Genomic DNA, 114,051 nt, shown 5'->3' with positions numbered 1-114,051 from the left:
TACCCACCATGAAAAAGACACTCCTTGCCTGCACCGTCGCGGCCAGCTTCGCACTGCCCGCTTTCGCGCAGCAGCAGCTCACCGTGGTCAACTTCGGTGGCGCCAATGCCAACGCGCAGAAGAAGGCCTACTACGAGCCCTACGAGAAGACCGGCACCAAGATCATCCCGGTCGAATACAACGGCGAGCAGGCCAAGATCAAGGCCATGGTCGAGACCAAGAAGATCACTTGGGATGTGGTCGAGGTCGAATCGCCCGATGCGGCGCGCGGCTGCGACGAAGGCCTGTTCGAGAAGCTCGACTATTCGAAGATCGGCAACAAGGCCGACTTCCTGCCGGCCGCTGTCACCGACTGCGGCGTCGGCCTGTTCGTGTGGTCGACCGTGATGGCCTACAACGGCGAGAAGCTCAAGACCGCGCCCACCAGCTGGGCCGATTTCTGGGACGTGAAGAAGATCCCCGGCAAGCGCGGCATGCGCAAGGGCGCGCGCTACAACCTCGAGTTCGCGCTCATGGCCGACGGCGTGAAGCCGGCCGACGTGTACAAGGTGCTGGGCACCAAGGACGGCGCCGACCGCGCATTCAAGAAGCTCACCGAACTCAAGCCCAACATCCAGTGGTGGGAAGCCGGTGCCCAGCCGCCGCAGTTCCTGGTGGCCGGCGACGTGGTGCTCACAACCGTCTACAACGGCCGCATCGACGCGGCCAACCGCGAAGGCCGCGACCTCAAGATCTACTGGCCGGGCGGCATCTACGACCTCGACTATCTCGTGATCCCGAAGGGCGCGCCGAACAAGGAAGCCTCGCTCAAGTACATCCAGTTCGCGATGCAGCCGGCCAACCAGACGGTCTATGCGCAGAACATCGCCTACGGCCCGACCAACACCAAGGCACTGGCTGCGCTGAGCCCCAAGGTGCTGGCCGATCTGCCGACCTCGGCGGCCAACGCCAAGGATGCGCTGCAGTTCAACGTCGGCTTCTGGGCCGACCAGGGTGAGGCGCTCGAGAAGCGCTTCGCATCCTGGGCCACGCAGTAAGCACGCAAGAGGAAGAGGCCATGCACGCGGCAATGTCTGTCCCCCTGGCCTCGGCGGAGGCGCCGCCCGGCGAACTCCGGCGTGCGCTGGCACGCGCCGAGTCGCGCCGCAAGTGGCGCGCCTTCGCGCTCACGCTGCCGCTGCTGGTCTTCCTGCTGCTGACGCTGCTGGTGCCCATCGTGGCGCTGCTGCAGCGCGCGGTCGAGAACCCCGAGGTGGCCAATGCGCTGCCGCGCACCGTGCGTGCGCTCGATGGCTGGGACCGCAAGGAGGCGCCCGCGCCCGCGGCCTATGCCGCCTTCGCGGCCGACCTCGGGCAGTTGCCCGACAGCTCCGACGCGGGCGCGCTGGCGCGCCGCCTCAACACCGAGATCGCGGGCGCCCGCTCGCTCGTGATGGGCGCCTTCCGGGCGCTGCCGATCGCCGGCACGCCGGACGAAATCAAGGCACGCATGCTGGCACTCGATCCGCGTTGGGGCGAGGCGCCGTTCTGGCAGGCCATTGCCAAGAACGGATCGCGCTGGACGCCCGACTACCTGCTCGCCTCGGTCGACCTGCGGCGCGACGTGGCTGGCGAGGTGGAGCGCATGCCCGCCGACCAGCGCGCGTTTGCCGGCATCCTGCTGCGCACCTTCAACATCAGCGCGGTGGTCACCTTCTTCTGCCTGCTGCTGGCGTATCCGCTGGCCTGGTGGCTCTCGACGCTGCCGGCGCGCAAGGCCAACGTGCTGATGATCCTGGTGCTGGTGCCGTTCTGGACTTCCATCCTGGTGCGCGTGGCCGCGTGGATCGTGCTGCTGCAGTCCGAGGGGCTGGTCAACCGCGGGCTCATGGGCATCGGCCTCATCGACCATCCGCTGGCGCTGCTGTTCAACCGCACCGGCGTGATCATCGCGATGGTGCACATCCTGCTGCCGTTCATGATCCTGCCGCTGTACAGCGTGATGAAGAGCGTGCCCCCCACCTACCTGCGCGCGGCTGTCTCGCTCGGCAGCTCGCCACTGGCGGCCTTCTTCCGCGTGTACGTACCCCAGACCTATCCGGGCATCGGCGCCGGCGCGCTCTTGGTGTTCATCCTGGCCATCGGCTACTACGTGACGCCAGCATTGCTCGGCGGTGCGGACGACCAGATGCTGAGCTACTACATCGCGCGCTACACCAACGTCGAGATCAACTGGGGCATGGCCTGTGCGCTGGGCGCCGTGCTGCTCGTCGCCACGCTGTTGCTGTATGCCGTGTACCGCCGCATCGGCAAGGCCGAGCTGAGCCTCGGCTGAGCGGCACGAAGGACGAAAAAGCATGCTGAAGCTTCCTCAATTCCCGGCCTATGCCACCTTCGCCGACAAGCTCGGCTGGTGGCTGGTGCGCGCCGGCTGTGTCGCGGTGCTGGCGTTCCTGCTGGCGCCCATCCTCGTGGTGATTCCGCTGTCCTTCTCGGACAGTTCGTTCCTGGCGTACCCGATCCCGGGCTGGTCGCTCAAGTGGTATCGCAACCTGTTCGAATCGCCCGAGTGGGCACGCGCGGCGCGCAACAGCTTCATCGTGGCGCCCGCCGCAACGGTGCTGGCCACGGTGCTGGGCACGCTCGCGGCGGTCGGCCTGTCGCGCACGAGCTTCGCCTTCAAGGGCCTGCTCATGAGCGTGCTGATCTCGCCGATGGTGGTGCCGATCGTGGTGGTGGGCGTTGCCACTTACCTCTACTTCGCACCCATCGGCCTGGCCGACACCTACTTCGGCTTGATCGTGGTGCATGCGGCGCTGGGCGCGCCTTTCGTGCTGACCACCGTGCTGGCCACGCTGGCGGGCTTCAACCACAACCTGGTGCGCGCCTCGCTGAGCTTGGGCGAGACGCCGTTCAGGACCTTCATGCGCATCACGCTGCCGGTGATTGCGCCGGGCGTGATCTCGGGTGCGCTGTTCGCGTTTGCCACTTCGTTCGACGAAGTGGTGGTCACGCTGTTCCTCGCGGGGCCCGACCAGGTCACGCTGCCGCGCCAGATGTTCACCGGCATCCGCGAGAACATCTCGCCGACGATCGCCGCCGTGGCGACCCTGCTCATCATCTTCACCACCACGCTGCTGCTCGCGCTCGAATGGCTGCGCGGCCGGCGCCGCTGAACCCCCGCACCATGCCTGCTGCCACACCGAACCAGCCGCTCGGCGGCAACACCATGCCGCGATTTGCCGGGCCCGGCACGATGATGCGGCTGCCCGCTGCAACGTCGGCCGAGGGCCTGGACGCGGCCTTCATCGGCGTGCCGCTGGACATCGGCACCTCCAACCGGCCGGGCGCGCGTTTCGGGCCCAGGCAGATCCGCGCCGAGTCGGCCCTGCTGCGGCCCTACAACATGGCCACCGGCGCCGCGCCGTTCGACCGGCTGAACGTGGCCGACCTCGGCGACGTGCCGATCAACACCTATTCGCTCGAGAAGTCCGTCGAGATCATCTCGGCCTTCTACGACACCGTGCTGGCCGCCGGCTGCGCGCCGCTCACCCTCGGCGGCGACCACACCATCGCGCTGCCCATCCTGCGGGCACTGGCGCGCAAGCACGGCCCGGTGGCGCTGGTGCACGTCGATGCGCATGCGGACGTGAACGATGACATGTTCGGCGAGCGCATCGCGCACGGCACGCCGTTCCGCCGCGCGGTCGAAGAAGGCTTGCTGGCATGCGACAAGGTCTGGCAGATCGGCCTGCGCGGCACCGGCTATGCGGCCGACGATTTCGACTGGCCGCGCGCGCAAGGCTTCACCGTGGTGCAGGCGCACGAGGTCTGGTACCAGTCGCTGGCGCCGCTGATGGCGCAGGTGCGCGAGCGCATCGGGCCGGCACATCCGGTCTACATCAGCTTCGACATCGACGGCATCGACCCTTCGTTTGCCGGCGGCACGGGCACGCCCGAGATCGGCGGCCTCACGGTGCCGCAGGCGCTGGAGATCGTGCGCGGCTGCCGCGGCCTGAACGTGGTGGGCGCCGACCTGGTGGAGGTGAGTCCGCCCTACGACACCAGCGGGAACACCGCACTGTTGGGGGCCAATCTTCTGTACGAGATGCTTTGCGTGCTGCCCGGCGTGTCCTACCGCTGATGCGTGTGGCTGGCCCCGGCCAGTCCGATATTTCCACGAAGACGACAGAAAAATCATGAATACGAAGACATCCCCCCTCGCATTGCTCAACGACCCGACCCTTCTGAAGACCGATGCGCTGATCGCCGGCGAATGGGTCGAAGGCGCGAGCCGCTTCGACGTGAACGACCCCGCCACCGGCCAGAAGCTCGCCGACGTGGCCAACCTCTCGCGCGCGGACGCGGCCGCGGCGATAGCCGCTGCCCACAAGGCGCTTGCGGCATGGCGCGGCAAGACCGGCAAGGAGCGCAGCATCGTGCTGCGCAAGTGGTTCGACCTCTTGATCGCCAACACCGAGGACCTGGGCCGCCTGATGACCGCCGAGCAGGGCAAGCCCTTTGCCGAGGCCAAGGGCGAGGTTGCCTACGGCGCGAGCTTCATCGAGTGGTTTGCCGAAGAGGCCAAGCGCGTCAACGGCGAGGTGCTGCCGCAGTTCGACAACAACCGGCGCCTGCTGGTGATGAAGCAGGCCATCGGCGTGTGCGCGGCCATCACGCCGTGGAATTTTCCGCTCGCGATGATCACGCGCAAGGTGGCGCCGGCGCTCGCGGCAGGGTGCACCGTGGTCATCAAGCCGGCCGAACTCACGCCGCTCACGGCGCTGGCCGCCGCCGAGCTCGCGGTGCGCGCAGGCATTCCGCCCGGCGTGCTCAACGTGCTCACGGCCGACAGCCAGAACAGCATCGCGGTCGGCAAGGAACTCTGCGAGAGCGACATCGTGCGCCACCTGAGCTTCACGGGCTCGACCGAGGTGGGCCGCATCCTGATGAGCCAGTGCGCGCCGACAGTCAAGAAGCTGTCGCTCGAGCTCGGCGGCAACGCGCCGTTCCTGGTGTTCGACGATGCCGATGTCGAGTCGGCGGTCGAGGGCGCCATGGCCAGCAAATACCGCAACGCCGGCCAGACCTGCGTGTGCGCGAACAGGCTCTATGTGCAGGACGGCATCTACGACAGCTTCGTCGAGAAATTCTCGGCCAAGGTCAGGGCGCTCAAGGTCGGCAACGGCTTCGACGAAGGCGTGATGCAGGGCCCGCTGATCGAGGACGCGGCCATCGACAAGGTGCAGCGCCACGTCGACGATGCCGTGGCCAAGGGCGGCAAGGTGCTGGCCGGCGGGCGCAAGATCAGCGGCCAGTTCTTCGAGCCCACCGTGATCGCCGAGGCCACGCCCGACATGCTCTGCGCGCGCGAAGAAACCTTCGGTCCCTTCGCACCCGTGTTCCGCTTCAAGACCGAGCAGGAGGCCATCGATGCGGCCAACAACACCGAGTTCGGGCTGGCGAGCTACTTCTACACCCGCGACGTGGGCCGCATCTTTCGCGTGGCCGAGGCGCTGGAGTACGGCATGGTCGGCATCAACGCCGGCGTGATCGCCACCGAGCATGTGCCCTTCGGCGGCGTGAAGCAGTCGGGCCTCGGGCGCGAGGGTTCGCACCATGGCATGGACGACTACGTCGAGATCAAGTACCTCTGCCTCGGAGACATCCAGAAGTAGGGCTTCGCATCGCCGCGGCGGACGAAAGAAGGCGTTTAACAATTCATTCACCGTCTGGCGACGGCGCGGCGCTCGCGCCGCGGCTCGGCTGCGCAGACAGCGCGTTGAAGCGCGCCAAAAGTCACATCCGTGGAACTTGCAAGCGCGTGCCTTGTCGCGCGCCTGCTTACCCTTGGGCGTTCTCGGCTGGACTGCGTTGGCATCGGAATCTCCCGGTGGACGCAGTCGATTCGAAACCCAAGGAGATCCCATGAAGATTCAGAGTTCGATGTGCCGCATCCTGGTGGCCACCGCCATGGCCTTTGCCATTGCACCTGCCATCGCGCAAGGTGTTGCACCGGGAAAGAAGGCAGACATGCCTTCCGTTTCGGGCAACGCGCAAATGCCGGCGGGCCAGCAGAACCAGACCGGTGGCCCGATGGGCGAGACCGGCACGACGATGCAATCCGCAACGCCTCCCACGAGGGCCCAGGAGCCTTACGTGAGTGCGCCGGTTCGCTCGGCCGCTTATGCGCCCGCTCACAAGCATCGGCCGGTCATGCGCCGTGCCCGCGCCGACCGCGGCTGATCCTCGCTCGCTTCCACACCCGGCCGCTGCCCCTCCAGCGGCCTTTTTTTATGCACATCTCACGCTTCCTCACGCTGGCCCTCGTCGGCCTTGCAACGCTCCTGCAACCAGCGGCCGCGGCCGAACCCGCGCGAAGCGCCGAGACGGAACCGCCCGACGTCCGGCAACTCGCGCAGGCAGCCCTGGCCACGCGCGACAGCCAAGGCCTGCCCTTCGCCATCGTCGACAAGAAGGGCGCACGCGTGTTCATCTATGGCGCGGACGGCGGCCTCAAGGGCGCGTCGCCGGTGCTGCTGGGGCTTGCGCGCGGTGACGACTCGGTGCCTGGCATCGGCGAACGGAAGATGTCCGCCATCCGGCCCGAAGAGCGGACCACGCCCGCGGGGCGTTTCATCTCGGAGCCCGGCGTCAACCTGCAGGGCGAAGACATCGTCTGGATCGACTACGAGGCGGCCGTGTCGATGCATCGGGTCCGGACCGGCAACAAGAACGAGCGCCGGCTCGAGCGGCTTGCTTCCACGCTGGCCGAGGATCACCGCATCTCCTACGGATGCATCAATGTTCCCGCGAAGTTCTACGACGCGCATGTCAAGCCCTTGTTCGGCAGGGCGCCCGGCGTCATCTACGTGCTGCCTGAGACGAGGCCGCCGCGCGACTACTTCAAGTTCCTGCCGCATTGAGAAGGGCGATGCGGCACCGGGACGAGCTGCAAAAAATATCCTCCTCACGCAGCAAAAAATCACGGGCTCGATGCGGCACCGATCTTTCGCGCGTTCGTGGCTGCTAGGCTCGCCGCTCACGGCCAACTCGGCCTCAACAAGGGAGTAGAAAAATGAATTTGCTTTGGTTTCTCGTCGTGGGCCTGGTGGCTGGCTGGCTCGCCGGCATGCTCGTCAGGGGCGGCGGCTTCGGCCTCATCGGCGATCTTGTCGTCGGCGTGGTCGGGGCCTTCTTCGGCGGCTTCATGTTCACCACACTGGGCATCGCCCAAGGCAGCGGACTTGTCGGCAGCCTGCTCGTTGCCACCGTGGGTGCGGTGGTGCTGCTGTTCATCGTGCGGCTCATCAAGCGCTGATTGCGCGCCTTCGCTGCGCCGCCTTCAGCGGCTGCCGGCGAGGGCGACCACTTCGACTTCCACCTTGAAGCCGAAGTGCAGCGGTCCCGTCGGCACGATGGCGCGGGAGGGCCGCGCATCGCCGGCCCATTCAGCATAGAGAGTGTTGAAGGCCGGCCAGTTCTCGATGTCATCGAGATAGACGCGCACCTGCACCAGGCGATCGATCCCGCTTCCGGCCGCAGCCAGGGCGGCCGCCACATTCTCGAGCACCTGCTGCGCCTGCTGTTCGAAGGAGGCCTTGGCGAGGCGCGTGCCGTCGGGCGCGATGGGCAGCTGCCCCGACACGAAGACGAAGCCATTGGCCACCGTGGCGTGGCTGTAGTGGCCGCCCGGTGCCGCAAGACCGGCTGGTGCGACGGGTTGGATGTCGGTGGTGTTCTTGGTGCTCATGGTGTTGCCTACCAGCCGTGCAGCCGGCTCCAGGTTTCCAGTGTTCCGTCCGGCGCCAGTGCGTGATATCCGGGAAACTGCGCGCCTGTGGCGCAGGCATGGTTGGGCAGGATGCGAAGCTGCGTGCCGATGGGAAAGCGCGCTTCGATGTCGGGGTCGGGCGCGCCCTCGCGCGAGAGGATGCCGTGCTCCTGGTTGGCGCCGCTGAGCAGGTAGCCCTCGAGCACCGTTCCGTCGACGCTGCAGACCTGCCCATAGCCGTGGTCGCGCTTCTGTTTCTGTGTGCCGCGGTCGCGGCTCATCGCCATCCAGCCCGCATCGACGATGGCCCAACCCTTGTCGGGCTGGTGGCCGATGACGGTGGTCAGCACGCTGAGCGCGATGTCCTGCGGCTCGCAGACGCCGACGTTCTTCATCACCAGGTCGAACAGCACGTAGACGCCGGCGCGCACTTCGGTCACGCCGTCCAGTTGTTCTGCCGACAGCGCCGTGGGCGTGGAGCCGACGCTGACCACGGGGCAGGGCAGGCCGGCCGCGCGCAGCCGCTCGGCGGCCTGCACGCAGCCCGCGCGTTCCTGCTCGGCCAGCGCGGCCAGCGCCTCGTGCGTGTCGAGGTCATAGCTGGAGCCCGCATGCGTGAGAACCCCGCCCAGCACCATGCCGCCCGCATGCAGGATGCGCCCCACCTCGAGCAGCGCCGCTTCGCCGGGCTTGATGCCGGAGCGGTGGCCGTCGGTGTCGATCTCGATCCATACCTCGAACGGCTCGCCCTGCGCGCGTCCGAACGCGCTGATGGCCGCGGCGGAGGCCGCGCTGTCTGTGATGATCTTGAGGTCGCAGCCCTTGCGCCGCAGGGCAAGTGCCTGCGCCAATCGGTGCTGCGCCATCCCGACGGCATAGAGGATGTCGGTGATCCCGTCGGCAAAGAACTGCTCGGCCTCCTTGAGCGTGGAAACGGTGATGCCCTGTGCGCCGGCAGCGAGCTGCGCACGCACGACCGGCGTGCACTTGGTGGTCTTCACATGCGGGCGAAAACGCTTGCCGAGCGCGTCCATGCGCGCCTGCATGCGGTCGATGTTGCGCTGCATGCGCGGCAGGTCGATGAGGGCCGCCGGCGTGCCGAGCGCCGCGAGGTGCGTGGGTGTGTGCATGCGCCCTACTGTAAGGATTCGAGGGGCTGGCGTGGTTCAACGCAGCTGTATCGATCGTTAAGCCAGGCTGAATGCCCCGGGGCGCCCACCGTGCTTCTTGGGTGGCGCAACTTCGCGTAGGCGGATTTCCCAAGCCGGTGCCGAAGGGATTTTCCGGAACTAGCATGGATCGAACCGCAGGCCGCCGCACCCGGCTTTTCATCGATTTCTTGTTGCAAAGGAGAGCGCCATGCCATCCATTCGTTTCCGCAGCCTCGTGCTTGCGTGTGCCGTCGCGGTCGGCGGCGTCGCGGTCGTGGGCTGCACCACCACGCGGCCCCAGGACCAGGCCAGCAGCACCTCGTCGCGCGCATCGATCGACGCCCAGGTGGATGCCGCGTTGTCCAAGCTCTACGACTCCGCGCGGGGTTCGCGCGAACTGGTCGCGTCGTCCAAGGGCGTGCTGGTGTTTCCCGCCGTGGTCGGCGCCAGCATGGGCATCGGCGCCGAGTACGGCCGCGGCGCGCTGCGCGTGGGCGGGCGCACGCAGGCGTACTACAGCACCACGGCCGGATCGATCGGCTTCCAGGCTGGCGCGCAGTCCAAGGCCGTGATCTACGTGTTCACCACGCAGGCCGCGCTCGACCGGTTCCGCAACAGCAAGGGCTGGACCGCCGGTGCCGATGCCACCGTGGCCGCCGCCACCTTCGGCGCCAATGGCAGCATCGACACCAACACCATCCAGCAGCCCGTGGTCGGCTTTGTGCTGACCAATGTCGGCCTCGAAGCGGGCGTGTCGCTGTCGGGCGCGAAGATCAGCGAGATCAGGCTGTAGCCCGTCAACCGCCGGCGTGCGCGAGGAGCCGCGACTGCAGCTCGGCAATTTGCCTCTGAAGCGCGGCGTTCTCGGCCGTCAGTTCGGCCACGCGCTGCTGCAGTTGCAAAACGGCCCCATCGGTTGCCGGCGACTCGGCCGTATCCGGTCCAGCAGATTCGACCGCCTCCTCGCGGGGCCTGCGCCTGGATTCGCGTACGCGCTTGGCCGCCTGCCTGAGCTCGTCCTTGCCGGCGTTGGCCGCCGAGACCTGCTCGTCGGCGGGCAGGCTCGCCACGGCCGCGGCCGTGTTGATGGAGATCACGCCGGCCTTCACCGCCGCCACGAGTTCGGGCGCGGCCTGCTTCTGGATCTTCTCGATCATCACCACCTGGTTGCTGCTGAGCCGCGCGGCACGCGCGATGGCTTCGCGGCTGCCGAGCGGCGCGGGTGGAGGCAGGGTGGCAGCGCGGTCGGCGGGTGACGCCTGCGGCGCATCGGTGTCGAAGGGCGGGTCGTTGTCGTCCGGCGAAGCCGTCTGCGCCAGCGCGCGTGCGCGGCGCTCGTCGACGATGTCCTTCTTGCGAAGCGCCAGCACGCCGCGCAGGAAGTCGGAGATGCTGCGACGGCCCAGGTGCTGGTCGATCATCCAGAGGTGCACATCCTCGATCGTCTTGAAGCGCGTGTTCTGCACCGTCTGGAACGGCAGGCCGTGCTTCTGGCAGATGCCGTAGCGGTTGTGGCCGTCGACCAGCACGTCGCCCCACAGCACCAGCGCGTCGCGGCAGCCTTCGGTAAGGATGCTGCGTTCCAGCGCCTCGTGCTCCTCCGGGGTCAGTGGGTCGATATAGGCTTTGAGTTCTTCGTTGACGACGATGTTCATGGGCAAGGGAGCGGGGAAAGGGGCGAAATTCTAGATGGGCGGCGAACGTTCGATCGGCCCGGAAGCGCCAGCATGGCTGTCTCGCTTTGGCGTGCTCGAACGTCTATGGGGTATGGAGCATGAAGAGGGTGGGGAACGGAGCTTTCATGCATCCGCAATTAGTAATAATTCTCATTTGTATTTAGAACTTCAGGAGTACCGCCTTCATGGTCACAGGTCCGCGCCTTCGCCGGCATTCCTCAGGGCGGCCTGCGCCCCGCCTCGCATGATGAGAGAGCCCGCCGAGATGGCGCTTCATTCGTCCGAGCCCACGCTCGCGGAGGTCTTCATCGCCCATCGTCCGCAGCTGATGCGCGTGGCGCGACGGATCGTCCGCACGCGGGAGCTGGCCGACGACGTGATGCAGGATGCCTATCTCAAGATTGCCGACGGCCCGTGTGTGCGCAAGGCCGACCGGCCCATCGGCTATTGTTGCCAGGTGGTGCGCAACGTCGCGCTCGATTGCTGCCGGCGCCACACCGTGGAGGCGAGCTACCGCAGCTTCGACATCGACGTCGAGGCGCTGGATGTGGCGGGGCCTCCTGCACCGGACCGCCTGATGCGCGAGCGGCAGGCCATTCACGCGATCGACAAGGTGCTGGCTGGCCTGCCCGCGCGCACGCGGCGGGTGTTCGAGCTCTACCGGCTCGAAGGTCTCACGCAGCGCGAGATCGCACTGCACATGGGCTGCGCACTCGGCCTCGTGAACGGGCTCATCGCCGAAGCGGCAGAGGCCATCAAGGCATGCGGCCGGCTGCTCGAGGACGATTGAGCGCCGCTTCGCGCGCCACTGGACACCAGCGGGATTGGTGTAAGGTAAAAGTCCTGGCGCCGGCGCAACATGCGCCCGCGCAATGCCTTTCATCATTCACGCATGACACAAGAACAGGACGACCCCCTCTGGAGCGCCGCGTGGCAGTGGGTGCAGCGCGAGCACGACCGCGAGAACTTCGATGCGGCCGCGCGCGCCGAGATGACGGCGTGGCTCGTTGCCGATGCTGCCCATCGCAAGGCCTACGACAAGGCGGCCCGCCTGTGGCTCCTGGCCGGCCTGGTGCCGCCGTCCGCTTCGGAGTGAACAGATCCCGGCCTGAAACGTCTTGTTGAGCAGGAGCGAAGAGATGGCCCGCCGGGCCGTCGCACCGCGCCTCTGTTCAACCATAGGGACGTATCCATGTCGACGAGCTGCTTCGATCGCGAAGGCGAGACCTTCATCGTTCTGGTCAACCACGAAGACCAGTATTCCATCTGGCCCCACTGGAAGGCCGTGCCGAACGGATGGACCGCGGTCGGCGGCGTCGAGGGCGACAAGAAGACCGTGCTCGCCTATGTCGAAGAGGCGTGGACCGATATGCGGCCGCGCTCGCTGCGCGAGTGGATGGCGCAGCAGGAAACAACTCCCGCCACCAGCCTGAAGACCACGGCCGGCTGACGCGCGTGGAGACCAGCGTCTCGCTGCTGTGCCTGCCCTGTGCCGGCGCCAGTGCCACGATGTACCTGCGCTGGCGCCGCCTGCTGCCGCGCCAGGTTCGCGTGGTGCCCGTGGAGCTGCCCGGCCGCGGGAGCCGGCTGGGTGAAAGCCTGGTGCGCGACTTCGACAGCCTCGTGGCGCAGCTTTGCGCCGAACAGGCCGAGGCCATGCGCGGCCCGTTCGCGCTTTTCGGCCACAGCATGGGTGCGTTGCTGGCCTATGGCATGGCATGCCGGCTGCGTTCGATGGGATGCGCACTGCCGCTCGCGCTGCTCGCTTCGGGCAGTCCGGCGCCCGCGCGGCGTGACCCCGATCGTTTCGCTGGCAAGACGGGCGACGCCGCACTGATCGCCGATCTGCGCAGGCAGGGCGGAACGCCGGAAGAAGTGTTTGCCAGCGCCGAGCTGATGCGCATCACCCTCGACGTGCTCGGCGCCGACTACCGCGTGTGCGACGGCTTCCGGTACTCCGGCGCGGCGCCGCTGCCGATGCCCGTGCATGTCTTTGCGGGGCGCGAGGACGACATCGACGCCGAGCGCATCTGCGCGTGGTCGGCCGAGGCGGGCGGTCCCTTTTCGCTCGACTGGTTCGACGGCGGGCACTTCTTCATCCGGCAGCAGGAAGCGGCCTTCCTCGATGCGCTGTCGAAGCACCTGGGCCGGGCCATTGCAGGGGGGCACCATGCGTCTCACGCGCTGGCCTGATCCGCTGCCCGCGGGCATCGAGGTCTATCGCGTCGACTTCGATTTCGACCTGGAGGCCGAGACCTTCGCGGCGCGGCAACTGCTCACGTCCTGCGAACGCGCACGGGCCGACAGGTTCACGCGAACCGCCGACCGCGTGCGGTTCACGCAAGCGCGCGCGGCGCTTCGCCGCCTGCTCGCGGCGCGTGCGGGTTGCGAGCCTGCCGAGGTGCCGCTCGCATCGAGTCCCCATGGCAAGCCGCATCTCGCGTGGGCAGGCGGCAGCGGACCGCCGTTCAACCTCTCGCATTCCGGCTCGCATGCCCTCATCGCGCTCGGCGACGAACGGACCGTGAGCGAAGTCGGCATCGACATCGAAGCATGCGGGAGCGATGTGGACATCGAGGGCATCGCTACGCTGGCATTCACCGCGTGCGAACGCGACGAAGTGCGCACTGCACCCGACCCACTGCAGGCTTTCTACAGCCGCTGGACCGGCAAGGAAGCAGTGCTGAAAGCCATCGGCCTCGGAGTGGCGGAGCAGCTGCAATCGATCGGCCTGCACCCCGGAGCGCACGGCCGCTTCACCCTGGCGTGCAGCGTTCCCGGGTGGACCCATTTTCAAGCCGTGGCGCTCGATGCGCCGACCGGCTATGCAGCCGCGCTCGCGTGGCGCGCAAAGGAATCGACATGACCCAGATGCCGCAGAAGGCAAACCCGCAGCCGAGGAATTTCGTGGCGCACTTGCGCGCGCTGGCAAGCACGCGGCCCGATGACATCTGGCTCACGGTGGCCGGCATGGTGAATGGCGAGTACCGCGAAGAGCCCATCAGCTACGGCGTCTTCGAGCGCCGCGTGCGCGCTCTTGCGGCACGGCTGCAGCAGCAGTTCGCCAGGGGCGAGCGTGTGCTTGTCATGCTCGACAACGGCGACGACTACGCGGTCTGCATGCTGGCCTGCTTCTACAGCGGCGTGATCGCGGTGCCGGTGTTTCCGCCCGAGTCCCTGCGTCCGCAACACGTGGCACGGCTCAGCGGCATCGCCGCCGATTCGGGGGCATGTTGCGTGCTGACCTCCGCGGCCATTGAGGGCGTGATGCATGCGGCCGGGCAGTTCGGCAATGCCGAAATCATCGCCGCCGACGCGGTCGATACCGCGCTGGCCGACGCATGGATCCCCTTCGACCCCGCGGCAGGCGACATCGCGTTCCTGCAGTACACCTCGGGCTCGACCTCGGCGCCCAAGGGCGTGATGGTGACGCACGGCAACCTGATCGCCAACGAAGCCGCCATGACGCTGGGCATGGGCGTCGGCCCCGGGGACAAGTTCGTCTCCTGGGCGCCGCTCTATCACGACATGGGGCTGATCGGCGGCCTGCTGCTGCCGCTGTACAACGGCATTCCGCTGGTGCTCACTTCGCCCGGGTATTTTCTCGAACGCCCGGTGCGCTGGCTCGAACTGATCTCGCGCCATCGCGCCACCCACAGCGGCGGGCCGGATTTCTCCTTTCGCCTGTGCCTGGACCGCGTCAACGACGCACGGCTCGCGCAGCTCGACCTTTCGAGCTGGCGCGTGGCCTACACGGGTGCGGAGCCGGTGCGGGCCGACACCGAAGCCGAATTCATCGCACGCTTTGCTGCCGCCGGCTTCGACCCGCGGGCCGCCTACCCCTGCTACGGCCTGGCCGAGGGGACGCTGTTCGTCACGGGCGGTGTGCCCGGCGGCGGCATGGTGGCGCGCAGTTTCTCCAGCGAAGGCCTCTCCCAGGGCGTCGGAGCGCCGGCCGACAGAGGCACGATGCTGGTCGGCTGCGGCGTGGCGGCGCCGGGCCATCGCGTGGAGATCGTCGACGCCGGCTCGCTGCTGCCGGCCGCTCCCGGAAAGATCGGCGAGATATGGACCCGCGGCCCGAGCATCTGCCTGGGCTACTGGGGCAAGGAACGCGAGACGCGCGAAACTTTCGTGGAGCGCGAGGGCCAGCGCTGGCTGCGCACCGGCGACCTCGGCTTCATGCACGAGGGGCAGCTCTACGTCACGGGCCGGATCAAGGACCTGATCATCGTGCGCGGCCACAACCTCTATCCGCAGGACATCGAGCGGCTCATCGAAGCCGAGGTCGATGCGGTGCGCAAGAGCCGCGTTGCGGTGTTCGCCGTGCAGGGGCCGCAAGGCGAGGGCATCGGCGTTGCGGCCGAGGTGTCGCGCAGCATGCAGAAGCTGGTGCCGCCGGAGGTGCTGGTCGATGCGCTGGGCGCCGCCGTCGGCGAGGTGGTCGGCGAGCCGCTGTCGGTGGTGCTGCTGCTGAACCCCGGCGGACTGCCCAAGACCACCAGCGGCAAGCTGCAGCGCAGCGCCTGCCGCGCAAGCTGGACCGACGGCAGCGCCGATGCGTATGCGATCTGGCAGCACGGCGCCTTCGTGCGGGGAGGGCTGCGCCAAGCTGCACCCGAGGCGCCGCTGGACGATTTCGAGCAGGCCGTGGCCGGCATCTGGCACAAGGTGTTGAAGCGGGGCGACGACCATCCTCTCTCGCGCGATGCGCATTTCTTCAACCGCGGCGGCAGCTCGCTGACCGCGGCGCAGGCGGCCGCGCGCATCTCGGCGCAATGGCAGATCGATTTTCCCGTGCGCATGCTGTTCGAGCAGCCGCGCCTGGAGGCCTGCGCCGCGGCCGTCCGGCAGCGGTGGGCGCAAGGGCCGCGTCCGCAGCCCGCGCCCATCCCCGTGCTGTCGGCAGAGCGCCGCTTGTTGCCGATGCCGCTCTCGCACGCGCAGGAACGCCAGTGGTTCCTCTGGCGGGTCGACCCGACGGGCGCGGCCTACCACATGGGCGGCGCGCTCCGCCTCACGGGCGCGCTGGATGCGAACGCATTGCAGGCTGCGCTCGATGGCCTCGCCACTCGCCATGAATCGCTGCGCACGGTGTTCAGCGCGGCCGCAGACGGCCGTGCGGAGCAATGGGTCAAGCCTTCGGGCGCCGTGCCGCTGGCGACGATCGATTGGCGCGGCAAGCACGAGAACGAACTGACGGAGGAAATCCGGCGCTTCACGGCCGAACCCTTCGACCTGACACAGGGCCCTTTGCTGCGCGCCGCGCTGATCCGCACCGGCGACGACACCCATGTGCTCGTGCTGGTCATGCACCACATCATTTCCGACGCCGCGTCGATGCAGTTGCTGATCGACGAACTGGCCGCGGGCTACGCCGCGCAGCTGGGGGGAGAAGATCGGCGGCCGCCGGCGCCGCGCATCCAGTACGCCGACTACGCGCTCTGGCAGCGCGAGTGGCTTGCGGGTGGCGAGGGCGAGCGGCAGCTGGCCTGGTGGCGGGCGCATCTCGGCGACACGCATCCGGTGCTGGACCTGCCCACCGACCACCCGCGCAAGCCGCAAGCCGGGTACCGCGCGGCACGCCATCGCTTCGAGTTGCCCGCCGGGCTGCCCGCCAGGCTGCGCAGTGTCGCCGAGGCCCGCGGCGCCACGCTCTTCATGGTGCTGCTCGCGGGCTTGCAATCGCTGCTGCACCGCTGCACGGGGCAGCAGGACATCCGCGTCGGTGCGCCCATTGCCAACCGCAACCGCGTGGAGGTCGAAGGCGTGGTCGGGCTTTTCGTCAACACGCTGGTCTTGCGCAACCAGATCGATGGCCGCCTGCGTGCGTCGGAGGTGCTCGCACAGGCCCGCGAAGCCGTGCTGGGCGCGCAGGAGAACCAGGACCTGCCTTTCGAGCAGCTGGTGCATGCGCTGCAACCCGAACGAAGCCTGAGCCGGACGCCGTTGTTCCAGGTGATGTTCAACCACCTGGTCGAAGACCACCGAGCGCTTGCGCGGCTGCCCGGCCTCACGGCCGAGGACCTCGCGCTGCCCGACCTCGCGGCGCAGTTCGAACTCACGCTCGAAGCGCGCGAAAGGCCGGACGGCCACCTGTCGCTGTCCCTGGTGCATGCGGCCGAGCTGTTCGAGCGGGACACCATCGAGCGCATGGCGGGGCACTACGTTGCCATCCTGCAGGCATTGGCCGACAAGCCCGACCAGCCGGTGGGCGGCATCGAACTGCTCGATGCCGACGAGCAGGCGCAGCTCACCCAATGGAGCGTGAACACGCACCGTGAGACCGGGACCGAGCCCGTGCACCGCATGATCGAGCGGCAGGCCCGCACGCAGCCCGACGCCACCGCGCTGCTGTTCGGCGACCAGGCCTTGAGCTTCGATGAACTGAACCGCCGCGCCAACCGCCTCACGCACCGCCTCATCGCACGGGGCGCCGGCCCCGAAGTGCGCGTGGGCATCGCGATGGAACGATCCGCCGACATGGTGGTCGCGATCCTCGCCGTGCTCAAGGCCGGCGCGGCCTACGTGCCGCTGGAGCCCCACCATCCGCCCGAGCGCCTGGCCTACATGGCGCAGGACAGCGGCATCCAGCTGCTGCTGGCCCACCGCGCCACCCGCGGCTGTCTGCATGACCGCAGCCGCCTCGCCGCGCTCGAAGTCGACACCCTCGACCTGCGCGCCGAGCCCGACACCGACCCCCAGGTGGCCCTGCATGGCGAGAACCTCGCCTACGTCATCTACACCTCCGGCTCCACCGGCCAGCCCAAGGGCGCCGCCATCCGCCACAGCGCCTTGCACAGCTGCATGGCCTGGATGCAGCGCACCTACGGCCTCACGCGCGAGGACACCGTGCTGCACAAGGCACCCTTCGGCTTCGACGTCTCGGTCTGGGAGATCTTCTGGCCGCTGACCGCCGGCGCGCGGCTGGTGGTGGCCAACCCCGGCGACCAGCGCGATCCGGCCCGGATCGTCGATCTCATCCGGCGCCACCAGGTCACCACGCTGAACTTCGTGCCGTCGATGCTGCAGGCCTTCCTCGCGCACGAAGGCATCGAGGCCAGCACGCGGCTGCGCCACATCCTCTGCGGCGGCGAGGCGATGCCGGCCGAGACGCAGAAGGAGACGCTGCAGCGCCTCGGGGGTGCCACATTGCAAAACCTCTACGGCCCCACCGAGACCACCATCCACGTCACCCGCTGGACCTGCCGGGACGACGGGCAAAGCCAGGTGCCCATCGGAGCGCCGATCAGCCACACCAGCGCCCATGTGCTCGACGGCGAGCTCAACCGCGTGCCCCGCGGGGTCGCAGGCGAGCTGTACCTGGGCGGCGTGAGCTTGGCGCGGGGCTACCTGAACCGGCCGGGCCTGAGCGCCGAGCGCTTCGTGGCCGATCCGTTCGGGGGGCAAGGCGGCAGGCTCTACCGCACCGGCGACCTGGTGCGCTGGAACACCGAAGGGCAGCTGGAGTACCTCGGGCGCATCGACCACCAGGTGAAGATCCGGGGCCTGCGCATCGAGCTGGGCGAGATCGAGGCGCAGCTGCTGGCGCAGCCCGAGGTGCGTGAAGCGGTGGTGGTGGCGAAGGATGGACCAGGTGGTGCGCGGCTCGTGGCCTACCTTGCGGTGCATGCGGATCAGGTCGTCGACACCGCGGTGCTGAAGGAGCGGCTCGCGCAAGCCTTGCCCGACTACATGGTGCCGCGCGCCTTCGCGGTGCTCGACGGCCTGCCGCTCAATGCCAACGGCAAGGTGGACCGCAAGGCGCTGCCGGAGCCGGAGCCGATGGGCAACGCGCGCGCCCATGCCGCGCCGCAAGGCCGCACCGCGGAAACCGTGGCCGCGGTATGGGCCGAGGTGCTGCAGGTCGAACGCGTCGGGCAGCACGACAACTTCTTCGATCTGGGCGGCCACTCGCTGCTCCTGATCCGCGCGCACCGGCTGCTCGAAGACCGGTTGCAAGCCACGATCTCCGTGGTCGATCTTTTCAAGTACCCGACCGTCGAATCGCTGGCGAGGTGGATCGAGCGGGTACCGGCCGATGCCGCGTCGTTTGCCGATTCGGCAACCCTCGGCGATGAGCGCGCCATGCGCCAGCGCGCCGCCATGCTTCAACGCCGCAAGGCGGCAGAGAGAGTGAATTGATGTCCATCCCCCAAGAGCCCTCCGAACCGACGGGCATCGAGATCGCCATCGTCGGCATGGCCGGGCGCTTTCCCGGAGCAGGCGACGTCGATGCCTTCTGGCGCAATGTGCAGGCCGGCGTGGAGTCGGTGTCGCGCTTCACCGACGACGAACTGCGCGCGCGCGGCGTGCCGCAGAGCCTGCTCGACGATCCCGACTACGTGAAGGCCGGCGTGCCGTTCGACGGCTTCGACCGGTTCGATGCCGGCTTCTTCGGCTACACGCCGCGCGAAGCCGAGACCCTCGATCCGCAGCAGCGCATCTTCCTGGAGTGCGCCTGGGCGTCGCTCGAGCACGCGGGCTGCGACCCGGCGCGCGCGCAGGGCAAGGTCGGCGTCTATGCGGGCGAAGGCGCCAACCTGTACCTGATCCGCAACCTGCTGCCGTCCTTCGGCCTGGACCCACAGAGCGGCATCGCCGACCTGCTGGGACTGATGAACGGAAACGCCAGCGGCTCGCTGTGCACGCGCGTCGCCTACAAGCTCGACCTGCGCGGTCCCGCAGTCACGGTGCAGACCGCCTGCTCGACGTCGCTGGTGGCGGTGCACACCGCCTGCCAGGCGCTGCTCGGCCACGACTGCGACGTCGCGCTCGCGGGCGGCGTGTGGCTCAACCTGCTGCAGCAGGGCGGCTACCGCTACCAGGCCGGCGCCATCCTGTCGCCCGACGGCCACTGTCGCGCCTTCGACGCCAAGGCCGCGGGCACGCTCATCGGCAGTGGCGCTGGCGTGGTCGTGCTCAAGCGCCTGGACGATGCGCTGCGCGAAGGCGACACCATCCATGCGGTGATCAAGGGCTCGGCCGCCAACAACGACGGTGCCGGCAAGGTCGGCTTCACCGCACCGAGCGTCGGCGGGCAGGCCGAGGTCATTCGCGCGGCGCAGCTCATCGCCGGCGTGGCGGCGGACACCATCGGCTACGTGGAAGCGCACGGCACCGGCACCACGCTCGGCGACCCGATCGAGGTTGCGGCGCTCACCCAGGCCTTTCGGGCCAGTACCGAACGCCGCGGCTTCTGCGCCATCGGGTCGGTCAAGACCAACATCGGCCATCTCGATGCGGCCGCCGGCGTGGCAGGGCTCATCAAGGCGGCGATGGCGCTCAAGCACCGGGTGCTGCCGCCGAGCCTGCACTTCGAACAGCCCAATCCGCAGATCGACTTTGCGGCAAGTCCGTTCCATGTGAATACCGAGGCACGGCCCTGGGCCGAGGGACCGGCGCCGCGCCGCGCCGGCGTGAGCTCCTTCGGCATCGGCGGCACCAACGCGCACGTGGTGCTCCAAGAGGCGCCGGCGGTTGCGGACGCCGAAATGCCGCGCGGTTGGCAGGTCTTGCCCATGTCGGCAAAGAGCGAAGCGGCGCTGGCACAGGGCCGCGCGCAACTCGCTGCGCATCTGCAGGCGCAGCCCGCGCAGCCGATGCAAGACGTGGCGCACACGCTGCAGACCGGACGCCGCGCGTTCGCATGGCGCAGCGCGGTGGTGGCGAACGATGCGGAGACGGCCGCGCAGATGCTGTCCTCTCCGGCCGCCGCATCGCGCCAGGTGACGGCCCTTGCGCCCGAGGTGGTCTTTTTGTTTCCAGGCAGCGGCAGCCAGCATGCGTGCATGGGCGTGGCGCTCTACCGCGAGCGCGCGGTGTTCCGCGAGGCACTCGATCGCTGCATGGCCTTGCTGCGCACGCACAGCGGCATCGACCTGCAGCCGCTGCTGTTTCCCGCCGCCGGCGAGGAAGCACTTGCGAACGAGCGGCTCTTCCACATCCAAGTCGCGCAGCCGGCGCTCTTCGCCGTCGAGTATGCGATGGCGCAGTGGTGGCTCCACTGCGGTGTGAAGCCCGCGCTGATGATGGGCCACAGCCTCGGCGAATACGTGGCGGCCTGCATCGCGGGCGTGTTCTCCCTCGAAGACGCGCTCGGCATCGTCGCGCAGCGCGCGCGCCTGGTGCAGGCGTTGCCGGCCGGCGCCATGCTTGCGGTGCCGCTGCCTGAAGCCGAGCTGGCGCCATTCCTTGCCATGGGTTGCGACCTGGCGGCGGTGAACGGCGAGCAGCTTTGCGTACTGGCCGGCACACCCGAGGCCATCGCACGCGTGGAGCAGGCACTGCGCGAACGCCAGCACCTGCCGCGCCGGCTGCATGTCGCCGTGGCGTTCCATTCGCGGCTGGTCGATCCGGCCGTGGCCGCACTGGAGCAGCTGGTCGCCTCGGTGCCGCGCCGTGCACCGCGCATTCCGTTCATCTCCAACCTCACGGGCCAACCGATCACCGCGCAGGAGGCGACCAGCCCTGCCTACTGGGGCCGGCACCTGCGCAACACGGTGCGCTTCGGCGACGGCCTCGGCCACATCTTCGAAGCGCCCGGCCGCGTGGTGCTCGAAGTCGGTCCTGGTGACACGCTGACCGGGCTCGCGCGCCAGCACCCGGCCAGCGCCTCGGCCGCCGGCATCGTCGCGAGCCAGGCGCATGCGCAGCAGACCACGCGCAACAGCCAGCAATGCGCCAACGCCGTGGCAGCACTGTGGACGGCCGGGGTCGAGATCGACTGGGCCGCATTGCACGAAGGCGGCGCGCGCGGCGACGCGTGCCGCTGCCGACCTATGCTTTTCAACGCCAGCGTTACTGGGTCGAACCAGCAGATACCGCGCAGGCCTCGGCGTCCGCGGCGCCGGATATCTTCCATGCGCCGGCCTGGCATCGAAGTGCGCCCTCGATGCCTGCCGAACAGCCGGCCGACCACACGGGCTGCACGCTGATCCTCGGCGACACCCACAGCTTCACCGACCGTCTTGCACGCACGTTGCGCGAACGCGGCGTGCGCGTGGTGCTGGCCTTGCGTGGCGCCCGCTTCGAGCGCACGGCTGCGCAGCAGTACACGCTGCGGCTGGCCGAGCGCACCGACCACCAAGCCCTTTTGCGCGCGGTGGAAGCCGAGGCGGGGCCGGTTCGCCGGATTCATCACCTCTGGAGCTTGAGCGGCGACCGTGCCGTGCCGTCGCCGCGAGCAGAAAACTTCGAGGCCGGGTACTTCAGCCTGCTCGCTCTGGTCCATGCACTCGACGCCTCGGGCAGATCGGCCCGGGGTCCCCTGGCGCTGACCATCGTCGCCGACGGGCTCGAAGATGTCGCCGGCACCGAAATGCTGGTGCCGGAGAAGTCAACCCTGTTCGGCCTCGCCAAAGTCGTGGGCCAGGAGTATCCGTCGATCGACTGCCGTGTCGTCGACCTGGTATTGCCCGCGCCGGAAAGCGCAGCCGAAAGCGAGCTTGCACGCCGAATAGCCGACGAGGCTGCGTCCGGGCGCGACGATTTCGCCGTCGCATACCGCGGTCCGCATCGCTGGACCAAGCGCTACGAGCCGCTGCCGGCGCAGCCTGCGACACCGCGGCTTCGCGAGGGCGGCGTCTACCTCATCACCGGCGGCATGGGCGGCGTGGGCCTTGCGCTGGCGCGGCACCTGAGCCGTGCATGGAAAGCCCGCCTGGTGCTGCTCGGCCGCACGCCGCTGCCTGCTCGCGGCGACTGGGAGCGCATCGTCTCGTCGGCCGGCGAGCCCGCCGCGCTGCGCCGCAGGCTGCGGCAACTGATCGACCTCGAAGCCGCAGGTGCCGAGGTGCTTACCGTGTCGGCGGACGTGACCGATGCCGCCCAGTTGCGCGATGCGCTGGCGGCCGCGCATGCCCGCTTCGGCGCGATCAGTGGCGTGGTCCACGCCGTCATGGACCCGGGGCTCGGCATGATCGCCCAGCGCACCCGGGCGCAGGTGGAAGCAGCCTTCGCGCCCAAGGTGGCGGGCACGCGCGCGTTGTTCGATGCGCTGCGCGGCGAGCCGCTGGATTTCGTGCTCCTGTGCTCCTCCATCGCCACCATCGTCGGCGGCCTGGGCCGCAGCGACTACGCGGCCGCCAACGCCTACCTCGATGCGTTCGCGACGGCGCACCGCCGCACTTCGGCGCTGCCGGTGTTCTCGGTGAACTGGGACGCCTGGCGCGATGTCGGCGCCGCGGCCGGCATGGACCTGCCCGAAGGCGTCGGCCTCGACGAGCGCACCGGCGTGCTCGCCTTCGAGCGCATTGTCAATGGGCCCGACCTGCCGCAGACGGTGGTTTCCGCTTCGCCGCTCGCGCCTCGCCTGCGTCCACTCGGCAACCTGCTCGACACGCTGGATGCCGTGCGCGCAACCGAGGCACGCAGCAGCGAATCGCGTCCCGTGCTGGCCACGCCTTTTGCCGCGCCCGAAGGCGAACTGGAAGAGGGATTGGCCGCGCTGTGGACCGAGGCCCTCGGCATTGCGCCCATCGGGGCGCACGACAACCTGTTCGAACTTGGCGGCGATTCGCTGCTTGCGATTCGCCTGCTGTCCCGCGTGCGCAAGGCCTATGGCGTGGAACTGCAGCCGGCCGATTTCTTCAAGGCGCCCACCGTGGCCGAGTTGGCCACCTTGATCGAGCTGCGCCTGATCGACGAGATCGAACGCGAGGCCCTCACCACCGGCGATCTGGGCACGGCCCCCGATCGCCTCCCCGGATTGTCATCATGAGCGAAACATCACTTCTTCCAGAGCGGCGCGCCAGGCTGTCGCCCGCGCAACTGAGCCTGCTGCAGCGGCGGCTCCAGCAAGGCGGCGATGCGCCCGCCACGCGCGATGCCATCGTGCGCGGCCATGTCGACGGACCCGCACCGGTATCGTTCGCGCAGCAGGGCCAGTGGTTCCTGTGGCAGATGAACCCTTCGAACACCGCCTATCACGTCGGCGGCGGGCTGGGCTTTTCGGGGCCGCTCGATGCAGCCGCGCTGCAGGAGGCGATGCAGTCGCTCGTCCGGCGCCACGCGGCCTTGCGCACCGTGTTCGGCCCGGGCCCGGACGGGCTGCCCGAGCAACGTGTGCTCGCGGAGGTTCGCATCGACATTCCTTTCGTCGATCTCAGCGTGCTGGATCCCGAGGCACGCGAACTGCGCCATGGCGAAGTGGTGGACCAGGCCTGCCGCGCGCCCTTCGATCTTGCGGCCGGTCCGTTGCTGCGCTGTGCCTTGCTGAAGATGGCCGCCGGCGAACACCAGCTGCTGCTCATGATGCATCACATCGTCTCCGACGCCTGGTCGGTCGAGCTCATGCTCGACGAGCTCGCAGCGGCCTACACCTTGCGGATGCAGGGCGAAGAGGGCGAACAGGACGGGAAGGCCGCACCGGAAATCAGCCATGTCGACTACGCGCTGTGGCAACGCAAGTGGCTGGCGGATGGCGAAGGCGATCGGCAGCTCGCGTACTGGCGCAAGCGGCTCGGCGGCAGCCAGCCGGTGCTTTCCTTGACCACCGACCGGCCGCGTTCCCCCGAGCCCTGCTACAGCGCCGCGCAGCATTCGCTCCATGTGCCTGCCGCGCTCGCGCAGCAGCTCAGGCAACTGTCGCGCGCACGGGGCGGCACGCTGTTCATGGCGCTGCTTGCGGCGTTCCATGCCTTGCTGTTCCGCCATACCGGCCAGGAGGAGATCCGCATCGGCGTGCCCGTCGCGGGCCGCGGCCGTCCGGAAACCGCGGGCGTGGTCGGCATCTTCATCAACACCCTCGTGCTCGATGCGCGCCTGGATGCGCAGACCGCGCTCGGCGACCTGCTGGCGCAGGTCCGCGACACCGCGATCGAAGCCCAGGCGCACCAGGACCTGCCGTTCGAACGCGTGGTGCAGGCGCTGCGCGCGGACCACGGCCATGCCGCCGCACCGCTGTTCCAGGTCATGTTCAACCACCTGGGGCAGGGGGACCGGCCGCTGCGTGGCTGGCCCGGCCTGAACGTACGGCGCATCGACCTGGCGCAGCGGGCCGCGCCCTTCGAGCTCACGCTGGAAACCATCGAGCGCGAGGACGGCGGCATCCAGGCCAACTTCCGCTATGCGGCCGAGCTGTTCGAGCCGCAGACCCTCGAACGCATGGCGGGCCACTACCTGCGTGTGCTCGAGGCGCTGGCAGGCCGGCCCGCATCGAGGCTCGGTGAACTGGACATGCTGGGCGATGCGGAGCAGGCCATGCTCGCGCAGTGGGGCGTCAATGCGCATCGGCGCGGTGAGGCGCAGTGCGTGCATCGCCTGATCGAGCAGCAAACCGCCGAATGCCCCGATGCGGCGGCGCTCCTCTTCGGCACCGAGACGGTGAGCTACGGCGAACTCAATCGCCGCGCCAACCGGTTGGCGTACCGCCTGATCGAAGCGGGCGTGCGTCCCGAGGTGAAGGTCGGCGTGGCGCTGGACCGCAGCGCCGAGCTGGTGGTGAGCCTGCTGGCGATCCTGAAGGCGGGCGGCGCTTACGTTCCGCTCGATCCCGGGTACCCGGCGGACCGCATCGCCTACATGGTGCAGGACAGCGGGCTGGCACTGGTGTTGACGCAGGCATGCCTGCAGGAACGCCTGCCGCTGCATTTCGGCGTGCCGATGCTGGCGCTCGATACGCTGGACCTCGGCGACCATCCGGACAGCAACCCGGCCGTGGCGATCGACGGCGAGAACCTCGCCTACGTGATCTACACCTCGGGCTCCACGGGCAAGCCCAAGGGTGCGGCCAACCGGCATGGTTCGCTCTACAACCGCCTGGTCTGGATGCAGCAGGCCTTGCGGCTCGGAGAAGCCGACACGGTGCTGCAGAAGACCCCGTTCAGCTTCGACGTGTCGGTGTGGGAATTCTTCTGGCCGCTGATGTTCGGCGCCAGGCTGGCCGTGGCCGAGCCCGGCGACCATCGCGAACCCGCGCGCCTTGTGCACCTGATCCGCGCGCATGCGGTGACCACGCTGCATTTCGTGCCATCGATGCTGCAGGCTTTTCTCGCGCACCCCGGCATCGAGGCCTGCGGCAGTTTGCGGCGCATCGTCTGCAGCGGCGAGGCCTTGCCGGCCGAAGCGCAGAACGAGGTGTTCAGGCGGCTGCCGCAGACCACGCTCCACAACCTCTATGGTCCGACCGAGGCCGCCATCGACGTGACGCACTGGACCTGCCGCGACGACGGACGCACGCAGGTGCCGATCGGCCGGCCGATCGACGACACGCAGGTCCATGTGCTCGACGCCGGGCTGAACCTGGTGCCATCGGGCGCCGCGGGAGAGCTCTACCTGGGCGGCGCAGGGCTCGCCCGCGGCTACGTGCGGCGCGCGGCGCTCACCGCGGAGCGCTTCGTGGCCGACCCGTTCGGCGGCGAAGGCGCAAGGCTGTACCGCACCGGCGACCTCGTGCGCTGGAACAGCGAAGGCCAGCTCGACTACCTGGGCCGCATCGACCACCAGGTGAAGATCCGCGGCTTTCGCATCGAGCTGGGCGACATCGAGGCGCAATTGCTCGCGCAGCCCGAGGTGCGCGAGGCGGTCGTGGTCGCGAGCCAGGGCGTGGGCGGCGCGCGGCTCGTGGCCTATGTCTCGGCGCAGGCGGGCCAGGCCATCGACACCGTCCGCTTGCGCGAGCAGCTCGGCCGGGTGCTTCCCGACTACATGGTGCCCGGTCTCTTCATGGTGCTGGAAACCCTGCCGCTGAATGCCAACGGCAAGGTCGACCGCAAGGCGCTGCCCGAACCGGAGCGCGCGACTGCGCAAGCCTGCGAGGCGCCGCAAGGCGCCGGCGAAGTGGCGCTCGCAGCGATCTGGGCCGAGGTGCTCGGCGTGCCGCGCGTGGGCCGCCATGACAACTTCTTCGAACTCGGCGGGCATTCGCTCATGGCCGTGCAGGTGGTCGCGCGGGTGCAGGCCGCCATGCATGCGGACCTGACGGTGGCAGACGTCTTCAGGCAGCCCGTCCTCATGGACATGGCCCGACTCATTGCAGATGCCGCCGAAAGGAAACCCGTGGCCCAGTCTCTCTCCGACATCGAAGCCTTCATGGACAGCCTGGAGATCGCGTGATGGACATCTCGGCCATCCATGACCAGATCGGCAAGCGCTTCGCCCGCCTCGAACCGGCGCAGCGCCGCGCGGTGTACCAGAAGATCCGCGCCGAGGGGCTGGCGATCGGGCAATTTCCGATCCTTGCGCGCAGCGAGGCCGAACGCATCGCCTGTGCGCCTTCGTATGCCCAGATGCGCCAATGGTTCCTCTGGCAGCTGGCGCCGGGAAGCTCCGCGTACCACATCTCCGGTGCGCTGCGACTCGAGGGCACGCTGGACCGCGAGGCACTGCAGGCGAGCTTCGATGCCCTGGTCGAGCGTCACGAATCGCTGCGCACGGTGTTCCGCGCGAATGCCGGGGGCCTGGTCGAGCAGGTGGTGCAGCAGCGCGCGGCGCTCGACATCCCGCTCATCGATCTCGCTGCGCTTCAGGCCGGGGACCGCGATGCAAGGGCCGACGAAGAAGCCCGCCGCATTGCCGAAATGCCCTTCGACCTGACGGCCGACTCGCTGCTGCGGGTGGCGCTGATCCGGCTCGATCAACGGACGCACCTGCTCGTCGTCGTGATGCATCACATCGTGTCCGATGGCTGGTCGCTGAAGATTCTCGTGGACGAGTTCGCGGCGCATTACCGCGCGCTCGCCAACGGGCAGTTGCCTCGGCTCGCGCCCTTGCCGATCCAGTACGCCGACTACGCCGCCTGGCAGCGCCAGTGGCTCGAAGCGGGCGAGAAGGACCGGCAGCTCGGCTACTGGAAGACGCAGCTCGGCGCCGAGCACCCGGTGCTGCAGTTGCCGACCGACCACCCGCGGCGCGCGGACGGCCAGTACCGCGCTGCACGCCACGACATCGCGCTGCCGCAGAAGCTGGTGGACGCACTGCACCGGCGCGCGCAAGCCGAGGGCGCCACGCTCTTCATGGTGCTGCTCACGGGTCTCCAGGTGCTGCTGCACCGCTACACGGCGCAGCAGGACATCCGCATCGGCGTGCCGGTGGCCAACCGCCACCGCGTGGAGTCCGAAAAAGTCATCGGCTTCTTCGTCAACACGCAGGTGCTGCGCAACGTGCTCTCGAGCCGCACGACGCTGCTGCAGGCGCTCGACGCCACGCGCGATGCGGCGCTCGGTGCGCAGTCGCACCAGGACCTGCCGTTCGAGCAGCTGGTGGAGGCCCTGCAACCCGAGCGCAGCCTGGGTACCGCGCCGCTGTTCCAGGTGATGTTCAACCACCAGCGGCGCGACCACGGTGCGCTGGAGAGCCTGCCTGGCCTCAGCGTGCAGGACCATGCGCTGGGCGGACAGTCCGCGCAGTTCGAGCTCACGCTGAGCGTCATCGAGGACGCGCAAGGCCATGTGCAGGCGAGCTTCCACCATGCAGAGGAGCTGTTCGACGCGGCGACGATGGCGAGCATGGCGGGGCACTACCTGGCGGTGCTCGCTGCGCTGGCGGACCATCCTTCACAAGCGGTCGGCGATGTCGACCTGCTCTCGGCCGGCGACAAAGAGCGGCTCGCGCACTGGGGCGCCAATGCCCAGGATGTGCAGGGCAGCGAACCCGTGCATCGCCTGGTGGAGGGGCAGGTTCGCGAACGCCCCGAGGCCACGGCGCTGCTGTTCGACGACCAGACGCTGAGCTACGGCGAGCTGGACCGCCGTGCGAACCGCCTGGCCCACCGGCTCATCGCGCTTGGCGTGAAGCCGGACGCGCGCGTCGGCATCGCGGTGGAGCGGTCGTTCGACGTGGTGGTCGGCCTGCTCGGCATCCTGAAGGCCGGCGGCGCCTATGTGCCGCTCGACCCCGAGTACCCCGCGGACCGGCTGGCCTACATGGTGGCCGACAGTGGCATCGACCTGCTCGTGACGCACAGCCGTGTCGCGGCGCGCATTCCCGTGGCCGGGCACGTGCGCGTTCTGCCGCTGGAGACGCTCGACCTGGCTGCCGAGCCATGCCATGCGCCTGGCGTCCCGGTGCATGCGGGCAACCTGGCCTACATCATCTACACCTCGGGCTCCACGGGCCTGCCCAAGGGCGTGATGGTGCCGCACGGCCCCTTCGCCGCGCATTGCGTGGAAACGGCCATGCTGTACGAGATGGGGCCGCAATCGTGCGAGCTGCATTTCCTGTCTTTCTCTTTCGACGGCGCGCACGAGCGCCTCTTCACGGCGCTGTGCTGCGGGGCCTCGCTGCTGCTGCGCGATGCGTCGCTGTGGACCGCCGAGCAGACGCTGGATGCGATGCAGCGCCATGGCGTCACCAACGCCGGCTTTCCGCCGGCCTACCTGCGCCAGCTCGCCGACTGGGCGCGCGACACCGGCCGCTGCCCGCCGGTGCGGCTGTATTCGTTCGGCGGCGAAGCGATGCCGCGCGAAGGCTTTGACGCGGTGCGCCGGCACCTGAAGCCCGAGCTGCTGATCAATGGCTACGGTCCCACCGAAGCGGTCGTCACCCCGATGCTGTGGAAGGTCGATGGCGCGGCGAGTTTCGAAGAGGGCTATACGCCCATCGGACGGCCCGTGGGGGAGCGCAGCGCCCGCGTGCTCGATACCGACCTCAACCTGGTACCGCGCAATGTGGCGGGCGAGCTGTACCTGGGCGGCGAAGGCCTGGCACGCGGCTACCTGCATCGCGCGGCGCTCACGGCCGAACGCTTCGTGGCCGACCCGTTCGGAGACGAGGGCGGCCGGCTGTACCGCACCGGCGACTGGGTGCGTTGGCGCGATGACGGCCAGCTCGAGTACCTGGGCCGCATCGATCACCAGGTGAAGGTGCGCGGCTTCCGCATCGAGCTCGGCGAGATCGAGGCCCGGCTGCTGGCGCAGCCCGAGGTGCGCGAAGCCGTGGTGATCGCGCGCAACGGGCCTGGCGGCGCGCGGCTCGCGGCCTATGTTTCTCCGAGCGCCGGCCGTTCCATCGACACCCCGGTGTTGAAAGAACGGCTTGCGCGCGTGCTGCCCGACTACATGGTGCCTTCCGCCATCGTGGTGATCGATGCACTGCCGCTGGGCCCGAGCGGCAAGATCGATCGCCAGGCCTTGCCCGAGCCTGAACTGCTGCAGGACGAGAAGACCTTCGAGGCGCCGCTGGGCGAGGTCGAAGAGGCGATTGCAAAGGTATGGTGCGGCGTGATCGGCCTGGAGCGCGTTGGCCGGAACGATAACTTCTTCGAACTGGGCGGCGATTCCATCCTGAGCCTGCAGATCGTCGCACGGCTGCGCCTCGCGGGCTGGAAGCTGAGCCCCAGGCAGATCTTCGAGCGCCAGACCGTGGCCCAGCTGGCGGCCGCGGCCGAACCCGTGGGCGACGCGAAACCGGTGGGCGCGCGCGATGCGCAGGGCGAAGCGCCCCTCTTGCCTTTCCAGCAAGCGTTCTTCGAGATGCGGGTGCCTGTGCGCAACCACTGGAACCAGGCGGTGCTGCTGAAGTGCCGCGAGCCGCTGCAGCCGCCGGCGTTGCGGCAGGCGTTGTGCGCCGTGGTCCGGCACCACGACAGCCTGGGCTTGCGCTACAGCCAGGATACCGAAGGCGCCTGGCGCCAGCGCTACTCGGCAATGTCCGACAACGAACTCGCCGAGTTGCTGTGGGTGCGCAAGGCCCGCGACGCGGCGCAGCTCGAAGCGCTTTGCGACGAAGCGCAGCGCAGCCTCGACCTTGCGCGCGGGCCGCTGCTGCGGGCGCTCGCGGTCGAACTGCCGGCCGGAGAATCGCGCCTGTTGCTTGCCATTCACCACCTCGTGGTCGATGGCGTGTCGTGGCGCATCCTGCTGGAAGACCTGCAGCATGCCTACCTCCAAAGCCTTGCGGGCCGGGTCATCGTGCTGCCGACCAAGAGCAGCAGCTGCAAGGACTGGGCGGTCGCACTGCAGGGCTACGCACAGGGTCATGCCGAAGGCATCGGCCATTGGGCGAGCCTCGCGGATGTGCCCGCCCGCCTGCCGTGCGCGCACCCGGAGGCGTCCAAAACCGTTGCCGACCAGCAGACCCTCGCGCTCCGGCTCGACCAGGCCACGACGCAGGCGCTACTGAAGGACGCGCCAGCGGCCTACCGCACGCAGGCCAACGACCTGCTGTTGACCGCGCTGGGCCGGGCGCTGTGCGCATGGGCCGGCCACGCCAGGGTGCTGGTCGATCTCGAAGGACATGGGCGCGAGGACCTGTTCGACGGCATCGACCTGTCGCGCACCGTGGGCTGGTTCACCACGCTGTTCCCGGTGGCGCTCGATGCTTCGGGCGAACCGGGAGATGCGATCAAGCGCGTGAAGGAGAGCCTGCGCGGCATTCCCGACAAGGGGCTCGGCCATGGCGTGCTCAGGCGCTTCGGCAGCGCTTCGCAACAGGAGGCGTTGCGCGCGCTGCCCTGCGCGCAGCTGGTCTTCAACTACCTCGGCCAGTTCGAGGGCAGCCTGGGTGCGCCATGGTCGCTGGCGCACGAGCCGGGGGGCGCCCCGGTGGATGCCGGCGCACCGCTGACGCACGAGTTTGCCGTCAACGGCCAGGTCCATGAAGGCGTGCTCGAACTGCGCGTGAGCTTCAGCGGGGCGCGGCACGATCGCGCCGAAGTGGAGGGCTGGGTGCGGCGGTTCCAGCAGGAGCTCGAGGCGCTGGTCGCGCACTGCACCAGCGGCGCACAGGGCGCAACGCCATCGGACTTTCCGCTGGCCCGCATCGGCATGCAGCAGCTCGATGCCTTGCCGGTTCCGCAAGCGAACCTCGCGGACCTGTACCCGCTGGCGCCGATGCAGGCCGGCATGCTGTTCCACAGTCTCTATGCCCCCGGCGGCAGCGCCTACGTCAACCAGTTGCGCGTGGATATCGACGGACTCGATGCGGTTCGGTTCAAGGCTGCGTGGCGCGCGGTGCTCTCGCGGCACGAGGTGCTGCGCACCGGCTTCCTTGTCGGCGAGTCGGCGTTGCAATGGGTGGCCCGAGAGGTCGATTTGCCGCTGGCCGAGCACGACTGGCAAGCGCGCAGCGACATCGCCGGCGCGCTCGACGATCTCGCGCAGGCGCAGCTCGCCCTGGGCTTCGACCTGGCGCAGCCGCCGCTCATGCGACTGGTGCTGGTGCGCACGCAGGCGGACAAGCACCACTTCGTCTGGACCATGCACCACCTGCTGCTCGACGGCTGGAGCACCTCGCAGCTGCTGGGCGAGGTGCTGCGGCACTACGCCGGCGAGACCCTTGCGCCGGCAGGCGGGCGCTACGCGGACTACATCGCGTGGCTGCAGCAGCGCGACGGACGGGCCGGCGAGCGCTACTGGCGCGAGCAGCTGGCGCGCATCGAGGGGCCCACGTGGCTGGCCGACGCCCTGCCCAAGCCGCGTGACGCGCAGACGGGGCATGGCATGCACCGCCGCGAGATCGACGCGCCGCGCACGCGTGCGCTGATGGCCGCGGCCCAGCGCGAACGCGTGACCCTCAACAGCCTGGTGCAGGCCGCCTGGGCTTTGCTGCTGGCGCGCCACACGGGGCAGCGCACGGTGAGCTTCGGCGCCACCGTGGCAGGCCGGCCGGTGGAGCTGCCCGGCGCACAGCAGATGCTGGGCCTCTTCATCAACACACTGCCGGTGATCGCCACGGTCGGGCCCTCACAGAAAGTGGGCGACTGGCTGCGCGAACTGCAGGCGCAAAACCTCGGCGCGCAGGCGCATGAGCACACCCCCCTCTATGAGATCCAGCGCTGGGCGGGGCAGGGCGGGCAGGACCTGTTCGACAGCATCGTGGTGTTCGAGAACTATCCGCTGGACCAGGCGCTGAAGCAGGGCGCACCGGACCGCCTGCGCTTCGGCGAAGTTCGGAACCGCGAGGAGACGAACTATCCGATGACGCTCTCGGTCAACCACGGCGAGACGCTGCTGCTGAGCTACAGCCATGCGCGCGGCCGCTTCGACGCGGCGGGCATGGAGACGCTGGCGCGCCGCATGGAAGAGCTGCTCGAGGCACTCGCCCATGCACCGGGCGCGCGGGTGGGCGACATCGGCCTGCGGGACCCTGTTCGTTCACCCCCGCCGGAGTTGGCGAAGAGCGCGGATGCCGCCGACCCCGGCCAGCCCGTGCATCGCTGGTTCGAACAGCAGGCCGCGCTGCACCCGGATGCGACAGCCGTCGTCTGTGGCGACGAGAGCCTCAGCTACGCCCAGCTCGACGCGTGCGCCAACCGCCTCGCGCATCGCCTGGTCGCGCTCGGCGTGACGCCGGAAGTGAAGGTCGGCATCGCGGTGGAACGCTCGATCGAGATGGTGGTCGGCCTGCTCGGCATCCTGAAGGCCGGCGGCGCCTACGTGCCGCTGGACCCTGACTACCCCGCCGATCGCCTGGCCGCCATGATCGAGGACAGCGGCATCCGCCTTTTGCTGACGCAAAGCCGGGTGGCGCCGAAGCTCCCTCCGCGAAACGGCGATGTGCACCTGCTGGTGCTCGACACGGCCGACCTCGCATCGGAACCAACGCATGCCCCTGAGGTGGCGGTGCATGCCGATCACCTCGTCTACGTCATCTACACCTCGGGCTCCACCGGACGTCCCAAGGGGACGCAGCTCACGCACCGCAATGTCACGCGCCTCCTCGACTCGACGCAGCCCTGGTTCGGCTTCGGTGAGCAGGACGTGTGGACGAACTTCCACTCCTACGCCTTCGACTTCTCGGTGTGGGAGATCTTCGGTGCGCTGTGCACCGGCGGCAAGCTGGTGGTCGTGCCGTTCTGGGTCAGCCGTTCGCCCGACGACTTCGTGGCGCTGCTGCGCGCGCAACAGGTCACCGTGCTGAACCAGACGCCCTCGGCCTTCCGGCAACTGATGCACAGCGCGGCGCTGGCGGCCGGCGACCGCCTGCCGCTGCGCTGCGTGATCTTCGGCGGCGAAGCGCTCGAGCCCGGGAGCCTGCGGCCATGGATCGATCGCTTCGGAGACCGCCAGCCGCAGCTCGTCAACATGTACGGCATCACCGAGACGACGGTGCACGTGACCTACCGGCCGATCGTGCGCGCCGACCTGGACGTGCAGAGCAGCCCGGTGGGGGCCTGCATTCCCGACCTCGGCCTGTGGGTGCTCGACGGCGACCTCAATCCGCTGCCGGTCGGCGTCGCGGGCGAACTGCATGTCTCGGGCGCGGGTCTCGCGCGCGGCTACCTGAACCGCGCCGGCCTGAGCGCCGAGCGTTTCGTGGCCGCACCGTTCGGCGAGGAGGGCGGCCGGCTGTACCGCACCGGCGACCTGGTGCGCTGGCGCGGCGACGGCCAGCTCGACTACCTCGGGCGCATCGACCAGCAGGTGAAGATCCGCGGCTTTCGCATCGAGCTCGGCGAGATCGAGGCGCAACTGCTCGCGCAGCCCGAAGTGCGCGAGGCGGTCGTGCTCGCGAAAGAGGGCGCGGGCGGCATGCGGCTCGTGGCCTATGTGTGCGCACGCGCGGGGCACGCGGTCGATGCCGCGATGCTGCGTGAGCGGCTGCTGCAGAAGCTGCCCGACTACATGGTGCCGGCGGCGCTGACGGTGCTCGATGCCGTGCCGCTCAATGCGAACGGCAAGGTCGACCGCAACGCGCTGCCCGATCCGGAGATCACGGGCGCCGGTGCCTTTGAGGCGCCGGTCGGCGACGTGGAGGTCGCGCTCGCCGCCATATGGTGCGAAGTGCTGGAGGTGGAACGCGCGGGGCGCAACCACGACTTCTTCGAACTGGGCGGCCACTCGCTGAGCCTCCTGGCGGTGCAGGCGAAGGTGCAGGAGCGCTTCGCGGTGCAGTTGCCCCTCAAGCGCTATTTCGAGAACCCGAGGCTGGCCGCGATGGCGGGCGCCGTACAGGAAGAGGTCGGCACAGCCGCGGCGGGAGGGTCCGAAGACCTCGCCCGGATGGCCGCGCTGCTCGACCTTCTGGAGGATTGATGGAGATCGACAAGCACAGCCTTGCAAACCGCTTTGCGCGCCTGCCCCGCGAAAAACAGAAGGCCTTTCTGGGCCTGCTGCAAAAGCAGGGCGTGGACTTTGCCAGGCTGCCGATCGCGCGCTTGCCGGCGGGAGCCCGGGCCGAACTTTCCTATGCGCAGCTGCGGCAGTGGTTCCTGTGGCAGCTGGACCCGAAGAGCACGGCCTACCATATCTCGGGTGCGCTGAAGCTGCGTGGGGCACTGGACATCGACGCGCTGAAGCGGAGTTTCGGCGCGCTGCTCGAACGCCATGCCTCGCTGCGCACGGTGTTCCGCCCGGATGCGCAGGGGCTGTGCGAACAGATCGTGCGGGAGGGCGTCGACCTCGACATCCCGGTGATCGACCTGGCCAGCGCGCAGCACGACGTGGAAGTGCGTGCGCGCGAAGAATGCAGCCGCCTGAGTGCCACGCCCTTCGACCTCACGGCGGGCCCGCTGATACGGGTCGGCGTGATCCGGTTCGCCCCGCAAGTGCACCTGCTCGTGCTCGTGATGCATCACATCATTGCGGACGGCGCCTCGCTGCATCTGCTGGTGGGAGAGTTCGTTGCGCAGTACCGCGCACGCGTTTGCGGAGAAGGCTTGGACCTGCCGCCGTTGCCGATCCGCTATGCGGACTACGCCGCATGGCAGCGCAGCTGGCTCGAAGCGGGTGAAAAGGACAGGCAACTGGCCTACTGGGTCGAGCGCCTGGGCACGGCCAACCCGGTGCTGCAACTGGCCACGGACCGCAGCCGGCGGCCGGGCGGGCACTACACCGCGGCGCGGCACGGCGTCGACCTTGCGCCCGCGCTGGCGCAGGGTCTTCACCAGCGTGCACGCACGCAGGGCGCCACGCTCTTCATGGTGCTGCTGGCGGCGTTCCAGGCCCTGTTGCACCGCTACACCGGGCAGCAGGACATCCACGTCGGCGTGTCGGTGACCAACCGGCATCGTGCGGAGACCGAAGGCGTCGTCGGCCTCTTCGTCAACACGCAGGTCATGCGCGGCGCGGTCGAAAGCCGCATGAGCCTGGCGCAAGTGCTCGCGCAGGCGAAGGACGCCGCAGTGGGCGCGCAGGCGCACCAGGACCTGCCTTTCGAGCAGCTGGTGGACGCGCTGCAGCCCGAACGCAGCCTCAGTGTGAGCCCGCTGTTCCAGGTGATGTTCAGCCACGAGCGGACCGACGCCCGCACGCTGAAGCAGCTGCCCGGCCTCGCACTCGAAGACCATGCGCTGGCGGCGCCCGTGGCGCAGTTCGAACTGGTGCTGAGCACGAGCGAGGACGCGGACGGGCGCCTGCACGTGAGCTTCATCCATGCCGCCGAGCTGTTCGATGCGGCGACCATCGAGCGCTTGACCGCGCACTATGTCGCGATGCTCGGTGCGCTGGCTGGCGATGACTCGCTCGCGGTGGGCGACGTCCCGCTGATGAGCACGCCCGAGCAGGCGCAGCTCACCCAATGGAGCGTGAACACGCACCGTGAGCCCGGGACCGGGCCCGTGCACCGCATGATCGAGCGGCAGGCCCGCACGCAGCCTGACGCCACCGCGCTGCTGTTCGGCGACCAGGCCTTGAGCTTCGGTGACCTGAACCGCCGCGCCAACCGCCTTGCGCACCGCCTCATCGCACGGGGCGCCGGCCCCGAAGTGCGCGTGGGCATCGCCATGGAACGATCCGCCGACATGGTGGTCGCGATCCTCGCCGTGCTCAAGGCCGGCGCGGCCTACGTGCCGCTGGAGCCCGACCACCCGCCCGAGCGCCTGGCCTACATGGCGCAGGACAGCGGCATCCAGCTGCTGCTGGCCCACCGCGCCACCCGCGGCTGCCTCCAGGACCGCAGCCGCCTCGCCACCCTCGAAGTCGACACCCTCGACCTGCGCGCCGAGCCCGACACCGACCCCCAGGTGGCCCTGCACGGCGAGAACCTCGCCTACGTCATCTACACCTCCGGCTCCACCGGCCAGCCCAAGGGCGCCGCCATCCGCCACAGCGCCTTGCACAGCTGCATGGCCTGGATGCAGCGCACCTACGGCCTCACGCGCGAGGACACCGTGCTGCACAAGGCACCCTTCGGCTTCGACGTCTCGGTCTGGGAGATCTTCTGGCCGCTGACCGCCGGCGCGCGGCTGGTGGTGGCCAACCCCGGCGACCAGCGCGATCCGGCCCGGATCGTCGATCTCATCCGGCGCCACCAGGTCACCACGCTGAACTTCGTGCCGTCGATGCTGCAGGCCTTCCTCGCGCACGAAGGCATCGAGGCCAGCACGCGGCTGCGCCACATCCTCTGCGGCGGCGAGGCGATGCCGGCCGAGACGCAGAAGGAGACCCTGCATCGCCTCGGGGGTGCCACATTGCAAAACCTCTACGGCCCGACCGAGACCACCATCCACGTCACGCGCTGGACCTGCCGGGACGATGGGCAAAGCCAGGTGCCCATCGGAGCGCCGATCAGCCACACCAGCGCCCATGTGCTCGACGGCGAGCTCAACCGGGTGCCCCGAGGGGTCGCAGGCGAGCTGTACCTGGGCGGCGTGAGCCTGGCGCGGGGCTACCTGAACCGGCCGGGCCTGAGCGCCGAGCGCTTCGTGGCCGATCCGTTCGGGGGGCAAGGCGGCAGGCTCTACCGCACCGGCGACCTGGTGCGCTGGAACACCGAAGGGCAGCTGGAGTACCTCGGGCGCATCGACCACCAGGTGAAGATCCGGGGCCTGCGCATCGAGCTGGGCGAGATCGAGGCGCAGCTGCTGGCGCAGCCCGAGGTGCGTGAAGCGGTGGTGGTGGCGCGCGAAGGGGCGGTCAACACGTCTCTCATCGGCTATATCGCGTTGCATGCGGACCAGACCATCGATGCCGCGGCGCTGCGCAAACGCCTTGGCCAGGTGCTGCCGGACTACATGGTGCCGCGCCTGGTCGTCACGCTCGCGGCGTTGCCGTTGAACGCCAATGGCAAGGTCGATCGCAGGGCCTTGCCCGAGCCGGAAGGGTTGGACAGCGAGCGCGCCTACGAAGCGCCGCAAGGAGAGGCCGAGCAGGCGCTGGCTGCGATCTGGTGCGAAGTGCTCGGGATTCCACGCGTGGGCCGCGATGACAATTTCTTCGACCTGGGCGGCGATTCCTTGCTGAGCCTCAAACTGGTCGCGCGCATTCGCGCGCAGCTGCCCGGCGGCAGGCACCTGAGCCTGGCCGACGTGATGCAGGCCGGGAGCCTGCGCGCGCTGGCCGCGCGCGTGCACCAGCGTGAGGCCGTCGCCAGCGATGCGGTGTGCCTGCATGCCGGAGGCACTGGCGTGCCGTTGTTCTGCCTGCCGGGCCTGATCGTCAACACGCGCGAGTTCCAGCCGCTGGCGCGCGCGGTGAAGGGCGACCGGCCGGTGTATGCCTTCGTGAGCCATGTCTACACGCGCAAGCGCTGGCGCGGTTTTGCCATCCGCGAGCTCGCGGTCGACTATGCGGACTTCATCGTCAAGACCGCCATCGGCGGCCGCTGCGCACTGCTGGGCTGGTCGCTCGGCGGCGACCTGGCCTTCGAGGTGGCGCGGCAGCTCGAGGGGCGCATCGAGATCGTGTTCTTCGGCGCGGTCGATGTGTTCGAGCCGGAGCCGATGGTGCCAACGGGCAACCTGACTTCTGCGCAGCGCGCGAAGGCCGACGAAACCTTGGCCGCCTGGCTCGCCAGGTCGGAGATGGCGGCGCATTGGAACGCGCTGTTCGCCCGCATGACCGGCGCCGAGCAGGCCTGGGTGGCCGAGCAGTTGCTGGACCCGAACTGGGTCTCGCCGCTCGACGGGACCGGCGACGAGGCCTACGAATATCTGCTGTGGGCCACGCTGGACAGCCGCGTGCAATCCGCATGCTACGCCGAAGCGAAGACGGATCTCGCGGTGCAGGTGTTCCATGCCGAGCGCTCGCTGCAGGCGCCGGGCGCGCTGCGCCGCTGGCCCGGCCGCGCGCGCGTGCTGTCGACCGAGGTGGTCGCGGGCACCGGCCACCTGGACATCATCCGCGACGCGCAGTTCGGCGCCACCGTGAAGCACCGCCTGCGGGCGCTCGACCTCGGCTAGCGCCCCAACCGCGGCGTAAAAAAAGGCCGGATGCCCGCGAGGGCACCCGGCCTTTGCGCTGCGCCGCGTTTACCAGCGGTAGGTGGCCGTTGCCACGGCTGTGCGCTGCGTGCCCAGGTAGCAGTAGGCGTAGGCGCAGTTCGCGACGTAGGCCTTGTTGGTCAGGTTGCGCAGGTTCAGCGCCAGCGTCCAGCGGTCGATGTCGTAGCCGATCATCGCGTCGAGGAGCGTGTACGACGGCACCTTGGCCGGCGCGACCACTTCGCCGTCGCCATGCGTCGAGCCGTTGAAGCGCGCGCCCACGCCCACTTTCAGGCCGTTGCTGAAGCGGTAGTCCGCCCACACCGACAGGCGATTGCGCGGAACCGACATCGACTGCTTGCCGATCTCCTCGACCCGGCTGCTGGCCGTGACGATGGCGCGCGGCGTGTAGGCGTACGAGGCCGTGAGGTTCAGGCGCGGCATGAGCTCGGTGGTGGCCTCGAGTTCGAGGCCGCGCACCGAGATCTCGCCGGTCTGCCTGGGCATGAAGCTCGCGTCGTAGGTGATGTAGTTCTTGCGCCGCAGGTCGAAGATGGCCGCGCTGTAGAGCGACTTGCCGCCCGGCGGCTGGTAGCGGATGCCGGCTTCGTACTGCCGGCCGCTTTCCGGCTTGAAGGGCGTCTTGGTGGCGGGATCGAGCGCGCCGATCGGCGCGAACGATTCCGAGTAGCTCAGGTAGGGCGCAAGTCCGTTCGGCGCCAGGTAGACGAGGCCCGCGCGCTTGGTGAACTTGTGCTCCGAGATGCGCTGCGTGGTGCCGTCGAACCGGCTGTAGTTGCTGCTCTGCGCAGTGTCGTAGCGGCCGCCCAGCGTGAGCGACCAGCGGTCGCCCCATTTGATCTGGTCCTGCACGTAGATGCCGGTCTGCGCCAGCCGGTTCACGCCGTTGACGTAGGGAGCGGGAAGCTCGATGGCGCCGCCGTAGACTGGGGCCTGGATGTCGAGCAACGGCGCGCCGACGATGCTGCTGTAGGTGTACTGGTCGATGCGGGTGCGCTGGTAGTCCAACCCCACCAGCACCTTGTGCTGCCAGTCGCCCGATCGCAGGTCGGCCTGCAGCTGGTTGTCCATGGTGAGCGAGGTCGTGCTCTCCTGGCTGCCGAACACGCCGCGGTTCAGGTACCGGTAGTTGGCGGGGCTCAGCGCGTTGGCCGGGTCCATGGCCGCGAAGCTCGGCGACTGCAGGGTGCGGTAGTCGACCTCGAGCTTGCCGTAGCGCAACTTCTGGCGCACGGTGAAGGTGTCGTTGAAGCGATGCTCCAGCTGGTAGCCGATCATCTTCTGGTCGTGGTTGAAGTGATCGAAACTCGGATCGGCCACGTTCAGGTCGCTGGGAATGGTGGTGCCGATGCGCGTCGGCTTCAGCGAGCCCTCGATGGGCCGGATGCGGCTGTAGGCGCCCGCGCGGTTCTTCTGGTACTGGGCCAGCAGCGTGAACGTGGTGTCGCTCGAGGGTTTCCAGGTGATCGAGGGCGCGATGTAGGTGCGGTCGTCGCGCGAGCTGCCGCCGGGCAGCTGGGCATCGCGCAGCACGCCGGTGATGCGGTAGAGCACCTTGCCTTCGGCATCGAGTGCGCCGGAGAAATCGCCGGCCACCTGGCGGCGGGCGTCGTTGCCGTACTGCAGCTGTATTTCGCGCAGCGGCTCGGCCGTCGGCAGCTTGCTCGCGATGTTGACCACGCCGCCCGGGCTCGCCATGCCATAGAGCACCGAGGTCGGGCCGCGCAGCACTTCGATGCGCTCGCTGCCGTAGTTCTCGGTCTTCCAGACACCCCAGGTCCCGTTGTTGCGCAGCGGCAGGCCATCCAGGTAGAAGCCGGGCGCATAGCCGTCGAAGCCGCGGATCGCGATCCAGTCATAGCGCGAATCCGCGCCGAACGGGGCGATGGCAATGCCCGGCGTGTAGCCGAGCGCATCCTTGACGGTGGTGGCGCCGATGGCGTCCATGCGGTCGGCCGTGATGACCGAGATCGACTGCGGCGTCTCCACGATCGGCGTGTCGGTCTTGCTGCCGGCCGTGCTGCGTTTGGCGAGGTAGCCGTTGACGTGGCCTGTGGCGGATTCTTCCGTGGTGGCGTTCACGGTGATCGCCGGCAGGGTCGGGTCGGCGGCTCCCGACGGCTGTGCCGTGGCTTGCGCGAAGGCGCTCACGCTGCAAAGGGAGGAGGCCGTGCCGAAGGCCGCGGCGAGTGCGGCATTCAACAGACGTTGGCGGGGCAGGGGACGCATAAGGTTGAAGACTCCAGGTGCTTGAATACGACGTGTTCACGTTTCGGCGCCCAGGGCGGCCGAATCCGTCGCCCTGGTGCTTCCATACATGAGACGTTCGACTTAAAAAAAAGGAGACAGCGCGCTGTCTCCTTTTCTTTCGACTGCCTCGCCGGAGCGGGTCTTTGCCTAGGCCCGGACCGCCTCCCGCTCGCGGAGGGCACTGTTCGCGGCGTCGGCCGCAGCCGCCACCGGCGCACCACCCGGAATCGCCTTGAGCAGCGCGCTGCCGATCTCGCCCGTGCGCACGGAGGTGACCGACAGCAGCGTGTCGCTCAGCCCGTGCGAGGCTTCGCAGGCGCCCTGCAGGAAGATGGCGGGGTGGAAGTCCGGCGTGCTGCCGACGCGGTAGTGGCGGTCGACCGAAAAATCGCCCAGGTACGGTGCCAACGGCGCGAGGAGGGCCTTGTGCTGCTCGCGCGCGTAGCCGGTGGCCAGCACGACGGCGTCGTAGCGCGAGGTGCCGTCGGCGCCGCTGTCCTGGTCGAACAGGGTCAGGTGGATGCCGTCCGCCGCGGCCTGCACGCCGCGGATCTCGTGCCGGCGCAAGAAGCGCATGCGGTCCTCGCCGCGCACCTTCTGCTCGTAGAACATCTTGAAGATCTGCTGGATCAGGTCGAGGTCGGCCACCGCGTAGTTGGTGTGGCCGAACTCGTCGATCAGCGCGGCGCGCTCGTCCTCGGGCTGGCCGTAGATGTAGTCGGTGAACTCCACGTTGAACACCTCGTTGACGAAGGGGCTGTCGTCGGACGGGCGGATCGAACGCGCCCGCATGATCAGGTCGACCTGCGGCGCATGGGGGCGGCCTTGCAGGTCCATGAAGATCTCGGCTGCGCTCTGGCCGGCGCCGACGATGGCGATCCTTGCGGCATCGGGCAGCCGGGCCATGCCGCGCAGGTAGCCGCTCGAGTGGAACACGCGTGGATCGTCCCTGAGCGGCCCGAAGCCTTCGGGGATGTTGGGCATGCCGCCGATGCCGACCACCAGGTTGCGCGCGAGGCGCTCGGTGACCGCGCCTGCCCCATTGCGCGAACGCACGCGCAAAAGCGAAACCTCGCCGCCCTGCGTTTCCTTTTCGGGCAGCACCTCGAAGACCTGCTCGCCGTAGACGCAGGCATCCTCGAACTGCGCCGCGGCCCAGCCCAGGTAGTCGTTGAACTCGTGGCGGCTCGGGAAGAAGGTCTTGAGGTTGATGAAGTCCTGCAGGCGCTTGCTCTCGTGCAGGTAGTTGATGAAGGTGAAGCGGCTGGTCGGGTTGCGCAGCGTCGCCAGGTCCTTCATGAACGAGATCTGCATGTGCGCCTGGTCCAGCATCATGTCCTTGTGCCAGGCGAAGCCGGCCTGCTTTTCGATGAACACCGCATCGACGCACCGGCCTTCGCGGCGCTTCTCGTCCAGCGCAATGGCCAGCGCGATGTTCGACGGGCCGAAGCCGATGCCGATGAGGTCGTGAATCACCATGGCGGTTGTTCCTTTACGCAGAGTGTTGGGCGGGCGGGGCGGCGGCGTCGCTGCGGGGCAGCCACAGCGCATCGGTGAAATAGCGTTCGCGCAGCATCACGACCAGGAGCGCGCGCTTGTGCGGCAGGTCGAACTCCTTCACCTTGGCGTAGCCGGATTTGTCCAGGTTGCGGATCTGCTGCAGGTGGTCGATGCGCGGCTCGCCCACCGCGCGTTGCGTGCGCGGATCGCACAGGAAGATGTAGTGCGAAATGGAGGTGAGCCATGCGGTGGCGAATGCCCTGCCGCGGAACGCGGGCTCGCCGATGAGCACGTGCCAGCCGCGGTCGTGGTCGTTCACGTCGTAGAACGGCGCGATGCGGCTTTCCTTGGCCCAGTACATCTCGAAGTAGCCGAAGGGCTCGCCGTCCAGGCAGGCGATCATCGAATACATGTGCGGGTCGCGGTCGATGGCCGAGAGGTAGTGGCGGTGTTTGTCGAGGTCGCCTTCCTCCTCCCAGATCACGGCCACGTCGGGGTCGTTCATCCAGCGGTTTAGCATGGCGAGGTCGGCCTCGAGGTCGAAGCTGCGAAACGAGAAGGTCTTGCCGAGCCAGGGAATGAAACGCTGGTAGAGCAGGCCGCGCGGCTTGGGCGGGCGCACGGGGTGGCGCTTGCCCTGGGTCAGCGCATGGCGCAGCGCGATGGGCGGGTGCACGGTGGGCAGCCAGAGGGAAGGCTGCTGCCACAGCATGTCGCGGCATGCGAGTGCATGGCCGCCTTCGGCTTGAAGCAGCACGCCGGCCTGAACGAGCGCCGCGGCCGGCCGGCTCGGGGCCACGTTGAAGGTCTTGCTCGCCGGGTGGCATTCGAACGCGCCTTCGAGCGCTGCGAGCAGATGGGTGCTGGAGGCATCGCTGCCGTCCACCCACGCGAGCGTGGCACCCTCGCCGGTCTTCCACAGCGAGCGCGAGCCGTGCTGCGTATTGCGCACGCCGAGCAGGCCGTCGCCCTCGCGCGTGATCGCGTGCGGCATGCCGCCCGCATAGGAAACATGGGCAGGGGTCGTCATGCGATGCTTTCGGTGAGCGGCTGCCGCTGCCCCGCGAGCAGGGCCAGCCCCTCGTGCAGGGCGGGGAAGAGGCTGTGGTTGAAGTTGTTCCAGCGCAGCTCCAGGATCGTGTCCGCGGGGTCGATGCCTGTGCGCAGTGCATCGTGGATCACCTCGCCGGAGTCGATGCCGTTGTCCACGTAGTGCAGCGAGGCGCCGGTCTTGAAAAGCGGCGCCACGGCCACGCTTTCCATCGTTGCCCAATCGACGATCCTGCGGCCCTGCGCGCCATGCAGCGCATCGAGCGTGGCGCAGGCGCCGCGGCGTACGTAGGGCGACTCGGCGCGCGTGATGCCCGGATGGATGTTGACGATCTTGCGGTGGAACGGCGCGCCGGGCCGCACCAGCTCGTCGAGGATGACGAGCAGTCCGTCGAGTACGACGACATCGGCCTGCAAGGTCAGCAGCTTGTCGAGCAGCGTGCGCTCGAAGCGGCGCTTGCCGGCGGGCCGATCGGCCGCATCGAGCGGCAGGCGGCGGTACTCGGAAGGCACCGGATGGAACAGGCCGGCCAGCAGCTTGCCCTGCGTTGTGAGCCCATGCGGAAAGATCCACGGCTGGCCGGGCTGGCACGAGAAGCCGTAGTCCCGCAGCGCGGCCCGGTCGCGTGGCGAATGCGGGTCGTCGTCCGTCACGATGCCTTCGAGCGAATAGGCATCGCCCAGTGGCGTCTCGTCGAGCGCCCGCGCCAGGTACTCGAGCGGGGACGCCATGTAGCGCTGCCCGCCCTTGTACGCAATCTGCTGGCCGGCCTGGTCGGCCGGGGCATTTCTCAATGACAGGATGTAGACGAGCTTGGCCTTGGACATGGATGTGGAATGGAATGGACAGATGGAAGACGGAATGGCCCGCAATCTGTTCACCCGAAGCCGCGGTGCGCCGGTGCCAGCGGGCAGGCGTTGCAGTGGTGCTCGTGCGGCAGCAGGTGGTTGAGGCAGCACTCGCGGTGCAGCTTCACAGGGGCCCGGCGTTCGCGGCCGTGCAGCGGGTTGGCGCGAAGATCGCGCGGCCATGCCGCGGTGTGCAGCAGCAACTGGCGGTCCTGCGCGATCGAGGCTGCGCCGCCGGTCGCGGCCAGTGCCGCATCGAACACCGGCTCCATGAGCCGCACGGTGTTGCTCCAGAGGATCTTGGGCGCCAGCCGCGTGAGGCCGCTCAAGGCGTCGAAGAGCGGGGCGAGGTGCTGCCACAGCAGCGGTCCGTAGCGCTCTGCGGCATCGGTCCCGTGAAGCGGCCGGCCCGGCTGCCGGATGTGAAAGCCGGCCGGGCCGCCGTGCGCGTCCAGCCGCACCCAGGTGTGTTCCGCCGCGATGGGGAACACGTGCTGCAGCATGCTGGCCGCGGCCATGACCGGCGGCAAGAGCATCGCGATGTATTCGAGGCTCCACGCCGAAGCGACCGCACGCCGGTCGCCTCCGCTCGCGCCTCTGGAGAGGGCATTGCGGTCCAGCACGCCCGCGAGCAGCGCGGGTGACTGCGCAAGGTCGGCCACGCGCACCATGCCCGCAGGCACGGTGTCGGCACACTGCAGCTTCTCGCCGTGCACGGCCAGCTCGCCCTGGAACAGCGGCACCAGCAGCGGGATCATGGGGCGGCGTTCGGCACGGTCATTCCTGCAAGACGGATTCGAAGGCCGCTTGTTCATCCGGGCGCCGGCTGAACATTGCCGCGGCTCGGCCGTCTAGGCAGTAGGTGGCACGCAGCCATCGCTGTCGCCCCCGGGCGGAAAGAGCCTTTGCATGACTACCACCACCACCCCAGGCAACGGCGCCGAGATCGCGCGCCTGCTGAAACCCTTCCTGCCGTGGATCGTGCTGTCGGCCGTCACGGGCGTCGGCGCCGGTGCCGCCACGGTCGCGCTGCTGGGCACCATCAACCGCGTGCTCAACCAGCCGGGCGGACTCGCGGGTGGGCTGCTGCTGACCTTCATCGGCCTGTGCGGCGTGGCACTGTTCGGGCGCATGGTGTCGGACGTGTCGACCAACTTCGTCGGCCAGCGGCTGGTGGCCCAGGTGCGCAAGAGCCTGGCGCAGAAGATCCTCTCGGCGCCCATCGATGCGCTGGAGCGCTACCGCACGCACCGCCTCATGCCGGTGCTGTCGCAGGACGTGGACATGATCAGCGACGTGGCCTTTGCGCTCTCGGGAACGCTGATCGCGCTGGCGGTGGCGCTGGGCTGCCTGGGCTACCTGGCGTTCCTCTCTCTGCCGCTGTTCGGCCTGATGCTGGTGGCGCTGGCGATCGGCATCACCGTGCAGCTCATGGCGCAGATCCGCGGCGAGGCCGGCTTCTGGAAAGCGCGCGAGCAGGAGGACCAGCTGCACAAGGCCTACCGCGCCATCAGCGAAGGCGCCAAGGAACTGCGCATGCACCGCGCGCGCCGCACGCGCATGTTCGCGGGTCAGATCGAGCGCATCGTCGACACCATCCGCGTGGTCAACGGACGTGCGATCAACACCTATGTGATTGCGACGGCCTTTGGTTCGGCGCTGTTCTTCCTGTTGATTGCGCTGATCCTGGGCTGGGCCGCGTTCCGCACGACCGAGCCGGCAGTGGTCAGCGGCTTCGTGCTGGTGCTGCTGTTCCTGAAAGGCCCGCTCGACCAGATCGCGCTCACCTTGCCCGGCGTGGGGCGTGCCAAGGTGGCCTTCGAGCGCATCGGCGACCTGTCGGCGCGCTTTGCCACGCCGGAGCCGCACCTGCACCTTGCGCGCGCATCCAACGGCGTGATCCTGAAGAACGAGATCGGCATGCGCAGCGTGCGCTATGCCTTCGATGCGCCCGAAGGGGGCGAGGCCTTCACGCTCGGGCCGATCGACCTGCAGCTTCGCCGCGGCGAGATGGTGTTCGTGGTGGGCGACAACGGCTCGGGCAAGACCACGCTCGTCAAGCTGCTCTTGGGGCTCTATGCGCCGCAGGCCGGCGAGGTGCTGATCGACGGTTCGGTCGTGAAGCCCGAGGGCCGCGACGACTACCGCCAGCTCTTCACCACCGTGTTCTCCGACTTCTACCTGTTCGAAGATCTCGTCGCCGGCGAAGAGAGCGAGGGCGGCGCCGGCATGGAGGTGCTGCCCGAAACGGCGCTGCCGTATCTGGAGCGGCTGGAGATCGCCCACAAGGTGAGCCTGAAGAACGGCGCCTTCAGCACCACCGACCTCTCGACCGGCCAGCGCAAGCGGCTCGCGCTGGTGCACGCGTACCTCGAAGGCCGCCCGGTGCTGGTGTTCGACGAATGGGCCGCCGACCAGGACCCGGCCTTCCGCCACCTGTTCTACACCGAGCTCCTGCCCGAGCTGCGTGCCAAGGGCCACCTGCTGGTGGTGATCTCGCACGACGACCGCTACTTTCACCTGGCCGATCGCGTCATCACGATGCGTGCGGGCAAGATCGCGGAAGACAGGGTGCATGCATCGCGGGAAAGCCTCGCCGCGTGAAGGAGGGCCATGAAAGACAAGACTTGCACGACCTGGCCGCCCGGCGACGGCCCCGCCTTCGACATCGCATGGACGCTCTTCTGCACGCTGCATGACGCGCCCTCGCCCGAGCGCGCGGAGCAACTCGTGCGCTGGCTCGGCGTCGATCCCGGGCACATCTGCGCGCTGGACGACGTGCTGACGCTGTGGGCACTGACCGGTGCCGCGCTCATGAAGCCCGCCCTGGAGGAGGCGGCGCATGAGGAACGCCGGCTGCAGTAGCGGGCGCTACGTACGCGTGTCGCGCAGCGCGGCCGCGATGCCGCCGAGCGCATCCCAGCGCCGCCGGGCCTCCTCTGCCGCGGCAGCATGTTCGGCCGACCTGCCGCGCCAGTTGGCCAACGCCAGGCGGGCCGCCGCTGCGGCATCGTGCGGTGCGCTTTCGCTCTCGACGATCAGCGCGAGCGCACGCTCGATGCGCTTTTCGTCCGGCGCGCGGGGCGCGATGCGGCGCTCAGGCAAAGTCTTCGGCCAGCTTCGCGTCGAAGCCCGCGCGGTTCGAGACGGCCGTGTGTTCGACCAGCTCCGAGCGCAGCCGTGCGAAAACGCGCGAGCAGTCGATGGCTGCGCGCAGCAGGTGCTTGGCCACCGCCATCTCGGTGATCTTCAGTTGCTGCGCGATCTCGGCGCGCGTGTGTCCGTAGGCACGGAACAACAGGAACACTTCGCGCCGCCGGGGCGGCAACGTTTCCAGCGCCTCGACCACGCGCGCCAGCACCTGCTGCTGCGATGCGATGAATTCGCACGACGGCACCGCCTGTCGCGAGCCCGCGCTGAAATGCGTGCTGACCCAGTCCTGCGCCACCTTGCGCCGGCGCGCATCGTCCACGCAGAGGTTGCGTGCCACGCGAAACAGCAGCGCGCGCGGCGACTCGATGCCGCCCGCGCCGGTCGCTCCGTCGGGCACGGCGTCGATGCGGACGCCGTCGTTGATCTTGAGCGCGTGCGCATACACCCGCTCGAAGCTCGATTGCGCGATGTCCGCCGCGTAGTGGGGGTCCCGCAGGTCGCGCGTCAGCTGGCGGCGCAGGTCCGCATAGTGAGCCACAAGTTCCTGGACGAGGTCGCGCATCCGATCGCCTTCTCGCAAGTTGTCGCAGTGGTGTTCCCGGGCCGGCCACCGGCGCGATCTGCGCGGCGACTCGGTACATTGAATAAGAATTATTCTTATTGAAGTGTAACCTTAACCGCGCCTGAACGAGGCGGGGAAAAGATTCGGCAACCCCCGCGCGTGCCCTGAAAAAGACACCTGTCCGGGAAATGAATAGTTCTGTTTTCGGCGGGGCGCACGAGGCCACGTCGCCGAAGAAGCAAGGCCGCGATCAGGCCCGCTTCGGGATGCCCAGGCCGCGCACGACGGCCGGCCGCGCCACGAAGGCTTCGAGCACGCGCGCCACGTTCCTGAACTCGCCGAAGCCCACCAGGTCGCCCGCTTCGTAGAAGCCGACCAGGTTGCGCACCCACGGAAAAATAGCGATGTCCGCGATGGTGTAGCCGTCGCCCGCGACCCAGTTGCGGCCTTCGAGCCGCTTGTCGAGCACGCCGAGCAGCCGCTTCGATTCGGCGACGTAGCGGTCGCGTGGACGCTTGTCCTCGTAGTCCTTGCCGGCAAACTTGTTGAAGAAGCCGAGCTGTCCGAACATCGGGCCGATGCCGCCCATCTGGAACATCAGCCACTGGATGGTTTCGTAGCGGCCCGCGGCGTCCTGCGGAATGAACTGGCTGGTCTTGTCGGCCAGGTACAGGAGAATGGCGCCCGACTCGAACAGCGCGAGCGGCTTGCCGCCGGGCCCGTCGGGATCGAGGATGGCCGGAATCTTGTTGTTCGGGTTGAGCGAGAGGAACTCGGGCGACATCTGGTCGCCGGTCTCGAAGCTCACCAGGTGCGGCTCGTAGGGGAGGCCGGTTTCCTCCAGCATGATCGACACCTTCACGCCGTTGGGCGTGGGCAGCGAATACAGCTGCAGCCGGTCAGGGTGGAGGGCAGGCCATTTCTGGGTGATGGGAAAGCTGGACAGGTCGGTCATGGGCGGTTCATGGAATGCGGAGTGGGGCACCGCGCCCGCCAACTTTCTTCAGATGCCGAGCCAAGTCATCAGGGCCGTCTCGACGTCGGCGGAGGGTGCGACGAAGCCAGTGTAGGTCGATGTGGCGAGCGCGCGCTTGCCGGCGTCGCTTTGTGCCAGGCCCAGCAGGGCTTCGCGCGCGGCGCTGGCGGTGGCGGCATCGAGCTTGCGCGACGCCACCCACTGCTTGATGGGAACCGCGCGCGACTCCGCGCACACGTTGCCGCCGCCGTCTTTCCAGGTCTTGACCACGCCCGACGCGGCCGTGGCGCCGTAGGCCGCGAAGTTGTTCTGCACATAGAACGGGACCGCGTCCTGGTAGCGCGTGTTGGTGAGCTTGAGTGCGGCGGGCTGCAGGCCGTGCTCGCGCAGCATGGCGCGCGTGATCACCGAGGTGATCGAATCCGGGTCGGGCATCACCAGGCCCTTGCCCGACATGCTCTTCCAGTCGGAGATGGGCTGCGGCTCCTTGCACAGGAGCGACACCTTGTACGCGGTGAAGCCGCTGGTCCATGCCAGGGCCTGGTAGCGGCCGCTCTTCACGGCTTCCATGGCCACGTGGGCCGGGTGGATGAACGCGATGTCGACCTGCTGTTCCTTCAAGGCCTCGCGCGCGCCGTTGTATGAAATCAACACCTTGATGGTCACGGGCTGCTTCAGCGCCTTGCTCAGGACCTCGGCAATGGGCTCGAAACGCGGCGCGATCTGGCTTTCGGTGACCTGGTAGCTCACGCCTTCCGTCACGCCGATGACCAGCGCGTGGGCCGGCAACGCCGCGGCCAGCAGCAGCGCAGCCGCTGTGTGGGCCGCAGCGCGCAGCGATGGTTGGAGGGGGCGGGCTTCTGTCCGGGTGGCGCGCGTCTCTGCGCGGAAGGTGGTGGGGGTGCGGAGGTCCATGAAAAGATCTTAGGGGCCGCTCGCGTCTCTGCCGATGATCGCAAGCACCTATACCTTTGCGCACCACTCCCGGTGCATGGCGCTGCGCTCCAGCCTCAGAAGCGCGCCTTGAGGAAGGCCGAGGGTCCGTGCAGCCTGACCTTGACGCGGGTCTCCGTGGTGCTGCCCTCGCGCGCGAGGTCGATGTCGGTGACGCCATAGGCGAGCACCACGCCGACGTTCTTCACCGGGAACCATTCGACCCCCGCGGAAGCGTTGTAGATGCTGCCGTGGAACCGGCCGCCGCCCTTGCGCACGCCGGAGAGGTCGGCAAACAGGCGCAGGTCCGGATTGATGGCATGCCGGACGCCCAGTTCGAGCAGTGGCGCAACGGCGTTGTCGCTCGAGTCTTCGTTCAATGTTCGGATGCGTCCGTTCACCGCGACGTTGGCGTTGGTGCCCACGCCGATGCTGTAGTAGGCCGCGCCCGCGCCCAGGCCGAACACCGTGTTGCCCGAGCCGAGCCACCACTTGTACGAGAGCTTCGCGAAGTCGAGCTTCACGTTGAGGTTGGCGTTGCCCACCGCGCTGACCGTGCCGAAGCCGCCGAAGGACTCGTTGCCGCCGGCCTGGCCGAAGTAGTCGCGCTTGTAGCGGTAGTAGTCGAACGAGAGGCCGTGGTTGTCGCCGATCAGCAGGTCGGCCGTGACGCGGGGCATGGTCACGCGGCCGGGCTCGAGGTCGCGCGTGCGCAGCGCACCGTAGGGCGAGTTGACGGAGGCATTGAATTTGGGATCGGCGCTGAAGGCTCCCACCGAGAAGCTGAAGCGGTCCAGTGCGGGTGAAGGCTCGGCCCAGGCCGCGGCATGGGCGAAGAGCAATCCGGCACCGGCCAACGTGACCAGTGTTGTCAATCTCGATGTGGCGGCAAGTGGGCGGGAGCGTGGCAGCGGCATGAAGGGTCCTTCCAGGCAAAAAAATACGCCTCGGGCTGGGCACGCAATATTTATGCGCGCGGGCTCCGGGCGACGGCTCCCTTTTTGATGTCCTCCAAAGTTAACTGCGCGCCCGCGGGAGGCGAATGCGCAGATTGCCGTTGCATGTGTAGGACGGCGGCGATGCAGGCACGGTCAGGTCTGAAGAAAGTATTCAAGCTAAGCTTTGACGATGCGCAAACACCTCTCCGCGACCACCGGTCCGCAGCGTCTTCTCTATGCCGGCGTGGCGGGCATCGCTGTCGCGGCCGGCGCCTGGCCGCTCGACGGCATGGCACGGGCACTGGCAGGCTGGTGCACCAATTGCGTGGTGTTTCTCCTGCTGACGTGGTGGCTGGCAGATACTTTCGATGCACAGAAAACCCGCCAGCGCGCGCAGTCGCTGGACCAGCCCAACGTCGTGATCCTGGTATCGATGCTCGCGGTCATCGGGGCGAGCGTGGTGGCCATCGCGATGCTGCTGCAGCAGGTCAAGCTCATGAGCGGGCCGGCGCGCGCGGGGCATATCGCGCTCGGGGTGGTGGCGCTGGCGGGCTCGTGGCTCATGATGCACACGATCTACGCCTTTCACTATGCGCACCGCTACTACATCGACCAGCGCGACGGCTCGCCCGACGGCGGGCTCGATTTTCCCGGCAAGGAGGAGCCGGACTATTTCGACTTCATCTACTACGCCTACGTGGTCGGCATGACCACGCAGGTGTCCGACGTGCAGGCCACGTCGCGGGAGATGCGCCGCATCACGCTGGTGCACAGCGTCCTGGCCTTCGCCTTCAACATGCTGGTGCTCGCGCTGTCCGTCAACGTGGTCGCGGGGGCGATGTAGCGGCCGGTGGGCTCGCGCGCGGCCAGAGCTTCACGAGGCCGGTGGACAGGGCCACGCCGCAGACGATGACGGCCGCGCAGATCAGCATCCACTGCGTGATGCTCTCGCCGAGAAACACCGCGCCGTAGAACACCGCGAACACGGGCACGAGGAAAGTCACCGTGAGCGCGCGCGCCGGCCCCGCACTGGCGATGAGCCGGAAGAACAGGATGTACGCAAGCCCGGTGCACGCCACGCCCAGCGCAAGCAGGGCCAGCCATGCACGCAGGCTCGGCATCTGCGTGGGCCAGAACCACAGCGCGGGCAACGCGAGGAACAGCGTGGCACCGATCTGGCTGCCGGTGGCCGTGGCCAGTGCGGGCACGCCGCCCAGGTAGCGCCGCGTGGCGCTGGCCGACAGGCCGTAGCTCGCACATGCGGCGAGGCAGGCCAGCACGGCCCACAGTGCGGCATGGCCGCCTGCATCGGCATGCAATCCGGCGCTGCGGCTCGCCAGCAGGGCCACGCCCGCGAAGCCGATGACCAGGCCGACGATGCGCGAGCCATCGGGCCGGTCTCGGAACCAGGCCCACGCCACCAGCGCGCCGAACATCGGCACCGTGGCGTTGAGCACCGCTGCCAGGCCGCTGTTGATGGTCAAGAGGGCGAAGCAGAAGAGCGCGAACGGAATGCCCGAGTTCAGCACGCCGATCGCCATCGTTGCCTTCCAGTGCTGCGCCAGCGCAGCGCCATGGCCGCGCAGGAAGAGCAGCGGCAACAGGAACAGCATGGCCACCGCGACCCGCACCGCGGCCGCCGGCAACGCACCGAACTCGGCCGCGCCGATGCGCATGAAGAGAAAGGAGGCGCCCCAGAGCGCGCCCAACAGCACGAGATCGAGGAGCCAGGCCTTGGGCTTGGGTGATGAAGCGGCGGGGGCGGTGTTGTCTTTTGTTGTCGTGCTCATGCGTTCTCGTTCGGTGGTGCGCATCGCCGCGGGCGCGGGCCCTGTCTACTTCGACTCCAGCGCCAGCAGCGCGGTCTTGCGGTGGAGCCCGCCAGCGTAACCGGTCAGCGACCCATCGGCACCCAGCACGCGGTGGCACGGCACGATCACGCTGATCGGGTTGCGCCCCACCGCCGCGCCCACCGCGCGCACTGCGGTGGGGTTGCCCACGTTCGCGCTCAGTGCGCCATAGGTCATGGTCTTGCCCGCCGGTATGGCGAGCAGCGCCCGCCACACGCTCTGCTGGAACGCGGTGCCGTGCGACAGATCGAGCTTCACGTCGAAGGTGTCGCGCTTGCCGGCAAAGTAGTCGCGCAGCTGCATGCCGGCCTCGACCAGTGCCGGATGATCGTCCCGCGCCTGCCAACCCGTGGTGTCGGGCCAGTGGCGCTGCTGGTCGAACCAGACGCCGGCCAGGCCTTCGTCGGTGGCCGCCATCGTGATGCCGCCGAGCGGCGTATCGATGTGCGAGGTGTAGAGGGTCTTGCTCTTGAACTTCATGGCGTTTCAGGCGGTGGCGCCTGCCGTTGCGAGGTGGTTGAAAGACGGCGCCGCATCCGCACCCGGCGCCGGCGCGTGCCAGGCGCGCAGCACTGCGTAGCTGCGCCACGGCCGCCATGCCCGCGATGCCTCGCCGGCCGCGCGCGCCGTGGTCACGCCCAAGGCTTTCTGCAGCGCGACGTCGCCGGCGGGAAACGCGTCGGGCCAGCGCAGTGCGCGCATCGCGATGTACTGCGCCGTCCATGCGCCGATGCCGGGGAGCTCCTGCAGCGCGGCGATGGTCGAGGGCACGTCGGCCCCCGCATGCAGCGCCAGCTTGCCGGCGGCGACTTCGCGTGCGATGGCCTGAAGAGCGGCCTGCCGCTGCCGCACGATGCCGAGTTGCCCCAGCGCATCACCGCTTGCTTCGGCCAGTGCCGCGGGCGTGGGGAACAGCCGGTCCAGCCCCTCGATGGGCGTGGCGATCGGCTCGCCGAAAGCTTCGACCAGCCGCGAGCCCAGCGTGCGCGCCGCAGCCACCGTGACCTGCTGCCCGAGCACTGCGCGCACCGCCAGCTCGAAGCCGTCGACCGTGCCCGGCACGCGCAGTCCGTCGCCATGCGGAAAGGATGCGTGCAGCGCCGCGTTGATGGCCATCGGCTCGGCGTCCAGGTCGAGCATGGCGCGAGCGCGGCTGATCACGATCGGCAGCACCGCGGCGAGCGAATCGCTGACCGACAGCAGCATCTGCTCGCGCGCCATGTCGAAGCGCAACTGCAGCCAGCCGGCATGCGCCTGTCCCGCTTGCTGCACGCGCAGCGTGCGGGCGAGGCGAACATAGGTCGGCATGCTGCCCTTGGCGGGCGCCTGGCCATCGGCCGTGCTTGCCGCCTCGACACCGCGCAGCGCACGGCGTGCGAAGAAGCCGAACATCGCGTCGGCGTCGTACGGCGGACGATAGCCCAGCCGCACTTCGATGGCCTTGCCTTCGCCACCCTCCACGCCGCCGGCGCGCCGCAGCGCACTGGGGTTGAGGCCGTAGTGCGCCACGAAGGCCGCGTTGAACCGCCGCACGCTCGCGAAGCCGCTGGCCAGCGCCACTTGCGTCATCGGCAGCCGCGTATCGGCGATCAGCTGCTTGGCGGCCAGCAGGCGGCGCGTTTGCAGGTACTGCAACGGGGACACGCCGAACTGCGCCTCGAAGATGCGCCGCAGGTGGCGGTCGCTCACGCCGAGCCGCGCCGCGATCTGCGCCGCGCCCGGGCCTTCTTCGGCCCAGGCATCGGGCTCGTCGATGAGCCGTGCGGCCTGCAGCGCGAGGATGCGCGATGCGTCTTCGGTCGACCAGCTGGCGGCGCGCGGTGCGAGTTCGGGCCGGCACCGCAGGCAGGGGCGAAAGCCTTCGGCCTCTGCCTGCGCCGCATGGCGGAAGAACCTGCAGTTCTCGCGCCGCGGCAGCTTCACGCGGCAGACCGGCCGGCAGTAGATGCCGGTGGAGGTCACCGCGGTGAAGAACGAGCCGTCGAAGCGCGCGTCGTGCGTCTTCATTGCCAGGTAGCAGGCGTCGCTCTCGAGCGCTTCGGTGGAGGCATGAAGGGTAGGCATGGGCAAATGATAAGGTTTCGAGTCGTTTCAACTGGCCGTTTCCGGACATGTGGGCGCCGGAACCCTTGCCTACAATGGCCCAGTCTTTAGAACTACAGGGAATGCCTCTTCATGCAACTCAGCGCATCGATCTTCAAGGCCTATGACATCCGGGGCGTCGTGCCCGTCACGCTCGATGCCGAGGTCGCGGAAGCGCTCGGCCGGGCTTTCGGCAGTGCCGCACGCGCAGCCGGTGAAAAGACCGTGGCCGTGGGCCGCGACGGCCGCCTCTCGGGCCCCGCGCTCGTCGAGGCGCTGATCAGCGGATTGGTTGCGACCGGCATCGAGGTGATCGACGTGGGGGCGGTGACCACGCCCATGCTCTACTTTGCGGCCCATACGCTGAGTTCGAGCGGCATCCAGGTCACGGGCAGCCACAACCCCAAGGACTACAACGGCTTCAAGATGGTGCTGGCCGGGCGCGCCATCTACGGCGACGAGATCCAGGGCCTGCGCAAGGTGATGGAAGACGGCAGCGCAAGGCTCGCGCCCGGCGGCAGCGTGCGCAAGGTCGACGTGACCGAGGCCTACACGCAGCGCATCGTGGGCGACATCAAGCTGGCGCGCCCGCTGAAGATCGTGGTCGATTCGGGCAACGGCATCGCGGGCGCCACGGCACCCGCGATCTTCCGCGCCATCGGCTGCGAAGTGACCGAGCTGTTCAGCGAGGTCGACGGCGACTTTCCCAATCACCACCCCGATCCGAGCCGGCCCGAGAATCTCAGGGACCTGATGGCCGCGCTGGCCTCGGGCGACGCCGAGCTGGGCCTCGCGTTCGACGGCGACGGCGACCGGCTGGGCATCGTCACCAAGGACGGCCAGAACATCTTCCCCGACCGCCAGATGCAGCTCTTTGCACAGGACGTGCTCTCGCGCGTGCCGGGCGGCACCATCGTGTACGACGTGAAGTGCTCGCAGCGCCTCGCGCCGGCCATCGAGGCGGCGGGCGGCAAGCCCATGATCTTCAAGACCGGCCATTCGCTCATCAAGGCCAAGATGAAGGAAATCGATTCGCCGCTGGGCGGCGAGATGAGCGGCCACATCTTCTTCAAGGAGCGCTGGTTCGGCTTCGACGATGGCACCTACGCGGGCTGCCGCCTGCTCGAGATCTTGAGCAAGACGCCGAACGCGAGCGACACGCTCAATGCATTGCCCACGAGCTTCTCGACCCCCGAACTCAACGTGAAGTGCGCCGAGGGCGAACCGCACGCGGTGGTCGACCAGCTCGTCGCCAGTGCGCGCTTTGCGGCACCCGCGGTGGTCTCGACCATCGACGGCCTGCGGGTCGACTGGCCGGACGGTTTCGGGCTCATCCGCGCTTCCAACACCACGCCGGTGCTGGTGCTGCGCTTCGAGGGCCAGACCGATGCGGCCCTGAAGCGTATCGAAGCCGAAATGCTCGCGCTCCTTCGAACCGTCAAGGCCGACGCGACGCTGGCCGAAGCGTCGCACTGAGACCGTGCGTTCGCTGCTGCTGCGCCTTTATGGCGCCTTCACCACCGCCGTGCAACCGCTGGTTCGCCGCAAGCTGCGGCGCCGCGCGGGTGGCCGAACCGGGCTACGCCGTGGCCGTCGAAGAGCGCTTCGGCCATTACGACGACGCCACCACCGGTGAAGGCCAGTGCTGGGTGCACGCGGTCTCGCTGGGCGAAACGCGCGCGGCCGCCATCCTGATCGCGGAGTTGCGCCGGCAATATCCCGGCATACCGATCCTGCTCACGCACGGCACGGCCACGGGCCGCGAAGAAGGCGCCAAGCTGCTCGAACCCGGCGATACGCAGGTCTGGCAGCCGTGGGACACGCCCGGCGCCGTGGCGCGCTTTCTCGACCGCTTCCAGCCCCGCATCGGCGTGCTGATGGAAACCGAGGTCTGGCCCGAGATGGCGGCGGCCTGCGCCGAACGCCGCATTCCGCTGGTGCTGGCCAACGCGCGGCTCAATGAAAAATCGCTCGCCGCGGCCGAGCGCCTGGGCTGGCTCGCGCGCCCCGCGTACTCGGCGCTGGCCGCCGTGTGGGCCCAGACCGAAGCCGATGCGCACCGGCTGGTGTCGCTCGGCGCCAAGGTGGCCGGCATCTACGGCAACCTCAAGTTCGATGCCTCGCCCGATGCGCGCCAGCTCACCGCGGCCGTGGCGCTGCGCGAGCGCCTGCCCAAGCCGATGGTGGTGCTCGCGAGTTCGCGCGACGGCGAGGAGCGCATGCTTCTCGAGGTGCTCAAGCGCTTTGGCGCCACCGCACCGGTGCCGCCCGAGCAGGGCGCGGTGCGTTCGATTGCCAAGCGCGTGCACGACGTGCAGTGGATGATCGTGCCGCGCCATCCGCAGCGTTTCGACGAAGTGGCCGCACTGATCGAATCGCAGGGCTTCGCGGTGGCCCGCCGCAGCGCCGCGGGCCAGCCGGCCGACGCCGAGATCTGGCTCGGCGATTCGCTCGGAGAGATGGCCCTGTACTACGGCCTGGCCGATGTCGCACTGCTCGGCGGAAGCTTCGAGCCGCTGGGTGGACAGAACCTCATCGAGCCGGCCGCATGCGGTTGCCCGGTGGTCATGGGCCCATCGACCTTCAACTTTGCCGAGGCCGCGCAACTGTCGCTCGCGGCCGGCGCGTCCTTGCGCGTCGAGAACATGGAGCAGGCCGTGACCGCGGCGCTCAAGCTGGTCGAGAACCCCGAACGCCGCGCCGTGATGGCGGAGGCCGCGCTGGCCTTCTCTTCATCGAACCGCGGTGCGGCCGAACGCACGGCGGCCGCGGTGCTGGCCATTGCGCAGGCCGCCGACCCTGTGGTGACCGAAGCCGCGCCGCTCGATGAGACGCGGGCCGAGCCGACGCTCGAATAGCCGCGCGCCGGATCCTCAGCGAACCGGGGGATTCAGGATCACCGGTGGCGGCGGTGCCGAGGGCATCGTCGGTGCCGGCGGATTGAACGGCGGCACGGTCACCGGCGGCACCACCGGAATGCTGGGCGGCGCCACCGGCACTGTCGAAGGAGACGGCGACGAAGAAGGCGCGGCGGCAGGCGTGCTTCCGTTCTTCGCCAGCGTCGCGTTGATCGCGTTCATGTCTTCCACCGTCAGCGTGCCGTTCGCCTGGCGCAGCTTCAGGTTGCCCAGCAGCACGTTGTAGCGCGCCTGCGCGAGATCGCGCTTGGTCTGGAACAGCTGGCTCTGCGAATTGAGCACGTCGATGTTGATGCGCACGCCCACCTGGTAGCCCAGCCGGTTCGCATCGAGCGCGCTCTGGCTCGAAGCCTCGGCGGCTTCGAGCGCCTTCACCTGGCCCGCGCCGGACACCAGCCCCAGGTAGGCCGCGCGCGTGGCCTGCGCCACGCTGCGGCGGGTGCCTTCGAGCACGCTGCGCGACTGGTCTTCGAGCGCCAGCGTTTCCTTGATGCGGTTCTCGGTCGCGAAGCCAGCGAACAGCGGCAGGTTGAACACCACGCCCACGGACGCGGCATTGATGCGCGTGCCCACGGTGCTGGTGCTGGTCCCCTGCGGGTTGCGCGTGACGTTGTAGCCCAGGTTGGCGTCCAGCGTGGGCTTGTGGCCGGCTTCGGCCTTGCGTATTTCCAGCCCCGCCACGTCCAGCCCGAGCCGCGCCTGGCGGATCGAGGGATGCACGTCCTCGGCCTGCGCAACCCAGGCCTCGATGTTGGCGGGCATGGCGGTGGGCAGCACCACGGGCTGCGCCAGCGGCACCGGCACGCTGCCCGGCCGGCCCACGAGCTGGTCGAGCACCACCTTCTTCACCTGCAGGTCGTTCTCGGCGGCGATCTCCTGCGCAATGACGAGGTCGTACCGCGCCTGGGCTTCACGCGTGTCGGTGATGGTGGAGGTGCCGACCTCGAAGTTGCGCTTGGCCGATGCGAGCTGCTCGGCCACGGCCACCTTCTGCGCGCGCACCAGCGTCAGGCTGTCCTGGCTCGCGAGCACGTCGAAGTAGGCTTGGCTCACGCGCACGATCAGGTCCTGCTCGGCCGCGGTGAGCACCGCCTCCGCGATCTCGGCCTGGCGCTTGCCCTGCTCGTAGGTGGCCCAGTTGGCGGGCCGGTAGAGCGGCTGCGTGGCGTTGACGCCGATGTTCTGCGTGGTGAAGTCGCGCGGCGTCGTCGTTCCGCGGCCGGGGCCGGTGAGCGTGTCGATGTCGAGCGCGTTGCGCGATACGCCGGCGGTGAGTCCCACCGCCGGCAGGATGCCGGCCTTGGCCTGCGCGGCGCGCGCCACGGTTGCCTCGTACTGGGCGCGGGCACCCTGGTAGGTGGCATCGAACCCGCGCGCGGAATCGTAGAGTTCGTTCAGTGTCTGGCCTTGGGCCGGCAATGCGAGCAGCGTGGCAAAGAGACTTGCGAGCGCCGCGGAAAGAGGCAAGAGCCTGGGCCTGGAAGGCATTGAACGTCCTTGGGAGAAAGAATCAGTAGCGCGGCACGGCGGGGTCGTGCTGTGCGGACCAGGCGTCGATGCCGCCGGCCACGTTGGCCACCTCGGCAAAGCCGTTCTGGCTCAGGAAGGCCGCCACGCGCTGGCTGCGCGCGCCGTGATGGCAGAGGCAGGCGATGCGCTGGCCTTCGTCGAGTTCGGAAAGGCGCCCCGGAATCTCGTTCATCGGGATGGCGACCAGCGTGAAGCCCTGGGGGGCGACGCTTGCCGTCTGCAGCTCCCAGGGCTCACGCACGTCGAGCAGCACGGGCACGGCGCCGGGGCTCTGCGCAAACCAGGCGGCCAGGTCGGACGGGCGGACTTGATCGATCATGCGGTGGTGCCCGGTCAGAAAGAGAAGCGCGAGGGCTCGGGAAAGTTGAGCAGACGCGGTGCCACCGTGTCCCAGGGCTGGATGGTGTCCCATTTGCTTTCGGTGCTGCGCGTGACGAAGTGGGCGCGCATCATCGGTTCGTCGCCCACGATGGCGGCGAGGCGGCCGCCCACCTTCAGCGAGCCGAGCAGGTTTTGCGGAATGCGCGCCACCGAGCCGCTGAGCACGATCACGTCGAAGCTCGGGCCGCTGGGCAGCGGCACGGCGCCATCGGCATTGCGCACCTCGACATTGGTCACGCCGTTCTGGCGCAGCGTGTCGGCGGCGCGGGCGGCCAGCACGGGATCGATCTCGAGCGACAGCACCTGGGCCGCGCGATGGGCGAGCAGGGCGGCCATGAAGCCCGATCCGGTGCCGATCTCGAGCACCGACTCGTGCTTTTGCACATGCAGGTCCTGGAGCATGCGTGCCTCGACCTTGGGCGACAGCATCACCTGGCCCGGAACCGAGCCGTCGCCGAGCGGAAGCTCCATGTCGAAGAAGGCGAGCGCGCGGTGCTCGGCCGGCACGTAGTCTTCGCGGCGGATGGTGGCCAGCAGGTCGAGAATTTCGAGGTCGAGCACGTCCCAGGGCCGGATCTGCTGCTCGATCATGTTGAAGCGCAAGCGCTCGAGGGTGGGGGTCGGGTTCATTGCGGGGCTTTTCCTTGTGGGACTCAGGACAAACCTTCAATTTTAGGTTGCCCAGCCCCGGCCCGCGGGTGGCCCGCCATCCATTTGTTGCCCGTCATGCCGCGGCTCCCGGCGGGCGCGTGAGGCCGTAGAGCACGGTCTCGGCCTGCGTCGCAAGGTATTTTTCGGGGTCGAGCGGGGCATCCTCGTCGACGCAGACCATGGCCGAATGCTTCCAGAGCATGAGGAACATCATGGGCGCGATCACGGCGTAGATGGCATGGTCGACGTCCACCGGCGCGAATTCGCCGCGGTCGATGCCGCGCTGCAGGATGCGCCGCAGCAGCGTGTGGCCGGGACGGATCACCTCCCGGCGGTAGAACTCGGCCAGTTCGGGGAAATTGGCGCCTTCGCTCATCATGAGCTTGGTCAGCCCCGAGGCCTTGGTCATGCCGACCCGCTCCCACCAGATGCGCATGCAATAGCGCAGCATGTCCGCCGTGCTGCCCTCGAAGGTCTCGAACTCCTGGTTCCATTCGGAGAACCGGCCGCTGAGGTTCTCGACCACCACGGCCTTGAAGAGCTCTTCCTTGCTCGGGAAATACAGGAAGAGGGTGCCCTTGGAGACCCCCGCGCGGGCGGCCACCTCCTCGGAACGGGTGGCGGCAAAGCCCTTTTCGACGAACAGGTCGAGCGCCGCGGCCAGCAGCTCGCCCGGACGCGCCTCCTTGCGGCGCTCGCGTTTGGAGCGCACAGGACAGAGCTTGTCGGCAAGGAAACGGGGCGTGGGCATGAGATTAATGACTGACGGGTTAGTAATGTAGTGACCCGCATCGGGGCCGTCAAGCCGCGACAATATCGGGTTCGCCTTTTTCCCACCTGCCGGAGCAGCCTATGTCCTCTTCACCGTCGCCCACAGAAACCATCGTGCTCGGTGGAGGCTGCTTCTGGTGTACCGAGGCCGTGTTCGACCGCGTTCAGGGCGTGGTCGACGTGGAATCGGGGTATTGCAACGGCCAGACCGTCAACCCGAGCTACGAGCAGGTCTGCACCGGCCGCACCGGGCATGCGGAAGTGGTCAAGGTCGAGTTCGACCCCGCCGCCATCAGCCTGCGCGAAATCCTGGAGATCTTCTTCGTGGTGCACGACCCCACGACGCTGAACCGCCAGGGCAACGACGCAGGCACCCAGTACCGCAGCGGCATCTACGTGACAAGCGATGCGCAAAAGCGGGTGGCAGACGAGGTCATCCGCGAGATCGAGGCAAGCAAGACCTACGCGTCGCCGATCGTGACCGAGGTGGCGCCGCTCGCCAACTACTCGGCGGCCGAGGCCTATCACCAGGACTACTTCCTGAACAACCCGAACCAGGGCTACTGCGCTTTCGTCGTCGGCCCCAAGGTCGAGAAGTTCCAGAAGACCTTCGCCTCGCGGGTCAAGGGCTGATCTTTTCCCGGCCCCGCCTTCCGTGCACACCGCGCTCACCCCAGCCTTGAACCGGTCGGTCCTGCCCGCGCGCGCGATCGCCATCGTGCTGATGGTGGCGCTGTGGTTCGCGGGCACGCTGGGGCTCGTGCACGGCACGCTGCACGCGCCTGGCCTGGCGCACGCCCATGCGCTGGCCGATGCCAACGCCCAGGCCGCTGACTCCGATGGTGCGCACGTGCATGCGGCGCCGCGCGGCATCGCCGGCCTGTTCGGCGACCACTCCGATGCCGAATGCCGGCTGTACGACCAGCTGTCGCACGGCTCGGGCGCGTTGGGCGTGCCGACGCTGGTGCTGCCGGTGCTGCTGCCGACCGCCACCTTTGCCTATCTCCAGGGCGAGGCCATCGCCCGCTGGGTTGCGCTGTTCGACGCGCGCGGCCCGCCTTCCACTCGCTGAATCTCCCCGTGTTCCGGTTGCTGCACCCGCACCCTGCGGGTGGCGGCAAGCCGTCCCTTGGTTCAACGATTGCCTTTTCATGATTCCCAATTTCCGTCGCAACGCCATTGGCGCTGCCGTTCTTTCGCTCGCCTCTTTCGCGAGCATGGCCCAGGCCCAGCCCGCACCCCAGGCGCAACCCGCCGACGCGGCCCCGGCCGCCACGCTGCCCGAGATCGCCGTCACCGGCAATCCGCTGGGCGCCAGCGAGTTGATCGCGCCCACCACCACGCTGTCCGGCGACAAGCTCCTGATGCGCTCCGACTCGACGCTGGGCGAAACCCTCAACAACCTGCCCGGCGTGAGCAGCAGCTACTTCGGCCCCAATGCGAGCCGCCCGATCATCCGCGGCCAGGACGGCGACCGCATCCGCATCCTGCAGAACGGCGGTGGCGCGCCCGACGCATCGGCGCTGAGCTACGACCACGCGGTGCCCGTGGACGCGCTGGTCACCGAGCGCCTCGAAGTGCTGCGCGGACCGTCGGCACTGCAGTACGGCGGCAGCGCGGTCGGCGGCGTGGTCAACGTCATCGACAACCGCATCCCGACCGAGCCGGTCAACGGCTTCGGCGGCCGTGCCGACCTGGGCTTTTCCAGCGGCAACAAGGAGAAGAGCGGCGGCGTGGTGCTCGAAGGCGGCAACGACCGCTTCGCGCTGCACGTCGATGCGTTCAACCGCGACTCGAAGGACGTCTCGGTGCCCATCGACCTGGAATGCAGCAAGCCCGGGCGTCCCTGGCTCGCACGCAAGATCTGCAACTCGGCGAACGAAGCGCATGGCGGCGCGGTGGGCGGCACGCTGTTCTTCGACCAGGGCTATATCGGCGCCTCGGCCAGCACCTACCGCAGCAACTACGGCACCGTGGCGGAGGACGACGTGACGATCGGCATGAAGTCCGACCGCTATGCGATCGAAGGCGAGTGGCGCCCGGGCGGCATCGTGAGCAGCGTGCACGTCAAGGCCAGCCACACCAACTACCGCCACACCGAATACGAAGGTGGCGAGGCCGGCACCACGTTCTCGAACATGAGCAACGACCTGCGCATCGAAGCGCGCCACCGGAAGATCGGCAACTTCGAAGGCCTGGTCGGTTTCTCGAGCGAAAGCAACCGCTTTGCCGCCGACGGCGAGGAAGCCTTCGCGCCGCACAGCCGCACCCGCTCCGATGCGCTGTTCCTTTATGAAGAGCTCGGCACCTCGTGGGGCCGGCTGAGCTTCGGCGCACGCACCGAGAAAGTCCGCGTCAGGTCGCTCGGCTACCCGGACGATCCCACGGTGACGCGTTTTGCCGTCGGCGAGCGCACGTTCAACCCGCACAGCGCGGCCATCGGCGCGCTGGTCAACCTGGCGCCGCAGTGGCAGCTCACCTCGAACCTCGCCTACACCGAGCGCGCGCCGAAGGACTACGAGCTGCTCGCCAACGGGCCGCACGTGGCCACCGCGGCCTGGGAGGTCGGCAATCCGGACCTGCAGAAGGAAAAGTCCACCGGGCTCGATGTCGGTGCGCAATGGAAGTCGGGCGCCAACACGGCACGCGTGAACGCCTATGTCACGCAGTTCAGCAACTACATCGGCCTCACGGCTTCGGGTCGCACGCTCGACGAAGAAGGGCAGGTGGTCACCGATCCCGCCGCCACCGACACGCTGGCCGAGTACCTCTACAGCGGCGTGCGCGCGCGTTTCACCGGCATCGAGGCCAGCGGCAACCTGCGCCTCATGGGCCCCGACGGATTCGCGCGCATGGCCGATGCCTCGACGCTCGACCTCGAATGGCGCGGCGACGTGGTGCGCGCCAGGAACCTGGACACCGGCGAGCCGCTGCCGCGCATCGCGCCGTTCCGCGCGGGCGCGACGCTGGCCTATGGCAACGGCCCGTGGAGCGCTCGCCTGGGCTTCGACTACAACGCGGCACAGCGCCACGTGCCGAGCGTCGGCGCCCGCGAGACCGAGGCCTACACGCTGTGGAACGCCTCGATCTCCTACCGCATGAAGGTGCAGCGCGCCAACCTCACCTGGTATGCGCGCATCGACAACATCACCAACAAGCTGGCCTACAGCCCGACCTCGATCCTGACGACGACCGTGTACCCGAACGCGCCGCTGCCGGGACGTTCGATGAAGGTCGGCCTGCGCGTGACGTTCTAAGCGGCAGGCAGCGAGGGGAGGGCAGGCGAGACGCTATCCTCGGCGGGTGAATTCGTTCGTCATCTCTTCCCTGCTGCCCGTCGTCTTCCTCATTGCCGCGGGCTTCGTGGCCGGTCGGCGCCGCTGGATCGGCGGCAATGCGGTGAAGGATCTTTCGAACCTGATCTTCCTGCTGCTGGCGCCGGCGCTGCTGTTTCGCGCCATGAGCACGGTGCACGTGCAGGCGCTGAGCCTGAAGCCGGTGGCGGCGTACTTCATTGCCTCGGGGCTGCTGTTCGCGGCCACGCTGGCGCTGCGCGGCTTCAACCGCACGGCCGCCGTCATCGCACTGGCCAATACCTACAGCAACACCGTGATGATCGGCATCGTGCTGGTGGGCCTGGCCTATGGCGAGCAGGGCATGGTGGTGCTGCTCACGCTGATCTCGCTGCATTCGCTGGTGCTCCTGACCAGCGCCACGGTGGTGCTTGAACTGGCTGTGGCCCGCGAGCATGCGGCCGAGAGCGGGCAGCAGAAGCGCCCCATGGCGCGCACCGTGCTGCGCGCGCTGCGCAATGCCATCATCCATCCGGTGCCGCTGCCGATCATCGCGGGGCTGGTGTTCGCGCAGACGGGGCTCGTGATGCCCGAATCGATCGACAAGCCGATCATGCTGCTCGGGCAGGCCTTCGGTCCGGTGGCGCTCGTGATGGTGGGCATCACGCTCGCGCTGACGCCCATCGGCCGGCACTGGCGCGGCGCGATGGTGCAGTCGCTGGTGAAGAACCTGCTGCATCCGCTGCTGGTGGCCGGCATCGGCTGGCTGCTGGGCGTGCGCGGCATTCCGCTCACCGTGATGGTGGTGGCGGCCGCGCTGCCGATCGGCGCCAACGTCTTTCTCTTTTCGCAGCGCTACCGCACGGCCGAAGACCTCGTGACCGCGAGCGTCGCAATGTCGACGGTGCTTGCGCTGGCCACGCTGACCCTGGTGATGACGCTGGTGCAGTGGCTCCCCTGAATTTGTCCTGAGCTTCCTGCCCCTCGGGGCTTGTCAACGCGCGATGTGCATGCCTATGCCGTTCGGCAGGGTGGCCATTTGGCGAGATGGCGGAAGGCGCCCGGCGCTCTACATTTGCCGGCTGATGATTTACCAGGCGCGGTCCTCGCCGTTTTCCGCCATGGCGCCGATCGCGATGGCGATCGCGCTGTACGGCGCCGCCCCGACTGCGGCGGCCGACCCCAAGCCGTGCCGCACGCCCTGCCTTTCGGCCGCGGTGCCGCGCGAGACCCCGGCCCCGGTGCCGCCCGCAGCGGAACCCGGGCCCGCGCCCGCCCCACCTGTGGCAGCCACGCGGCCGAAGCCGAGGCCGCAGGCCGTTGCCGTGGCCGCGCAGCCGCCGTCTCCGCCGGCGGAAGCCGAGAAGGCCGCAGCCTCCAGGCGGGCGCCGCCCTCCAGGCGATGCAGCGACATCAACATGCGCGCAGCGATCGGCGAGCCGCTGTCGGACGAAGACATGAAGATACTGAGGAGCCAATGCTGATGATGACCGACACCACCCGTTCCGTCCGCAACGCGCTGCGCGCGCTGGCGCTGTGCAGCGCCGTGCTTTGCGCCGCGTGCGCGCACCGGCCGGCACCGGGCAATGCCGTGCCCTTCGAACAGGCCGTCAACCAGGCGGTGGACGACCTGATCGTGCAGACGCAGAAGCTTCCCGCCTTCCTGGCCAAGGTGGAATCGACGATCAAGCAGAGCCGCATCGTGATCGACCCGCTGCTGGAGGGCTCGAGCGGCCAGCAGACCGAAGTCACGCGCGTCGCCGAGCAGCGCATCGTCCAGCGCATGCAGTCGCAGTTCAAGCAGTTCGTCGTCACGCCGTTCAACAACGCGGAGATCGAGCGTGCGCAATACGTGCTCAACGGCACGCTGGTGCGCGACAAGGACGCTTCGGAGGGCCGCTACCGGCTGAACCTGGCGCTGACCGAGATCAGGAGCGGCGTGGTCATTGCGCAATCTGTGGCGCGCATCAGCGACGCCACGCTCGACACCCGGCCCACGGCATTCTTTCGCGACAGCCCCGTGAACGGCAAGGACCGCGGCGTGGAAGGCTACATCCGCACCGCCGAGACACAGCCCGGCCAGGCGGCCGACGCGCTGTACCTCGAACGCCTGCCCACCTCGACGGTGCTGCAGGAAGCCACTGCCGCCTACGAGGCAGGCCGCATGAGCGAGGCGCTCGCCCGCTACGAAGCCGCCTCGCGCCGGCCCGACGGCCAGCAGCTGCGCATCTACAGCGGCCTGTACCTCACCCAGGCGCAACTGGGCCGCACGGCCGATGCCGAGAAGACCTTCGGCACCCTCGCGCGGCTCGGGCTGGAAACCAACAACCTGAGCGTGAAGTTCCTGTTCAAGCCCGGCTCGACCGACTTCCTGGCCGATCCGAAGATCAGCGCCGCCTACCCGATGTGGCTGCGCCAGATCGCGCGCCAGGCGGCGCAGATCGACTCGTGCGTGGTGGTCACCGGACACACGAGCCGCACCGGTTCCGAATCGGTCAACGAGCGCCTGTCGCTGCAGCGCGCGGTCAGCGTGAAGACCCGGCTGGTCGGCGAGGCGCCGCCCTTGTCGAAGAAGCTGCGCGAGTCCGGCATGGGGTTCCGCGAGAACATCGTGGGCACGGGGGCGGACGATGCGAGCGATGCGCTCGACCGCCGCGTGGAGTTCAAGGTGGTGGGATGCGAGGCTTGACGCGATTCACGGCGCGAGGCGCTCACGCACCCACGCGCCGCCTTCGAGCCGGTAGCGCAACCGGTCGTGCAGCCGGCTCTTGCGCCCCTGCCAGAACTCCCAGCGGTCCGGCACCAGGCGATAGCCGCCCCAGTGCGGCGGGCGCGGCGGCGAGAGCAAGTGCCTGGCGGCCGCCACGGCCGCGTTTTTCACCAGCAGGTCGCGGCCGCTGATCACTTCGCTCTGCGGACTGGCCCAGGCGCCGATGCGCGAGTCGAGCGGGCGGCTCGCGAAGTAGGCATCGCTTTCCTCGGCGCTGGTTTTTTCCACCCGTCCCTCGATGCGCACCACGCGTTCGAGCTCGACCCAGTGGAACTGCAGGGCCGCATACGGGTTGCCAGAGAGCTCGCGGCCCTTTCGGCTTTCGTAGTTGGTGTACCAGACGATGCCGCGCGCATCGAAGCCCTTGATCAGCACGATGCGGCTCGAGGGCCGCAGGTCGCTTGCCACGGTGCACAGCGTCATTGCGTTGGGTTCGGGCACCTGGGCGTCGATGGCTTCGCCGAGCCAGCGTTCGAACTGCTTCAGCGGATCGTCGGCGCTGTGGGTTTCGCCGAGCTCGGCGCGCTCGTAACTCTTGCGCAGCGCGGCCAGCGTTTCGTTGGTGGGGACGGAAGAAGTCATGCCGGCATTGTTGCGCAAGCAATGCTTCGCGGCACGGCGGCCATTCCACGCACATACTCGGCGCATGGCGACAAAGTCGAATTCCCCGCTGGTGATCGTGCTGGCTTCGGGCCGCGGCGAGCGCTTCATCGCGGCCGGCGGCACCGGCTCCAAGCTGCAGGCGCCGCTCGCGGGCAAGCCGCTGCTCGAGCGCACGCTCGATGCGGTCCGCGCCAGCGGCCTGCCATGGCGGCTCGAAGACGCCGGGCATCCGGGCATGGGCGATTCGATTGCCGCCGCGGTGCGCGCCACGCCGGAGGCGGCCGGCTGGCTGATCCTGCCGGGCGACCTGCCGCTGGTGCGGCCCGAGACGCTGTGCGCCGTGGCCGGCGCGCTCACCGGCCGCATCTGCGCGGCGCAGCCGCAGTACCAGGGCGAGCGCGGACACCCGGTCGGCTTTTCAGCCGGATGCCGGGCCCAGCTCGCGGCGCTGCGGGGCAACTTGGGTGCGGCGCCAGTCCTGAAGGCGATGCGGGCCATCGATGCGGTGGCCGACCTGGTGGTCGACGACATCGGCATCGTGACCGACATCGACACGCCCGAGGCCCTGGCGCGCGCCGAGGCGCTGTGGCGGGAGCGCTCGGCCGGGCGGCCCGGCTAGCCGGTCAGCGGCGCGCGATCACGGCGCAGGCGGTGCGCGGGCCGGAGTTGCCGGCCGGCTGCGTCGTGAAATCGTCGCGGTCGCGGTGCACCACGAGCGCGCGGCCCACCACGTTGTTGGGGGCGCCTTCGGTCAGCGAGATGGAGTGATCGTCGACGCTGAAGCGCGCCACGCCGCTGGCGTCGGCCACCAGGCTCGGCAGTTCGCCGGCATGGCTGCCCGGTGCACCGAACTTGCCGTGCGTGCCGCCGGCCGGATTGAAGTGGCCGCCGGACGCGTTGCCGTTGTCGCCGCAGTCGCCCTTTTCATGGATGTGGAAGCCGTGTTCGCTGCCCGGCGCCAGGCCGCGCACCTCGCCGGCCACGCGCACGCCATGGTCCAGCGCGGTGAAGGTCACGGTGCCGCGCGTCGGGTTGGGCGAGATCGCCGCTGTCGGCATCAGCTCGGCGGCCGCGCTCGGCTTGCCGCCCATCATGCTGCCGCAGGCAGAGAGCAGGGCGCTGGCGAGAAGGGCGGTGCCGGTGGCGACGAGAAGGCGATGGTTCATGGTTGTTCCTTTTTGGAAGATGGATTCGCAGACCCCGGAACATATACCGGAGCGGGCGGGGTATCGCAATCGGCGGGCGTCCCGGACTGCTTTTTTTGCGCCACCTGCGCCTCTTGTTCCTCTTTCTCGTGCGCCAGCGCCACCAGCCGCGCCAGCGCCGCGTCGTGGATGGCGTGGCGGCGCAGCTCCAGCAAGGTCTGGCGCGCATAGTCGAGCGAACTGCCGTAGCGGCCGACGGCGTGGGTGAAGATGTGGCGGTAGCGCTCGTCCGTGAGAACGCCGGTGAAGTTGGGGCTGCGCCGCGAGAGCGTGAAGGCCAGTGCGCGCACCGGCCCTTCCGGCGTGCGGCATTGGAGCCACCTTGGGTCGTACACGCCGGTGGGCATCTCGCGCAGCCAGAGGCGGCGCAGCGTGTCGAGCCCATGCGCCGACGGCACGCGGAACACCATGCCCCGGCAGCTGCCGCCCGAGAGCAGGCCAAACACGAGGCCCGGCGTCTGCACGCTGCCGCGGTTGACGCGGCTCCACATCTTCAAGGCCCGATGCCAGCCATGCACCGAGGCGGGGCGCCGTTCGACAAAATCGAACTCCGGGCGCCAGATGAGCGAGCCGTAGCCGAAGAGCCACAGATCCTCGCGCCCACCCCAGTCGGCAATGGCCTGCTCGAGCATGGGTTGCGGGTCGCGCAGGGGCTTGGGCATCGGGTCGAGCCCCGGCGGACCGGGGTCCGGCAAGGGGCCTGGCGGGCCGGCGCCTACAATTTCGCGATCATGGTTCACCGCACCATTATTTACCGACCTCTTTCCTACGGAGCACGCCCCCTCATGAGCGACGACGACAGCCAGCAAAATTTCATCCTCGGATTTCTCCTGGCATTGATTGCGCTGGTGATCTTCTTCGTCATCGGCATTGCGCTCTGGCACAAGGGGCACGCCGCGGCACCTGCCAATGCCAGGCCCGCCATCGCGGCAGCGGCGGCCCCCGCCGCGCCCCCGGCCGCCACGGTGGCCGAGGTGACCGAGACGGTGACGGTCGTGATCCCCGACGGCGCGAGCATCCGCGTGGCTAACGGCGTGGTGAACTTCTATTTCGCCAGCGGCAGCGCCGATCTCGCCCCCGGTGCGGCCGAGGCGCTGGCGGCGGTCATCAAGGGCGTGGAGAGCGGACGCAAGGCCGTGGTCTCCGGCTTTCACGACACCACGGGCGATGCGGCGGTCAACGAGCAGCTTGCCAAGAAGCGCGCCGACATGGTGCGCGACGTGCTCGTGGGCCTGGGCGTGCCGGCCGCCAAGGTCGACCTCGAAAAGCCCGCTGTCACCGCGGGGTCGGGCAACAACGCCGAGGCGCGCCGCGTGGAGGTCAAGCTGGTCGACTGACGTCCTCGCCCGTGCTGTACGGCGCGGGCGCGCATGGTAATTCCGTATCGCCCGGGTGGTGGATTTCCATCGGCCCGCCGCTTGCTGTCTTGGTACCATTGACCCCCCGGGTCGAAGGTCGCCAAGGCGACGGTGCCGACAGGCCGGCCACGCGACCGAACACATCCCCATGAGCACACATCCCACCGTCGTTGACGTTACCGAACGCATTCGCGAACGAAGCCGGGGGCCGCGCAGCGCGTACCTCGAGCGCCTGAGAGAAATCCGCAACCGCGACCGGGGTTCCGACCGCATGGGCTGCGCCAACGTGGCGCACGCCGTGGCCAGCATCCCGGCCAACGACAAGTTCAGGGTGGTGACCGAGCGCGCACCCAACATCGGCATCGTCACGGCCTACAACGACATGCTCTCGGCCCACGCGCCGTACCAAGGCTACCCGGACATCATCAAGCAGGAGGCGCGCAGCCTCGGCGCCACCGCGCAGGTGGCGGGCGGCGTGCCGGCCATGTGCGACGGCGTGACCCAGGGCACGCCCGGCATGGAGCTGAGCCTCTTCAGCCGCGACGTGATCGCCATGGGCACCGCCGTGGCGCTCACGCACGACATGTTCGATGGCGCGCTGCTCCTGGGCGTGTGCGACAAGATCGTGCCGGGCCTCCTGATCGGCGCACTGCATTTCGGGCACCTGCCGACGGTCTTCGTGCCGGCCGGCCCCATGCCCTCGGGCCTGTCGAACGGCGAAAAATCCAAGGTGCGCGAGCAGGCGGCGCAGGGCCTCGTCGGCCGGCAGGGCCTGCTCGACGCGGAGATGGCGGCCTATCACACCGTGGGCACCTGCACCTTCTACGGCACGGCCAACAGCAACCAGATGCTGCTCGAGGCCATGGGCCTGCACGTGCCCGGCACCGCGTTCATCCAGCCCGGCGATGCGATGCGCGAAACGCTCACGCGCGAGGCGGTCCGCACGGTGCTGGGCAAGGCCAGCGAAGCGAAGTTCAACTGCCCGCCCATCGGCGAAGTCGTGGACGAGCGCTGCATCGTCAATGCCATGGTCGCGCTGCTGGCCACTGGCGGCTCCACCAACCACCTGATCCACTGGGTGGCCGTGGCGCGCTCGGCCGGCATCGTGATCGACTGGGACGACTTCTCGCGTCTTTCCGACGTGATTCCGCTGCTCACGCGCGTCTACCCCAACGGCAGTGCCGACGTGAACGCGTTCCAGGCCGCGGGCGGCCCGGGCTTCGTGATCGGCGAGCTGCTCGATGCGGGCCTGATGCATGCCGATGTGCTGACCGTGCGCGCCGGCGGCCTCCGCGAATTTGCCAACGTGCCATCGTTGATGGACGGCAAGCGCCTGGCCTGGCATTCCGCCGCGCCCTCGAAGGACGAATCCGTCGCGCGCCCGGTGCAGAGCCCCTTCAGCGCCACCGGCGGCCTGAAGCTGCTCAACGGTAACCTGGGACGCAGCGTGATCAAGGTGTCTTCGGTGCCCGACGACCGTCATGTGATCGAGGCGCCTGCGCGGGTGTTCGATTCGCAGGCCGCGCTGCACCAGGCCTTCACGGCCGGCGAGCTGGATCGCGACGTGGTGTGCGTGGTGCGCTGGCAGGGACCGCAGGCCAACGGCATGCCCGAGCTGCACAAGCTCACGCCGCCGCTCTCGGTGCTGCAGGGCAAGGGCTTCCGCGTGGCGCTGGTCACCGACGGCCGCATGAGCGGTGCCTCGGGCAAGGTCCCGGCCGCCATCCATGTCTCGCCCGAAGCCGCTGCCGGGGGCCCGCTCGCCAAGGTGCGCGACGGCGACGTGATCCGTCTCGACGCGGTGGCGGGTACGCTCGCCGTGCTGGTGCCCGACGATGAATGGGCCGAGCGCGGGATCGCCACGCTGCCCGAAGCCAAGCGCATCGCCGACGGCCACGGCCTTGGCCGCGAACTGTTCGCCGGCATGCGGCGCAATGCACTGACCGCTGAAGAAGGAGCCTGCTCATGGCTGTAGAAAACAACAAACTCACCGCGCTCGACGTCATGCGCGATGCACCGGTCATTCCGGTCATCGTTCTGAACGACGTGAAACACGCAGTTCCGCTGGCGCGCGCGCTGGTGGCCGGCGGCATCCGCATGCTCGAAGTCACGCTGCGCACGCCGCAGGCGCTCGAATGCATCGAAGCCATCGCCAAGGACGTGCCCGAGGCCGTGGCCGGCGCGGGCACCATCCGCAGCGCCGCCGATGCGCAAGCCTCGGCACTGGCCGGCGCCAGATTCGGCGTGAGCCCCGGCTACACGCGCGCGGTCGGCAAGGCCTGCCACGACCTCGGCCTGCCGCTGCTCCCGGGCGTGGCCACCGGCAGCGAGATCATGATGGCGCAGGAGGACGGCTACACCGAGCTCAAGTTCTTTCCGGCGCTGCAGGCTGGCGGACTGCCCATGCTCAAGGCCTGGCAGGGGCCGTTCGGCGACGTCACTTTCTGCCCGACCGGCGGCATCCATGCGGGCAACGCGGCCGAGTTTCTCGCGCTCTCGAACGTGGCCTGCGTGGGCGGCTCGTGGATCGTGCCGACCGACGCGATCCGCGAAGGCAACTGGGCCCTGATCGAGCAACTGGCGCGCGCCGCGAGCCAGCTGCCGCGCTGACCATGCGCGCGGACTTCGATGCGAGCGACCTGAAGGTCATCGCGTTCGACGTTTTCGGCACCGTGGTCGACTGGCACAGCGGCATTGCCGCCGAGGCCGAGCTTGCATTGCCGGGTGTCGATGGCGCCACCTTTGCGCTGGCTTGGCGCGCGGGCTACCAGCCCGCCATGCGGTCCGTGATGGAGCGCATCGCCGCGGGCGAGGGCGGCTTCACGCTGCTCGACGAACTGCACCTGAGCATGCTCGAGCAGGTGCTGCAGGATTTCGGCATGGCCGGGCGGCTCGATACCGCCGCCAAGCGCCACCTGAGCCGTGCCTGGCACCGGCTGCCTGCCTGGCCCGATGCGGTGGAAGGGCTCACGCGCCTGAAGAAGAAGTTCACCATCTGCACGCTGTCCAACGGCAACATCGGCCTGCTCACCGAAATGGCCAAGCGCGCGGGGCTGCCCTGGGACTGCGTGCTGTCGGCCGAGGTGTTCAAGGCCTACAAGCCCGACCCGCGCACCTACCTGGGCGTGGCGGGCGTCTTCGACGCGACGCCGGGGCAGGTCATGCTCGCGGCGGCGCACCACGACGACCTGGCCGCCGCGCGCGTGTGCGGCCTCAAGACCGGCTACATCGAGCGGCCCCATGAGTTCGGCCGCGGCCAGCCGAAGGACGTTTCGCCCAACCCCGAGAACAACCTGCACGCCCGCGACATCAACCAGCTGGCCGACCTGCTGGGCTGCTGAACGCCGTCACCGGGCCCTGGCCGCGCCCAGCGATTTCGCGGACCTGATCATGCCGCGCATCATCTGCGTGAGCGGGAACTCCACGAACCTGTAGACCATGTGCGAGGCCCAGAACGACGCGATGCAGACCGCGGCGGCAATGGCCAGGATCACCGCCGGCGACGCGATGCCGAGCGACTTCACCGGGATGGGAATGGCCACCAGGATGAACGGGTGGAAAAGGTACAGCGAATAGGAGCTGTCGCCGATGGCCAGGATGGTGCGGCCCCGGGCCCACACCGACCCCAGCAGGATGATTCCGACGAACATCATCGCGGACGGGATCGCCAGGGCAAACCCCCTGAGCTCGCTGTTTCCGAGCCCGCGCGAAATGGCCAGCCACGCAAGAAGAGCACCGGCGGCGGTCAAGACGACAGCCAAGGGGATGCTTTGCCGCAGCAGCCCTTTCCTGAACGCGACACCGATACCGACGCCGAACGCGAACTCCACGAACAACGAAAAATTGATGACCTGGTGGTCGATGCCGAAGACGAGGCCGATGAACGATGCGCCGGCCAGCACCAGGCACGCGATGAACGCGCTCCGTGGCTTTGCCACCGGCAGTGCGACCAGCGCCCACAGCGCGTAGAACAGGATCTCGTAGGTCAGCGTCCAGCCGTTGTTGACCAGGTACGGCGCGGAAGTCGGCCACAGCAGGAACGACGCGGCGACATCGGTCGCCTCTTTCGCGTTGCTGTTGATGAGCCTGGGCGCGACGAAGAACACCAGCAGCGCCAGCAGCGAGAGTCCCCAGTAGAGCGGAAAGACTCTCACGATGCGCTTTTCCATGAACTCCACGTGCGTCATCGTCTTGTTCGCGGTCACGAAGTAGATGATGAAGCCGCTGATCATGAAGAAGACGTCCACCCCGACGATGCCGAAATCGAACAGGGGGATGCTGCCGCCCGACAGCGCATGGGCCTTTTGTGCCGCATGGTGGATGACGACCAGAAGCGCCGCGATGCCGCGTCCGGCCTGGATGGACTCGACGTACTGGCGCTGGTCGACCGCAATCGATTGGGACTTCACGCGTTGCGATCCTCGGCAAGCTGGCGCGGGAACGCTGCGGCGGCCTGGCTGCGCCGAAGCCGCTTTTCTTGCGCCAGTTCGCTTTTCTGCACCAGCGCCAGGGCGGAAAAAACCAGCGGGCTCACGATGGCGAAGTGGCGGGCGAACGAACCGAAGTCAGGCTCGAACACGCCCTCGATGATGAGGAAGGACAGTGGCGCCAGCGCGACCTTGCCGGCCTGGATCAAGTGCTTGCGGTCCGATTTCACGCCCGCGACGATGGCCTTCACCATCCAGATGAAGGTGAAGGGCATGATCGAAATGAACGCCAATTGGCTCACCGAGCCGAAACGCAGGAGCTCGAGGGGAAATGCCAGCCTGAAAAAGGTGATCGTGGCATTGAGGGCCTGGAGCATCGCGTTGTCCGACGCAATCACCGCATCGATGACCGTGCGCGATCCTTCGGCGCCCACATCCCTGTTTTCATTGACCGCGGCCCGCGCGAAGTCCAGCGTGGCGCCCAATGCGATCTGGAACGTCAGCGACAGCGCGATGTAAATCAAAATGATCACAACGAACAGCCGGAATACGGTGAGCTGGTTTCTCACCAGTCTCAATCCGAGCCATGTGGCGCTGACCAGCAGCCAGTATTTGCGCACCACCCAGCCGTAGACGGTCGAGGACAAGAACCAGGTGAAGCCGAACCAGCTTTGTTGCGCCGCCATGATGGATAAGAGCACGACGCACGCGGAGAGCATGTCCTTGGAAAGAACGGAAAGAAAAATGGCCCTGATGAATCCCCAGGCGAGCGAGACCAGGAATACGCCGAGCGGTATCCGGCTGAATTGAAATATCGGTATGAGCGTGAGCGAGACGCTCAGCAGGGCGCCCGCGATGGGCGCTGTCTTGGCGCTCAGCCCCACCGATTCCAGCAGGAACGCACTGCAGGCATAGGAGTTTCGCTCCTCCACGGAGGTCGAGGCGATCTGGCAGGAGTCGGCGCCGAAGAAACTCAGCAGCGTTTCTTCATCGGGAAAATTCTGCGCGGCCGTGTCGTGGTACGCAAAAGGTATTGCTCCCACGACCAGCGCGGCAAAAAGAAATATGAGAAGCGATATTGCCGGGTCGATGGCTTTGCCGCGAATGCTGAGAATGGTCAATGGCTGGCCGCTGGAAATAACCGAATAGGTAGAAAATAGTTCAAAGGCCCGCCGCCGGGACGATTCATTCGAACGCGGCTCGCCTAACTCTATAGAAGCTTGATTGCGATTTCGGGAGAACGGCGCGCGAGGCATTGGAGCCTCGGCGCGTACCCGGAGAAAATAACAGCAAAGAATATGCCGATCGCCCGAAAAGGGTGATCATTTGTATCTCCGAATTCGCCGCGCGTTCAATTCGGAACGGCGGCTTGCGGAAGACCGCCCGATTTGCTCGGACGGGCGCCCGGCGAACGGCTAGGAAGCGCGCAAGGCGTCGGCGCCCGCCTGGCCCTGGGACTTCGACTTGTCCTGGATCAGCTCGACCTTGTAGCCGTCGGGATCGGTCACGAAGGCGATCACCGTGGTGCCGCCCTTCACGGGCCCGGCTTCGCGCGTGACCTGGCCGCCGGCTGCCTTGATCTTCTCGCAGGCGGCATACGCGTCGGGAACGCCGAGCGCGATATGGCCGTAGGCGGTGCCGAGTTCGTAGCTTTCGGTGCCCCAGTTGTAGGTGAGCTCGATCTCTGCCTGCTCGGGGTTGCCGCCGCCATAGCCGACGAAGGCCAGGCTGTACTTGTATTCCGGGTTCTCCGAGGTGCGCAGCAGGTTCATGCCCAGCACCTGGGTATAGAAGTCGATCGAGCGCTGGAGGTTGCCGACGCGCAGCATGGTGTGGAGGAGTCGCATCTCGTGGAATCTTGGTGGGGGAAGGAATTCCGATTCTCGTTATTGCGCGAGCGTGAGCAAGTGCGCCTCGTGCTTGCGCAGGAACGCGTGCAGGTGCTGCGGATACTCGGGCACCACGGCGCTACGCACGCTGGGCCGACCCGCCAGTGCATGCCGCCATGCGTTCACCTTGGGAAGGGCATCGAAGATATGCGAATTGGCGATGTCGTCGAACACTTCGAAGTAGCGGAAGATGGGCGCGAACACCGCATCGACCAGGCTGAAGCCGGCGCCGGCGAAGTAGGGCCCGGCGCCCAGCGCGGCTTCGACGCGCTCGAACTTGGCGGCCATTGCCAGTCGCTTCTGCTCGAACACCTCGGCGTCGCGCGTGGTCTCGTAGCCCCAGAGGTCGCCGAGGATGGCCGAGCCGTATTCCATCCATGCCCGATGCTCGGCCCGGGTGAGCGGATCCTCGGGGTGCAGCCGTGCGCCGGGCTGCGTTTCCTCGATGTATTCGCAGATCACGTTGCTTTCGAACAGCACCGCTTCGCTGCCGTCGGGCCGCGCGAGCCGCAGCAGCGGTACCTTGCCGAGCGGCGAGATCGCGATGAACCAATCCGGCTTGTTGGCCAGGTCGATCACGACGCGTTCGTACGGTACGTTCTTTTCGGCCAGCGCGATGGCGGCGCGCTGCACATAGGGGCACAGCAGGTGGCTGACGAGGGTGAGTGGCTGGGACATGGCGTGTGCGTTTTCGACGAAGGAAAAAAGTTGGAGAAGAGTGCCGCGATTCTTCCGGCACCGAACAACCTTTTCCCGAAAAGCCCATTCGCCGAACGAGCCCCTTGTGCTATGTCGCAGTGTCCAGCCAATGCGTGATCCGGCCGCCGTGCATCACGCCGATGCGGTCGGCCATGGCATGGGCCTCGGCCTCGTTGTGGGTGACCAGGATGGCCGTCTGGCCCGCCCGCTTGAGAATGCCGCGCACCTCCGCCGTCAGCCGCTCGCGCGTGCCGCCGTCGAGGTTGGAGAACGGCTCGTCGAGCAGCAGCAGCGCGGGCGACGGGGCCAGCGCGCGCGCCAGCGCGATGCGCTGCTGCTGGCCGCCGGAGAGCTCATGCGGAAAACGCTCCCCGGCATCGGCCAGGCCGACCAGTGCCAGCATGTCGGCCACGCGCAACCGCTGCAGCGCGCGGCCCATGCGGCGCAGGCCGAAGGCCACGTTGTGGCTTGCCGACAGGTGGGGAAACAGCGCGTATTCCTGGAACATCATGCCCACGCGCCGTTGCTCCGGCGGCAGGTGCACATGCGTCGAAGAGAGCAGCACGTCGCCGAGCCGGACGCTGCCGGCGCGCAGCGGCTCGAAGCCCGCGATCGCGCGCAGCACGGTCGTCTTGCCGCAGCCCGAAGGGCCGAAGAGGCAGGCGATGTCGCCCGCGGGCAGCGAGAGCGAGAAGTCGCTCACCACGGTGTGCGGGCCGCGCGGCGTTTCGTAGGCGAGCTGGATCGATTCGATGAAGAGAGGGGAACTCATGTGGTGTCCGGACCGGGCAGCGCCGATGGCGTGCCCAGTTGATTGCGCGCCAGCAGCATCACCGGCAGCAGGCCCGCCGCGACGATGGCCAGCGCGGCAATGGCGCCTTCCTCGTACGTGCCGCGCGCGGCCTCGGCGTAGAGCCAGGTGGCCAGCGTGTCGAAATTGGCCGGCCGCAGCAGCAGCGTGGCGGGCAACTCTTTCATGGCATCCACGAAGACCAGCAGCGCACCGGTTGCGATGGCGGGCTGCAGCAGCGGCAGGTGCACGCGCCGCAGCGTGCCGCCGCTGGTCTCGCCGAGCAGCCGCGAGGCGTGTTCGATGGCGGGTGGAATGCGCGCGAGCCCGGCCTCGATGCCGCCGACCGGCATGGCGAGGAACCGGATCGCGCACGCCACCACCAGCACGATGCCCGCACCCATGAGCGGCAGCCCTTGCAGCCCGAGCGCAGTGGCCAGTGCCGCGTCCACCGCGAGCGCCGGCGTGAGCAGGCCGATGGCGAGCACCGTGCCCGGCACCGCATAGCCCAGCGTGGCGACGCGTGCCTGCCAGCGCGCACGGCCCGGTCTCGAGCCCTGGCTTCGCGCCGTCCATGCGACGACCAGTCCCGCGGCAACGGCCACCACCGTCACGCCGGCGGCCAGGGCCAGCGTGTTGCCCAGGCTCGCGAGCAGGCCATGCGACACGCCGCCGCCCTGGCGCAGCCGCTTGGCGCTTTCCCAGACGAGATAGAGGGCCGGCGCGACGAAGCCGACCAGCACCGGCAGCGTGGCGGCAGCCGTGGCCAGCCATGCGGCGCTGCCATGCAGGCGGCGCGGCTGCATGGCGCGCATGCGTTGTGCCGAGCCGAAGCGCTGGTGCTGCCGGCCATTGCGTTCGAGCCAGACCAGCGCCACCACCATGAACAGCATGGCGCAGGCGATCTGCGCCGCGCCGGCCAGGTCGGAGCGCGTGATCCACGTGGTGTAGACCGCCACCGTGAGCGTGTTGATGCCGAGGAATTCCGAAGCGCCGATGTCGTTGAGCGTCTCGAGCAGCGCGAGGCTCAGTCCCACGGCCAGCGCTGGCCGTGCGAGCGGCAGCGCCACGCGAAAGAAGGCGCCGCGCCGGCTTTCGCCCAGCGTGCGCGCGGCTTCCATCAGATGCGCGGGCTGGGTCATGAACATGGCCCGGGCGGTCATGTAGACATAGGGGTAGAGCACGAAGCCGAGCACGAAGATCGCGCCCGGCATCGAGCGCAGGTCGGGCAGGCGGAACTGGCGCGGGCTGTCGAACCCGAGCACCCAGCGGATCGCGCCTTGCACCGGACCGATCGGATGCAGCAGGTCGAGGTAGGCGAAGGCGACGATGTAGGTCGGCATCGCGAGCGGCAGCAGCAGCGCCCAGTGCAGCACGCGGCGGCCCGGAAAGTCGCAGGCCGTGACCAGCCACGCGCAGCCGGTGCCGATCACCAGCACCAGCGTGCCGACACCCGCCAGCAGCACGGCCGTGTTGAGCGCGGCCTGCGGCAGCACGTGCGCGAACAGCGGGCCCCAGTGCCCCAGGCCGGAGCCGAACGCGAGCCACGCCAGCGTGAGCACCGGCGCCAGCACGCCGATGGCGATGGCCAGCGAGGCCGAACGCCAGAGCGGGCCTGCGGCGTGCAGGCCCGGCAAGTGGCGCCGCGCGATCAGCACTGGGGCACCGGAAACGCGTGCCCGCCCATACCGGTCACTGGTCGAAACCGACCTTGTCCACCAAAGCGCTGGCCTGCTTGCGGTACTTGGCGATCTCGGCCACCGGCAACGGGTCGGCCTTGAGTTCGCCGATCGACGCGGCAATGATCGGGTCGAGCGCCACGCCCTTGCGCACCGGGTATTCGTAGTTGGCTTGCGCGTACAGCGTCTGCGCCGGCTCCGACACCAGGAACTCGAGCAGCTTGACCGCGTTGGCGCGCTGCGGCGCGTTCTTTGCCACGGCCGCGCCGCTGATGTTGACGTGCGTGCCGCCGCTCTTGGCGCTGGCGAAGGTCGGGCGCACCACCTTGATCGCGTCGCCCCACTTGCGCGCGTCGGTGCCTTCCTTCGAACTCTTCATCTGGCCGACGTAGTACGAGTTGGCCAGGCCGACATCGCAGATGCCGCCGAGGATGTCGCGCGCCACGTCGCGGTCGCCGCCGGTGGCCTTGCGCGCCAGGTTGGCCTTGACGCCGCGCAGCCACTGCTCGGTCCTGGCTTCGCCGTCGTGCGCGATCATGGCCGCGACCAGTGCCGTGTTGTAGGGGTGCTGGCCCGCGCGGATGCAGACCTTGCCCTTCCATTTCGGGTTGGCCAGGTCTTCATAGCGGAAGCTGGTGAGCGGCTGGTTCTTGTCGGCGTAGAGCACGCGCGCACGCAGCGAGAGCGCGAACCACTGGCCGTCGGCGCCGCGCAGGTTGGCGGGCACGGCCGATTCGAGCGCGGCCGATTTCACCGGCTGCGTCACGCCGCCGTCGACCAGGTCCATCAGGTTGCCGATGTCCACCGTCATCAGCACGTCGGCCGGCGAGCGTGCGCCCTCGGCCTTGACGCGCTCCAGCAGCCCGTCCTTGACGAACACGGTGTTGACCTTGATGTTGCTCTGCGTGCTGAAGGCGGTGATCAGCGGCTGGATCAACGCGGGCTCGCGCGTCGTATAGAGCGTGAGTTCGTCATTGGCGGCATGGGCGGGCAGGGCGGCAGCCGCCAGCCAGGCGGCGGAGACGCCGATCAGTGCGCGCGCGGCGCGGCCTTGGACGCCGAAGCGGTCGGTCATGAAGGATCCTCCAGATGCAGAAACGTGTTTTGGAAAAGCATCGCGAGCACGCGGCTGACGATGAGAATCATTATCACTGCCCCCGGGGGTTTATATCCTTGCACTTACACGGCGCAGGACTACCGCGCCGGGTGCGAGGCTCAATCCACCCAGCGGCAGACCTGCTCCAGCGGCGCACGGGTCGTGCGGAAGCGGTTGGCCGGATGCGCGGGGTCCTCGTAGCCGAACGCGATGCCGCAGACCACCTGGCGATCGTCCGGAATGTCGAACCACCGATGCAGGAACGGCGCACGCGAGGCCACGGCCGCCTGGGCGATGCTGGCCACGCCGAGGCTGCGGGCCGCGAGCACGAAGTTGTTGACGTAGGCGCCGCAGTCCACCGCGCCGTAGGTGCCGAGCAGCGCCTCGGTGCTGACCAGGGCCAGGTGCGGTGCGCCGAAGAACCTGAAGTTCTCCCGCGCCTGCCGCTGCGAAGCCTCCCGGTCGCCGCGCACGATGCCGACGCTCTCGTACAGCTGGAAGCCGCATTCGCGCCGGCGCTCCTGGTACACGCCGCGGTATTCGGCGGGTGGCGGAATGTCGAACGCCGCGCCGGCCGCGGCCTCATCGGAATCGAAGGCTTGGCGCAGCCGCTCGGTGGCCGCCGCGCTGGTCACGATCACCTGCCAGGGTTGGGAGTTGCACCATGAGCCGGTGCGCTGCGCGCGTTGCAGGATGGCGTCGATGGTTTCGCGCGGCACCGGCTCGGCCAGGTAGCCGCGGCAGCTGTAGCGCTGGTCGAGCAGGGCCTGGAACGCAGGCGCCAGCGAAGGGTCGTGGGGAGCGGAAGGCATGGCGGCAGACCCGTTTTTCAGCGTGGCGCGGGGTTGTCGAACACCAGGCAGGTGGTGGTGGCATGCGCATAGAGCTTGCCGTCGGGCCCGACGAGCCGCGCCTCGGCGGTCGCGAGCTGCCGGCCGCAATGGATCACCTTGCCCTCGGCGCGCACCCGCTGCACCTGGGGCGTGACGGCTCTCACGTAGTTCACACTGAGCTCGGCCGTGGTGTAGCTGCGGCCGGCCGGCATCATGGTGTGGACCGCGCAACCGAGGGCCGAGTCGAGCACCGTGGCAATCCAGCCGCCGTGGATGGTGCCGAGCGGGTTCAGGTGCTGCGCCAGCGGCCTGCCCTGGAACACCGCCACGCCCGGACTCACCGAAAGCAGCGTGAAGTCGAGCGTCCTGGCGATGGCCGCAAAGGGAATCTCGCCCCTCAGCATGGCCTGCATCATTTCGAGGCCGGTCTTGCCGGCGATCTGCTCGGGCCGCGCCACGCCAGGGCCGGGTCCGGCGTCGAGGCGTTGGACGATCTCGGTCTCCTGGGCGATCCAGGCGTCGATGGTCTGGGGCTCGGTCATGAAAAATTCCTTGATAGTTGCATATACAATTATTGTAGGTACAATGAAAACATGAACACCGCTCTGAAGCCTCGGTCCAGGCCCCAAGGATGTACCAATTTCCGCCTGCGCCGGCTCTCCAGGCTGGCGTCGCGCCTCTATGACGCGCACGTTGCCCCCAGCGGGCTCAAGACCACGCAGTATTCACTGCTCTCGCACGTGCTGCATTTCGGGCCGCTGCGCCCGGTCGACCTGGCGCGCGAGATGAACGTCGACGCCTCCACGCTCACGCGCAATCTCAAGCCGCTGCTCGCGGCGGGCTTCCTGGTGCAGACCGAGGGCCCCGATGCGCGCAGCCGCATGCTGGCAATGACCGAAGCAGGCCGCGAGAAGCGCGCCGAGGCGCAGCGCCTGTGGCACGGCGCGCAGCTGGCGCTCAACGACATCCTCGGCACGGAGCGCGTGCTGGCACTGCATGCGCTTCTCGACGAAAGCCTGGAGCTGCTGCAGCGCGCAGGGCTGGGCGATGGACAGCCGGAAGACCCGGCAGGAGCCCACGATGAATGAAACCACTCTTCGGCGCCATGCGCTCTGGTTCGTGCTGCTGGCGGCCGCGGGCGCTTTTGCCCTCACGATGGGGGTGCGCCAGACGATGGGGCTGTTCCTCTCGGCGCTCAACACCTCGACCGCCCTCGGCATCGGCAGCATCAGCCTGGCCTTCGCGTTCGGGCAGCTCTGGTGGGGACTCACTCAGCCCTTTGCGGGCGCCGTGGCCGACCGCATCGGAACCGGGCGCGTGGTGTTCCTCGGCGTGCTGCTGGTGGCTGTCGGCACGCTGATCACGCCGCTCATGACGAGCACGGCGGGCCTGATCTTCGCCATCGGCGTGGTGGCGGCCGGCGGCGCCGGCATGGCGGGCCCTTCGGTGCTGATGGCCGCGACCACGCGCCTCGTGCCGGCGCACAAGCGCGGCTTTGCCACCGGCGTGGTGAATGCCGGCGGCTCCTTCGGACAGTTCGCGATGGCGCCGATCGCCGTCGGCCTGACGGCGGCAGTGGGCTGGGCGGGCGCCATGCAGTGGCTCGGCGTGCTGGTGCTGCTGGCGCTGCCGGCTGCATGGGTCCTCAAGGGCAATTCGAAGGCGATGGCCGCGGCCTCGGCCGCTGCATCGGGCACCAGGCCGCTGAGTGCGCGCGAGGCCATCGGCCAGGCGCTCGCGACGCCCAGCTACCGCTACCTGAGCCTGGGCTTCCTGGTCTGCGGCTTTCACGTCGCGTTCCTTGCCACGCACTTGCCCGGCGTGGTCGCGGCCTGCGGGCTGCCGCCCGAAGTCGGCGGATGGGCGCTCGGGATGGTCGGGCTCTTCAACATCGTCGGCAGCCTGGCGATGGGCTGGGCCGTGGGGCGCTGGCGCATGAAGTCGCTGCTCTCGCTGCTCTATGCCACGCGCGCCATCGCCGTGCTGGTGTTCCTGCTGGCGCCGAAGACGACCGTGGTCATGCTGGTGTTCGCCGCCGTGATGGGCGTGACCTTCCTCTCGACCGTGCCGCCGACGGCCGGCCTGGTCGCCAAGATGTTCGGGCCGGCCAACATGGCGATGCTGTTCGGCATCGTGATGCTGGCGCACCAGGTCGGCGGCTTCCTGGGCGCGTTCCTGGGCGGCTATGTCTTCCAGGCCACGGGCAACTACGACATCGTCTGGTACATCGACATCGCGCTGGCCGCAGGCGCCGCGCTGGTCCACCTGCCGATCCGCGAAGCGCGGCTCGCGCGCTCGAAGCTGGCGGCGGCATGAGCGCGCACCGTGGTGCACGGCACGGAGGCCGATGAATGAGCCAGGAGCTCGACCCGCGCACGCGCCGCCTGCTCGAGGCGCCGATCGTGCCGACGCTGCTGCGCCTGGCCGCGCCCAACGTGCTCGTGATGCTGGCGCAGGCCTCCGCCGGACTGATCGAAACCTACTTCGTCGGCAAGCTGGGGACTGATGCGCTGGCAGGCATGGCGCTGGTGTTCCCGGTCGTCATGCTGATGCAGATGACATCGAGCGGTTCCATGGGCGGCGGCATCGCCTCCTCGATTGCCCGTGCCCTGGGCGCGCGCCGCCGCGCCGATGCCGATGCGCTGGTGTGGCACGCGGTGGTCATCGCGCTGGGGTTCGGGCTGTGCTTCTCGCTTGCGCTGCTCTTCGGCGGGCGCTGGCTCTACGGCGTCATGGGCGGCACCGGGGCGGCATTGGACGCAGCCTTGACCTATTCGAACTGGGTGTTCGCGGGCGCGGTGCTGGTGTGGCTTTTCAACTCGCTCTCGGCCGTCATACGAGGCACCGGCAACATGTCGGTGCCGGCGAACGTGACGGTGGTGGGGGTGCTGTTCCTCATTCCCGCATCGCCGCTCCTGATCTTCGGCTGGGGACCGCTGCCGGGCATGGGCATCGCGGGCGGAGCGATGGCGCTGCTGCTCTACTACCTGCTGGGGTCGGTGGCGCTGATCGTCTACCTGCGCTCGCCGCGCAGCCTGCTTCGCCCGACGCTCGCCACGCTGAAGCTGCGCTGGCCGCTGTTCCGCGAGATCCTGCGCATCGGCCTCGTCGCCGCGGTGGCAACGGTGGCCACCAACCTGTCCATCGGCACCGCCACGGCGTTGACGGCGCCGTTCGGTGCGGGCGCGCTGGCGGGCTACGGCACCGCGTCGCGGCTCGAGTACCTGATGGTGCCACTGGTGTTCGGCCTGGGCGCGCCACTGGTCGCGATGGTGGGCACCTGCATGGGCGCCGGCCAGCGCGAGCGCGCGCTGCGCGCCGCCTGGGCCGGCGCGGCCATCGCGTTCGCGCTCACCGAAAGCATCGGCCTTGCCGCGGCGTTCTTTCCGCGGCCCTGGCTGATGCTCTTCGGCAACGACCCTGCCATGCTCGAAACCGGCGCCCACTACCTGCGCCTGGTGGGGCCGCTCTATGGCTTCTTCGGTGTCGGGCTGGTGCTGTACTTCGCCTCGCAAGGGGCGGGGCGCCTGCTGTGGCCCGTGGTGGGCAACCTCACGCGCCTCGCGGTGGCGGGCATCGGCGGCTGGCTCGTCTTTCGCTGGGGGGGCGGGCTCTCCGGCGTCTTTGCGGCGCAGGGCGTGGCGATGGTGCTGTACGGCGTGGTCATCGCTTCGGCCATTGCCGGCGGCGCATGGTTCGGCCGCGTGGGCTGGCCGCGCACCACCGCCGGGCTGCTGCGGCGCGTGGCACAAGCCTGAACGGGCCGCTCCGGCCGGCCCCGGCGATCAGTAGCGGTACGGATTGTTGGGCCGGCGGTCGTAGCGGTTGGGCACGCCGTCGCCATCGTAGTCCCGGCGGCCTTCGCGGCGCTCTTCCCAGCGGCGGTGGCGGTGCTCGTAGCGGTCATGGTCGCGGTAGCGGGGCGCGTAGTAGTGGTGGGGCGGCGACGGCGCCACGTAGTAGTGATGGCGCGGGGGCGGCGGCGGTGCGGGCACCACATACACCTGGGCCTGGATGAAGCGGCCGCCGGTCTGTGCCTGGGCGGGGGCGCTGAGCGCTGCCAGCGAGAGCAGGGCGGCGGCGCCGAATGCGAAAGTGAGCTTTTTCATGGCAACTCCAGTGGAGTGGTTGGAAGCCCTATCGTCGTTGCTCCATGTGAACGCCGTGTAAGGCTTGGGCGAAATCGGATGAAGAGCTGTAAGCCGCTGCGCGGCACTTGCGCCATCGTGCGCCATCCTATGGCCTCCTCCTGCCATGCGAAACCGGCCGAACGGACGTCAGCCGTGCGGCGGGGGCACCAGGCGCCGCAAAGCCTCGAAGAACAGGTCGGATTGCTCGCGTTCGCCCTGGATCTGCGCCGCGGCCAGCGCGGCCAGTTTGGCGTCGACCGGGACCAGCGGGCGCCCGGTGGATTGCGCGATCACCTGGTGCAGGCTCGCGCGTTCGAGGTAGTAGAGATCGTCGTAGGCATGCGCGATGGTGGCGCCCGCCACGATCACGCCGTGGTTGGCCAGGAAGGCGACGTCCTTTCCCTCCATGGCGCGTGCGATGCGCTCGCCCTCGGCATTGTCGAGCGCCAGCCCGTTGTAGACCGCATCGATCGCAATGCGGTTCATGTAGCGCATCGCGTTCTGGCTCAGCGTGGGATCGAGCGCGCGGTCGGCCGTGAGCGTGAGCGCGGTGGCGTAGGGCATGTGGCAGTGCAGCACGACCGCGTGGCCGGTCAGCCGGTGCACCGCGCCATGGATGAACAGCGCGGTCGGCTCCACCCGGTGGCGGCCGGCAAGCACTTCGCCGTGCACGTCGATCAGCACGATGTCGTCCGGGCCGATCTCGCTCCAGTGCAGCCCGCGCGGGTTGATCAGGTAGCGGTCCTGCGCGCCGGGCAGCACTACGCTGAAGTGGTTGCAGACGCCTTCCGAGAGGCCGTGGTGGGCGGCTGCGCGCAAGGCCAGCGACAGGTCTTCGCGCAACTTGCGCACGGCGGGGCTGGCGTAGTCTGAATCTGCGGACATCGACGGGACCTCGTGGACGTGGTTGAACTAAAAGGAAAAGGGGCTCAGGCGTAAGCGGCGCCGGTGCAGGCTGCGACAAAGCGTTGCGCATCCGCGCGCACGGCCGATGCCTGCTTGCCGGGCTTGTAGAGCGCCGAGCCGATGCCGAAGCCCGACGCGCCGGCGGCGCGCCACTCCGCCATGTTGGTGGGCGTGATGCCGCCCACGGGCATCAGCGGCGTGCCGGCGGGGAGCACCGCGAGCAGCGCCTTCACCACCGCGGGCGATGCCAGTTCGGCCGGGAACAGCTTGAGGCCGGTCGCGCCTGCGGCCAGCGCGCCGAAGGCTTCGGTCGGCGTCAGCACGCCGGGCAGGCAGACCATGCCGAGACGCACGGCCTCGGCGACCACTTCGGCATTGAAGTTGGGTGACACGACCAGCTCGCCGCCGGCCGCATGCACATAGCGCACCTGCTGCGCATCGAGCACCGTGCCGGCACCCACCAGGGCCTCGGGAAAGCGCGTGCGCATCAGCGTGATGCTGGCGTAGGGCTTGGGCGAATTGAGCGGCACTTCGAGCAGCCGGAAGCCGGACTCGACGATCGCGTCGCCCACGTCGGCAGCCTCGGCGGGCGTGAGTCCGCGCAGGATCGCGACCAGCGGCAGCTCGCGCATCGCGGCCTGGAATTTTTCTTGGGGAGTCGTCATGAGGATGTTCTGTCTGCGTCGAGAAAACCGGACAGCGCATGCAGTCCGGCCCAGGTGGCTTCGGCCCCGAGCGTGCGCGTGGCGATGCCGGTGGCGCGCAGCGCGAGCGTATAGCGCTGCGTGAGGGCGGGGGAGCCGATCAGTACCACTTCGCCGAAGGCGTGCAGCGATTGCGTGCGCAGCTCTTCGCCGATCAGCAGGCCCGAGAGATAGCTGGCGAGCTCCGCCGTCGGCATGCGCTCGAACAGCGCCAGCGTGCGCGCGCCGAACGCGTTGTGCAGCAGGCCCTGGCCGTTGTCGGAGCGGGTGACGCCTTCCACGAAGGCGGCTTCGTCCAGCGGCGCATCGGCCTCGAGCGTGCGCGCGAGGATCGAGTGCTGGCTCAGCAAGGCGTAGAACTCGCCGGTCATGAAGGTGCGAAAGCCCGTGACACGGCCTTTCTTCACCGTGGCCCACTTGTTGTGCGTGCCCGGCAGCACGAAGACGCCTTCATCGGCATCCATCAGCGCCATGGCACCGAAGATCTGGACCTCTTCGCCGCGCATGACGTCGGGCACGCCGTCGTGCTCGTCGCGAAGGCCCGGCACGATGGAGATGCGTGCGCCGGGCAGCGCGTCGATGCCGATGATCCGACGGCCCACCTCGACGCGTCCGGCGGGGCAGGCGCAATAAGGCGCCTCGACCCAGCCCTGCTTGCTGCCGGCCATGCCGGAGATCAGGCAGCGCGTGTCCGCAGTCTGCATCCAGTCGCCGAACAGCGACTCGAACACCGCGGGAAAGCCGCCCGCCGGCACCTTGAGGATGCCGCGCGCATCGCTGCGCTCCTCGAGCACCTTGCCGCGGGCATCGAGCAGCGCGCCGCGCAGGGAGCTCGTGCCCCAGTCGACCGCGACCAATCTGCTCATTTCAATTCGGCTCCATGGGAAAGCCCGCAAGGGGCGAGGTCAGTGATTGTCGCGCGGCACGAAAGCCCCTCGGCGCCCGCGCAGGAAGGCCAGGTCGGCGCCCTGGTCGGCCTGCAGCACCGTGTCGACGTAGAGCTTCCAGTAGCCGGAGTCGAGCGGCGCCTTGGGTGGCACCCATTTTTCGAGGCGGCGCGCAAGTTCCTCGTCGCTCACGTGCAGGTGCAGCCTGCGGTTGGGGACGTCGAGCTCGACGATGTCGCCGTCCTGGACCAGCGCCAGCGGCCCGCCCGCCGCGGCCTCGGGCGCGGTGTGCAGCACCACGGTACCGTAGGCGGTGCCGCTCATGCGCGCATCGCTGATGCGGACCATGTCGGTGATGCCCTTGCGCAGCACCTTGGGCGGCAGCGGCATGTTGCCCGACTCCGACATGCCGGGGTAGCCGCGCGGCCCGCAGTTCTTCAGCACCATGATGCAGTGCTCGTCGATGTCGAGGTTCTCGTCGTCGATGCGCTGGTGCAGGTCGTCGGCGTTCTCGAACACCACCGCGCGGCCCTTGTGCACCAGCAGTTCGGGCGTGGCGGCGCTCGGCTTGATGATGGCGCCGTTGGGCGCGAGGTTGCCGCGCAGCACGCAGATGCCGGCGTTTTCCTTGAACGGCTCGGCCAGCGAACGGATCACCTGCGGGTTGTAGTTCTCGGCGTCCTTCACGTTGTCCCAGAGCGTCTGGCCGTTGGCCGTGATGACGTCCTTGTGCAGGTACTGCGCGATCTCCTTGATGACCACCGGCAGCCCGCCCGCATAGCAGAAGTCTTCCATCAGGAAGCGGCCCGAGGGCTGCAGGTCGACCAGGCAGGGCAGCTCGGAGGCGAGGCGGTCGAAATCATCGAGCTTCAGGTCCACGCCGATGCGCCCCGCAATGGCCAGCAGGTGAATGACCAGGTTGGTGGAGCCGCCGATGGCGGCGTTCACCTTGATGGCGTTCTCGATGGCCTCGCGCGTGAGGATCTTGGACATGTGCAGGTCTTCATGCACCATGTCGACGATGCGCCGGCCCGCCATGCGCGCCAGCACGTTGCGGCGCCCGTCCACGGCCGGGTAGGCCGCATTGCCCGGCAGGCCGATGCCCAGCGACTCGACCATGCTGGCCATGGTGCTCGCGGTGCCCATCGTCATGCAGTGGCCGTGGCTGCGGTGCATGCAGCTTTCGGCCTCGAAGAAGTCCTGCAGCTTGAGCGTGCCGGCGCGCACCTGCTCGCTCATCTGCCACACGCCGGTGCCCGAGCCCAGCTCCTGGCCGCGCCACTTGCCCGAGAGCATGGGGCCGCCCGAGACGCCGATGGTCGGCAGGTCGACGCTGGCCGCGCCCATCATGAGTGCGGGCGTGGTCTTGTCGCAGCCCATGAGCAGCACCACGCCGTCCAGCGGGTTGCCGCGGATGCTTTCTTCCACGTCCATGCTGGCAAGGTTGCGGTACAGCATCGCGGTGGGCCGCAGCAGCGTCTCGCCGAGCGACATCACCGGGAATTCGAGCGGGAAGCCGCCGGCTTCGTACACGCCGATCTTGACCTGCTCGGCCAGCGTGCGGAAATGCGAGTTGCAGGGCGTGAGCTCGCTGAAGGTGTTGCAGATGCCGATGACCGGGCGCCCGTCGAACTGGTCGTGCGGCACGCCTTTGCCCTTGACCCAGCTTCGGTAGATGAAACCGTCGCGGTCGTTGCGGCCGAACCATTGCTGGCTGCGCAGTTCACTGGCTTTTTTCTTGGGGGAAGTGCTCATCGGTTTGTCTCCGTTTACGACCGCTTACGACCCCAAACCTCAGGGTTTGTCCTGCCGAGCAGCCATTTCAATCATCATATGATAAGTGTGAAGAACATGCCGCAGCGTTAGTGTTTTCGAGCGTCGGCATACCAAATTTCATATCACGCACATGATCAAGAACATCCACGGTCGCACGCTCGAGCTGCTCGGCGAAGCTGTCGTGGCCGGCCGTTATGCGATCGGTGCGTCGATCCCGGCCGAACCCATCCTGGGCGAAGAGCTCGGCGTGAGCCGCACCGTGGTGCGCGAAGCCATCAAGTCGCTCGCGGCCAAGGGGCTGATCGTCACGGGCCCCAAGGTGGGCACGCGGGTGCTGCCGCAGGACAAGTGGAACTGGTTCGACCCCGACGTCATCACCTGGCAGTCGCGCGCCGGCCTCACGCCCGAGTTTCTGCGCGACCTGCAGGACCTGCGGCGCGTGGTCGAGCCGGCGGCCGTGCGGCTCGCGGCCGAGCGCGCCAGCCCGGAAGACATCGAGGAGATCGAGCGCGCCTACGCCGGCATGAAAGAGGCCGTGGAAAACGGCGGCGACTACGTCACCTTCGACCTGCGCTTTCACACCGGCCTCCTGAGCGCCGCGCGCAACCGCATGCTGGCGCAGATGAGCAAGGCGCTCAACGCGCTGCTTCGCACCAGCTTCGAGATTTCGACCACCAAGCCCGACGGTCCCGCGCTCTCGCTGCCGCTGCACCGCGCGGTGCTCGATGCGGTGGTCGCACACGATCCGGCCAAGGCCGAGCGCGCGGTCATCCGCCTGATCGACGGCGCGCGCCAGGACATCGAAGACGTGCTCGGTTCGCGCCGCCGGCTGCCGCGGCTCAGCCGGCCACCACCCCGGCTCAAGGCGCATTAGCCGTTGCTGCAGGCTGCAAGAGATTTTTCACCCACGCTCGTGTTCGAGCATTTCCACCGAAGAAGAGGAGACACCATGAAAGTCGTCAGATCGCTGATAGCGCCGACGTTATTTGCGCTGGGGTTGTTGGCGGCGGCAGGCCCCGCTGCCGCTCAGGAAAAGCTCACCGTCTGGTGGGTCAAGGGCTTCTACAAGGCGGAGGACGACGCGTTGTTCGCCGCCATCAAGAAGTTCGAGGACAAGAACAAGAACGTGAAGATCGAGCTGTCGCAGTACCCGATCCAGGACATGATCCCCAAGACCGTGTCCGCGCTCGACTCCAGCAGCCCGCCGGACGTGGCGTACGCCGACGTGTACGACTTCCAGGTCACCGGCAAGTGGGCCTACGACGGCAAGCTCGAAGACCTCAGCAGCGTGCTCACGCCCATGAAGGACCGCTTCGCGCCCAATACGCTCGAGACCACCTACCTCTACAACGAGCAGACCAAGTCCAAGGCCTACTACGCCTTCCCGATCAAGCAGCAGACGATGCACGTCGAGTACTGGCTCGACATGCTCACCGAAGCCGGCCTCAAGGAAACCGACATTCCGACCACCTGGAAGGAATACTGGACCTTCTGGTGCGAGAAGGCGCAGACCGCCAGCCGCCAGAAGAGCGGCAAGCGCACCTTCGGCATCGGCATGCCCATGGGCGTGGATTCGAGCGACTCGTTCTATTCGTTCCTGACCTTCATGGACGCATACAACGTCAAGCTGGTGGACGACAACGGCAAGCTCCTGGTCGACGACCCGAAGGTTCGCACCGGCCTGATCGGCGCGCTCACCGACTACACCGCGCCCTACACCAAGGGCTGCACCCCGCCGTCGTCGACCAGCTGGAAGGACCCGGACAACAACGTCGCCTTCCACAACAAGACGACGCTGATGACGCACAACGCGACCATCTCCATCGCCGCCAAGTGGCTCGACGACTCCAACAACGCGTCGCTCACGCCCGAGCAGCGCGAGGAAGCGCGCAAGAACTACACCGAGCGCATCCGCACCGCGGGTTTCCCGAGCAAGCCGGACGGCAGCAAGATGGTCTACCGCACCGCGGTGAAGACCGGCGTGGTGTTCAAGGACGCGAAGAACAAGGCCCGTGCCAAGGAGTTCGTTGCCTTCCTGCTGCAGGAAGAAAACCTCACGCCGTACGTGGAGGGTTCGCTGGGCCGCTGGTTCCCGGTCACCAAGGTTGCGCAGCAGCGTGACTTCTGGAAGGCCGATCCGCACCGCCTCTCGGTCTTCAACCAGTACGCCGCCGGCACCGTGACTTTCGAGTTCACCAAGAACTACAAGTTCACCGTGCTGAACAACGAGAACGTCTGGGCCAAGGCTATGAGCCGCATCGTCACCGACAAGGTGCCGGTGGACAAGGCGGTCGACGAGATGATCGCCCGCATCAAGACGGTCGCGGCGCAGTAAGCCGCATTCGGAACCACCTTCACCGGCCTGACTTCCATGAGCTCCACTGCCACCGCCGCGCCGCTTCCGGCGCCTACCGTCAATCTTGGGGCGCGGCACGCGCGCTGGCAGTTCTGGGGCGCAGTCATGGTCGTGCCCTACCTGCTGGTGTTCGTGGTGTTCGTGCTCTACCCCGTGGGGTACGGGCTGTGGCTCGCGCGCCACCCGCAAAGCTACGTGAAGCTGGTCGACGACCCGATCTTCTTCCGCTCGGTGGTCAACACGGCCATCTTCCTGGTCGTGGCGATCAACATCAAGATGCTCGTCGCGCTGGTGCTTTCGGGCTTCTTCGTGACATCACGATGGTGGATCAAGATCGTCTCGGCGATCTTCATCCTGCCATGGGCGATGCCGTCGATCCCCACCATTCTTTCGATCCGCTTCATGCTCAACCCCGAATGGGGCGTGATCAACAGCACCATCTTCCGCCTGACCGGCGCAGATGGTCCGAACTGGCTCAACGATCCCACGCTGGCGCTGGCCTTCGCGATGGTGGTGCATGTGTGGAAGTCGCTGCCGTTCTGGACACTGATCCTGGTGGCCGGGCGTCTTGCCATTCCCACCGAACAATATGAAGCCGCCTCCGTGGACGGCGCCTCGTCGTGGCAGAAGTTCCGCTTCGTGAGCTGGCCCGCGCTGAAGACGCTGTACGTCACGTCGCTGATTCTCTCGATGATCTGGACCCTGGGCGACTTCAACAGCGTCTACCTGCTGACCGGCGGCGGACCCGCCGACCTGACGCACGTCCTCGCGACGCTGGGCATTCGCTACCTGCGGCTGGACCAGGTCGACCTGTCGATGGCTTCGATCGTGGTGGCACTTCCACTCGTACTACCGCTCGTGTACTTCATGATGAAGAGGCTCTCGAAATGAAGCGCTGGACCCCCAAGGCCGTAGCCACCGAGGCCAAGCTGCTGCTGATCGGCATTCCGGTCCTGCTCTGGACGCTGGTTCCTGTCTATCACATGGTGCTCTTCGCAATCTCGTCGAAGGACTCCGCCACCTCGGGCCACCTGTGGCCCAAGAACCCGACGCTGGACAACTTCCGCATCGTGTTCCAGCAGAAGCACTTCTATCTCGACCACTTCTGGCTGCAGCTGTGGAACTCGCTGCTGATCGCGGTGTCGGTCGGCGCGATCACGCTCTTCGTTGCAACCACGGCGGCGTTCGCGATCAGCCGGCTGCGCGTGCGCGGTGGCCGGACGGTGATGAACCTGGCGCTCTTCACCTACTTCATCCCTGCCGCCTTCCTGGCGGTGCCGATGTACAAGACCATGGGCAACTATGGCCTGCTCAACAGCCAGTGGGCGCTGATCCTGGCGATGGTGACCATCGCATCGCCGTACTGCATCTGGGTGCTCAAGCAGGCGTCGGACAAGCTGCCCTACGAGCTCGACGAGGCCGCGCGCATGGACGGCGCTTCACCGCTGCAATTGTTCCGCCTGGTCTACCTGCCGCTGATGGTGCCGTCGCTGGTGGCGGTGGGCACCTATTCGCTGCTGCTCGCATGGAACGAGTACCTCTACGCCTTCCTGCTGCTGTCCAACGACAGGAGCGTGACCCTGGCGGTTGCCCTGGGCAACTTCCTTTCGGCCGACGATTCGCCGTGGGAGCTGCTGATGGCCACCGGCCTCATCTACGCATTGCCGCCGGCGGCAATCTATTACGCCTTCAAGCGCTACATGGTGGGCGGACTCACCGCTGGTGCCGTCAAGAGCTGAGAGAAACCTGGGAATAAAAATGGCTTCCGTATCCTTTCGCAATATCCAGAAATCCTTCGGCAAGGTCCAGATCATCCAGGGCCTGAGCTTCGACATCACCGATGGCGAGTTCGTGGTGCTTGTCGGGCCCTCGGGCTGCGGCAAGTCGACCTTGCTGCGCATGCTCGCGGGCCTGGAGGACATCAGCGGCGGCGAGATCATGATCGACAGCCGCGTGGTCAACGACCTCGAGTCGAAGGACCGCGACATCGCCATGGTGTTCCAGAGCTATGCGCTCTATCCGCACATGACCGTCGGCGAGAACATGGGCTTCAGCCTGCGGCTGCGCAACGCCGAGAAGTCGGTGACCGACGAGCGCGTCTCGCGCGCCGCCAAGATCCTCAACCTCGATGCACTGCTCGGGCGCTATCCGCGCGAGCTGTCGGGCGGCCAGCGCCAGCGCGTGGCCATGGGGCGCGCCATCGTGCGCGACCCCAAGGTGTTCCTGTTCGACGAGCCGCTGTCCAACCTGGACGCTAAGCTGCGCGTGGCCATGCGCGCCGAGATCAAGGCACTGCACCAGCGCCTGAAGACCACCACGGTGTACGTGACGCACGACCAGATCGAAGCCATGACCATGGCCGACCGCATCGTGGTGATGCACGACGGCATCGTCGAGCAGATCGGTACGCCGCTCGACCTGTACGACCGTCCCGACAACCTGTTCGTCGCGCAGTTCATCGGCTCGCCCTCGATGAACGTCATCGAAGGCACGGTGCGGCGCTCGGGCGCCGATTGCCACGTCGAGGCGCATGGCGCGCGCTGGCCCGTGCCACCGGGCACCTCGGCGCCCGACGGCCAGCCGGTGCACTATGGCATTCGGCCCGGCGACATCACGCTGGGCGGTGGCAGCGGCGTCAATGCGCAGGTGATCGTGGTCGAGCCCACGGGCGCAGAGACCGAACTGCTGGTGCAGGTGGGCGAGGCCAAGCTGGTGCTGGCGGTGCATGGCCGGGTCGATGCACTGCCCGACCAGACCGTGGGCCTGGCGATCGACGCCGACCGCGTGCACCTGTTCGACCGCCAGACCGGCCGGCGCATGCCCTGACCTTTATGGCGGGGTGCGCACTGGCGTCAGTCCGTGCGCAACCGGAGCAGGGCGCGGACGAAGCCGTGGTCCGAGCGCGAGCGGTCGCGCCCTTCATGCAGGTGGTCGTTGAAATAGTCGACCCGGCGCACGTCGCCCAGGCTGTTGCGGCTCGTGGCCACGAACTCTTCGCTCACGAAGATCTGGTCGAGCACGGCCGGAAAGCCCTGATGGATATGTGAATAGGCCACGTCTTTCTTGAGCGCCGATTCGCCCTGCATCTCGTAGGCGTTGAAGAGCGCCACGTCGCGCGCCGCCTTGTCGTACGCAACCTCCGAAGTGGCGGCTACCAGCTGCGTGGTCACGCTGTGCGGGTCGTCGTTGAAGTCGCCCATCACCACCAGCGGCGTGTTCGTGCCCTGGAGCAGGTCGAGCACGATGCAGCGCAGGGCGGCCGCCTCGGCGCCGCGCATCACGAGAGAGCGCAAGGTGGCCACCACGCCGGTCTTGCGGTCCTCGCGGTCTTCCAGCGGATGGCCTTGCGCGTCCTGCAGGAACTTGGGCCGCTTGGACTTGAGATGCACCGTGAGCACATGCACCTGCTGTCCGTGCTTCATGCGCAGCGTGGCCAGGAACGGCGGCCGCTCGAAGCGCGTGTGCGGCCCCAGCCCCGGCACCTCGACGGCGAGGCCCTGCGGAAAGTCGACGAACGACTGCACGCGGTCCACCTGCAGCCGCGTGGCGATGCCGACCCGCGACGTGCCCTGTGCGCCGGCATGCGGCGGCGTGTTCTCGGCACCGGGCACCGAGACGAAGTCGTAGCGCAGGCCGCTGCGCGCAATGGCGGCCTTCAGCGCGCTCTCGTCCCAGACCTCCTGCACCGCGAGCACGTCGGCATTGAGCGCGCGAAAGCGCTCGCCGATCCAGTCGATCTTGCGCTCGTATTCGCGCTCGTCGTACGCGTCCTGGTTCTCGTAGTACACGCGGTGCGGGTTCGCGAGGTTCAGCAGGTTGCAGGTGGCGACGAAGAGCGTGGCGTAGTTGGGCGGGATGTATTGCATGGCTCGCGGATTGTGTGCCGGCCAGCGTGTCGCCGGGGCCATGCCTTGAGTGCCCGGACGAAAAAAACGGTCGGACACCCATCGTAGTGCCCGGCAAGCGGGCCCAAAAAAAAGGGCACCGAAGTGCCCTTGTTCATTTGCGGGATAGATCTTCTATCCGCGGCTGCGCTCAGCGGCCGAAGGAACGGCCACCGCCGCCGCCACCGGAGCGATTGCCGCCGCCGCCGCCGCCGTAGCCGCCACCGCCACCCGAACGGCCACCGCCGCCGGAACGGTTGCCGCCGTAGCCACCACCACCGCCGCCCGGGCGTCCGCGTCCGCGGCCGCCACCCATGTGGTCGACGCTGGTGCGCAACGGATCCGGCTGGCCATCGCCGCCCGCGACCGCTTCGGCGCGCAGGTGCGCGACCTGGTTGGCTTGCGTCGGGCTGTGGCTGTTGCCGTGATGGCGCGGTTGGCGCTCGTCGTGCGGCAGGTGATTCTGTTGATGATGCTGCGGCGCGTGGTGCGGCGTGCGCGCCGGGCCTTGCGGTCCGCGGCCTTGGGCCGGACGTGCGCCCTGGCCGCGCGGGCCCTGGCCCTGGCCTTGGCCGCCGTTGGCATTGCGGCCCTGGCCGCCGCCACCCTGGCCGCCACCGCGGCGTTGACCGCCGCCATTGCCGCCACCGCCACCGGCGCGTTCGCCGCCGCCCTGGCCGGCCTTGTTCTCGCGAATGCGCTGGAGCATTTCGGTGCGGGCAGCCTTGGCGGCCGCCTGCATCACGTCACGGCTCGGCGGACGGCCGGCGCCGCCCCAGATCGTCTGGCGGCCCATGGCGATCGGTTCTGCGCGTTCGCCTTCCTCAGGGCCGAAGCCTTCGACGAACTGCACCGGAATCGTCTGCTTGGTGAAGCGTTCGATCTCCTGCATGAAGCCTTCTTCGTCCATGCACACGAAGCTCACGGCCTCGCCGCTCGAACCGGCGCGGCCGGTGCGGCCGATGCGGTGCACATAGTCTTCGCTGACGTTCGGGATTTCGTAGTTCACGACGTGCGGCAACTCGTCGATGTCGATGCCGCGGGCAGCGATGTCGGTGGCCACCAGCGCGCGGATGTCGCCGCTCTTGAAGCCGGCCAGCGCCTGCGTGCGCGCGCTCTGGCTCTTGTTGCCGTGCAGCGCCATCGCCTCGATGCCGTTCTTGGTGAGGAATTCGGCCACGCTGTTGGCGCCGAACTTGGTGCGCGTGAACACGAGCACCTGGCTCCACTTGTTCTCGTTGATGATGTGCGCGAGCAGCGCCTTCTTCTTGCCGCGGCCCACGGGGTGGATCACCTGGGTGATGCGCTGCACGGTGGTGTTGCGCGGCGTGACCTGGATGCTCTGCGGGTTCTTGAGCAGCGTGGCCGCGAGGTCGCGGATCTCATCGCTGAAGGTGGCCGAGAACAGCAGGCTCTGCTTTTCGCGCGGCACCAGGGCGAGGATCTTCTTCACGTCGTGGATGAAGCCCATGTCCAGCATGCGGTCGGCTTCGTCGAGCACGAGGATCTGGACCTGGCTCAGGTCGAGCATGCCTTGCTGCTGCAGGTCGAGCAGGCGGCCGGGCGTGGCCACGAGGATGTCGACACCCTTCTTGAGCTTGCTGATCTGCGGGTTCATGCCCACGCCGCCGAAGATCACGGTGGAGTCGAGCTCCAGGTACTTGCCGTAGGTGCGCACCGACTCTTCGACCTGGGCCGCGAGTTCACGCGTCGGGGTGAGCACCAGGGCACGGATGCCGATGCCGCCGAACTTGTTGGTGGCGCTGGCGCCCGTGCTGAGCTTGTGCAGCATCGGCAGGGTGAACGCGGCCGTCTTGCCGGTGCCGGTCTGGGCGCCGCCGAGCAGGTCGTGCCCGTCGAGGACCGCGGGGATGGCTTGCGCCTGGATGGGAGTGGGGGTGTCGTAACCGTGCTCGTGCACAGCCTTCAAGATGGCGGGAGCCAGCTTCAGTTCATCAAAATTCATTGGAAACAATAAGCGCCATACACGGCGCAGTGGCATCGGCCCGCTTGGCGTCTTTTGGTAACGCCGAGCCAGTCAAGGCAGATGAAGGTCAGGGGTGGGAGCCGGAAAGTCCGCCCTCGCAAAAGGGTTGTAAAGGGCTTTCTTCGTCCCCGGCAGAGAGCCGGTGCTGCGGGCAACTGGACCCGGCAACGATGCGTATTGTCGCATGAGTCGATAATGTGCGGTTTGCCGCGCCCGAATATCGCTTTCGGGCGCCCGCGATTTCCCGAATCCCCGCTACCCAAGGTAACTACCCCCAGATGGCTCAATACGTCTATTCGATGAACCGCGTCAGCAAGACCGTGCCGCCCAAGCGGCAGCTCTTGAAGGACATTTCGCTTTCTTTCTTCCCCGGCGCCAAGATCGGCGTGCTCGGCCTGAACGGGTCGGGCAAGTCCACGCTGCTCAAGATCATGGCGGGTGTGGACAAGGAGTTCGAGGGAGAGGCGCTGCCCATGCCCGGGATGACGATCGGCTACCTGGAGCAGGAACCCAAGCTCAATGCCGAGCACACGGTGCGCGAATCGGTCGAGGAGTCGATGGGCGCGGTGTTTGCCGCCAAGGCGCGACTCGAAGAGGTGTACATCGCCTATGGGGCCGAAGACGCCGACTTCGACGCGCTGGCGGCCGAGCAGGCCCAGCTCGAAGCCATCATCGCCACCGCCGGCACCGATTCCGAACATCAACTGGAAATCGCCGCCGACGCCCTCCGCCTTCCGCCGTGGGACGCGAAGATCGGCCTCTTGTCAGGCGGCGAAAAGCGGCGCGTGGCGCTGTGCCGCCTCCTGCTGTCCAAGCCCGACATGCTGCTGCTCGACGAACCGACCAACCACCTGGACGCGGAATCGGTGGAGTGGCTCGAAGTGTTCCTTCAGCGCTTCACCGGCACCGTGGTGGCCATCACCCACGATCGCTACTTCCTGGACAACGCGGCCGAGTGGATCCTGGAAATGGACCGCGGCCGCGGCATTCCCTGGAAGGGCAACTACAGCACCTGGCTCGAGCAGAAGGGCGAACGCCTGGCGCCAGGAGCAGAAGAGCGAAGAAGCCCACGCCAAGGCCCTGAAGAAGGAGCTGGAGTGGTCGCGCCAGAACCCGAAGGCACGCCAGGCCAAGAGCAAGTCGCGTCTCGCCCGCTTCGAGGAGCTGAGCGACATGGAATACCAGAAGCGCAACGAAACGCAGGAGATCTTCATCCCGGTGGCGGAGCGGCTGGGCCAGCAGGTGTTCGAGTTCCACGGCGTGAGCAAGTCCTTCGGCGACCGCATGCTGATCGACAACCTGAGCTTCACCGTGCCGCCGGGCGCGATCGTCGGCATCATCGGCCCGAACGGCGCCGGCAAGTCGACGCTCTTCAAGCTGCTCGCGGGCAAGGAAAAGCCGGACAGCGGCGAAGTCGTCATCGGCTCGACGGTCAAGATGGCCTTCGTGGACCAGCACCGCGACGAGCTCGCCAACAACAAGACCGTGTGGGAAGACATCTCGAACGGCCTGGACATCATCAACGTCGGCAAGTTCCAGATGGCGAGCCGGGCGTATGCGGGCCGCTTCAACTTCAACGGCGCCGACCAGCAGAAGAAGGTCGGCACGCTGTCGGGCGGCGAACGCGGCCGCTTGCACCTGGCCAAGACGCTGATCGCGGGCGGCAACGTGCTGCTGCTGGACGAACCCTCGAACGACCTGGACGTCGAAACGCTCCGTGCGCTGGAAGACGCGCTGCTCGAGTTCGCCGGCACCGTCATGGTCATCAGCCACGACCGCTGGTTCCTGGACCGCATCGCCACGCACATCCTGGCCGCCGAAGGCGACAGCCAGTGGACCTTCTTCGACGGCAACTACCAGGAGTACGAAGCCGACAAGAAGAAGCGCCTGGGTGAAGAGGGCGCCAAGCCCAAGCGCATGCGCTACAAAGCCCTCAAATAGGCTCGCCCCCAGTCTTCGCGCACTTCGTGTCGCTACGCCAACCCCCTACCGGGGGCAACACCAGAGGCCCGGCAAAGCCGGTTCCTCGGTGTTCCTGGAACGGTGCAGGCTCCAGGTCAGGCGCCTTCTGCGGCTTCCTTCGGCAGCGGGTTCCGGGGTGCGAAGTCGCCCGGTTCAGGCCAGCGCATCTGCACGCGCTTTTGCACGGTGTGGATGTTGTTGCGCAGCGCATAGAGCTCGTCGGCGTACGACAGCGGAACGGCCACCTTGTTCACCACGCGGTCGAGCTCGTCGAGTTCGTCGAGCAGCTCCTTGCGCTCGCCCTGGCGCGCATCCACCTTGGCCTCGATGTCGCGCAGCCGCGCATACCAGCGGAACACACGCCGGCGCACGCGAAACTGGTAGAGCGGCGGCACGACGCGGCTCAGGGGCAGCATCAGCACCAGCAGGCCGCCGAGCACCAGCCACATGCGCTCGATCAGGTTGCTGGCCCAGAACGGCAGGTAGCGCTGCCAGAACGGCGGCGTGCCGTTGATCGCGCGATCGCCTTCGGGGCTCACGGGCAGTTCGCTGGTGCGCGTGTTCGGAAAGTCGCGCGCGCGGTTGAACCAGCCGGCATCGCTGTGCACGCCCTGCGCGGCCTGCGCAAAGAGCTGTCGCAGCGCGGGGTGGGTCTTGTCGCGCGAAAGCAGCGAGGTGGTGGCCGCGAGCAGCGACACGTCGGAGGGCGGCAGGTCGCGCGAAAGGTCGACCACGCCGCGCGGCAGCGTGACCGCCGAGAGAAACGGAAAGCGCCGCGTGTAGGCGTCGGCCTGGCCGAAGTCCATGAGCTTGATGTCGGGCGCGCGCAGCAGCCGCTGCACCTGCGGCGACTGCGGCGCGGAGGCCAGCACGATGGCGTCGAGCAGGCCGGCCTGCAGCGCCTCGGCGGCGGCGGCCTGTTCGAGGTTGGACAGCTGCAGCGCACCGGCATCGAGGTGGTTGGCCTGGAAGAGCCTTTCCATGATCTCCGGCAGGCCGCTGCCCGGCAGGTCGACGTTCACGCGCAAGCCGCGCAGCTGCGCCAGCGAGGTCAGGGTGCCCGTCTTGCGATCGATCTTCTGTGCACTGTCGGTGCGGTAGAAGAGCCAGATCGGTTCGAAGAACAGGCTGCCGAGCGACGTGAGCCCGGCTTCCTCGTCGGCCACGGGGTCGGCGCTGCCGCCGCGCACGAAGGCCACGTCGGCCTCGCCGTTGCGTAGCAGTTCCAGGTTCTCGGACGAACCCGTGGTGGCCCTGAGCTCCACGTCGATGCCGCTGCCCTTGAGCAGCTCGGCATAGCGCTTGCCGAACTGCGAGTAGGCGCTGCCCGTGGGGCCGGTGGCCAGCGTCACGTGCCGGGGCGGCTGCGGCTGCAGCCACCAGTAGGCCGCAATCAGCAGGCCGATCACGAGGAACACGATCGGACCCGCCGAGGCGATCAGGTCGCGGATCGACAGCAGGATCAGCTTCAGTGTCTTGGGCATGGCCATGGCAAATCGTTTCAGGCTTTGGTTCTGGCGAGGTCCAACGCGCACGGCACGTGCAGCTCGCCCACGGTGACGGAACGCGCGGCCAGCACGGCGCGCAAGGTGGCGCGTGCCACCGCCTCGGCCGCCATGGTGCCGAGCACGGTCATGCCGGGCGCGTCGCCTTCGAGCGGTACCCGGCCGGTGGCCAGCGCGAACAGCGTGTCGCCGTCGCTCATGGTGTGCACCGGATTGATGGCGCGCGCGAGGCCGTCGTGCGCCACGCTCGCGAGCCGGTTGGCCTGCACCTTCGTCAGGACCGCATCCGTCGCGATCACGCCGAGCGTGGTGTTGGTGCCCGCGAGCAATGGCTTGGGCGGCTCGCCGCGCAGCAGGGCACGGCGGGTGTCGAGCAGTGCCAGGCCGTCTTCGGTGCGCGCACCGGCCACCGGCTGCGCGGTGTCGGGGTCGATCACATCGCCGAGCGCGTTGACCGCGACCAGCGCACCCACCGTCACGCCGCCCACGGTGACCGACGCGGTGCCGATGCCGCCCTTCATGGCGCGGTGCACCCCGAAGAGCTTGCCCACCAGCGCGCCGCTGCCGGCGCCCACGTTGCCTTCGGCCGGCGCATCGCTGCTGGCGGCCTCGCAGGCCGCGTAGCCGGCCGCCGCATCGGGACGGATGCGCGCATCGCCCATGGGCAGGTCGAACAAAACGGCAGCCGGCACGATGGGCAGGGTGCCGAAGCGCACGTCCATGCCGATGTTCCGCTCCTCGAGCCAGCGCATTGCGCCATCGGCCGCGGCCAGGCCCCAGGCGCTGCCGCCGGCCAGCATGATGCCGTGCACCTGCTGCACCAGGTTGCCGGGCGCGAGCAGGTCGGTCTCGCGCGTGCCGGGCGCCGCGCCACGCACGTCGACGCCGGCCACCGCGCCTTCGCGCGCGAGGATCACGGTGCAGCCGGTGGGACGGCGGGTGTCGGAAAAATGGCCTACTTCGATGCCGGCGACATCGGTGATGGCGCCTGAGGACGAGGGAACGGAAGAGCGAACGGGCATGGCGGCCGATTATGGGACCGCCCCTCTACGATAGGCGCCCATGACAGTTGCAAGAAGTTTCTCCGCGCGCGGCACCGGCCGCCATGCGGTCGTGATCGGCGCGGGCGCCGTGGGCAGTGCGACGGCCATCGAGGCCTTGCGTGCGGGCCTGCGCGTGACAGTGGTGGAGCCCGGCGAGCCCGGCGGCCCGCAGGCCACGAGCTACGGCAACGCGGGCTGGCTGTCGTCGCATTCCGTGGTGCCGCCCGCGCTGCCCGGCGCATGGCGCAAGGTGCCGGGCTGGCTGGCCGATCCGCTCGGGCCGCTCGCGCTGCGCTGGCGCCATCTGCCCCGGGCCTTGCCATGGCTGCTGCGCTACCTGGCCTCGGGCTGGACCGAAGCGCGCGTGCAGCGCACGGCCGATGCGCTGCGCACGCTGCTTGCCGATGCACCGGCGCTGCATGCGCGGCTTGCCGCCGAGGCCGGCGTGCCCCAGCTCATCGAGCGGCGCGGGCTCTTGCACGCGTACCGGTCGCGCGAAGAGTTCGAGGGCGATGCACTCGGCTGGCGCGTGCGCCGGCGCACCGGCGTGCAATGGGAAGAATGGACGGAGCCGCAACTGCGGCAGCGCGAACCCGACCTCGATGCGCGCTACACGCTCGGTATCTTCGTTGCCGAAGCCGGCCACTGCCGCAACCCGGGCGCCTATGTGGCGGCGCTGGCGCAGCATGCATGCAACGGCGGCGCAGAGCGCGTGGCAACGCGCGCGACCGGCTTCCGCATCGAAGGCGGACGGCTGCGCGCGGTGCAAACCGAAGCCGGCGAGATCGCCTGCGATGCTGCCGCCATCTGCGCCGGCGCGCGCTCGGGCCCGCTCGCCGCAGCCGCCGGTTCCGCGGTGCCGCTCGAGTCGGAGCGCGGCTACCACGTGGTGATCGAAGGCGCCGCCGTCGGGCCGCGCACGCCGACCATGGTGGCCGATGGCAAGCTCATCGCGCACTGGATGGACGGCGGCCTGCGCGCGGCCGGGCAGGTCGAGATCGGCGGGCTCGAGGCCGCGCCCGATTGGCGCCGCTCAGAGATCCTGCACCGCCACCTGCAATCGATGTTTCCCGCGCTGGCCGATCGGCCGGCGGACCCGGCCGCGGTGAAGCACTGGCTCGGCCACCGTCCCAGCCTGCCCGATGGGCTGCCTTGCATCGGCACGGCCGCGGGCAGCGAGGACATCGTGCTCGCGTTCGGCCATGGCCATGTCGGCCTGTGCGGCTCGGCGCGCACCGGCAGGCTCGCGGCGCAACTGCTCGCTGGCGCCACGCCGGAGGTGGCGCTGGCGCCGTTCGATCCCGGCCGTTTCGGCTGACCGGGCGAGATCGGCCTCAGCCGTAGCTCTGGTACACCCGGCTGGCACCACCGGCCAGCACCAGCAGCACGTCGTACGGATCGCGCCGGTCGCCGTAGGCGGCGCCGTCCATGCCTGGCGAGCCGATCGGCATGCCAGGCACCGCAAGGCCGATGGCCTGGGGCTTTTCACGCAGCAGCCGGTGCACCTCGCGCGCGGGCACGTGGCCTTCGAGCGCATAGCCGCCCACCATACCGGTGTGGCACGAGCCCAGCTTCGCGGGGACGCCGAGCCGCGTGCGCGCGGCGTCGTTGCCGTCGTCATGAACGCGGGTCGCGAAGCCGTTGGCGTTGAGGTGCTTGACCCAATCCTGGCAGCACCCGCAGTTCGGGTCCTTCCAGATCTCGACCATCGGCGCGGCGGCCAGCGAGGCCAATGGCCAAGCCGTGGCGGCCAGGGGCATCGCCGAAGCGGCACGCAGAAGAAGGGTGCGTCTTTGCATCAGGTTTCTCCTCAGGACGACAGTTGCGCGCGGGCCTTGCCGACCCACACCTGCAGGTTGTCGAGCAGGTCCTTCTGGCTGAAGGAGCAGCTCTCCTCGCTGAACAGCGCACTCGATTCGAGCCGGTCGAGCAGGTTCAGCAGCACCTCTGCGTAGCGCGGCGGCAGGGCGCCCAGCAGGTCCGTGCTGGCGCGCGCCTCGTTCGACAGCGCCGAGGCCGAGCCGCTGCCGCCCTGCAATGCCGCGATGCGGCCGCCGAGGTCTTCGAGTTGCCGTGCGGCGGTGTTCATGGCGGGGTCTTTCCGGGGGGTGGCAGCGACAGGCCGCGTTCGCGCACCAGGTCGCGCAGCACGTCGGGGTAGTCGGTGATGATGCCGTCCACGCCCCAGTCCATCAGCCGCAGCATGTCGGCGCGCTGGTTCACGGTCCAGGGCAGCACCTTGAAACCGAGTGCGTGCGCCTCCCCGATGGCGGGCCGGGTGAGGTCGTTGTAGGCCGGCGACCAGGTCACCGGGCCGCCCGCCGCGCCCGCCGCCGCCTTGACCAGCTGCGGCATGGAAGCGAAGTTGGCGGCATCGAGCCCGGCCGTCCAGCGGCTGTCCTTGAGCGTGCGCGCGCTGCTGAGATAGGCGCGCGGCAGCTGCGGCGCGAGTTGGCCGACCAGCGCCAGCGTGCGCCAGTCGAAGCTCTGGACGGTGACGCGGCTCCCCATCTGCGCCTTGTCGATTTCGGCCAGCAGTGCGCGCACCATCGGCTCGGGCGCGGCGGTCTCGCCGGGCTTGGTGGGATCGATCTTGGTCTCGATGTTGAACCGCACGGTCGCGGCCGCGGCGCCGCGCGCCCGCACGTGGTCGAACAGCGCGGCCAGCGTGGGAATGCGCTCGCCATCCTGCGGGATCTGCAGTGCGAACTGCTTGCCGTAGTGGCTCGCGGGATTCAGCCGGCCCACGTCGTAGGCTTGCAGCTGCGCCAGCGTGAGCGAGCGGATGGTCGCGCCGCTTCCGGCAGCCAGCCAGGCGCCGTTCGCATCGCGCGTGTGGTCGGGGTTGAGCGCGGTGTCGTGCGAGACGACGACCACGCCGTCGGCCGTGAGCCCGATGTCCAGTTCGAGCGTGTTCACGCCCAGGTCGATGGCCTTGGAGAAGGCCGCCAGCGTGTTCTCGGGCGCGAGGCCGCGCCCGCCGCGGTGCGCCTGCAGGTCGAACTGCTGCCTGGCCGTGGGAAGGATGGCCGCGCAGCCCGCGACGAGCACCGCGGCGGCAAGCAGGGGGTATTTCATTTGAGTTGTACCTTGATGCCGTTGTCCTGCACCGTGATGTCGCCGATTTCGTAAGTCTTGCGCCCCACGGTGAGCTCGTCGGCCGTGAAGCTGCGCAGCACCTGGCCTTGCAGCAGCTCTTGCGCCACCACCGCGCCCACCTTCTGCAGCCGCTCGGCATCGCGGCCCTCGACGCCCTGCAATTCGAGCCGCTCGGCCTTCGGCTGGTCGAGGCGCAGCGCGCGCGTTGCGGCGTCGTAGCGCAGGGCGCTGCTGACCGACACCGTGCCCTGCACCGGGGATGCGGCCAGGAGCGGGCTCGCAATGGTCAGCGTGGCAGTGATGGCCGCGCGGTTGTTGCGCGCATCGAGGCCCAGCTGCGGGTCGCGCAGGCCGACCATGAAGATCTCGGCATAGCGCTCGGCCACGGGAAAGCGCCTGGCGATCTGCGCCTGCAGCTCGTCGCGGGTCGCGGTGTATTCGCTGAGGAAGAAATTGAAACCGGCCAGTGCCGACAAGGGCATGGGCATGGCCGCGGCGCCGAGCAGCGCGCGCAGCATCCAGCGGCGGGAAGTGAAGGGCAGGGGACGGATTTGCATACTTCTCGGAGCTTGCCACAGCCCGCGTGGTTCCGGCCAGCCGCACCGGCTGGGCCCGCAAGTTCCCCAAGCTGCTACGCGGATGGGCATATTTCCTACGCCGCCCGGCCCCGGGGCAAGCGAGGTTCGGGGCTTCGGCAAGCAATAGAACGAGCGATGCAGGGCCAGACGCGGATCGGGATTTCAGGCTGGCGCTACGCGCCATGGCGTGGGCGCTTCTATCCGAAGGGGCTGGCGCAGCGCCTGGAACTCGATTTCGCCTCCCGCATGCTGCCCACCATCGAGATCAACGGCTCGTTCTATTCGCTGCAGCGCCCCGAGTCCTACCGGGCATGGCACGACGCGACGCCGGACGACTTTGTGTTTGCCGTGAAGGGGCCGCGCTACATCACCCACAACCTGCGGCTCAAGGAACCGCGCACCGCATTGGCCAACTTCTTCGCCTCGGGCGTGTTCGCGCTCGGGGCCAAGCTCGGGCCGATCCTGTGGCAGCTGCCGCCGTACTTTGTCTACAAGCCAGATCGCCTGGAGGAATTCCTCACGCTGCTGCCGCGGGACGGCCGCTCCGCGCTGGCGCTCGCGCGGCAGCACAACGAGAAGGTCGAAGGCGAGCGGTTGTTGCTGAAGGTTCCGGCCAGGTTGCCGATCCGGCATGCGATGGAAGTGCGGCATGCCAGTTTCGCGAACCCGGAATTCATCGCGCTGCTGCGCCGCCAGAACGTCGCGCTGGTGATTGCCGACACGGCAGGCCGCTGGCCGCTGCTGGAAGACCTGTGCGCCGACTTCGTCTACATGCGCCTGCATGGCGACAAGGAGCTCTACGCCAGCGGCTACAGCGACGAGGCGCTCGACCGCTGGGCCGAACGCATCGACGCGTGGCGCCATGGACGCCAGGTGAAGGATGCGAGGCTGGCCGAGCCCTCGCGCCTGGCTTCGCGGCGCAAGGGGCGCGATGTGTACTGCTACTTCGACAACGATGTGAAGGTGCACGCGCCCTACGACGCGGCGCACCTCGCGGGCCGCCTCGGCGTGGCCACGGGCCTGGGGCCCGGCGACAACTTCGAGCCGCCGCCCGGCATGGCCGTGCGCCAGCGCGCGAAGGCGCAGCCTCGCAAATAGCGGTGGCTCGCCGCCTCAGTCGTGCAGCGACGAGAGAAACTGCTTGAGCTCGGCGGTCTGCGGATTGCCGAACAGCTCGGCCGGCGGGCCGATCTCGTGCACGCGGCCCTGGTGCATGAAGATGACGCGGTCGCTCACCTTGCGCGCAAAGCTCATCTCGTGCGTGACCATGAGGAGCGTCATGCCCTCGTCGGCCAGCGACTCGACCACGCGCAGCACTTCGCCCACCAGTTCGGGGTCGAGCGCGGAGGTGATTTCGTCGCACAGCAGCACGGCCGGTTCCATGGCCAGCGCGCGGGCGATGGCCACCCGCTGCTGCTGCCCGCCGGAGAGCTGGTCGGGCATGGCGTCGAACTTCTCGGCCAGGTTGACGCGTTCGAGCAGCTTGCGCGCCTGCGACGCTGCTTCCGTTCCGCCGCGCTTCTTCACCAGCGTGGGCGCGAGCATCACGTTCTTGCCCACGGTGAGATGTGGAAACAGGTTGAAGCTCTGGAAGATCATGCCCACGCGCTGGCGCAGCTCGCGCATGGCCATGGCGCTCTCGTGCAGCAGCGGCTTGCCGTCGACCGTGAGCGAGCCTTCCTGGAACACCTCGAGCCCGTTGATGCAGCGCAGGAGCGTGCTCTTGCCCGAACCGCTCTTGCCGATGATCGCGATCACCTCGCCGCGCTTCACGTCGAGATCGATGCCCTTGAGCACCTCGTTGGCGCCGTACGATTTGCGCAGCGCGGTCACGCGCACGATCGGCGCGGCGGAGGCGGCAGTGGAGGAGGCGACGGGGGATTCAAGCACGGCGGCCATGGGATTTCCTCTCGAGGTTCTTGGCGTACAGGCTTACCGGAAAGCACAGCACGAAATAAAGCAGCGCCACGCAGCTGAACACCACGAAGGGCTGGAAGGTGGCGTTCGAAATCATGCTGCCGGCCTTGGTGAGTTCGACGAAGCCGATCACCGAGGCAAGCGCAGTGCCCTTGATCACCTGCACCAAAAAACCGACTGTCGGCGCGATGGCGATCTTCACGGCCTGCGGCAGGATCACGTGGCGCATCTGCTCGGAAAAGCCGAGGGCCAGGCTGCCCGAAGCCTCCCACTGCCCCTTGGGAATGGAGGCCACGCAGCCGCGCCAGATCTCGGTGAGGAAGGCGCTGGTGTAGAGCGTGAGCGCCACGCTGGCCGCGGTCCAGGCCGAGACGTCGACGCCAAACAGCGCGATGCCGAAGTAGGCGAGAAACAGCTGCATCAGCAGCGGCGTGCCCTGGAACAGCTGCACGTAGAAGCCGACGGCGCGGTTCATGGCGCTGCCGCCGCGCAGGCGCAAAAACAGCAGCAGGCCGCCGACCAGCCCGCCGCCCACAAAGGCGATGAGCGAAAGCACGACCGTCCAGCGCAGCGCCATCAGCAGGTTGCGCAGGATGTCCCAGAGAGAAAAATCGACCATGGTGTGGCTCCTGCGTTCAGCGGCCGAAGAAGAACCGCGGCCCGGCCCAGTTGAGCAGCCTGCGCAGCGCCACCGCCAGCGCCAGGTAGATCAGCGTGGCGATGATGAAGGACTCGAAAGCACGGAAGTTGCGGCTCTGGATCAGGTTGGCCGCATAGCTCAGCTCCTCGGTGGAGATCTGGCCGCAGACGGCCGAGCCCAGCATCACGATGATGATCTGGCTCACCATGGCGGGCCACACCTTCTTGAGGGCCGGGGGCAGCACCACGCGGGTGAACACCTGCACCTTGTCGAGCGCGAGGCTCACGGCCGCCTCGATCTGCCCCTTGGGCGTGGCCTCTATGCCGGCCCGGATGATCTCGGTGGCGTAGGCCCCGAGGTTCATCACCATCGCAATGATCGATGCCGTCTCGGGCATGAGCTTGACGCCCGCGGCCGGCAGCCCGAAGAAGATGAAGAACAGCTGCACGATGAAGGGCGTGTTGCGGATCAGCTCCACATAGCTGCCTGCCACCCAGCGCAGCCACGGCGGCCCGTTGGCGCGGGCCCATGCGCAGGCCACGCCCACGGCCATGCCGATGACCGTGGCAATGGCCGTCAGGCCGATCGTCCAGGCCACGCCCTTGGCGAGCAGCCGCCAGTCGACGAGAACTGCACCGAAGTCGAATTCCATGGCGGCGCCTTTGCGGAAGGTTCGGCGGGGGTCAGACGGGCAGGTCGCCGGCGGCCTTGCCGAGCCACTTCTTGGACATGGCGTCGAGCGTGCCGTCCTTCTTGGCGGCGGCGATGATCTCGTTGACCTTGGCCTTCAATGCGGTTTCGCCCTTGGCCACGCCGACGAAGCAGGGGCTGTCCTTCAGCAGCAGCTTGAACTCGGCGCTGACCTTCGGGTTCTTGGCGAGCATGTCGCCCGCCACCGCCGCGCTGGTGGCCACGGTCTGGGTCTGGCCGGCCACGAAGGCGGCGATGGTCGCGTTGTTGTCCTCGAAGCGGCGGTAGTCGACGTTCGGCGGCGCCACCTTGTTCAGTTCCTGGTCTTCCATGGCGCCGCGCGTCACGGCGACGGTCTTGCCGGCCATGTCGGCAAAGCTCGTGAGCTTCATGCTCTTGGCCGCATACACGGCCTGGAAGAAGGGCGCGTAGGCCGCAGAGAACTCGATCACCTTCTCGCGCTCGGCGTTCTTGCCCAGCGTGGAGATCACGAGGTCGGCCTTGCGGGTCTGCAGGTAGGGAATGCGGTTGGCGCTGGTCACGGGCACCAGCTCGACCTTCACGCCCAGCTTGGCGGCAATGAGCTCGGCCATTTCCACGTCCAGGCCCTGCGGCTTCATGTTCCGGTCCACCGAGCCGTAGGGCGGGTAGTCGGTCGGCACGGCGATCTTGATGGTCTTGGCCTTCAGCACGTTGTCCAGGGCGTTCTGGGCCTGGGCCGTGCCCGCTGCGGCCAGCATGGCGACGGAAGCGAGCGCGAGCGCAATGTGGCGCTTGGAAGAAGAGAAGTTCATAGCAGGGCTCCTAGGTAAGTCGTTGAATCGGTGTCGTCGGGGGAAGGCGCGGCCTTGCGCCGCCTGGGCTTGGCCGCGGTGTTCTGGAGCGGTGCCAGCGCATCGCGCAGTTGCGCGAGCGGATCGGTCGGCGCCTGCACGCGCAGCGCCGACTGAACGGTGCCGATGTGCGCGGCCATGAGCGCCTCGGCGCCGGCGTGGTCGCCCCGCTCGAGTGCGGCAACGATCTGCACGTGGTCCTCGCAGGACTGCACGGCATCGTGCGTGGATTGGTAGAGCATGGCGATCAGCGTGGTGCGCGCCGTGAAGTCGCGCAGCGTGTCGGCCAGGAGGGTGTTGCCCAGGCACTCGGCCAGGCACACATGGAAGTCGCCGAGCAGGAAGCTGCGGTTGCCGACGTCGTTTTGCTTCAGCGCCTCTTTCTCACGCTGCAGGTGCGCCTTCAGCTGGCGCAGCGCCGCCTTGTCGATCCTGCCGGTGCTGCGGATCAAGCCCAGCTCGATGACGCGGCGCGCCTCGAAGGCTTCGCGTGCCTCGTCCTGCGAAGGCTCGATCACGAACCAGCCGCGCCGCGCACTCACGGTGACGATGCCGCGCGCAGCCAGGCGGGTGAGCGCCTCCCGCACGATGGTGCGGCTGCAGTCGAACAGCATGGCGAGCTGCTGCTCGCCCAGGCGCGAACCCGGCGCGAGCTTTTGCGCCATCACCGCTTCGACGATGCGTGCACTGATTTCGGATGCGGAGATGGCCATAGGCCTGCATACCAGCAGCTTCTGTGCCAACTGGTATGCAAGCGATGTGCACCGAAGTGGTTCGTGGCGGCGTGCGGACCGCCCAAAAGATGGGCGGCCGTCAGTCCATGCGGGCGCCCGACGCCTTGACCGCCTTGTCCCAGCGCGGCGTCTCGGTGGCCAGGAAGCGCGCGAACTCCTCGCTGCCCAGGTAGGCCGGGTCCGCGCCCTGGCTCACCATGCGCTCGCGCACCTCGGGGCTGGTCAGCACCTGGCGGAAAGCGTCGCTGAGCCTGGCGACCACGTCCCTGGGCGTGTCCCTGGGCGCGAGAAAGCCGTAGAAGCCCACCACCTCGAAGCCCTTGATGCCCGACTCGATGACGGTCGGCACGTCGGGCAGGGCGGGATTGCGCTCGCGGCTGGTCACGGCCAGGGCGCGCACCTTGCCCTGCTTGTGGTAGTTGGCGGCCTGGGGGATCGACTCGGCCATGAACTGCACCTGCCCGGCCATCAGGTCGGTGAAGGCCGGGGCGCTGCCGCGGTAGGGAATGTGCACCATGAAGATGCCGGTCGCGGTCTTGAACATCTCTGGCACCAGGTGGCTGATGCCGCCGTTGCCGGCCGAGCCGTAGTTGACCTGGCCCGGCCGCGCCTTGGCGTAGTCGACGAACTGCCGCAGGTCCTGCACCGGCAGCTTGGGCGTGACCAGGAGCGCCAGCGGCTGCATGGCGGTGCGCGCGATGGGCACGAAGTCGCGCTGCGTGTTGTAGGGCAGCTTGCTGTAGAGCGCGCCGTTGATCACGGCCACGCCGGTATTGGCCAGCAGCAGGGTGTAGCCGTCGGCGGGGCTCTTGGCGACCGCGTCCGCGCCCACCGAACCGCCCGCGCCGGGCTTGTAGTCGACGATCAGCGGCTGGCCGAGCACGGCCTGCAGCTTGTCGGTCAGGAGGCGCGCGTGCTGGTCGAGCGGGCCGCCGGCCGGAAAGCCGATGACGACCTTGATCGGCTTGTCCGGGTAGGCAGCGCGGGCGACGCCGCCTACGCCGAAGGACGTGAACGACGCGATTGAAAAGGCCGCCAGGATGGCGGCGCGGACCGGGTGGCGGTGGGCCATGGATCGTCTCCTCTTGCAGTGGAGACGATCATAAGCAGCGCTCAGCCTGCGAGCGTGGCCTTCAGCGTGATCTCGGGCACGCTGGCCAGCGCCTTGGACAGCGGGCAGCCCGCCTTGGCGGCGGCCGCGATCTGCTGGAACTTGGCCTCGTCGAGCTTCGGCACGGCGGCATCGAGCTCGAGCGCGATGCGGTCGATCTTGAAGCCCTCGCCGTCCTTGGCCAGCCGGACCGCGGCCTTGGTGTCGATCCGGGTGGCAGTGAAGCCCTCTTTCTCGAGCGCGAAGGCAAAGGCCATCGTGAGGCAGGCCGCGTGGGCCGCGCCGACGATCTCCTCGGGGTTGGTGCCGCGCTTGTCGTCCTCGAAGCGGCTTGCGAAGCCGTAGGGATAGTCTTTGAGGGCGCCGGTCTCGGTGCTGACCTGGCCCTTGCCGGTCTTGCCGGCGCCTTCCCAGTGAACGCTTGCGTGCTTGTCTGCTGCCATGAAAACTCTCCTTCATTCGGGTGACGGTGGGGAGCGGAAGGTTCGCGCGGAACGCCGCGCTTGTCTGTAGTCGCAGGGCGCGTGCGGCGGCGAATGCGGCATGGAAACAAAAGGGCGTCGCCAAGGTGACGGCCCCGGGGGCTTCCCCGATGGGAGCGGCCGACGCCTCCGCTTAGGCTGCGGTTTGCCTTTTTCTCCCCTTCGACCGACCGCCACGACCATGCAACCACGCCCGCACCACAAGTTCTGGCCCAAGCGCCTCCCGCATTCGATCACCGTGCCGGCCACCTCGCTCTGGCACAACCTTGCGACGTCGGCGGCGCGCTACCCCGGCAAGGCCGCGCTCGTGTTCTTCGGCCGCGTGGTGACCTACCGTGATTTGGCCGAGCAGGCCGAGCGCCTGGCCGGCACGCTGCATGCCATGGGCGTGAAGCGCGGCGACCGGGTGGTGCTGGACATGCAGAACTGCCCGCAGCTGGTGATCGCGCATTTCGCGATCCTGCGCGCCAATGCGGTGGTGGTGCCCGTCAACCCGATGAACCGGGCCGAGGAGCTCAAGCACTACATCGTCGACCCCGATGCCAAGGTGGCGATCACCACCGGCGACCTGGCCGGCGAGCTGGCCAGGGCCAGCAATGCATTGCCGCCCGAGCAGCAGCTGACCCACATGATCGTGACCCAGTTCACCGACGCCTTCGATGCCGGCGCGGCCGGCGACGACGCACCCGCGCCGGCATGGAAGGAATGGCTCGGCACGCGCCATCCGTTGCCCGAACTCGCGGGCGGCAAGGCCATGGCCTGGACCGACGCGCTGGCCGCCGGCCATGCCGCACCCGAGCACGTGGTGGGTGCCGACGACATGGCGCTGCTGCCCTACACCAGCGGCACCACCGGCCTGCCCAAGGGCTGCGTGCACCATCACTCGAGCCTGATGCACAACGCGGTGGCCGGCCAGCTGTGGGGCCAGGCCACGTCGGAAGCGGTGGTGCTGGCCGTGGTGCCCATGTTCCACATCACGGGCGTGGTGAGCATGATGCACACCTCCATCCTCGCCGCGGGCACGCTGGTCATCATGCCGCGCTGGGACCGCGAGGTGGCCGGGCGCCTGATCTCGCGCTGGAAGGTCACGAGTTGGACCAACATCCCCACCATGGTGATCGACCTCATGGCCAGCCCCAACTTCGCGAGCTACGACCTGTCGAGCATCA

96 protein-coding genes and 3 pseudogenes (1 of these 99 only partly in view) are annotated in these 114,051 nt (G+C 68.3%); 46 read left to right on the top strand and 53 right to left on the bottom strand.

The features are described 5' to 3' along the window. Positions 1-8 precede the first annotated feature (8 nt). From ABID97_RS21575 to ABID97_RS21540, 8 genes are all read left to right on the top strand, one after another. Complete coding sequence (locus tag ABID97_RS21575) at positions 9-1,037, top strand: ABC transporter substrate-binding protein (RefSeq protein ID WP_354400617.1); 1,029 nt, start codon at positions 9-11, stop codon at positions 1,035-1,037. A gap of 20 nt (positions 1,038-1,057) precedes the next feature. Beyond that, entirely contained in the window at positions 1,058-2,314 is a 1,257-nt protein-coding gene (locus tag ABID97_RS21570) for an ABC transporter permease (protein ID WP_503012788.1), read from the top strand. A 22-nt stretch (positions 2,315-2,336) separates the two neighbouring features. Next, positions 2,337-3,155 carry an ABC transporter permease gene (locus ABID97_RS21565; protein ID WP_354400615.1) on the top strand — a complete coding sequence of 273 codons (819 nt, stop codon included), beginning with the start codon at positions 2,337-2,339 and terminating at the stop codon, positions 3,153-3,155. An 11-nt stretch (positions 3,156-3,166) separates the two neighbouring features. Beyond that, the gene (speB, locus tag ABID97_RS21560) at positions 3,167-4,123 is read left to right on the top strand and encodes an agmatinase (RefSeq protein WP_354400614.1); all 957 of its coding nucleotides are present in this window, start codon (positions 3,167-3,169) and stop codon (positions 4,121-4,123) included. A 55-nt stretch (positions 4,124-4,178) separates the two neighbouring features. Then, on the top strand, positions 4,179-5,657 hold the full coding sequence (locus ABID97_RS21555; protein WP_354400613.1) for an NAD-dependent succinate-semialdehyde dehydrogenase: 1,479 nt from the start codon (positions 4,179-4,181) through the stop codon (positions 5,655-5,657). Positions 5,658-5,907: 250 nt separating this feature from the next. After that, positions 5,908-6,225: a hypothetical protein gene (locus tag ABID97_RS21550; protein WP_354400612.1), complete on the top strand. Its 318-nt coding sequence runs from the start codon at positions 5,908-5,910 to the stop codon at positions 6,223-6,225. 50 nt (positions 6,226-6,275) lie between these two features. Continuing rightward, entirely contained in the window at positions 6,276-6,905 is a 630-nt protein-coding gene (locus ABID97_RS21545) for a L,D-transpeptidase (RefSeq protein WP_354400611.1), read from the top strand. Positions 6,906-7,057: 152 nt separating this feature from the next. Continuing rightward, positions 7,058-7,300 (top strand): GlsB/YeaQ/YmgE family stress response membrane protein, encoded by a 243-nt coding sequence (locus tag ABID97_RS21540; protein WP_354400610.1) that lies wholly within the window; start codon positions 7,058-7,060, stop codon positions 7,298-7,300. A gap of 24 nt (positions 7,301-7,324) precedes the next feature. Here the strand turns inward: ABID97_RS21540 and ABID97_RS21535 are convergent, their stop codons facing one another. Next, a complete protein-coding gene (locus ABID97_RS21535) occupies positions 7,325-7,732 on the bottom strand; it encodes a RidA family protein (RefSeq protein ID WP_354400609.1) in 408 nt (135 codons plus the stop codon). Between the two features lie 8 nt (positions 7,733-7,740). After that, positions 7,741-8,883: a DSD1 family PLP-dependent enzyme gene (locus ABID97_RS21530; RefSeq protein ID WP_354400607.1), complete on the bottom strand. Its 1,143-nt coding sequence runs from the start codon at positions 8,881-8,883 to the stop codon at positions 7,741-7,743. A gap of 229 nt (positions 8,884-9,112) precedes the next feature. Here ABID97_RS21530 and ABID97_RS21525 point away from each other — a divergent pair, with 229 nt between their 5' ends. Next, positions 9,113-9,697 (top strand): BPSL1445 family SYLF domain-containing lipoprotein, encoded by a 585-nt coding sequence (locus tag ABID97_RS21525; protein WP_354400606.1) that lies wholly within the window; start codon positions 9,113-9,115, stop codon positions 9,695-9,697. Between the two features lie 4 nt (positions 9,698-9,701). On the opposite strand, the gene ABID97_RS21520 is transcribed toward ABID97_RS21525, so the two are convergent. Beyond that, on the bottom strand, positions 9,702-10,559 hold the full coding sequence (locus ABID97_RS21520) for a plasmid replication/partition related protein (RefSeq protein WP_354400605.1): 858 nt from the start codon (positions 10,557-10,559) through the stop codon (positions 9,702-9,704). A 265-nt stretch (positions 10,560-10,824) separates the two neighbouring features. On the opposite strand from ABID97_RS21520, the gene ABID97_RS21515 reads away from it, so the two are divergent. From ABID97_RS21515 to ABID97_RS21470, 10 genes and pseudogenes are all read left to right on the top strand, one after another. Beyond that, positions 10,825-11,370 carry a sigma-70 family RNA polymerase sigma factor gene (locus tag ABID97_RS21515; protein WP_354400604.1) on the top strand — a complete coding sequence of 182 codons (546 nt, stop codon included), beginning with the start codon at positions 10,825-10,827 and terminating at the stop codon, positions 11,368-11,370. A gap of 102 nt (positions 11,371-11,472) precedes the next feature. Further along, positions 11,473-11,676: a DUF4880 domain-containing protein gene (locus ABID97_RS21510; RefSeq protein WP_354400603.1), complete on the top strand. Its 204-nt coding sequence runs from the start codon at positions 11,473-11,475 to the stop codon at positions 11,674-11,676. Positions 11,677-11,772: 96 nt separating this feature from the next. After that, complete coding sequence (locus tag ABID97_RS21505) at positions 11,773-12,030, top strand: MbtH family protein (RefSeq protein ID WP_354400602.1); 258 nt, start codon at positions 11,773-11,775, stop codon at positions 12,028-12,030. A 5-nt stretch (positions 12,031-12,035) separates the two neighbouring features. Continuing rightward, a complete protein-coding gene (locus ABID97_RS21500) occupies positions 12,036-12,773 on the top strand; it encodes a thioesterase II family protein (protein WP_354400600.1) in 738 nt (245 codons plus the stop codon). Further along, complete coding sequence (locus ABID97_RS21495) at positions 12,751-13,446, top strand: 4'-phosphopantetheinyl transferase family protein (RefSeq protein ID WP_354400598.1); 696 nt, start codon at positions 12,751-12,753, stop codon at positions 13,444-13,446. Before ABID97_RS21500 ends, ABID97_RS21495 begins: the two co-directional genes overlap by 23 nt. Beyond that, positions 13,443-18,725, top strand: coding sequence for a non-ribosomal peptide synthetase (locus ABID97_RS21490; RefSeq protein WP_354400596.1), 5,283 nt, complete (start codon positions 13,443-13,445; stop codon positions 18,723-18,725). Before ABID97_RS21495 ends, ABID97_RS21490 begins: the two co-directional genes overlap by 4 nt. Further along, positions 18,725-23,301, top strand: a pseudogene (locus tag ABID97_RS21485) (type I polyketide synthase). The gene ABID97_RS21490 and the pseudogene ABID97_RS21485 overlap by 1 nt, the downstream one beginning before the upstream one ends. Then, complete coding sequence (locus ABID97_RS21480; protein ID WP_354400594.1) at positions 23,298-26,636, top strand: non-ribosomal peptide synthetase; 3,339 nt, start codon at positions 23,298-23,300, stop codon at positions 26,634-26,636. The pseudogene ABID97_RS21485 and the gene ABID97_RS21480 overlap by 4 nt, the downstream one beginning before the upstream one ends. After that, the gene (locus ABID97_RS21475; protein WP_354400593.1) at positions 26,636-34,495 is read left to right on the top strand and encodes a non-ribosomal peptide synthetase; all 7,860 of its coding nucleotides are present in this window, start codon (positions 26,636-26,638) and stop codon (positions 34,493-34,495) included. Before ABID97_RS21480 ends, ABID97_RS21475 begins: the two co-directional genes overlap by 1 nt. Further along, positions 34,495-38,580 (top strand): non-ribosomal peptide synthetase, encoded by a 4,086-nt coding sequence (locus tag ABID97_RS21470; protein ID WP_354400592.1) that lies wholly within the window; start codon positions 34,495-34,497, stop codon positions 38,578-38,580. The genes ABID97_RS21475 and ABID97_RS21470 overlap by 1 nt, the downstream gene beginning before the upstream one ends. A 69-nt stretch (positions 38,581-38,649) precedes the next feature. On the opposite strand, the gene ABID97_RS21465 is transcribed toward ABID97_RS21470, so the two are convergent. From ABID97_RS21465 to fhuF, 5 genes are all read right to left on the bottom strand, one after another. Continuing rightward, positions 38,650-40,851, bottom strand: coding sequence for a TonB-dependent siderophore receptor (locus ABID97_RS21465; protein ID WP_354400590.1), 2,202 nt, complete (start codon positions 40,849-40,851; stop codon positions 38,650-38,652). A 168-nt stretch (positions 40,852-41,019) separates the two neighbouring features. After that, positions 41,020-42,351 carry a lysine N(6)-hydroxylase/L-ornithine N(5)-oxygenase family protein gene (locus ABID97_RS21460; protein ID WP_354400589.1) on the bottom strand — a complete coding sequence of 444 codons (1,332 nt, stop codon included), beginning with the start codon at positions 42,349-42,351 and terminating at the stop codon, positions 41,020-41,022. 13 nt (positions 42,352-42,364) lie between these two features. After that, positions 42,365-43,402 carry a GNAT family N-acetyltransferase gene (locus ABID97_RS21455; RefSeq protein WP_354400588.1) on the bottom strand — a complete coding sequence of 346 codons (1,038 nt, stop codon included), beginning with the start codon at positions 43,400-43,402 and terminating at the stop codon, positions 42,365-42,367. Continuing rightward, positions 43,399-44,250, bottom strand: a complete 852-nt coding sequence (locus ABID97_RS21450; RefSeq protein ID WP_354400587.1) for a formyltransferase family protein — start codon at positions 44,248-44,250, stop codon at positions 43,399-43,401. The genes ABID97_RS21455 and ABID97_RS21450 overlap by 4 nt, the downstream gene beginning before the upstream one ends. Positions 44,251-44,300: 50 nt before the next feature. Continuing rightward, a complete protein-coding gene (fhuF, locus tag ABID97_RS21445; RefSeq protein WP_354400586.1) occupies positions 44,301-45,029 on the bottom strand; it encodes a siderophore-iron reductase FhuF in 729 nt (242 codons plus the stop codon). 151 nt (positions 45,030-45,180) lie between these two features. On the opposite strand from fhuF, the gene ABID97_RS21440 reads away from it, so the two are divergent. After that, positions 45,181-46,875 carry a cyclic peptide export ABC transporter gene (locus tag ABID97_RS21440; RefSeq protein ID WP_354400585.1) on the top strand — a complete coding sequence of 565 codons (1,695 nt, stop codon included), beginning with the start codon at positions 45,181-45,183 and terminating at the stop codon, positions 46,873-46,875. Between the two features lie 9 nt (positions 46,876-46,884). Continuing rightward, positions 46,885-47,136, top strand: coding sequence for a hypothetical protein (locus ABID97_RS21435; RefSeq protein ID WP_354400584.1), 252 nt, complete (start codon positions 46,885-46,887; stop codon positions 47,134-47,136). Between the two features lie 6 nt (positions 47,137-47,142). On the opposite strand, the gene ABID97_RS21430 is transcribed toward ABID97_RS21435, so the two are convergent. The 5 genes from ABID97_RS21430 to ABID97_RS21410 form a co-directional block, all read right to left on the bottom strand. Further along, positions 47,143-47,376, bottom strand: coding sequence for an iron dicitrate transport regulator FecR (locus ABID97_RS21430; protein ID WP_354400583.1), 234 nt, complete (start codon positions 47,374-47,376; stop codon positions 47,143-47,145). Then, entirely contained in the window at positions 47,369-47,986 is a 618-nt protein-coding gene (locus ABID97_RS21425; protein WP_354400582.1) for an RNA polymerase sigma factor, read from the bottom strand. The genes ABID97_RS21430 and ABID97_RS21425 overlap by 8 nt, the downstream gene beginning before the upstream one ends. Before the next feature lie 250 nt (positions 47,987-48,236). Further along, a complete protein-coding gene (locus ABID97_RS21420) occupies positions 48,237-48,941 on the bottom strand; it encodes a glutathione S-transferase N-terminal domain-containing protein (protein WP_354400581.1) in 705 nt (234 codons plus the stop codon). A gap of 48 nt (positions 48,942-48,989) precedes the next feature. After that, on the bottom strand, positions 48,990-49,877 hold the full coding sequence (locus ABID97_RS21415; protein ID WP_354400580.1) for a phosphate/phosphite/phosphonate ABC transporter substrate-binding protein: 888 nt from the start codon (positions 49,875-49,877) through the stop codon (positions 48,990-48,992). 95 nt (positions 49,878-49,972) lie between these two features. Next, positions 49,973-50,812, bottom strand: a complete 840-nt coding sequence (locus ABID97_RS21410) for a hypothetical protein (RefSeq protein ID WP_354400579.1) — start codon at positions 50,810-50,812, stop codon at positions 49,973-49,975. Positions 50,813-51,023: 211 nt separating this feature from the next. On the opposite strand from ABID97_RS21410, the gene ABID97_RS21405 reads away from it, so the two are divergent. Further along, positions 51,024-51,677, top strand: coding sequence for a DUF1345 domain-containing protein (locus tag ABID97_RS21405; RefSeq protein ID WP_354400578.1), 654 nt, complete (start codon positions 51,024-51,026; stop codon positions 51,675-51,677). Here ABID97_RS21405 and ABID97_RS21400 read toward each other — a convergent pair. Genes ABID97_RS21400 through ABID97_RS21390 form a run of 3 tightly spaced genes read right to left on the bottom strand, consistent with a single transcriptional unit; the run spans position 51,652 to position 54,747 of the window. Next, complete coding sequence (locus ABID97_RS21400) at positions 51,652-52,623, bottom strand: DMT family transporter (RefSeq protein WP_354400577.1); 972 nt, start codon at positions 52,621-52,623, stop codon at positions 51,652-51,654. The genes ABID97_RS21405 and ABID97_RS21400 overlap by 26 nt on opposite strands. A 45-nt stretch (positions 52,624-52,668) precedes the next feature. Further along, a complete protein-coding gene (locus tag ABID97_RS21395) occupies positions 52,669-53,163 on the bottom strand; it encodes a methylated-DNA--[protein]-cysteine S-methyltransferase (RefSeq protein WP_354400575.1) in 495 nt (164 codons plus the stop codon). A gap of 6 nt (positions 53,164-53,169) precedes the next feature. Next, the gene (locus ABID97_RS21390; RefSeq protein WP_354400574.1) at positions 53,170-54,747 is read right to left on the bottom strand and encodes a DNA-3-methyladenine glycosylase 2 family protein; all 1,578 of its coding nucleotides are present in this window, start codon (positions 54,745-54,747) and stop codon (positions 53,170-53,172) included. Positions 54,748-54,858: 111 nt separating this feature from the next. Between ABID97_RS21390 and ABID97_RS21385 the strand changes: the two genes are divergently transcribed. Both ABID97_RS21385 and ABID97_RS21380 read left to right on the top strand, forming a co-directional pair. Then, positions 54,859-56,241, top strand: a complete 1,383-nt coding sequence (locus tag ABID97_RS21385) for a phosphomannomutase/phosphoglucomutase (RefSeq protein ID WP_354400572.1) — start codon at positions 54,859-54,861, stop codon at positions 56,239-56,241. 4 nt (positions 56,242-56,245) lie between these two features. Continuing rightward, positions 56,246-57,623: pseudogene (locus ABID97_RS21380) on the top strand (3-deoxy-D-manno-octulosonic acid transferase). Between the two features lie 15 nt (positions 57,624-57,638). Here the strand turns inward: ABID97_RS21380 and ABID97_RS21375 are convergent. From ABID97_RS21375 to ABID97_RS21360, 4 genes are all read right to left on the bottom strand, one after another. After that, the gene (locus tag ABID97_RS21375) at positions 57,639-59,171 is read right to left on the bottom strand and encodes a TolC family outer membrane protein (RefSeq protein WP_354400571.1); all 1,533 of its coding nucleotides are present in this window, start codon (positions 59,169-59,171) and stop codon (positions 57,639-57,641) included. Between the two features lie 22 nt (positions 59,172-59,193). Next, on the bottom strand, positions 59,194-59,532 hold the full coding sequence (locus ABID97_RS21370; RefSeq protein WP_354400570.1) for a rhodanese-like domain-containing protein: 339 nt from the start codon (positions 59,530-59,532) through the stop codon (positions 59,194-59,196). A 14-nt stretch (positions 59,533-59,546) separates the two neighbouring features. Then, positions 59,547-60,224, bottom strand: a complete 678-nt coding sequence (locus tag ABID97_RS21365) for a protein-L-isoaspartate O-methyltransferase family protein (RefSeq protein WP_354400569.1) — start codon at positions 60,222-60,224, stop codon at positions 59,547-59,549. Positions 60,225-60,318: 94 nt separating this feature from the next. Further along, positions 60,319-60,996, bottom strand: coding sequence for a TetR/AcrR family transcriptional regulator (locus ABID97_RS21360; RefSeq protein WP_354400567.1), 678 nt, complete (start codon positions 60,994-60,996; stop codon positions 60,319-60,321). A 101-nt stretch (positions 60,997-61,097) separates the two neighbouring features. Here ABID97_RS21360 and msrA point away from each other — a divergent pair, with 101 nt between their 5' ends. The 4 genes from msrA (at position 61,098) to ABID97_RS21340 (ending at position 65,270) form a co-directional block, all read left to right on the top strand. Further along, entirely contained in the window at positions 61,098-61,649 is a 552-nt protein-coding gene (msrA, locus tag ABID97_RS21355) for a peptide-methionine (S)-S-oxide reductase MsrA (RefSeq protein WP_354400566.1), read from the top strand. Between the two features lie 46 nt (positions 61,650-61,695). Beyond that, on the top strand, positions 61,696-62,088 hold the full coding sequence (locus ABID97_RS21350; RefSeq protein ID WP_354400565.1) for a hypothetical protein: 393 nt from the start codon (positions 61,696-61,698) through the stop codon (positions 62,086-62,088). Between the two features lie 79 nt (positions 62,089-62,167). Further along, a complete protein-coding gene (locus ABID97_RS21345; RefSeq protein ID WP_354400563.1) occupies positions 62,168-64,273 on the top strand; it encodes a TonB-dependent receptor in 2,106 nt (701 codons plus the stop codon). 46 nt (positions 64,274-64,319) lie between these two features. Next, a complete protein-coding gene (locus ABID97_RS21340) occupies positions 64,320-65,270 on the top strand; it encodes an AEC family transporter (protein ID WP_354400561.1) in 951 nt (316 codons plus the stop codon). 129 nt (positions 65,271-65,399) lie between these two features. Here ABID97_RS21340 and ABID97_RS21335 read toward each other — a convergent pair whose 3' ends face one another. Beyond that, positions 65,400-65,768 carry a hypothetical protein gene (locus ABID97_RS21335; protein ID WP_354400559.1) on the bottom strand — a complete coding sequence of 123 codons (369 nt, stop codon included), beginning with the start codon at positions 65,766-65,768 and terminating at the stop codon, positions 65,400-65,402. A 21-nt stretch (positions 65,769-65,789) separates the two neighbouring features. On the opposite strand from ABID97_RS21335, the gene ABID97_RS21330 reads away from it, so the two are divergent. Beyond that, positions 65,790-66,998, top strand: coding sequence for an OmpA family protein (locus tag ABID97_RS21330; RefSeq protein ID WP_354401836.1), 1,209 nt, complete (start codon positions 65,790-65,792; stop codon positions 66,996-66,998). A gap of 6 nt (positions 66,999-67,004) precedes the next feature. On the opposite strand, the gene pdxH is transcribed toward ABID97_RS21330, so the two are convergent. Further along, positions 67,005-67,661: a pyridoxamine 5'-phosphate oxidase gene (pdxH, locus tag ABID97_RS21325; protein WP_354400558.1), complete on the bottom strand. Its 657-nt coding sequence runs from the start codon at positions 67,659-67,661 to the stop codon at positions 67,005-67,007. A 64-nt stretch (positions 67,662-67,725) separates the two neighbouring features. Between pdxH and ABID97_RS21320 the strand changes: the two genes are divergently transcribed. Then, positions 67,726-68,301 (top strand): nucleotidyltransferase family protein, encoded by a 576-nt coding sequence (locus ABID97_RS21320; protein WP_354400557.1) that lies wholly within the window; start codon positions 67,726-67,728, stop codon positions 68,299-68,301. Positions 68,302-68,305: 4 nt separating this feature from the next. On the opposite strand, the gene ABID97_RS21315 is transcribed toward ABID97_RS21320, so the two are convergent. Both ABID97_RS21315 and ABID97_RS21310 read right to left on the bottom strand, forming a co-directional pair. Then, on the bottom strand, positions 68,306-68,848 hold the full coding sequence (locus ABID97_RS21315) for a superoxide dismutase family protein (protein ID WP_354400556.1): 543 nt from the start codon (positions 68,846-68,848) through the stop codon (positions 68,306-68,308). Beyond that, on the bottom strand, positions 68,845-69,549 hold the full coding sequence (locus ABID97_RS21310) for a gamma-glutamylcyclotransferase (protein ID WP_354400555.1): 705 nt from the start codon (positions 69,547-69,549) through the stop codon (positions 68,845-68,847). The genes ABID97_RS21315 and ABID97_RS21310 overlap by 4 nt, the downstream gene beginning before the upstream one ends. A 123-nt stretch (positions 69,550-69,672) precedes the next feature. Here ABID97_RS21310 and ABID97_RS21305 point away from each other — a divergent pair, with 123 nt between their 5' ends. From ABID97_RS21305 to ABID97_RS21290, 4 genes are all read left to right on the top strand, one after another. Continuing rightward, on the top strand, positions 69,673-70,224 hold the full coding sequence (locus ABID97_RS21305) for an OmpA family protein (RefSeq protein WP_354400554.1): 552 nt from the start codon (positions 69,673-69,675) through the stop codon (positions 70,222-70,224). Positions 70,225-70,393: 169 nt separating this feature from the next. Next, positions 70,394-72,220: a phosphogluconate dehydratase gene (edd, locus tag ABID97_RS21300; RefSeq protein WP_354400553.1), complete on the top strand. Its 1,827-nt coding sequence runs from the start codon at positions 70,394-70,396 to the stop codon at positions 72,218-72,220. Beyond that, positions 72,211-72,855: a bifunctional 4-hydroxy-2-oxoglutarate aldolase/2-dehydro-3-deoxy-phosphogluconate aldolase gene (eda, locus tag ABID97_RS21295; protein ID WP_354400552.1), complete on the top strand. Its 645-nt coding sequence runs from the start codon at positions 72,211-72,213 to the stop codon at positions 72,853-72,855. The genes edd and eda overlap by 10 nt, the downstream gene beginning before the upstream one ends. 2 nt (positions 72,856-72,857) lie before the next feature. Further along, a complete protein-coding gene (locus ABID97_RS21290) occupies positions 72,858-73,586 on the top strand; it encodes a haloacid dehalogenase type II (protein WP_354400551.1) in 729 nt (242 codons plus the stop codon). Positions 73,587-73,592: 6 nt separating this feature from the next. Here the strand turns inward: ABID97_RS21290 and ABID97_RS21285 are convergent, their stop codons facing one another. The 9 genes from ABID97_RS21285 to ABID97_RS21245 all read right to left on the bottom strand — a co-directional run bounded on the left by ABID97_RS21285 (position 73,593) and on the right by ABID97_RS21245 (position 82,200). Continuing rightward, positions 73,593-74,654, bottom strand: a complete 1,062-nt coding sequence (locus tag ABID97_RS21285) for an acyltransferase family protein (protein ID WP_354400550.1) — start codon at positions 74,652-74,654, stop codon at positions 73,593-73,595. Then, complete coding sequence (locus ABID97_RS21280) at positions 74,651-75,793, bottom strand: hypothetical protein (protein WP_354400549.1); 1,143 nt, start codon at positions 75,791-75,793, stop codon at positions 74,651-74,653. Before ABID97_RS21280 ends, ABID97_RS21285 begins: the two co-directional genes overlap by 4 nt. Positions 75,794-76,087: 294 nt before the next feature. Continuing rightward, positions 76,088-76,519 carry a lactoylglutathione lyase gene (gloA, locus tag ABID97_RS21275; protein ID WP_354400548.1) on the bottom strand — a complete coding sequence of 144 codons (432 nt, stop codon included), beginning with the start codon at positions 76,517-76,519 and terminating at the stop codon, positions 76,088-76,090. A 39-nt stretch (positions 76,520-76,558) separates the two neighbouring features. Then, positions 76,559-77,239 carry a glutathione S-transferase family protein gene (locus tag ABID97_RS21270; protein ID WP_354400547.1) on the bottom strand — a complete coding sequence of 227 codons (681 nt, stop codon included), beginning with the start codon at positions 77,237-77,239 and terminating at the stop codon, positions 76,559-76,561. A 109-nt stretch (positions 77,240-77,348) separates the two neighbouring features. Continuing rightward, positions 77,349-78,032 (bottom strand): ABC transporter ATP-binding protein, encoded by a 684-nt coding sequence (locus ABID97_RS21265; protein ID WP_354400545.1) that lies wholly within the window; start codon positions 78,030-78,032, stop codon positions 77,349-77,351. Further along, positions 78,029-79,702: an ABC transporter permease gene (locus tag ABID97_RS21260; protein WP_503012825.1), complete on the bottom strand. Its 1,674-nt coding sequence runs from the start codon at positions 79,700-79,702 to the stop codon at positions 78,029-78,031. The genes ABID97_RS21265 and ABID97_RS21260 overlap by 4 nt, the downstream gene beginning before the upstream one ends. Positions 79,703-79,742: 40 nt before the next feature. Further along, positions 79,743-80,804, bottom strand: a complete 1,062-nt coding sequence (locus ABID97_RS21255; protein ID WP_354400541.1) for a Fe(3+) ABC transporter substrate-binding protein — start codon at positions 80,802-80,804, stop codon at positions 79,743-79,745. A gap of 140 nt (positions 80,805-80,944) precedes the next feature. After that, positions 80,945-81,637, bottom strand: a complete 693-nt coding sequence (locus ABID97_RS21250; protein ID WP_354400540.1) for a nitroreductase — start codon at positions 81,635-81,637, stop codon at positions 80,945-80,947. Between the two features lie 17 nt (positions 81,638-81,654). Then, the gene (locus ABID97_RS21245; RefSeq protein WP_354400539.1) at positions 81,655-82,200 is read right to left on the bottom strand and encodes a PaaI family thioesterase; all 546 of its coding nucleotides are present in this window, start codon (positions 82,198-82,200) and stop codon (positions 81,655-81,657) included. Positions 82,201-82,251: 51 nt separating this feature from the next. On the opposite strand from ABID97_RS21245, the gene ABID97_RS21240 reads away from it, so the two are divergent. From ABID97_RS21240 to ABID97_RS21230, 3 genes are read left to right on the top strand one after another with little or no spacing between them, the layout of a single operon-like run. Then, positions 82,252-82,746, top strand: a complete 495-nt coding sequence (locus ABID97_RS21240; protein WP_354400538.1) for a MarR family winged helix-turn-helix transcriptional regulator — start codon at positions 82,252-82,254, stop codon at positions 82,744-82,746. Continuing rightward, on the top strand, positions 82,739-83,974 hold the full coding sequence (locus ABID97_RS21235; protein WP_354400537.1) for an MFS transporter: 1,236 nt from the start codon (positions 82,739-82,741) through the stop codon (positions 83,972-83,974). Before ABID97_RS21240 ends, ABID97_RS21235 begins: the two co-directional genes overlap by 8 nt. A gap of 35 nt (positions 83,975-84,009) precedes the next feature. Next, positions 84,010-85,416, top strand: coding sequence for an MATE family efflux transporter (locus tag ABID97_RS21230; protein ID WP_354400536.1), 1,407 nt, complete (start codon positions 84,010-84,012; stop codon positions 85,414-85,416). Between the two features lie 27 nt (positions 85,417-85,443). Here ABID97_RS21230 and ABID97_RS21225 read toward each other — a convergent pair whose 3' ends face one another. The 5 genes from ABID97_RS21225 to ABID97_RS21205 form a co-directional block, all read right to left on the bottom strand. Further along, positions 85,444-85,767, bottom strand: a complete 324-nt coding sequence (locus ABID97_RS21225) for a hypothetical protein (RefSeq protein ID WP_354400535.1) — start codon at positions 85,765-85,767, stop codon at positions 85,444-85,446. A 168-nt stretch (positions 85,768-85,935) separates the two neighbouring features. Beyond that, a complete protein-coding gene (locus ABID97_RS21220; RefSeq protein ID WP_354400534.1) occupies positions 85,936-86,673 on the bottom strand; it encodes an aldolase in 738 nt (245 codons plus the stop codon). A gap of 44 nt (positions 86,674-86,717) precedes the next feature. Then, the gene (locus ABID97_RS21215) at positions 86,718-87,359 is read right to left on the bottom strand and encodes a 2-dehydro-3-deoxy-6-phosphogalactonate aldolase (protein ID WP_354400533.1); all 642 of its coding nucleotides are present in this window, start codon (positions 87,357-87,359) and stop codon (positions 86,718-86,720) included. Continuing rightward, complete coding sequence (locus tag ABID97_RS21210) at positions 87,356-88,264, bottom strand: 2-dehydro-3-deoxygalactonokinase (RefSeq protein ID WP_354400532.1); 909 nt, start codon at positions 88,262-88,264, stop codon at positions 87,356-87,358. The genes ABID97_RS21215 and ABID97_RS21210 overlap by 4 nt, the downstream gene beginning before the upstream one ends. Before the next feature lie 39 nt (positions 88,265-88,303). Beyond that, the gene (locus ABID97_RS21205; RefSeq protein WP_354400530.1) at positions 88,304-90,040 is read right to left on the bottom strand and encodes an IlvD/Edd family dehydratase; all 1,737 of its coding nucleotides are present in this window, start codon (positions 90,038-90,040) and stop codon (positions 88,304-88,306) included. A gap of 151 nt (positions 90,041-90,191) precedes the next feature. On the opposite strand from ABID97_RS21205, the gene ABID97_RS21200 reads away from it, so the two are divergent. The 5 genes from ABID97_RS21200 to ABID97_RS21180 all read left to right on the top strand — a co-directional run bounded on the left by ABID97_RS21200 (position 90,192) and on the right by ABID97_RS21180 (position 95,243). Further along, positions 90,192-90,935 (top strand): FadR/GntR family transcriptional regulator, encoded by a 744-nt coding sequence (locus tag ABID97_RS21200; RefSeq protein WP_354400529.1) that lies wholly within the window; start codon positions 90,192-90,194, stop codon positions 90,933-90,935. Between the two features lie 75 nt (positions 90,936-91,010). Then, the gene (locus tag ABID97_RS21195; protein WP_354400528.1) at positions 91,011-92,396 is read left to right on the top strand and encodes an ABC transporter substrate-binding protein; all 1,386 of its coding nucleotides are present in this window, start codon (positions 91,011-91,013) and stop codon (positions 92,394-92,396) included. A gap of 36 nt (positions 92,397-92,432) precedes the next feature. Next, the gene (locus ABID97_RS21190) at positions 92,433-93,308 is read left to right on the top strand and encodes a carbohydrate ABC transporter permease (protein WP_354400527.1); all 876 of its coding nucleotides are present in this window, start codon (positions 92,433-92,435) and stop codon (positions 93,306-93,308) included. After that, on the top strand, positions 93,305-94,156 hold the full coding sequence (locus tag ABID97_RS21185) for a carbohydrate ABC transporter permease (RefSeq protein ID WP_354400526.1): 852 nt from the start codon (positions 93,305-93,307) through the stop codon (positions 94,154-94,156). The genes ABID97_RS21190 and ABID97_RS21185 overlap by 4 nt, the downstream gene beginning before the upstream one ends. Positions 94,157-94,175: 19 nt before the next feature. Beyond that, positions 94,176-95,243 carry an ABC transporter ATP-binding protein gene (locus tag ABID97_RS21180; protein WP_354400525.1) on the top strand — a complete coding sequence of 356 codons (1,068 nt, stop codon included), beginning with the start codon at positions 94,176-94,178 and terminating at the stop codon, positions 95,241-95,243. A 26-nt stretch (positions 95,244-95,269) separates the two neighbouring features. On the opposite strand, the gene ABID97_RS21175 is transcribed toward ABID97_RS21180, so the two are convergent. Together ABID97_RS21175 and ABID97_RS21170 are read right to left on the bottom strand one after the other, a co-directional pair. After that, positions 95,270-96,283: an endonuclease/exonuclease/phosphatase family protein gene (locus tag ABID97_RS21175; RefSeq protein ID WP_354400524.1), complete on the bottom strand. Its 1,014-nt coding sequence runs from the start codon at positions 96,281-96,283 to the stop codon at positions 95,270-95,272. 169 nt (positions 96,284-96,452) lie between these two features. After that, positions 96,453-98,267 carry a DEAD/DEAH box helicase gene (locus ABID97_RS21170; protein WP_354400523.1) on the bottom strand — a complete coding sequence of 605 codons (1,815 nt, stop codon included), beginning with the start codon at positions 98,265-98,267 and terminating at the stop codon, positions 96,453-96,455. A gap of 299 nt (positions 98,268-98,566) precedes the next feature. On the opposite strand from ABID97_RS21170, the pseudogene ettA reads away from it, so the two are divergent. Then, positions 98,567-100,229: pseudogene (gene ettA, locus ABID97_RS21165) on the top strand (energy-dependent translational throttle protein EttA). A gap of 116 nt (positions 100,230-100,345) precedes the next feature. On the opposite strand, the gene ABID97_RS21160 reads toward ettA, so the two are convergent. Together ABID97_RS21160 and ABID97_RS21155 are read right to left on the bottom strand one after the other, a co-directional pair. Further along, positions 100,346-101,740, bottom strand: a complete 1,395-nt coding sequence (locus tag ABID97_RS21160; protein WP_354400522.1) for a TAXI family TRAP transporter solute-binding subunit — start codon at positions 101,738-101,740, stop codon at positions 100,346-100,348. Between the two features lie 11 nt (positions 101,741-101,751). Continuing rightward, a complete protein-coding gene (locus tag ABID97_RS21155; RefSeq protein ID WP_354400521.1) occupies positions 101,752-102,777 on the bottom strand; it encodes a P1 family peptidase in 1,026 nt (341 codons plus the stop codon). Between the two features lie 40 nt (positions 102,778-102,817). On the opposite strand from ABID97_RS21155, the gene ABID97_RS21150 reads away from it, so the two are divergent. Next, positions 102,818-104,116, top strand: a complete 1,299-nt coding sequence (locus ABID97_RS21150) for an NAD(P)/FAD-dependent oxidoreductase (RefSeq protein WP_354400519.1) — start codon at positions 102,818-102,820, stop codon at positions 104,114-104,116. A 16-nt stretch (positions 104,117-104,132) separates the two neighbouring features. Here the strand turns inward: ABID97_RS21150 and ABID97_RS21145 are convergent, their stop codons facing one another. The 4 genes from ABID97_RS21145 to ABID97_RS21130 are packed head-to-tail and all read right to left on the bottom strand — an operon-like array spanning position 104,133 to position 106,454. Further along, positions 104,133-104,597, bottom strand: coding sequence for a DUF411 domain-containing protein (locus tag ABID97_RS21145; RefSeq protein WP_354400518.1), 465 nt, complete (start codon positions 104,595-104,597; stop codon positions 104,133-104,135). A gap of 11 nt (positions 104,598-104,608) precedes the next feature. Next, positions 104,609-104,887: a hypothetical protein gene (locus tag ABID97_RS21140; protein ID WP_354400517.1), complete on the bottom strand. Its 279-nt coding sequence runs from the start codon at positions 104,885-104,887 to the stop codon at positions 104,609-104,611. Then, positions 104,884-105,876 carry a glycerophosphodiester phosphodiesterase gene (locus tag ABID97_RS21135; protein WP_354400516.1) on the bottom strand — a complete coding sequence of 331 codons (993 nt, stop codon included), beginning with the start codon at positions 105,874-105,876 and terminating at the stop codon, positions 104,884-104,886. Before ABID97_RS21135 ends, ABID97_RS21140 begins: the two co-directional genes overlap by 4 nt. Beyond that, positions 105,873-106,454 (bottom strand): YceB family lipoprotein, encoded by a 582-nt coding sequence (locus tag ABID97_RS21130; RefSeq protein WP_354400515.1) that lies wholly within the window; start codon positions 106,452-106,454, stop codon positions 105,873-105,875. The genes ABID97_RS21135 and ABID97_RS21130 overlap by 4 nt, the downstream gene beginning before the upstream one ends. Positions 106,455-106,610: 156 nt before the next feature. Between ABID97_RS21130 and ABID97_RS21125 the strand changes: the two genes are divergently transcribed. Then, a complete protein-coding gene (locus ABID97_RS21125) occupies positions 106,611-107,573 on the top strand; it encodes a DUF72 domain-containing protein (protein WP_354400514.1) in 963 nt (320 codons plus the stop codon). Between the two features lie 15 nt (positions 107,574-107,588). On the opposite strand, the gene ABID97_RS21120 is transcribed toward ABID97_RS21125, so the two are convergent. From ABID97_RS21120 to ABID97_RS21090, 7 genes are all read right to left on the bottom strand, one after another. Continuing rightward, a complete protein-coding gene (locus ABID97_RS21120; RefSeq protein WP_354400513.1) occupies positions 107,589-108,374 on the bottom strand; it encodes an amino acid ABC transporter ATP-binding protein in 786 nt (261 codons plus the stop codon). Continuing rightward, positions 108,358-109,011 carry an amino acid ABC transporter permease gene (locus ABID97_RS21115; RefSeq protein ID WP_354400512.1) on the bottom strand — a complete coding sequence of 218 codons (654 nt, stop codon included), beginning with the start codon at positions 109,009-109,011 and terminating at the stop codon, positions 108,358-108,360. The genes ABID97_RS21120 and ABID97_RS21115 overlap by 17 nt, the downstream gene beginning before the upstream one ends. Before the next feature lie 16 nt (positions 109,012-109,027). Beyond that, the gene (locus tag ABID97_RS21110) at positions 109,028-109,684 is read right to left on the bottom strand and encodes an amino acid ABC transporter permease (protein WP_354400511.1); all 657 of its coding nucleotides are present in this window, start codon (positions 109,682-109,684) and stop codon (positions 109,028-109,030) included. Positions 109,685-109,715: 31 nt separating this feature from the next. Then, positions 109,716-110,516 (bottom strand): transporter substrate-binding domain-containing protein, encoded by an 801-nt coding sequence (locus ABID97_RS21105; protein ID WP_354400510.1) that lies wholly within the window; start codon positions 110,514-110,516, stop codon positions 109,716-109,718. Next, positions 110,513-111,268: a GntR family transcriptional regulator gene (locus tag ABID97_RS21100; RefSeq protein ID WP_354400509.1), complete on the bottom strand. Its 756-nt coding sequence runs from the start codon at positions 111,266-111,268 to the stop codon at positions 110,513-110,515. The genes ABID97_RS21105 and ABID97_RS21100 overlap by 4 nt, the downstream gene beginning before the upstream one ends. A 100-nt stretch (positions 111,269-111,368) precedes the next feature. Further along, positions 111,369-112,361: a Bug family tripartite tricarboxylate transporter substrate binding protein gene (locus ABID97_RS21095; RefSeq protein ID WP_354400508.1), complete on the bottom strand. Its 993-nt coding sequence runs from the start codon at positions 112,359-112,361 to the stop codon at positions 111,369-111,371. A 41-nt stretch (positions 112,362-112,402) separates the two neighbouring features. After that, positions 112,403-112,843, bottom strand: coding sequence for an OsmC family protein (locus tag ABID97_RS21090; protein WP_354400507.1), 441 nt, complete (start codon positions 112,841-112,843; stop codon positions 112,403-112,405). A gap of 220 nt (positions 112,844-113,063) precedes the next feature. On the opposite strand from ABID97_RS21090, the gene ABID97_RS21085 reads away from it, so the two are divergent. After that, positions 113,064-114,051: the 5' portion of a long-chain fatty acid--CoA ligase gene (locus ABID97_RS21085; protein ID WP_354400506.1), read on the top strand. It continues 713 nt past the right edge of the window; only the first 988 of its 1,701 coding nucleotides appear in the window; it begins with the start codon at positions 113,064-113,066; the stop codon falls past the right edge of the window.

The organism is Variovorax sp. OAS795, from assembly GCF_040546685.1.
Taxonomy (GTDB): domain Bacteria; phylum Pseudomonadota; class Gammaproteobacteria; order Burkholderiales; family Burkholderiaceae_C; genus Variovorax.
Note: the sequence above shows the minus strand (reverse complement) of the source record. Positions and strands in the feature narration are given on the sequence as shown.

Bases quoted from the DNA above. Each gene is read 5' to 3' on its own strand.
- ABID97_RS21115 (WP_354400512.1), bottom strand. From the start codon at position 109,011: ATGGTCGATTTTTCTCTCTGGGACATCCTGCGCAACCTGCTGATGGCG.
- ABID97_RS21495 (WP_354400598.1), top strand. From the start codon at position 12,751: ATGCGTCTCACGCGCTGGCCTGATCCGCTGCCCGCGGGCATCGAGGTC.
- ABID97_RS21490 (WP_354400596.1), top strand. From the start codon at position 13,443: ATGACCCAGATGCCGCAGAAGGCAAACCCGCAGCCGAGGAATTTCGTG.
- pdxH (WP_354400558.1), bottom strand. From the start codon at position 67,661: ATGACTTCTTCCGTCCCCACCAACGAAACGCTGGCCGCGCTGCGCAAG.
- ABID97_RS21555 (WP_354400613.1), top strand. From the start codon at position 4,179: ATGAATACGAAGACATCCCCCCTCGCATTGCTCAACGACCCGACCCTT.
- ABID97_RS21565 (WP_354400615.1), top strand. From the start codon at position 2,337: ATGCTGAAGCTTCCTCAATTCCCGGCCTATGCCACCTTCGCCGACAAG.
- ABID97_RS21550 (WP_354400612.1), top strand. From the start codon at position 5,908: ATGAAGATTCAGAGTTCGATGTGCCGCATCCTGGTGGCCACCGCCATG.
- ABID97_RS21515 (WP_354400604.1), top strand. From the start codon at position 10,825: ATGATGAGAGAGCCCGCCGAGATGGCGCTTCATTCGTCCGAGCCCACG.
- ABID97_RS21225 (WP_354400535.1), bottom strand. From the start codon at position 85,767: ATGAAAAAGCTCACTTTCGCATTCGGCGCCGCCGCCCTGCTCTCGCTG.
- ABID97_RS21185 (WP_354400526.1), top strand. From the start codon at position 93,305: ATGAAGCGCTGGACCCCCAAGGCCGTAGCCACCGAGGCCAAGCTGCTG.
- ABID97_RS21535 (WP_354400609.1), bottom strand. From the start codon at position 7,732: ATGAGCACCAAGAACACCACCGACATCCAACCCGTCGCACCAGCCGGT.
- ABID97_RS21525 (WP_354400606.1), top strand. From the start codon at position 9,113: ATGCCATCCATTCGTTTCCGCAGCCTCGTGCTTGCGTGTGCCGTCGCG.
- ABID97_RS21470 (WP_354400592.1), top strand. From the start codon at position 34,495: ATGGAGATCGACAAGCACAGCCTTGCAAACCGCTTTGCGCGCCTGCCC.
- ABID97_RS21125 (WP_354400514.1), top strand. From the start codon at position 106,611: ATGCAGGGCCAGACGCGGATCGGGATTTCAGGCTGGCGCTACGCGCCA.
- ABID97_RS21205 (WP_354400530.1), bottom strand. From the start codon at position 90,040: ATGAGCACTTCCCCCAAGAAAAAAGCCAGTGAACTGCGCAGCCAGCAA.
- ABID97_RS21220 (WP_354400534.1), bottom strand. From the start codon at position 86,673: ATGTCCGCAGATTCAGACTACGCCAGCCCCGCCGTGCGCAAGTTGCGC.
- ABID97_RS21310 (WP_354400555.1), bottom strand. From the start codon at position 69,549: ATGCCCAAGCCCCTGCGCGACCCGCAACCCATGCTCGAGCAGGCCATT.
- edd (WP_354400553.1), top strand. From the start codon at position 70,394: ATGAGCACACATCCCACCGTCGTTGACGTTACCGAACGCATTCGCGAA.
- gloA (WP_354400548.1), bottom strand. From the start codon at position 76,519: ATGCGACTCCTCCACACCATGCTGCGCGTCGGCAACCTCCAGCGCTCG.
- ABID97_RS21460 (WP_354400589.1), bottom strand. From the start codon at position 42,351: ATGGTGATTCACGACCTCATCGGCATCGGCTTCGGCCCGTCGAACATC.
- ABID97_RS21155 (WP_354400521.1), bottom strand. From the start codon at position 102,777: ATGCCCGTTCGCTCTTCCGTTCCCTCGTCCTCAGGCGCCATCACCGAT.
- ABID97_RS21390 (WP_354400574.1), bottom strand. From the start codon at position 54,747: ATGCCTACCCTTCATGCCTCCACCGAAGCGCTCGAGAGCGACGCCTGC.
- ABID97_RS21160 (WP_354400522.1), bottom strand. From the start codon at position 101,740: ATGGCCATGCCCAAGACACTGAAGCTGATCCTGCTGTCGATCCGCGAC.
- ABID97_RS21235 (WP_354400537.1), top strand. From the start codon at position 82,739: ATGAATGAAACCACTCTTCGGCGCCATGCGCTCTGGTTCGTGCTGCTG.
- ABID97_RS21255 (WP_354400541.1), bottom strand. From the start codon at position 80,804: ATGACCGACCGCTTCGGCGTCCAAGGCCGCGCCGCGCGCGCACTGATC.
- ABID97_RS21375 (WP_354400571.1), bottom strand. From the start codon at position 59,171: ATGCCTTCCAGGCCCAGGCTCTTGCCTCTTTCCGCGGCGCTCGCAAGT.
- ABID97_RS21570 (WP_503012788.1), top strand. From the start codon at position 1,058: ATGCACGCGGCAATGTCTGTCCCCCTGGCCTCGGCGGAGGCGCCGCCC.
- ABID97_RS21170 (WP_354400523.1), bottom strand. From the start codon at position 98,267: ATGAATTTTGATGAACTGAAGCTGGCTCCCGCCATCTTGAAGGCTGTG.
- ABID97_RS21195 (WP_354400528.1), top strand. From the start codon at position 91,011: ATGAAAGTCGTCAGATCGCTGATAGCGCCGACGTTATTTGCGCTGGGG.
- ABID97_RS21465 (WP_354400590.1), bottom strand. From the start codon at position 40,851: ATGCGTCCCCTGCCCCGCCAACGTCTGTTGAATGCCGCACTCGCCGCG.
- ABID97_RS21435 (WP_354400584.1), top strand. From the start codon at position 46,885: ATGAAAGACAAGACTTGCACGACCTGGCCGCCCGGCGACGGCCCCGCC.
- ABID97_RS21475 (WP_354400593.1), top strand. From the start codon at position 26,636: ATGGACATCTCGGCCATCCATGACCAGATCGGCAAGCGCTTCGCCCGC.
- ABID97_RS21175 (WP_354400524.1), bottom strand. From the start codon at position 96,283: ATGCAATACATCCCGCCCAACTACGCCACGCTCTTCGTCGCCACCTGC.
- ABID97_RS21530 (WP_354400607.1), bottom strand. From the start codon at position 8,883: ATGCACACACCCACGCACCTCGCGGCGCTCGGCACGCCGGCGGCCCTC.
- ABID97_RS21265 (WP_354400545.1), bottom strand. From the start codon at position 78,032: ATGAGTTCCCCTCTCTTCATCGAATCGATCCAGCTCGCCTACGAAACG.
- ABID97_RS21200 (WP_354400529.1), top strand. From the start codon at position 90,192: ATGATCAAGAACATCCACGGTCGCACGCTCGAGCTGCTCGGCGAAGCT.
- ABID97_RS21090 (WP_354400507.1), bottom strand. From the start codon at position 112,843: ATGGCAGCAGACAAGCACGCAAGCGTTCACTGGGAAGGCGCCGGCAAG.
- fhuF (WP_354400586.1), bottom strand. From the start codon at position 45,029: ATGATCCCGCTGCTGGTGCCGCTGTTCCAGGGCGAGCTGGCCGTGCAC.
- ABID97_RS21575 (WP_354400617.1), top strand. From the start codon at position 9: ATGAAAAAGACACTCCTTGCCTGCACCGTCGCGGCCAGCTTCGCACTG.
- ABID97_RS21510 (WP_354400603.1), top strand. From the start codon at position 11,473: ATGACACAAGAACAGGACGACCCCCTCTGGAGCGCCGCGTGGCAGTGG.
- ABID97_RS21480 (WP_354400594.1), top strand. From the start codon at position 23,298: ATGAGCGAAACATCACTTCTTCCAGAGCGGCGCGCCAGGCTGTCGCCC.
- ABID97_RS21545 (WP_354400611.1), top strand. From the start codon at position 6,276: ATGCACATCTCACGCTTCCTCACGCTGGCCCTCGTCGGCCTTGCAACG.
- ABID97_RS21335 (WP_354400559.1), bottom strand. From the start codon at position 65,768: ATGTCTTCGTCCGACAGCGGCTCGCCGATCGCTGCGCGCATGTTGATG.
- ABID97_RS21455 (WP_354400588.1), bottom strand. From the start codon at position 43,402: ATGACGACCCCTGCCCATGTTTCCTATGCGGGCGGCATGCCGCACGCG.
- ABID97_RS21140 (WP_354400517.1), bottom strand. From the start codon at position 104,887: ATGAACACCGCCGCACGGCAACTCGAAGACCTCGGCGGCCGCATCGCG.
- ABID97_RS21270 (WP_354400547.1), bottom strand. From the start codon at position 77,239: ATGTCCCAGCCACTCACCCTCGTCAGCCACCTGCTGTGCCCCTATGTG.
- ABID97_RS21400 (WP_354400577.1), bottom strand. From the start codon at position 52,623: ATGAGCACGACAACAAAAGACAACACCGCCCCCGCCGCTTCATCACCC.
- speB (WP_354400614.1), top strand. From the start codon at position 3,167: ATGCCTGCTGCCACACCGAACCAGCCGCTCGGCGGCAACACCATGCCG.
- ABID97_RS21215 (WP_354400533.1), bottom strand. From the start codon at position 87,359: ATGACGACTCCCCAAGAAAAATTCCAGGCCGCGATGCGCGAGCTGCCG.
- ABID97_RS21180 (WP_354400525.1), top strand. From the start codon at position 94,176: ATGGCTTCCGTATCCTTTCGCAATATCCAGAAATCCTTCGGCAAGGTC.
- ABID97_RS21245 (WP_354400539.1), bottom strand. From the start codon at position 82,200: ATGACCGAGCCCCAGACCATCGACGCCTGGATCGCCCAGGAGACCGAG.
- ABID97_RS21105 (WP_354400510.1), bottom strand. From the start codon at position 110,516: ATGAACTTCTCTTCTTCCAAGCGCCACATTGCGCTCGCGCTCGCTTCC.
- ABID97_RS21370 (WP_354400570.1), bottom strand. From the start codon at position 59,532: ATGATCGATCAAGTCCGCCCGTCCGACCTGGCCGCCTGGTTTGCGCAG.
- ABID97_RS21385 (WP_354400572.1), top strand. From the start codon at position 54,859: ATGCAACTCAGCGCATCGATCTTCAAGGCCTATGACATCCGGGGCGTC.
- ABID97_RS21415 (WP_354400580.1), bottom strand. From the start codon at position 49,877: ATGGACCTCCGCACCCCCACCACCTTCCGCGCAGAGACGCGCGCCACC.
- ABID97_RS21305 (WP_354400554.1), top strand. From the start codon at position 69,673: ATGAGCGACGACGACAGCCAGCAAAATTTCATCCTCGGATTTCTCCTG.
- ABID97_RS21230 (WP_354400536.1), top strand. From the start codon at position 84,010: ATGAGCCAGGAGCTCGACCCGCGCACGCGCCGCCTGCTCGAGGCGCCG.
- ABID97_RS21120 (WP_354400513.1), bottom strand. From the start codon at position 108,374: ATGGCCGCCGTGCTTGAATCCCCCGTCGCCTCCTCCACTGCCGCCTCC.
- ABID97_RS21365 (WP_354400569.1), bottom strand. From the start codon at position 60,224: ATGAACCCGACCCCCACCCTCGAGCGCTTGCGCTTCAACATGATCGAG.
- ABID97_RS21450 (WP_354400587.1), bottom strand. From the start codon at position 44,250: ATGTCCAAGGCCAAGCTCGTCTACATCCTGTCATTGAGAAATGCCCCG.
- ABID97_RS21110 (WP_354400511.1), bottom strand. From the start codon at position 109,684: ATGGAATTCGACTTCGGTGCAGTTCTCGTCGACTGGCGGCTGCTCGCC.
- ABID97_RS21345 (WP_354400563.1), top strand. From the start codon at position 62,168: ATGATTCCCAATTTCCGTCGCAACGCCATTGGCGCTGCCGTTCTTTCG.
- ABID97_RS21405 (WP_354400578.1), top strand. From the start codon at position 51,024: ATGCGCAAACACCTCTCCGCGACCACCGGTCCGCAGCGTCTTCTCTAT.
- ABID97_RS21520 (WP_354400605.1), bottom strand. From the start codon at position 10,559: ATGAACATCGTCGTCAACGAAGAACTCAAAGCCTATATCGACCCACTG.
- ABID97_RS21395 (WP_354400575.1), bottom strand. From the start codon at position 53,163: ATGAAGTTCAAGAGCAAGACCCTCTACACCTCGCACATCGATACGCCG.
- ABID97_RS21420 (WP_354400581.1), bottom strand. From the start codon at position 48,941: ATGACCGACCTGTCCAGCTTTCCCATCACCCAGAAATGGCCTGCCCTC.
- ABID97_RS21250 (WP_354400540.1), bottom strand. From the start codon at position 81,637: ATGCCTTCCGCTCCCCACGACCCTTCGCTGGCGCCTGCGTTCCAGGCC.
- ABID97_RS21320 (WP_354400557.1), top strand. From the start codon at position 67,726: ATGGCGACAAAGTCGAATTCCCCGCTGGTGATCGTGCTGGCTTCGGGC.
- ABID97_RS21290 (WP_354400551.1), top strand. From the start codon at position 72,858: ATGCGCGCGGACTTCGATGCGAGCGACCTGAAGGTCATCGCGTTCGAC.
- ABID97_RS21315 (WP_354400556.1), bottom strand. From the start codon at position 68,848: ATGAACCATCGCCTTCTCGTCGCCACCGGCACCGCCCTTCTCGCCAGC.
- ABID97_RS21150 (WP_354400519.1), top strand. From the start codon at position 102,818: ATGACAGTTGCAAGAAGTTTCTCCGCGCGCGGCACCGGCCGCCATGCG.
- ABID97_RS21440 (WP_354400585.1), top strand. From the start codon at position 45,181: ATGACTACCACCACCACCCCAGGCAACGGCGCCGAGATCGCGCGCCTG.
- ABID97_RS21210 (WP_354400532.1), bottom strand. From the start codon at position 88,264: ATGAGCAGATTGGTCGCGGTCGACTGGGGCACGAGCTCCCTGCGCGGC.
- ABID97_RS21135 (WP_354400516.1), bottom strand. From the start codon at position 105,876: ATGAAATACCCCCTGCTTGCCGCCGCGGTGCTCGTCGCGGGCTGCGCG.
- ABID97_RS21100 (WP_354400509.1), bottom strand. From the start codon at position 111,268: ATGGCCATCTCCGCATCCGAAATCAGTGCACGCATCGTCGAAGCGGTG.
- ABID97_RS21145 (WP_354400518.1), bottom strand. From the start codon at position 104,597: ATGCAAAGACGCACCCTTCTTCTGCGTGCCGCTTCGGCGATGCCCCTG.
- ABID97_RS21425 (WP_354400582.1), bottom strand. From the start codon at position 47,986: ATGCGCGACCTCGTCCAGGAACTTGTGGCTCACTATGCGGACCTGCGC.
- ABID97_RS21540 (WP_354400610.1), top strand. From the start codon at position 7,058: ATGAATTTGCTTTGGTTTCTCGTCGTGGGCCTGGTGGCTGGCTGGCTC.
- ABID97_RS21240 (WP_354400538.1), top strand. From the start codon at position 82,252: ATGAACACCGCTCTGAAGCCTCGGTCCAGGCCCCAAGGATGTACCAAT.
- ABID97_RS21410 (WP_354400579.1), bottom strand. From the start codon at position 50,812: ATGCCGCTGCCACGCTCCCGCCCACTTGCCGCCACATCGAGATTGACA.
- eda (WP_354400552.1), top strand. From the start codon at position 72,211: ATGGCTGTAGAAAACAACAAACTCACCGCGCTCGACGTCATGCGCGAT.
- ABID97_RS21130 (WP_354400515.1), bottom strand. From the start codon at position 106,454: ATGCAAATCCGTCCCCTGCCCTTCACTTCCCGCCGCTGGATGCTGCGC.
- ABID97_RS21095 (WP_354400508.1), bottom strand. From the start codon at position 112,361: ATGGCCCACCGCCACCCGGTCCGCGCCGCCATCCTGGCGGCCTTTTCA.
- ABID97_RS21505 (WP_354400602.1), top strand. From the start codon at position 11,773: ATGTCGACGAGCTGCTTCGATCGCGAAGGCGAGACCTTCATCGTTCTG.
- ABID97_RS21360 (WP_354400567.1), bottom strand. From the start codon at position 60,996: ATGCCCACGCCCCGTTTCCTTGCCGACAAGCTCTGTCCTGTGCGCTCC.
- ABID97_RS21190 (WP_354400527.1), top strand. From the start codon at position 92,433: ATGAGCTCCACTGCCACCGCCGCGCCGCTTCCGGCGCCTACCGTCAAT.
- msrA (WP_354400566.1), top strand. From the start codon at position 61,098: ATGTCCTCTTCACCGTCGCCCACAGAAACCATCGTGCTCGGTGGAGGC.